The following is a 115,343-nucleotide window of genomic DNA, read 5'->3' as shown; positions in this document are numbered from 1 at the left end:
ATCGTGAAATTTCAGGTCTAGGAACACAGAGAACCCGCGTTTATGAAGTTCACGTACGAAATCAGGACCAAATAGTGTAAACATTTCCTTGCCCACTTTTAGGCGGCATGACGCAGGATCAATTCTATCTACGAATGCAAGCGCATCAGCTTGGTTATCATAATCTAGTGCGACAATAACTTTTTGGTCGATCATTTCATCTCCTAACTATTTTTGGTTCTTATCAAATAAAGCTTAAAAAAATGCAGCGGACAGAAACTCTGCCAGCTGCATTAAAATTATTCACCGTCCAATCCGCGGATTGGCTTGATCGTCCCCCATCCTTTACAAGATGGACAATGCCAGTAAAGGGAATGGGTTGAGAAGCCACACTTCCTGCATCGGTAATGTGGCTTCACTTTTAACTGTTCACCAACCATGGCTTGCAGTGTCGATAGACTGTCCTTTGCACGACCGTCTTCTGCTTCTGCAATATGGTAATCAATAAGACGGTAAAAGCCTTTCATGGTTGGGTTTTTCAGTAGTTGTTTCGTCAACAGCTCTTGCGCGGCACCAACGCTCTCATGATGCGCGACAAGTTGCGCCAACATTAATTCGGACGATACACCCGCCTTTTTATCGATACAGGCACGTAAGAATTCTACGAGTTCATCTTCCTGACCTAAATGGTGATAACACTCAGCAATCGTTGGTAGGACATCACTAATAAAGTCTTTATCTTGCTCAAGCACGCCTGTCAGGTACTTGATGGTGTGTTTGTAATCTTCTGACTCTAAATACACCCGGCCAAGGGCAATACTCGCACGAACACATTTAGGGTCTTCTGACAGTGCTTTCTTGAAATGTTGAATCGCTTTACTGGTGTTACCATCAGCTTGGTCAAGCATGGCTAACTCGCACCAGAAATGTGCAATGTTGGCACGAATACGAGTGCGCTTCTTACCCATCTTCGCCAACTGGTTTGCGTAATGAATAGCTTTTTCCCACTCACGCGTTTGTTGGTAGATGGTGACAAGTTGCTGAAGTGCACTTTCACGATGGTCTGGCTCCTCAACTAACTGTTCAAAGATTTTTTCTGCACGGTCTAAGAAACCAGAGGCCATGTAATCTTTTGCGAGCTGCTGAAGTGCGAGGTTCTTCTGATCTAGCGTGAGGCCAGAACGAGAAATGAGATTTTGGTGGATTCGAATTGCTCGGTCGACTTCACCACGAGAACGGAAAAGATTACCCAACGCTAGGTGAGTATCTATCGTTTCGTTATCAACTTGGAGCAATTCAATGAAGTGGTCAACCGCCTTATCTGATTGATCAGATAGGAGCAGGTTAAGACCCGTCACATACTGACGGGATATCTGATGAGATTGCTTCTGCTTGTCTTGCTGAGCGCTACGGTGGCCCATGTACCAACCATAGGCGGCGGCTATTGGCAATAACAAGAAGAGTAGTTCAAGCATTAAAGTTAAGCCTTATCCTTATGCCTGTTTTTCTACTGCTGGTTTTGCAGGTTGTTCTGCTTCAGCGGGCTCATACTTTTTAAGTTTCTTTTTCAGACGACGCACTTGCAGTTGAGTTTTGAACTGAATGCTAGCAAAGATAACCCATGCTATGCCAAAACCAACGACAAACACTACACCCAGCAAGGTTGATAAGTGGAACTCACCTTTCGCCAGAAGATAATTAAAGGTTACGATCTCTTGGTTTTGAGAACCTAAAGCCAGTGCAATTAAAAAGAGAGCTAAAACAGCAATGATTTTTATAATTTTCATGTTACATCACCCTTCGAGGAGTAAGTAGGTAAGATTATGCAGTAAAATGTTTCTTCAGACCATGTATATTACCAATAATCTAGTTATAAAAAAGCGGCATACACGAGAGTATGCCGCTTTTTCAAACTAATAAGAGAGCCTTAGCTATCCATATTTACGCGTTCACGAAGCTCTTTGCCTGGTTTGAAGTGAGGAACGTATTTACCCTCTAACTCCACCTTGTCGCCCGTTTTAGGGTTGCGACCTACGCGAGGCTCGCGGTAATGAAGAGAAAAACTACCAAAGCCACGGATCTCAATACGGTCACCGGTCTCTAGTGTAGAGGCCATGTGCTCTAAAATATCTTTTACAGCATCTTCTACCTCTTTCGCTGATAAATGTGTTTGCTCAGCGCAGAGTCTTTCAATCAGTTCAGACTTAGTCATAGTTGCCCTCTTTGAGTATCTTTATCACTCATTATAGTAAGTAATACTAATTCCAACAAACACTTGCTATCAATTCTAGACAATTTTTACACAAAATGTGCAATCAAAAAATGTCTTTTTTTAGCATAGTTTATCAACATTAGTATTACTACTTAGTTTATAGCAAGCATAAAAAAGGAGCCTTGCGGCCCCTTTTTAGCTTAAGCGAGTAAATTATTCGCCTTTAGCAGCTTTGAAAGCGTCAGCCATTGCATTACCAAAAGCAGCTTCGTCTTGCTTGTTGATAGATGCCATTGCTTCTTGCTCATCAGCTTCATCTTTAGCTTTGATAGATAGGTTGATTACGCGGTTCTTACGGTCTACACCTGTGAACTTCGCTTCAACAACATCACCAGCACTTAGGATTAGAGAAGCATCTTCTACGCGATCGCGTGATACTTCAGAAGCACGGATGTAACCTTCAACGCCTTCTGCGATTTCAACTGTAGCGCCTTTAGCGTCAACAGCAGTTACAGTAGCGTTAACTAGAACACCTTTCTTGTTGTCAGCAACGTAAGCATTGAATGGGTCGTTTTCCATTTGCTTAACGCCTAGAGAAATGCGCTCACGCTCAGCGTCTACTGCTAGAACAACTGCAGAGATCTCGTCGCCTTTCTTGTACTCACGTACAGCTTCTTCGCCAGCAACATTCCAAGAAATGTCAGATAGGTGAACTAGACCGTCGATGCCGCCTTCTAGACCGATGAAGATACCGAAGTCAGTGATAGACTTGATCTTACCAGTAACTTTGTCGCCTTTAGCTTGTGCTTCAGCGAATGACTGCCATGGGTTAGCTTTACACTGTTTCAGACCTAGAGAAATACGACGACGTTCTTCGTCGATCTCAAGAACCATAACCTCAACTTCGTCGCCAACATTAACAACTTTAGATGGGTGGATGTTCTTGTTAGTCCAATCCATTTCTGAAACGTGTACTAGACCTTCAACGCCTTCTTCGATTTCAACGAAGCAGCCGTAGTCAGTTAGGTTAGTTACGCGACCAGTTAGTTTGTGACCTTCTGGGTAACGCTTAGCGATTGCTACCCATGGATCTTCGCCTAGTTGCTTAAGACCTAGTGATACGCGAGTACGCTCACGGTCGAACTTAAGAACTTTAACTTGGATCTCATCACCAACGTTAACGATTTCAGATGGGTGCTTAACGCGCTTCCAAGCCATATCTGTGATATGTAGAAGACCGTCAACGCCACCTAGGTCAACGAACGCACCGTAGTCAGTAAGGTTCTTAACGATACCTTTAACTTCAGAACCTTCTTGTAGAGTTTCTAGAAGCTCGTCACGCTCAACGCTGTTCTCAGATTCGATAACTGCACGACGTGAAACAACTACGTTGTTACGTTTTTGGTCAAGTTTGATAACTTTGAACTCTAGCTCTTTGTTTTCTAGGTGAGCAGTGTCGCGGATTGGACGTACGTCTACTAGAGAGCCAGGAAGGAAAGCACGGATACCGTTTAGTTCAACAGTGAAACCGCCTTTAACTTTACCGTTGATGATACCAACAACAGTTTCAGCTTCTTCGTAAGCTTTCTCAAGAACGATCCAAGCTTCGTGACGCTTAGCTTTCTCACGAGAAAGTTGAGTTTCACCGAAACCATCTTCAACAGCGTCTAGAGCTACGTCTACTTCAGCACCAACTTCAACTTCAAGTTCGCCAGCAGCGTTCTTGAACTGTTCAGCAGGGATAGCAGATTCAGACTTAAGACCAGCGTCAACAAGAACGAAACCGTTCTCGATAGCTACTACAGTACCTTTAACGATGCTGCCTTGTTGGAATTCTGTTTCGTTTAGAAACTCTTCAAAGAGTTGAGCAAAAGATTCAGTCATTTATTTAATCTTCAATAAATTAAACGTCCACGGGTATCCTACCGCATGGGGTTATTAAATTCGCCAGTCATCATCCTTGCGACCAACGCTCTTAGTCTAGCCGAGTGTTATTACTCAGCTAGCTTCGATTCGATATATTGTAGTGCCTTTTCTACTACTTCGTCGATACTCATCGACGTAGAATCTAGCACAAGCGCATCCTCTGCAGGGCGTAGTGGTGCCACTGGGCGGTTACGATCGCGATCGTCACGCTCTTGGATCTCGCTCAAAAGGTCAGCAAATCTAACATCTAACCCTTTCTCTTGCAACTGTTTAAGGCGTCGATTTGCACGCTCTTCTGCGCTCGCATCAAGGAAAATTTTCGCTTGTGCATTCGTGAATACGACCGTACCCATATCACGGCCATCAGCAACCAGACCCGGAGCGGTCTCAAATGCACGCTGACGGCGCAATAATGCTTCACGAACGCGTGGCAGAGCTGCTACTTTAGACGCCGCCATCCCCGTTTCTTCTTTACGAAGCTCACCAGAGACGTCTTCGCCTTCTAGAATCACTTTTACTAGGTCACCTTCAGCAATAAACTGAACGTCTAGATGAGTAGCAAGTGGAACAAGCGCATCTTCTGACTCAGTGTCTACGCCGTGGTGAATCGCTGCGAGTGCAAGGACACGATAAATTGCGCCAGAATCAAGAAGATGAAAGCCCAACTTCTTCGCCAGCAACATACATAAAGTGCCTTTACCTGCACCACTAGGTCCATCTACGGTAACAACCGGAGTTTGAGAGGACATGTTTTTCTCCACGTTGATGTGCGAATTTCGGTGCTTCCACCCAAATTCATTTCATTCTTAATTTTACGGTGCGGGAGTATATACCTAATAGCCTCATGATACCATTTCTTTGCCCTCTCCCCGGTTCAGAATTTGCCGTTTTCTCTCTTCTGATTTTTTCTCTTTAAAACGCAATACCAAATGGCGGATTTTCTCTAAGTTTCATTTTTCCGACCCGATCACATATTAGTAATACAATATTATTGTATATTAAATAATCTTATCGACGACCCTATAAAAATTGAGAACACAATATGAAGAAATTAGCGCTTACTTTTCTTGCTGCCAGCATTGCCTCTGCGTCTGCTATGGCTGTAACTTCGTCTAATGAATTAGCGAACAAATATGAGCTAGATCCGACAAAGGCTCCAGCTCAAAACTTTGATATGACGAATTGGAAAATTACCTTGCCTGAACTAACTAAAGAAGGTGAACGCAAAGGTAAAGCATTAGAAATAGCCAAAGATGAGCTGGGCAATACAGAAAACCCTTATGTTCACCCTGAGTGGTTCTATACCAACAAAGAAACAGGCGCCGTGGTTTTTGTTGCACCAAATGAAGCACCGACCACTCCTAATAGTAAGAACACCCGTAGTGAACTTCGTGCCATGCTTGCTACGCACTACGGTGAGCCAAAAAACAACTTTGTCGTCGCTTCTCACCCAAATGCTGCTGAGTATGGTGCGATTGGTGGCGAGCTAAACGCGACCCTATCTGTTGACCAAGTAAGTACAAGTGGCAACTACAAAAAGAATGGCGCATTCGCTGTCGTGATTGGCCAAATTCATGGCTCTGACAATGAGCCTTTAAAGATTTCTTACCGCAAGCTGCCGGAGCATGAATACGGCTCTCTTTCGTGGAACTACGAGTTAAACCCAACCAAAGAACTTCAAGACGCGAAAGATGAAAATGGTAAGAAACTTCGCCAAGACATCCGCCACAACGTGTTCGGACAATACAACTTACGTAAAGGCGACGCAGACCCACAAGACGGCATCAAACTGGGTGAAATCTTCTCATACAGCGTGAATGTGGAAGGTGAGATCATGCACCTGACTTTCACTAAGAACCCAGGTGAAAAAAATGAAGTCACTAAGACATTTGATGTGAATCTAGCAGAAGGCAAATACCAAGGTCATGAAGTAGACCAAGGCTATGGTAACGATTGGATGTATTACAAAGCCGGTGCTTACAACCAATGTAATACGAAGAAAAGCAGTTCAGACTGTGAATGGCGCGGCATGGAAGCGGGTGATTATGCTCAAGCAAGCTTCTATCAGTTAGAACTGAACCAATAACGGTTAGAGCTGAACTAACAACCCTCAGCGGAAACAAAAAAACCAACTAAACAGTTGGTTTTTTTTGTTATTTCTTAAACATTACACAATTGGCTTTTGACCACGCTCTGCAAGTTTAAGCACAACACTGTCTGCTACTTTGCCTGCAACACCGGCAAGCTTGTCTGCCAGTTTTTTCTTTTGCACGTAATGCACTGCTAGTACGGTTTTCTCTTTGCATGCTGCAACAACTAGATCGTCGGAAGTGCTGATTTCATCCACCAGCCCTAGCTCTTTCGCTTGCGTACCAAACCAGTGCTCACCGGTTGCGACTTTTTCAAGTTCTAGCGCTGGGCGACGTTCACTGATGAAGTCTTTGAACAGTACGTGTGTTTCTTCAAGTTCTTGTTTGAACTTATCACGCGCTTTGTCGGTGTTCTCACCAAACATCGTTAGTGTACGCTTGTACTCACCAGCTGTTAGCTGCTCATATTCGATATCGTGTTTTTTCAACAGTTTGTTGAAGTTAGGGATCTGCGCGATAACGCCGATAGAACCTACAATCGCAAACGGCGCAGACACAATCTTGTCTGCCACACATGCCATCATGTAGCCACCACTTGCTGCCACTTTGTCGACAGAAATCGTCAGAGGCAGACCTGCAGCTTTGATTCGATCAAGTTGAGAAGATGCTAAGCCATAGCCATGGACCATACCACCACCAGACTCTAGACGAAGCAGCACTTCATCGCCTTCGCGAGCTACTGCTAATACTGCAGTGATCTCTTCACGTAGAGAGCCCACTTCTTTTGCATCAATACTGCCGTTGAAGTCCAACACGAACAGGTGCGGTTCACGCTTGCTATCGAGAGAGCCTTCTTTGCTCGCTTGTTTGATTTCTTTCTCGCGAGATTTGTTCTTTTCTTTCTCTTCCTTCTTAGCCGCTTTATCACGAGCTTTGATGAAAGCGTCATCGTGCAGGTGATGTTCTAACTGTTCGATTGCATCTTTATGACGCTCAGAAAGATTGGTGACTTCCAATTCGCCTTTCGCAGCACCCGATTTACCACCCGCCGATTTTGCAATAATCAGCAGCACAACCACGGCCGCAACAACGGTGATAATCTTGGCTAAAAACAGACCATAATCTAATAAAAATTCCAATGAGAGTTCCTCTATCTCATACCAGTAATAGTCATCAATATGTTACGTAGAAAAATCAGAGAGAAGGCAAGAAAATCAGTAACCTCTTGTTCTGATTGATGGTGTTCAAATAACATACCGGACAACCGTTCTGGAATTGGTATAACACATGAATTGGTGTATTGTAACCAACTTGTCACGATTACCAAGATTTTCCATTGAGAAACAGGCGCATTTCTACACCAAGATGACGTCTGTTCGTCGGAATTAGATACAATAATAAGGATTAACTACCGTGAACTACTCCGTTTCAGCAGATGCCCTAAAAGGTAAAGTCATTCTTGTCACTGGTGCAGGCAATGGTATTGGTCGCCAAGCGGCACTTTCTTACGCTCAGCACGGTGCGACTGTGATTCTACTTGGTCGAAACGTTCAAAACCTTGAATCCATCTACGATGAAATCGAATCTGCAGGTTACCCTCAACCCGCGATCATTCCACTTGATCTAAAAGGCGCAACTAAGCAGCACTACATCGATATGGCAGAAACCATCGAAGGTCAATTTGGTCGTTTGGATGGCCTGCTGCACAACGCCGGTGTTTTAAGCACGCTGTGCCCGTTTGAGCAAATCAATGAAGAAGACTTTGACGACATCATGCAGATTAACGTGAAAGCAGAAGTCCTAATGACTCAGGCACTGCTGCCTATTATGCGTAATTCAGATGCAGGTCGTATTATCTTTACGTCTTCAACAGTGGGCCATTCTGGCCGTGCTTTCTGGGGTTCGTACGCCATCTCCAAATTTGCCGTAGAAGGTATGATGCAGGTTCTCGCCGACGAACTGAGTGACACACCAATGCGAGTTAATGCCATTAACCCCGGTGCAACTCGTACTCGTATGCGTGAAAAAGCCTACCCTGGTGAAGATTCAAATACATTAAAAACACCTTTAGATATTATGCCGTTGTACCTGCATTTAATGGATCCAGCCGTCACTGATGTCAACGGTCAGTGTATTGACGCACAACCAAAGCGTAAGTGATAAATTCTCACGACCTCGCATAATCGATTGAAAAGGCAGCAAACGCTGCCTTTTTTCGTATTTCTGCCTATAAAAATCTTGCGACTTTCCACCACAGAAATATACTGTACATATATACAGGTATTTTATTATGCAAGACATTATCCAGAATTTAAAAAGCCAACATCTTGTTTGGCAAGCAAATTTAACCAAAGCTGATACACACCAGACTCTCCATAGCTCAGGTTTTCCTGAGTTAGATACCTTGCTTGGGGGCGGTTTTCCTCCCCATGGTGTCGTGGAAATGGAGTCCGTTGGCAGTATTGGTGAATTGCGTCTTTTAGCGCCTTATTTAAAAGCATCTCTGGCAAGAGGAGTAACGGCATTCATTCAGCCTCCCGCATTGATGAACTCATTGTTCCTACACAGCATTGGGTTGGACATCAACCAAGTATGGGTTGTCACACCGGAACATCAACGCGATGCCTTATGGGCTGCAGAGCAATGCCTCAAAAGCGGCGTATGTACTAACGTTTTGCTATGGCAAGATGAACTAGAGATCCACCAAGTAAAACGTCTGCAAGTGGCAAGTGAGCAAGGCGCTTGCCCTCTGTTTATGCTCAAACCTAACATGACAAATCGCTTGTCTTTGCCTGTGTCACTCAGCTTAAAACTTCACGGTCACGAGCAAGGTGTGAGTGTAGAAGTGCTCAAAAGAAAAGGCGGTTGGAGCAAAGGCAGCGTCGATATCAACTTCCAGCACCACTACCCGCAACTGGTGATGCCAAGCACAACTCGTATTCCATCCACGGTGGTCAATTTCCCATTGGCGAATCAAGGTTAGTGATATGGCTTTGTGGATATACTTGCACTTCCCTCGCCTACAGTTAGATGCACTCTTTGGTGATAACCAAGAGCAGCCCGTGGTGATTGTAGAAAGCCAACGTTGTCGGATCATTCAATACAACGAGATTGCCGATCAACAAGGCATTAAGCCAAATATGGGCTTGGGTAGCGCGGCTTCTTTGTGCCGGGATTTGCAAGTGCATCCTTATCATCCGCAAACCGAATTGAGCAAGTTACAAGAAATTGCTCAATGGCTGTATTTGATTACGTCTGATGTAGTATTGATGCCAAGCCAAGGGGTTCTACTACGTGCAACCCCGATGCTTAACTTATATGAAGGGCTGCAAAATTACTGGCAAAAAGTCACGACTCACCTAGCAACGCTCAAGCTGAGCTTTCAGTTCGGCTGCGGCTTTTCACCCTTTTCAGCCAAATTGATGGCCTTATCTGGGAGTAATTGTTTGAGTGAAGATAAAGCCTTCATGCTACAAGCGTTACAACCTTTGCCACTGACATTGACCGATTTGTCGACCTCCACTGTCGATAAGCTACAGCGCGTTGGAGTTACAACCCTCGAAGGTTTGCTTGAGTTGCCGTTACAAGATATTGCACGCCGATTTGATATCGATTTAGTCAACTACGTTGGGCGGTTAACAGGCCAGTTCAAACATCCTGTTGATTTTTATCATCCAACGGAATCATTCCAAGTATACCTAGAATTGCTGTTTGAAATTGAAAACGTGCAATGGGTGGAAAGACCGTTAGCCAAGCTCCTTCAGCAGCTCGAAACCTTCCTCAAGCTGCGCGATAAAGTCGCGTTTGAGCTGTGCTTGACGCTCCACCAGCGAGATAAGCAAGAACAACATCTTCAATTGACTTCAGCGCAGGGCGATTACTTATATCAGCGTTGGCAACAACTGGCCAGTTTGAATCTAGAATCACTGACCTTAAACGGCCCAGTGATGGGCTTAACGTTAAAAATCGTCCGTCAAGGAGAGCCTTTAAGCGCAACTCGTGATCTCTTTGCTGGGCAAAAGGGCCAAATGAATGCATTAGAGTTGCTCTCTCTACTGCAAGCTAAATTGGGTAAAAGCGCAGTACTCAAACCGAATATCGCCTGCGACCCAAGACCAGAGAAAGCCAGTCAGTATCGCCCAGCCGACGAGCCGGATGTGTCGATTAACACCATCCCTGCGTTGTTACGCCCAGCGATGCAATTACCCGAACCTATCGCGCTACAAGAGCAAGTATCTCTCATTCATGGACCGGAGCGAATTGTCTCTGGATGGTGGGATGGCGATGAAATCATGCGTGATTACTACGTAGCACATACCAAGCAAGGGCGCTGGTTATGGGTCTTTCGCGATCAACACAAGCATTGGTTTCTTCATGGCTATTTTTGTTAAATCGGCAGTTATTTTTGTTAGGTTGTTATGAGTTACGCAGAACTATTTTGTCAGTCCAATTTTTCCTTTCTCACTGGGGCTTCTCATGCGGAAGAGTTAGTACTGCAAGCCGCTTTTTATCGTTATCAAGCTATTGCGATTACTGATGAATGCTCTGTTGCCGGTGTCGTCAAAGCGTACGCGACCATTAAACAGCACAAGCTTGATATTAAACAAATCGTCGGCAGCATGTTTTGGTTGAACGAGGAATGCCAAGTCGTGCTGCTTTGCCCTTGTCGAAAAGCCTACGCTGAGCTGTGCCGTATCATCACCAATTCAAGAAGACGCAGCGAGAAAGGCAGCTACCAACTTTCCGAATGGGATTTAATGTCGATTCGTCACTGTTTCGTGCTGTGGTTACCTGCACATCAGGAAAGTGATCACTACTGGGGACGTTGGCTTAATCAACACCATTCCGAACGATTATGGGTCGCGATTCAACGTCACCTCAGTGGAAGTGATGAAGCATACACAACTCACTGTGAATTATTAGCAAACGAGTTCCAATTGCCAATTACCGCTTGTGGTGGTGTTTTGATGCATGCTGTCGAACGCCTACCTCTACAGCATGTACTCACTGCCGTTAAGCATGGATGCAATGTCGATAAACTTGGTTTTGATCGCCTATCCAATGCAGAAAGAGCGTTGCGCCCAATGAATAAGCTACTCCGCATCTATAAACCAGAGTGGCTTGCAGAAAGCAAAACCATCGCAGATTTGTGCGAATTCGAGCTGTCTGACCTGAAATACGAATACCCAGCCGAACTCATTCCAGATGGTTACACACCAGACTCTTACTTACGTTTTTTAGTTGATCGAGGTAAGCAACGACGCTTTCCCGAAGGGGTTCCAACAGACATCAATCAAACGATTGAGCGTGAACTCACACTCATTAAAGAGCTAGAGTACCATTATTATTTTCTAACCATTCACGACATTGTGATGTTCGCTAAGCAGCAAGGCATCCTCTATCAAGGACGTGGATCTGCGGCTAACTCCGTGGTGTGTTACTGCTTAGAAATCACCGCGGTTGACCCGAGGCAAATCTCTGTCTTATTCGAGCGTTTTATTAGTAAAGAGCGAGACGAGCCGCCAGATATCGATGTGGATTTCGAGCACGAGCGTCGTGAAGAAGTGATTCAGTACATCTACAAAAAGTACGGGCGCGAGCGTGCCGCTTTGGCAGCCACCGTGATCAGCTATCGCTTTAAAAGTGCCGTGCGTGAAGTGGGTAAAGCACTGGGGATTGAAGAAACTCAGCTAGACTTCTTCATCAAAAACGTCAATCGCCGTGATCGTAGCCAAGGTTGGCAAGCGCAAATCATCGAATTGGGGTTACAACCAGAGTCGTTAAAAGGCCAACAATTTATCCAGTTGGTGAACGAGATCATCGGATTTCCGCGCCATTTATCTCAGCATGTCGGCGGCTTTGTGATTTCATCTGGCCCTTTGTATGAACTGGTGCCTGTCGAGAATGCTTCGATGGAAGATCGCACGATTATTCAATGGGATAAAGATGATTTAGAAAGCTTAAAGCTATTGAAAGTCGATGTACTTGCACTTGGCATGTTGAACGCGATCCGTAAATGCTTTCAATTAGTCGAGAAGCACCACCAGCGATCCCTGTCGATTGCCGAGATCACACGCCTGCAAGACGATCCGCACGTATACCGCATGATCCAAAAAGCCGATACTGTTGGCGTATTCCAGATTGAGTCTCGCGCGCAGATGAGCATGCTGCCACGCTTAAAACCTGCACGTTACTACGACTTAGTCGTGCAGATTGCCATTGTTCGTCCGGGCCCAATCCAAGGAGATATGGTGCACCCGTTTTTAAAAAGACGAAATGGTGAAGAACCGATCAGCTACCCATCGGAAGAAGTGAAAAACGTACTAGAGCGCACCATGGGCGTACCGATTTTCCAAGAACAAGTGATCAAGTTGGCAATGGTCGCTGCTGGTTTTAGCGGCGGTGAAGCGGATCAATTGCGTAGAGCAATGGCAGCATGGAAGAAGAACGGCGATCTCGCTAAATTCAAACCAAAGCTTATCGATGGGATGCTTGAACGCGGCTACGATCTTGAGTTTGCCGAACGTATCTTTGATCAGATTTGTGGCTTTGGTGAGTATGGTTTTCCTGAGAGCCATTCCGCCTCTTTCGCGGTACTGGCTTATTGCTCTGCATGGCTAAAGTTCTACTATCCCGCTGAGTTTTATACTTCGCTACTGAATAGCCAACCCATGGGCTTTTATAGCCCTTCACAGCTGGTTCAGGATGCACGTCGACACGGAGTGGAAGTACTGCCTACTTGCGTGAACCACTCACACTACCAGCATCACTTGGTAAAACGCCCCAATGGACGCCTTGGTATCCAACTAGGCTTGCGGTTAGTCAAAAGCCTTAATGAAGAAAACGCTATCCGCTTGGTTGAACACCGCCCAACTCATGGTTATCGTTCTATCCAAGAGGTAAAACAAATTCTGAGAAGTCGTCGTGATATTGAGTTATTAGCTTCTGCGAATGCTTTTCAAATACTCTCAGGTAACCGATATAACGCACGTTGGTCAGCTATGGATTCGTTATCAGACTTGCCCTTATTTAATCAAATTGAAGAGCCTGAGGTGAGCTATCAACCTCAGCCTTCTGAGTACGAAAATCTCATTGAAGATTATGCCAGTACAGGGTTATCACTTAGCCGTCACCCAATTACCCTACTGGAGGAAGCTGGCAAACTACCACGCTTTACTCGTATGAAGCAGCTCGTAGAAAAAGAGCACAAGTCCTTGGTGACGGTTGTCGGTGTCGTCACAGGCAGGCAATCCCCTGGCACTGCAGCTGGCGTCACCTTTTTCACGTTAGAAGACGACACTGGTAACATTAATGTGGTTGTGTGGCGAGCAACAGCGCGCGCGCAGAAACAAGCTTATCTCACCTCAAAGGTGTTAATGGTAAAAGGAATTTTAGAAAGAGAGGGAGAAGTCACGCACATCATTGCAGGTAGGCTCATTGATTGCACTCAACACCTTGCGAGACTGCAAAATAAATCGCGGGATTTTCATTAAAGAAATGAGAATAGAGACAGATTGACACAGGGTAAACTGAATAAAATAAAGGGAGGTCGACCCTCCCTTTCAATTCCGCTGAAATTAGTCATCAGCTTCCGCTTCCGTACGTTTTTTCTTGTATTCCCTATACAGTAACAAGGATAAAGTCATAATAACTTTAGATGTTAGCCATATCATTAAAAGGAAGTACCCTATACTGATGAGTCGAGTTGACTCGTAGGTGAAAAGTAACGTGATATACCTGACATATTTCACTGTAAAAAATATGTAAGTAAAGTATAGCAACTCATGAAGCAGACATCATAAAAACTTATGAATGAGTTTGTAACAAGATAATTATACCTTGGATAACCTAAACCACCTGACGCAAACGTTCTTGTGCGACTTCAACAAGAAGATCTGGTTGGAACTTAGATATAAAGCGGTCACAGCCCACCTTTTGCACCATGGCTTCATTAAAACTCCCACTTAAAGAAGTATTTAGCGTGATGAACAGTTTGGACATTCTCGGATCACTACGGACTTCATGCGTCAGTCGATAGCCATCCATTTCTGGCATTTCAGCATCAGTAATCATCATCAGTAACTCGTTCGCGACATCTTTACCTTCGTCACACCAACGTTTTAATACCGTCAATGCTTCAAGGCCATCTCGGCACTCAATAATATTCAAACCTAATTGAGACAAGGTATCACGTACTTGGTTACGAGCTGTTGAGGAGTCATCCACAATCAGCACATTACGACCAATCATAGCTTGAGCAAGTTCGTGGTCTAACACGCCTTCAGAAATCGTGACATCGTAATGGATGATTTCCGCTAACACCTTTTCTACATCGATGATTTCGACGATTTGAGAGCTATCCCCTTCTTTCACTTGGGTAATTGCCGTGAGGTAGTTAGAGCGACCAGATGTGGAAGGTGGAGGCTGAATTTCGGTCCAAGCTGTATTGATGATGTTTCGTACAGGCCCAACAAGGAAGCCTTGAACTGAGCGGTTATATTCCGTGATGATCAGGTTTTCTTCTTCCGCTTCACCACGCAAAGGGGGAAAGCCAATTGAACCACGCAAATCAATCACAGGTACTGCTTCACCACGGAGAGAAGCGACACCACGAATATTGTAGTGCGAACCAGGTAGCTTGGTCAGTGGCGGCAGTTTGATCACCTCTTTCACTTTGAAAACGTTGATCGCAAATAACTGGCGACTATTTAATGTGAACAGCAAAAGCTCCAGTCGGTTCTCACCCACTAGATTCGTACGCTGATCCACTGTATTTAACACTCCGGACATACCACTACCTAACTCTGAATAACTATCCTTCACTCTTTAAAGAAAACCGTGCTGAAACAACAAAGTAAAACTTTTGTATGAGTGTTTTACATTACTTAGGGAAATTACATTAATGCTATTGATATAGCAATGAAGCAAAGCTCAGATTGGCGCTTTGCATCAAATTGGCGATCAAAAAAGGGTGAACTCTTAAAGCTCACCCTTTAAAACTACGCCACAACAATACGGGAAATTAGCCTTCAATTACCTTCATCAGTAACTGACCATCATACAAAGCTTGTTTGATAAGCGCGGCACCCGGCATGGTCGCTTGTTTGTAGAAACGAGATTCCACTAGCTCAAGATCTTGGTGGTAGACCGGTAAACTCTGCTCTTCAATGCAGCGGCGAACGGCAGGATAAAGCACCTCTTTCGCTTGGTTGATTACCCCACCAATCAAAATCTTCTCTGGGTTAAACAAGTTGATCACAATAGCAATTGCAGATCCCAAGTAACGACCAAGCTTCTCGATAACATCGACAGCCAAAGGATCGCCATTTGCCGCCGCCTCACAAATACTTTCGATGCTCATTTCTTCCTGATCAGCAAGAATTGAGGGTTCGCCATCAGCAATACGAGTCACCACTTCTTCACGAATAGCTTGTGAACTCGCAACGGTCTCTAAGCAACCAATGTTACCACAGTGACAACGTTTACCATTCGGGTCAATTTGAATATGGCCGAGTTCACCAATGTTACCATGACGGCCTTGTAGGACACGCCCATCTAAGATGATACCGGCCCCTAAGCCGTGGTGAATCGAAATCAGAACCGAGTTATCGTTCTCTTGTGAGTGACCAAACAGCTTCTCAGCCAATGCCCACGCACGTGTATCGTTGGCAATAAACACTGGTAAACCTGTTGCTTTGTAGATCTCAGGCCCTAGAGCAAGGTTCTCAACATTGTAATGCGGCATTTGCAGCACAATACCCTGCTCTGAGTTCACCAGACCAGGCAACGTGATAGCAATACTAGTCACACGATCAAGTTGATCGGCGTAGGTTTGGAAGAATTCATCAATTTCGTAGAGTAAGCGTTCCAAAACATCATCTTGATCGCGCTCGTGGATATCGATTTTTGTATCGATAAGCACATCCCCACCAAGTTCATGCAAAGCAATGGTCAAATACCCTCGCCCTAAACGCATCGATAAGAATTGCCAGCCTTCATTATTGACTTGCAAACCTACCGCTGGACGGCCACGACTGGTCGCCTCTTGCACGGTAGTTTCATGAATCAGATGTGCTTCAATCAACTCTCGAGTGATCTTAGTAATACTCGCAGGTGCAAGCTCACTTTTCTTGGATAAATCGATTCGAGAAATTGGACCCTTCAGGTCAATTAGTTTGTATACACGACCAGCATTGACCTGTTTGATATGATCAATATGGCCCGGTTGAGCCATGTACATCTTGCACTCCGAAATTCTATAACGGGATAATTTTTTTACTTTGCGAAGTAATTGTGAAGTGAATTGATAAATCCCCGTGACAAGCATCACGTATAAACATGTTTGTTTGTGTATTCAATCAAATAACGAGAAATCTACTCCTGTTAAATTGTTTGAAAATTGACTTATTTTATTCATCAAATTAGGAAGCAAAGCCTGAGACTCAGCGTTTTTTCAGCACTTTGACCTAAATACGAACAATATGTACATAGTGTGCATATACTTAGCGAGAATAGAATTCCAGTTATCTCGTCCTACACCTGCATTCTTCGGAGAATCTATGACTTCTATATTGAGAAGAACAAAAATCGTCACAACGCTAGGCCCTTCAACCGACAAAGACAATGTCCTTGAAGAAATCATCAAAGCGGGCGCAAACGTCGTACGTATGAACTTTTCCCACGGTACGAGCGAAGACCATATTCAACGAGCCAATAAAGTCCGTGCGATTGCGGCTAAACTGGGTCGACAAGTTGCTATTCTCGGCGATTTACAAGGCCCTAAAATACGAGTCTCAACTTTCCAAGATGGTAAAATCATCCTCAGTGTCGGAGACAAGTTCACTTTAGATAGTGACTTACCTAAAGGCGAAGGCAACCAAGAATCGGTTGGCTTAGATTACAAAGAACTTCCACAGGACGTCTCAACTAACGACATCCTGTTACTTGATGATGGCCGAGTACAGCTCCAAGTTACCAGCGTTGAAGGAAATAAAGTTCACACCCGAGTCACTGTTGGTGGTCCATTGTCCAACAACAAAGGCATCAACAAAAAAGGTGGCGGTCTTTCTGCGGACGCTCTAACAGAAAAAGATAAGGCAGACATCCTAACCGCAGCAGAAATCAAAGTGGATTACTTAGCCATCTCATTCCCTCGCAACGGGGAAGACATGAACTACGCACGTCGTTTAGCGCGTGACGCTGGCTTAGAAGCGAAGCTTGTCGCTAAAGTCGAGCGAGCAGAGACGGTAGCGAACAATGAAGCAATTGATGACATCATCCTCGCTTCCGATGTGGTGATGGTGGCTCGTGGTGACTTAGGGGTAGAAATTGGCGATCCAGAGCTTATCGGCGTACAGAAAAAGCTGATCCGCCGTGCGCGTAGCTTAAACCGCATTGTTATCACTGCAACCCAAATGATGGAATCTATGATGGCCGCACCGATGCCAACTCGTGCAGAAGTGATGGACGTTGCCAACGCCGTGCTTGATGGTACAGACGCCGTTATGCTTTCAGGTGAAACAGCTGCGGGTTTATACCCAGTAGAAACCGTTAAATCCATGGCAGAAGTCTGTATGGGTGCAGAAAAAATGTCAGAAGCAAGCCTCTCGACTTACCGATTGGATCGCACGTTTGCGACCGCAGAAGAGACCATTGCAATGTCGACTATGTATGCTGCCAATCATATGGAAGGCGTAAAAGCGATGATTTCATTAACAGAATCAGGCCGCACAGCATTGATGATGTCACGTTTGAGTTCTGGTCTACCGATTTTCGCACTCTCTCGTAACGAGTCCACATTGAACCGTGCAGCACTATACCGTGGTGTAACACCAGTGTTCTTTGATTCTAAGGGGGGCGCTGGATTGACGACCGCTCACGCGGCAATTGTAACGCTTAAAGAACAAGGATTGCTCGATGAAGGGGATCTCGTGATCTTCACTCAAGGTGATGTCATGGATGTGGTTGGTTCAACGAACTGTATGCGAATCCTATCTGCGTAGCATTTGACTCGAATACATGACAAAGGCTCCAACTGGAGCCTTTTCTTTTATCGAATTACGGATTCAAACCTAAGCGGTCTCTCGGCCATCTACGTTTAACTTATCATAGAGCTGAATTAGGTTAAAACCCGCTTGTAGTCCGAGTTGGTAGTCATGCTCTAGCGCTTCTGGGTCACTAAGTAGAGAAGAGGACTGGAGTTCTTCTTTAGGAGCCAACTGGAGGATAAAGGTATCATCCGGCGGCGCAGACAAGAAAGCTTGTGTCAGTTCGAACGTTTGGTAGTGAATCATCAACATATCTGCCAGCCCGGAGTCGAAGTTCTCTCCGATCAAATGACTCAAACGATACAAATTGTCCGCCCCAAACAACCAACGTCCGCCATTCAGCAGTTTGTGGCCAGTTAACTTAGAGTCATGAGCGGCATTGATTTTTTGTTGAAGGAAGTCACTCCAATCATCTTTCCATTGAGTAACTTTTTGTTGCCAAGATTCTTGTACTGAATTGATAGATTCTCGATACCACTCAACGCCACCATCACCAATCTCACTTTGCGCTTTAGCTTCTGATTCAGAAAAAGGCTCGGTACGAATCACAATAATATTACGTGCATTTTGTCGCCATGCTTCTTGCACTGGGATAGACGCAGATACACCTCCATCCACAAACTGCTGACCATTAATACTCACGGGGCTTTGGTACAATTTTGGTATGGCGCACGTCGCTACCATGGTATTAACCCAATTTTGGCTCAAAATCGGCAGGTATTGATCTGAGAGAGTGTCGGCGTTAGTAACCGCTGCGAAGGCGCTACGGGCTCCTAACACACTTTTACCCATATCTAAGTCAAGTTTGTAAGGGTAATCCTGAATCCTCTCTAAGGCCCATTCTAGCCCCAAATACTGCTTTTTACGGATGTAGCGGAAGAGATTGAAGAATTCGTCAGATGTCGTGAGGTCAGTAATGAAAGCTTTCCCCATTCCGTGTTGTCGGCAGAGATAAGCACAGAGGTTAAGCGCGCCGGCTGAAGTTCCATAGAACTCATCAAACGGGTCGAAATTGGAAAGAAGAAATGCATCCAATACACCAGCGGTAAAAATCCCTCTCTGCCCTCCACCTTGTGCGACAAGGGCAGTTTTGCCATTTCTAAAGCGCTCGTAAACATCTACATCAAGCTCTGCATGGCTGTCGGTGATTATACCGCTGTTACGTATCATAGGCGTGATGCCAGTATGTTAGTTAAGCCGTAGTAATCGCAATAATGCCAAAAGACAGTAAAACTGCGAACACCGTGACGACAATGAGTAGGGCGGATTTTAGATCGTGTTCCATAGACACCTCCTTTAGTTGTAACAAATTAATAACACCAGTGTGAATTATGTTCAAGAATTGCCTAATTTAGTCGCACGATTTTGACTAAGGCATCACAATTAGCTTAGTCATAATAAGGAGATAGCAAATGAACTATAAAATTGGCTGGCTAGTTGGGAGTATCTTATTGAGCAGTTCTATGGCTGCTCAAGCAAACGTTATCGTTACTCCCTACGTCGGCTTTACAGGGGGCGGAAAAGTAGAGGATGAAAACAGCCGCACCTACGATTTAGACCCTTCCATCAATTATGCGATATCCGTAGAAACACCTTTCGAGATGGGTCGTATTGGTTTTTTCTATTCAAACCAATCCTCAGAGCTACAAGACATCAATAACTCCGCAGATATTCACTATCTCCAATTTCAAAGCAGTATTTACTACCCTCTTTATCAAGGATGGCAAACCTATGTTGGCTTGGGATTAGGAGCCTCTTATGCCGATGTTGATTGGGTTAATGACAAATACGGGTTTTCTGGCAGTGCTTTCGCCGGTCTTGAATACGAATTCTCGAAAACCTTTGCGATGACAGCTCAGATCCGTTGGTTGGGCACTGTTGTCGATAACGACACATCAGGAGCCTGCGTCCTACCGACTGACGGTTCATCTTGTATTATCAAGTTTGAAACCGATTGGATGAACCAATTCCAGTCAAATATTGGTTTTACCTTCCGCTTCTAACACGTCGTTTTAACGTAATATCTTCTATAGGGTGTCATCAATACAGACAGACGCCCTATAAAACAAAAACAGTTTATTAGACCAAGATCACATTGATAATTTAGATATTTATTTCAAAAACAACCACTAATTACCGATCTGATGCCCTACAAAAACACCATTTAACAATATTTAAACCACATAAAATCCTGCCATTAACATTTAGAATCTATTGCGCTAAATAATGTAAAAAGTTAGTCTAACCACAGAAAGCAGAAGAATATTTCAGCTTTTACAGACACACATCAAAATACTAAGCATTTAATTCTATTTCTTTGCATGCATTACAAAGTAAAACACCAGAATTTTGTAACAATTCGGAATTAAGGACAAAAACTGATGGATAACAGTTGCCCTTTCTTCTGCTGGTTTTTTCATAATGCCTGAAAGAGCTTCATTCCTTAGGGAGTTGTACAGGAGTCAAATATGAAGCGAGAACAATGGGGATCCCGTGCGGGATTCATTTTAGCCGCAGTCGGTTCAGCCATCGGTTTGGGTAACATCTGGCGTTTCCCTTATATGGCTTATGAGAATGGTGGCGGTGCCTTTTTTATTCCTTACCTTTTCGCCATGATCACAGCAGGTATTCCATTCATGATCCTAGAGTTCAGTATGGGTCAAAAGTACCGTGGTTCTGCGCCAAAAACACTCGCGAAGATCCACTCTAAGTTTGAGTGGTTAGGTTGGTTTCAGGTGGGTGTTGCTGCAGTTATCGCAGTCTATTACGTTGCCGTTATTGGTTGGGCAATTTCTTATTTTGGTATGTCGTTTACTCAAAGTTGGGGCTCAGATACGAATGCATTCTTCTTTAGTGAATACCTAAAGCTTGGTGATAATTCACCAACGGATTTAGGCAGTATTCAATGGAAGATCGCAGTATCTATGTTGATTGCTTGGGCGATTACCTACACAGCCATTGTGAGCGGTGTTAAATCGGGCATTGAACGCGCTTCTAAGATCATGATGCCTATTTTGTTTGTTATGGTGATCTTCTTGATTGGCCGCATGATTTTCCTACCTGGTGCGCTAGATGGTGTGAACTACATGTTCGAGCCTGATTTCAGCAAAATTTGGGATGTGAAGGTATGGGCTGCGGCTTATGGTCAAATCTTCTTCACGTTGAGCATTGGCTTTGCGATCATGCTGGCGTACTCAAGCTACCTACCAGAGAAATCGGACATCACCAATAACGCCTTTATGACGGTATTGATCAACTGTGGCTTCTCAATTCTATCGGGTATCATGATTTTCTCGGTGTTGGGTTATATGGCGCAAGAGCAAGGCAAACCACTCACTGAAGTTGTATCTGCAGGTGTTGGATTGGCATTTGTGACATTACCTGCGGCAATTAACTTATTACCAGCACCATACATTCTTGGCCCGCTGTTCTTCTTTGCTTTGGTTGTTGCTGGTTTAAGCTCGCACATTTCGATCATGGAGGCAGTCACTTCAGCGGTTATCGACAAGCTAAAATGGAGTCGTAAAAAAGCCGCTAACGTCGTAATTGGTGCGGGATTTGTTGTCTCGATGGCATTCGCGACCAACGGCGGACTGCTTCTACTTGACCTTGTCGACCACTTCGCAAACAACGTTGGTATTATGGTTGGCGGCCTTGTAGAAATCGTTCTGATGGCTTGGTTATTGAAACAAGTGCCAGAAGTTCGCAATTACGTTAATGAACGCTCTGACTTCTCTATCGGTCAATGGTTTGAAATCTGTCTACGTTTCGTGACGCCTATCATGCTAGCGATTATCTTGGCAACAAAACTGTACGCGCTTCTAACAGAAGGCTACGGTGGCTACGACCTAACCCTAGGTTGGGCAATGATTGCTGCGCTGTTCGTGTTTGGTGTATTAATTAACGTAATGAGCAAGGAGAAAGCGTAATGACGACAAGTGCAATCATCATGATGATTATCGGTCTGGGTATTACTTGGGGCGGAGCCGCAATTTGCATCAAACGTGCAATGAACAAGCAATAATCATAATTAGAAGTTAAAAAATAAAGTGCCGGCGACAAAGCCGGCATTTTTGTGTCTGTTAGAAATTATACTTGATACCAAGTGCCCCACCGATTTGTAGGTCAGGTCCTTTATAAAGCTCAAGTTCTGGGTGAATTTGAGCGTAGAGGTCCCAACCTTTAGATAAGTCCCAGTTCAAACCCAATGGAACACGGACACCAAATTCGTCATCCCACTCATACCAACCACCAATACCGACGTACCAGGTCAGTGGCATGCTTTGATCGAACGTCCCGCGCTTCGCAATGTAGTCAAACGCCATCCCATCATTACCAATGATGCCGCGATACTTATCTTCAATTTCAATCACGACACTCAACTGCTGATCAACAGCCATACCCACAGAAAAATTCTTTGGTCCATCTGCAGCCATTACGGCGCTTGGCAATGCAGCTGCTGCCAACAAAATTAGTTTTTTCATCAACATCTCCCCCTCTAAAAAACAGCGTGCATAATTCAAACATAACACCATTTTATTTTGTCAGTAACGAGTAAGGATGACGTACGAATAAAGCTACAAAGGTAAGGCTGAGAAGAAGATCACGCACTGTAACTAAGGAAGTGACTAAGAGAGAAAACAGTAACAATAGAAAAGAAAAAGGTAGACCAAAATTTCAGATCAAAAAAGGAGGCCGAAGCCTCCTTTTTTATGAATGACTGAGATTAGCCGTGGTTACGAATCCACTCATCCATTTCTGTTTTCAGGTTGTCAGACTTAGTACCGAAGATAGCCTGTACACCACCTGCAACAACTACAACACCAGCAGCGCCAAGTTGTTTTAGCTTGTCTTGGTCAACGGCTGCTGTATCAGCAACTGCTACACGTAGACGAGTGATACATGCGTCTAGACCTGTGATGTTAGCTTTACCGCCGAATGCAGCAACAAGCTCACCAGCCATGTCTGAACCAGTCGCAACCGCAGCAGTTTCTGTTTCATCTTCACGACCAGGAGTTTTTAGGTCAAGAGCAGTGATTACTGTGCGGAATACTACGTAGTAAATGACCGCGTAAACTAGACCAACAGCAACCATCAGACCCATCTTCTGAGCGTGGCCAGATAGAACTAGGAAGTCGATCAGACCGTGTGAGAATGATGTACCGTGTACGAAACCTAGAGTATTAGCAACAACGTATGCAGAACCAGCTAGTAGAGCGTGGATACCGTATAGTAGTGGAGCAACGAATAGGAATGAGAATTCGATTGGCTCAGTAATACCTGTTAGGAATGAAGTCAACGCAGCAGATGCCATGATACCCATTACTTTCGCGCGGTTTTCTGGTTTAGCACAGTGAGCAATTGCGATTGCTGCAGCTGGTAGACCAAACATCTTGAACATGTAACCACCCGCTAGCTGACCGAAGCCATTACCAGCAGCACGAGATGCTTCATCAGCAACTAGGTAACAAGTTAGTACGCCGTTTTGAGTTTCGCCCGCAGCGTTCACACAAGTACCAGCTTCGAAGAAGAATGGTACGTTCCATACGTGGTGTAGACCGAATGGGATTAGAGAACGTTCAACAACACCGTAAATACCGAATGCTAGTTGTGGGTTCTGATGTGCAGCCCAGTCAGAGAATGCAGAGATTGCACCGCCGATTGGTGGCCATACGAAAGAAAGTACTACCGCAAGGAAAATCGCAGCAAAACCAGTGATGATTGGCACTGCACGCTTACCAGCGAAGAAACCAAGGTACTCTGGAAGTTGAATTTTGAAGAAACGGTTGAATGCCCAAGCAGCAACACCACCGACAAGGATACCACCTAGTACGCCTGTATCGATTTTCTCAACGCCCATGATGCCAGCCATAACGCCAAGCGTTGCTGTCATAATGCCGTAACCAACAATAGCAGCAAGACCTGCTACACCGTCGTTGTTTGTGAAGCCAAGTGCTACACCAACAGCAAATAGAAGTGCCATTTGGCCGAATACTGAACCACCAGCTTGTTCCATAAGATTCGAAACGATCTCTGGAATGAAGCTAAGGTGGGCAGCACCAACACCTAGTAGAATACCTGCGACTGGCAAAACTGATACTGGTAGCATCAGAGCTTTACCAACTTTTTGCAGGTTTGCAAAAAGGTTCTTAAACATGTTTATGCTCCTGATAAATTATAAGTATTATTTGGGCACTAACGGCACACCCCCGTAGCCTCAATGTTAGCACCCAATGAAAATGTAACCACACGTTGCATTATATTTTCCGGCTCTAAATATATATTGATGGCCCTCAAACTTTCCACACAGTTACGAAATTTAGTTTCAAAACAAGTCTCAGATCACACCGAAAAAGCGCTAATGAAAAGGTTTGCATTAAACTTATATTACTGTTTTATAAAGACTTTATTATCAACAGAATTAATTTTAAGGCGTAAATAAAATAAAGACTGATGTTATTTTTAGTAACAAAATTACATTTGAGGAATTTGAATGCGGTTAAATCAACAAATTTAGTAAACATTAAACTAAATGATCTTTTTGGCGTATTTCTAAACAAAAAAGGGGCTATTGCCCCTTTTTTACTACGCTTATTGATTTTTCATCGCAAAAAAAGATTTCGGAAGTTTTCGGTGGTTTTTTGCCCTACCTCTGCTAGCGAGCATCCTTTTAGCTGTGCGATATAGGCTGCAACTTCGACTACGTAAGCGGGTTGGTTCTCTTTTCCACGATGTGGCACGGGAGCTAAATACGGTGAGTCCGTCTCAATAAGTAGCTTTTCTAGCGGTAATGCTTTCACTACTTCCTTCAATTCTGTCGCTTGACGGAAAGTCACAATACCCGAAATTGAGATGTAGAACCCCAAATCCAACGCAGCTTCTGCAAATGGCAGATCTTCCGTAAAACAATGAATCACACCACCACATTTATCCGCTCCACCTTTACGTAGAATTTCTAATGTATCTTCACGTGCGTTACGAGTATGAATGATGAGTGGTTTATTTAGTTCTACCGCTAATTCAACTTGCTGCTCAAAACGCTCTTTTTGCAGTCCCGCTGTCTCTGGTTTGTAATGATAATCTAACCCCGTTTCACCAATCGCCACGACTTTCTCGTGAGAAGCATGACGATGCAGCGTCTCTAGTGAAAATGCACTTTCCACATCAAGTGGGTGCACACCACAAGACGCGTATACATTATCGTAAGGCGTAATCAGCTCTAACATCTTAGGGAAAGAGTCCAACGTCACACCGACCGATAGAAGTTCGGTTACGTTAGCTTGTTTTGCTTTGTTAATAACGTCTTCAACATTGATATGAAGATCGTCGTAATTCAACTTGTCTAAATGACAATGCGAATCTACGAACATAATGCCTCTCGTGATTCAATTAACCAGTTCATTGATAGTAGTTCAAGGTTCAAACCCGGAAAATTCTGGACCTGTGCTTTAAGCTCAAGGAGCTTTTTCGTTGATAGGTACAACCCATCATAATTATTTGTTGGGAACTTCGTCGCGCCAGGCAGTTGATCGACCTCGACAACGCCAAACTGGGCCTTCTGCGCATCTGTTAATAAATACCATGCCCAGCCCAACGCTTTATCAGGGTTCTTCGCAATCATAGTCGCGCACTGAAAAACATCCGATATCGGCGAAGATAGCGTGTCGATAAAACAGCGTTCAAACGTTTGATATTCATCTAACTCGCCACTTTTCACAGCTTCTAGGGTTTTTATTGGAGACCCCATATTCAACTTTAGCGCATAAGCAGGCACATTTGACTCGCCTTGCTCTTTAATCCAGTTCATTGCCTGTTCAGTCGAAGGGGATGCCACCACCCACTGCTGACAACGACTTTGAATCGTTGGCAGTAATCGCTCTTGATTGTGCGTGACAAGTAAGAACAAGCATTTGTGTCCTGGTTCTTCGAGTGTTTTTAACAAAGCATTAGATGCAGACTCATTCATTGCATCCGCAGGCTCGATAATAAACACACGATAACCATTCAATTGAGAAGACTCATGAGCAAGACGATTACAGGCGCGAATCTGATCAACCGTAATCGCTTTGCCTTCTTTCTCTGGCCTTATCCAGTGTAAATCGGGATGGCTTTGAGACTTCACCAACTGACAGCTATGGCAAAAACCACAAGCTTCGCTGGCGTAGTTTTGGCACAACAAAGCATGACTGAAAACTTCCACGAGCTTATCCACGGCCAAACCTTTCTCACTTTGCAGCATCAAAGCGCCGGGAACCCGTTCGGAATCTAGGCTCGTTTTTAGGTTATCCCAAACTGGCTGTAACCATGGAAAATCATTCAACATGAATCACCTCAATCCAGATATCACTTATTGTTGCTCTAACCACTCATTAAGAGCGGCTTTGATGTCTCGTGACACTTCTTCAATCGTCTGTTGTGCGTTGATAATAACAATAGAGTCGTCTGCATTCGCCAGCTCTAAATAACGCTCACGAGTACGCTCAAAGAAGCTGATGTCCATCTTTTCAATACGATCAAGTTCGCCACGACCACGAGCACGCTCAAGACCGACACGCGGATCGATATCCATGTACAGTGTGAATGCAGGCTTGAACTCACCTAACGTGGTATCACGTAGGTTCTTCATAAGAGATGCATCGATTTGACGACCACCACCTTGGTAAGCCTGAGAGGACAAATCATGACGATCGCCCACCACCCACTGTTCGTTTGCTAGAGCTGGCTTGATGACGTTTTCGACTAGCTGAACACGCGCTGCGTAAAGCAAAAGCAGTTCGGTCATGTCTTTTAGGTCTTCACCCTCATGCTCTTCTTTTACAAGCGCACGCATTTTTTCTGCTAGCGGTGTGCCACCAGGTTCACGAGTATTAACAATGTTTTCGATACCCGCCATCTTTAGCGTATCTAAAACTGTTTTAATGGCAGTGCTTTTACCCGCGCCTTCTAGGCCCTCAACGACAATAAAGTTTGCTTTCATCATTTGTTCTTTCTTAGTTCTCTTAAATAGGCACGTACAGCACGATTGTGCTCAGCAAGGGATTTCGAAAATACATGTCCGCCCTTTCCACTTGCTACGAAATATAGATAGTTGCTGTTTTCTGGGTTTAAAGCCGCTTCAATCGATGCTTCACCAGCCATGGCAATTGGTGTTGGCGGCAAGCCATTAATCGTGTAAGTGTTGTACGGCGTTGGTGTTCGTAAGTCTTTCTTCCGGATGTTGCCATCATACGCATCGCCCATACCATAGATAACCGTCGGGTCAGTTTGTAGGCGCATACGTTTATTCAAACGGTTTACAAACACAGAAGCTACACGTTCACGCTCAGAATCAATCGCCGTCTCTTTCTCGATGATAGACGCTAAGATCAATGCTTCATATTTATCTTTGATTGGCAGTTTTTCTTGGCGTTGTCCCCAGTGAGCATCCAAAATAGCATTCAACTTATCATGAGCACGCTTCAGAATTTGACTTTCACTTGCGCCCGCAGTGTAGTGATACGTCTCTGCTAAAAACAAACCTTCTAGCTTATCTCGTTTAATACCCAATTTTTCCGCCATCTGTTTTTCAGATAAATCTGTCATATCATGCTTAACATATGGCGCAGCACTCAGTTGTTCGACCCACTCAGAAAAACGGCTCCCCTCAACAAACGTAATCGCAAATTGATGCTCTTTGCCAGTATTAAGTTGTTCGAGAGTTTCGTACAACGACACACTAGGCTCAAGTTGGTAAGTGCCTGCTCGCACCTGAAGAAGCTCTGGGTAAAGGTGGGGCATTAAACGAATGTAATCAGAAGCTTCTATGATGTCGTCTTTTACAAGATCACGCATCACTCGGTGAAAGCTGGTGCCATTTTCTACGGTAAACAGCTGAGGCTGCTCTATAAGAATTGGCGAGTTAACATATTGCTTAGTCTGTGAAACAACGTAAAAAACACCAGCTGCACCAATAACGGCAATCAGTACAACAAAAGCAAACAGTTTTTTAATCACGTATTTAGATTCCCTTGAAGTCGTTGTGTCAATTTTCCAATTGGAAATAGAGTCTTATTGTTTTGCGACGTAATACTCCTAACAGGAGCAACACCTAATAGAGAGTTACACATCCAGATCTCATCGGCCTCATGCAGCTCGGCAAGCGAATAAGTACTTACTGCCACTTTAATACCAATAACATCTAAATATTCCAGAACTTTACGGCGCTGGACGCCAGCGACACCAGATAAACTCAAATCCGGTGTAAACACACTATTATCTTTAACCCAAAAAAGGTTTGCCATTGTAGTTTCAATGACATGATTTTGCACATTTAACGTCACAGCATCGGTAAATTCAGAGCCCTCTATTTCTGCTTTGGCGAGAACTTGTTCTATTCGGTTATTATGCTTATGTCCGGCCAGAAGCGGTTGAATACCAAGGCGGGTTTCACAGACCCCTAAGTGGACACCATTTTTTTGCCAAAAAGGATAACGAGAAGGAAACGCAAAGTTAGAGACACTGACCGTAGGTCCCTCAATGCCACTTGGACTGTACCCTCGCCCACCTTCACCACGGCTGATGTGAATTTTGATACCTGCCAATTCATCTTTCAAAATAGCTTGGGTAGCCCATTCATGGACAGTGCACCAATTTGGAGAAGGTATTTGTAATGTTTTTAAGCACGCCTCCAGCCGCTCGATATGTTCTGGCCAATAAACCAGTTCACCTTTTTTAGTCAAAATAGTGGTGAAGCAACCATCGCCATACTGAAAAGAACGATCGCTAACTGAAACGTGCGTTTGTGGAAGTCCATTTACCCAGAACATTCAAATACCCTTGCTTTGTGAGCGCCAAATAAAACAAAACGGCTCAATGCTAAGCATCGAGCCGTTAGAATACAAGTTTCGTGTCTCTAAACAGTGTTAGAGATTTTTACTCAGCAAATTTTTTGAATACAAGCGAACCGTTTGTTCCGCCGAAGCCGAACGAATTACAGATAGCGTATTCCATATCAACTTTACGCGCTGTGTGCGGCACAAGGTCGATATCTAAGCCTTCTTCTGGATCATCAAGGTTGATCGTTGGTGGAACAATTTGGTCAACCAGCGATAGAACCGTAATAATAGCTTCAACCGAACCTGCAGCACCTAGTAGGTGACCAGTCATCGATTTAGTCGAAGAGACAAGTACTTGCTTAGAGCCTTCTTCACCAAGAGCTCGTTTCACACCCTTGATTTCAGCAACGTCACCCGCAGGCGTTGATGTACCGTGAGCATTCACGTAACCAACTTGAGTACCTGTGATGTTTGCGTCACGCATTGCTGCTTCCATCGCTAGAGCGCCACCTGAACCATCTTCACTTGGAGAAGTCATGTGGTAAGCGTCACCAGACATGCCAAAGCCAACAAGCTCTGCGTAAATCTTAGCGCCGCGTGCTTTCGCGTGTTCATACTCTTCAAGAACCATAATACCGGCACCGTCACCAAGAACGAAACCATCACGGCCTTTATCCCAAGGACGAGACGCTTTTTGTGGTTCGTCATTGCGAGTAGAAAGCGCTTTTGCTGCACCAAAACCAGCCATACCTAGTGGAGTAGATGCTTTTTCAGCACCACCAGCAACCATAGCTTCAGCGTCACCGTATGCGATCATACGTGCCGCGTGGCCAATGTTGTGAAGACCAGTAGTACATGCTGTAGAGATCGCGATGTTTGGACCACGAAGACCACGCATGATAGATAGGTTACCTGCAACCATGTTTACGATGGTCGAAGGAACAAAAAATGGGCTAACTTTGCGAGGGCCTTTATCAACAAGTGCTGTATGACCTGTTTCGATAAGGTCTAGGCCGCCAATACCTGAGCCGATTGCAACACCAACTCGAGCCGCGTTTTCTTCGGTAATTTGTAAGCCAGAGTCATCTAGCGCTTGGATACCAGCAGCAATGCCGTATTGGATGAATAGATCCATTTTACGCGCATCTTTTTTAGACATGTACTCTGTGCAATCGAAATCTTTTACAAGACCTGCAAAACGAGTTGAGAAGTTTGTTGCATCGAAATGTTCGATGTTAACAATACCACTTTGACCTTCTAGCAGGGCTTTCCAAGATGATTCGACTGTGTTGCCTACCGGTGACAACATACCCATGCCAGTGACAACTACACGACGCTTGGACACGATATAATTCTCCGGGAATTGAATGTTTCTATGAGAGGATAGAAGAAGTTAGAAAGAACACAGGCGGTCTAGGAGACCGCCTGGGAGAGATAATTACTGAGCGCTGTTTACGTAGTCGATTGCAGCTTGAACAGTAGTGATTTTCTCAGCTTCTTCGTCAGGAATCTCAGTGTCGAATTCCTCTTCTAGAGCCATAACTAGCTCTACAGTGTCTAGAGAATCAGCACCTAGATCATCAACAAATGAAGCTTCGTTTTTAACTTCTGCTTCGTCTACACCTAGCTGTTCAACAATGATTTTCTTTACGCGTTCTTCGATGTTGCTCATTTTTCTTTTCCTTTACAGATTTCGCCTAATGCGATGATTCCGTAGTTTATTCGAACTATTGAAAGTTGCAAGGGGGTCCTTGCTGGTCAAACCACAAAATTAGCGAATTTAACCGAATTTCAATACATTTTTGACTTAAATCATGCACAAATCTTGCGCATGAGCATGACAACTTAATGACAGTTAACAGCAACTATAGGCTATTTTTCACAAAGTAAAACAGCTTATTTTGCGCGAACTGTGCATTAAACCATGTACATGCCACCATTTACATGCAAAGTTTCACCAGTAATGTAAGCCGCTTCAGGTGAAGCAAGGAACACAACTGCTGATGCAATTTCACGTGGGTCACCTAGACGACCTGCAGGCACGTTTGACAACGTTGCTGCACGTTGGTCATCATTTAGCGCCTTAGTCATGTCAGTTTCAATAAAACCAGGTGCTACTGTATTGACTGTCACGCCACGAGAAGCAACTTCACGAGCCATCGACTTAGTAAAGCCAATCACGCCCGCTTTTGCTGCAGCATAGTTAGTTTGACCAGCGTTACCCATAGTACCAACAACTGAACCTACATTGATGATACGACCCGCACGTTTTTTCATCATGCCGCGTAAAACCGCTTTAGACATGCGATAGATAGGCGTTAGGTTCGTATTGATGATGTCATTCCACTCATCATCTTTCATGCGCATAAGTAGGTTATCACGCGTGATACCAGCGTTGTTAACTAGGATATCAATCGCACCAAACTCATCGTTGATGTTTTTTAGTGTCGCTTCGATTGACTCAACGTCAGTTACGTTAAGTGCAAGGCCTTTGCCATTTTCACCTAGGTATTCGCTGATCGCTGCTGCGCCGCCTTCAGACGTTGCAGTACCGATAACTGTCGCACCGCGCTCAACAAGAAGTTCAGCAATTGCACGACCAATGCCACGGCTCGCGCCTGTCACTAGGGCAATTTTACCTTCTAGATTCATCATGTTGTGTTTCCCTTTTCTTATCGTGAGTAAATTACTTAGCGGCTTCTAGCGACGCGACGTCGTTAACAGCTGCTGCGCTTAGTGTTTTCACGATACGTTTTGTTAGACCTGTAAGTACTTTACCAGGACCAAGCTCAAGAAGATTTTCTACGCCTTGCTCACTCATTAGCTGCACGCTCTCAGTCCAGCGAACTGGGCTGTGTAACTGGCGAACAAGTGCATCTTTGATTTTTGCAGGATCTGTTTCTGCTGCCACATCAACGTTGTTGATTACTGGAAGCTGTGGCGCATTGAATTCAATAGACTCTAGCGCAACGGCTAGTTTCTCTGCTGCTGGTTTCATTAGTGCACAGTGTGAAGGCACAGAAACTGGAAGAGGAAGAGCACGTTTAGCACCTGCTTCTTTACATAGTGCGCCGGCGCGCTCTACTGCGTCTTTGCTACCTGCAATAACAACTTGACCAGGCGAGTTGAAGTTTACTGGAGAAACGACGTCACCTTGTGCTGCTTCTTCACAAGCTTTTGCAATTGCTTCGTCATCTAAACCGATGATCGCGTACATTGCACCAGTACCCGCAGGTACCGCTTCTTGCATCAGTTGACCACGTAGCTCAACCAGTTTGATTGCTTCTTTAAAGTCAATCACACCAGCACACACAAGCGCTGAATACTCACCTAGGCTGTGACCCGCTAGGTTTGCTGGTTGCTCTAGACCAAGATCTTGCCATACACGCCAGATAGCCACAGATGAAGCTAGTAATGCAGGCTGAGTGCGGAAAGTTTGGTTTAGATCTTCTGCAGGTCCATTTTGAACAAGCGCCCATAGGTCGTAACCTAGTGCGTCAGATGCTTCTGCAAATGTTTGTTTCACTACGTCATATTGTTCGCCTAGGTCAGCAAGCATACCTACAGCTTGTGAACCTTGACCTGGAAATACGATAGCAAACTTGCTCATGTTGTTTTCCTTTAAGCAAAGTAAAAAGAAATAAGATGCACCGCAGCGCATCTTAAATTTTGAATTCTTGTGAAAGTTAGAACTTCACCAGAGCTGAGCCCCAAGTGAATCCGCCGCCAAACGCTTCAAGAAGCAGAGTTTGACCACGTTTAATACGACCATCACGTACCGCTTCATCCAGTGCTGTTGGCACGGTTGCTGCTGATGTGTTGCCGTGTTTATCAAGTGTAATCACGACTTGGTCTAGTGACATCGAAAGCTTCTTCGCTGTCGCTGAAATGATGCGGTAGTTCGCTTGATGCGGAACCAGCCAGTCTAGTTCAGACTTATGCATGTCGTTCGCTTCAAGCGTGTCTTTTACTAGCCTTGAAAGCTGAGTAACGGCTACTTTGAACACTTCGTTTCCAGCCATATGCAGCCACTTGTTCGCATCTTTACCACGTTCAGGAACAGGCAGGCTCAATAGATCGCCAAACTGGCCGTCTGAATATACGTGCGTAGAGATAATACCAGGCTCTTCGCTTGCACCAAGGACAACGGCACCCGCAGCATCACCAAATAAGATGATAGTTGAGCGATCCGTTGGATCACATGTTTTCGACAATGCGTCTGCACCAATCACAAGCACATTTTTGCACATGCCAGATTTGATGTGTTGATCAGCAACAGACAATGCGTATACAAAGCCTGAACAAGCAGCGGCTAAGTCGAATGCAGGACAACCTTTAATGCCAAGCTTTCCTTGCACCTGACACGCAGATGAAGGGAAAGTATGGCTACTGCTAGTAGTAGCAACGATAATCAGGTCGATATCGTTTTTGTCGATGCCGGCCATATCGATAGCGTTTTCAGCTGCGTAGAATGCCATATCTGCAACTGTTTCATCTTCAGCTGCAATTCGACGCTCTTTAATACCAGTACGAGCTACGATCCACTCGTCACTTGTATCTACCATTTTCTCTAGGTCTGCGTTAGTACGCACCTGAGATGGCAGGTAGCTGCCAGTACCTAAAATTTTGCTATACATGAAGACTAATAATGCCTCTCGAGTAAAACCGCTTCCAAACGATCGCTAATACGGCTTGGTACTTGTCGTTTGACCTCGTGTACTGCCTCGCCAAGTGCATTGACAATCGCAGATACATCCGCACTTCCATGGCTTTTTATGACGATGCCGCGCAATCCTAGCAAACTTGCGCCGTTATACTGGTCGGGGTTCAGTGTTTTTAGTTCATTAAATAGCCGAGAAAACAGTTTTCTAGCAATCCATCCCTTTATCGTTGATGCCATCATGCTGGTTTTTAGTTTTTCGATAAAGAGTTGCGCTGTTCCCTCGCTGGCTTTTAAGCATACGTTACCGACAAAGCCATCACAAACAATGACATCGGCCACGTCATGCAAAATTTGATTACCTTCAATATAACCCACAAAATTAATTGCGTCGGTTTGAGAAAGCATTTCTGCACAGCGTTTGACTAAATCGTTTCCTTTAATTTCTTCAGCACCAATATTCAGTACCGCCACTCGAGGTGGGTGGCCAAGATGCTCTTCGGCTAATGCACTGCCCATTACAGCAAACTGAAATAAACTGTCAGCATCGCACGACACATTTGCACCAAGATCTAACATCCAAGTACGTTTGCCACTGATGGTTGGTAATGCGGAAACTAAAGCAGGACGCTCAATACCAGGAAGCAGTTTAAGAATAAATCGTGAGAGCGCCATAAGGGCACCGGTGTTCCCACCACTCACACATGCATCTGCTCCGTTTTCAGAAACGAGATCGATAGCCATACGCATAGAGCTGTTTTGGCTGTTACGTAATGCTAATGAAGGCTTTTCTGAATTTGAAATCACTTTCTCGCTATGAAGAATGCTCAAACGAGAACTGGTCGAGGTGCCTAGTTGGGATAATTGAGACGTGATCAGAGGTTGATCACCTATAAGAATCACTTTTAGCTCTGGGAAATGAGACAGTGCCTGCACGGCGGCAGGCACTGTTACGCGTGGACCGAAATCCCCGCCCATTGCATCAAGTGCAACGGTAATACTTTGCAAAGGTTCAACCTTACTTGTTGATAACCTTTTGACCACGGTAGTAACCTTCAGCAGTTACGTTGTGGCGTAGGTGAGTTTCACCAGAAGTCGCGTCTACAGATAGTGCAGCTGTAGTTAGCGCATCGTGTGAACGACGCATACCGCGCTTAGAACGAGTTTTACGGTTTTTCTGTACGGCCATTGACCCTACTCCTATACTATTGGGTTAAAAACCTAAAGAAGAAGCGGCTACCACACCAGTTACTTTTTCAGATTTTTCAAAACGTCGAATGGATTCGGTTTTTCTTCCTCAATTTCTTCAGGAATCTCACCAAAAACCATGTTATTTGAATCAACGCTACAATCCGCTTCGTCGTGCATTGCGATTTGAGGCAATGTTAAGATGAACTCGTCTTCAACTAGTTGTATAAGGTCTAATTCACCGTACTCATTTAGATCTACCAAATCATAAATTTCTGGTGCTTCCTCTTCCGTCTTCTCACCGTAGTAAGGAGTGTAAAGGAATTCAACTTCACACTGATGTGTGAATACCTCATTACAACGCTGACACTCTAAATCGACTTCGATGTTAGCTTTACCAGAGATAACAACAAGTCGCTGTTCATCAAGATCAAATGACAATGAGACTTCTGCGTCGCGTTTTACGCCTTCAGTTGTTTCCGCTAAGCGCTTGAAAAGACTAGCTTGGATGATGCCATCGTAATCTAATCGTTTCTGTGCGGACTTCGCCGGATCAACCGTTCGCGGTATTTTTACCTTTTGCATAGGGCGCGAATATTATCTTCCAAATCAAAATTAGTCAAAGAAAAAGGCAAAAAAGTTGTACTTTTTTACGCTTAACATACAGAGCATTAGCCAGAATCGATTTTGATCGATTATCCTATTGGAAATGCTTGTGCGAATTGTAATTCAAAATGAAAAATTACCAACTGGTTTTAGCCTCAACCTCCCCTTTTCGTAAACAACTGCTGGAAAAACTAGCAGTGCCTTTTACTTGCTTGTCACCGAACAGCGACGAGACACCTTTGCCGAACGAGACACCTTTAGAATTGGTGCAAAGGCTCGCAATTAGTAAAGCCACCTCTTGTGACACAACCGATAACAGCTTAGTGATAGGCAGTGACCAAGTCTGTGTTATTGACGGTAATATCGTTGGCAAGCCGTTGAACCGAGAAAACGCCATTAAGCAATTATTAGCTCAAAGCGGTAAAACTATCACTTTCTATACTGGCCTTGCCGTACACAACACTAATACGAACCATACTGAGGTCGGCTTCGATACGTTTGAAGTGCATTTTAGAGCGTTAACCCAAGAACAAATCGAACGTTACGTCGATAGAGAAGAACCATTTTACTGCGCAGGCAGTTTTAAGAGTGAAGGCATGGGGATTTGTCTGTTTAAGAAGTTAGTCGGCAAAGATCCGAATACGTTAGTCGGGCTGCCGCTTATTGATTTGATCGACATGCTGCAAAAACAAGGGCTAGATATTTTGTAGGGAATCAGGAATCAGGAATCAGGAATCAGGAATCAGGAATCAGGAATCAGGAATCAGGAATCAGGAATCAGCTCTATTTTGTCTTTCTACATACCAATTCTGTCAACTCCAGTTAGAACTTAGCTTCTTTCACATGCCCTCCAACGGAGCGCTTCCGAATATTAGAGCGCTGCATTCCGAACGCCCTTGTAATCCAACTCAACGATCAAAAAAGCCGATGTATTAACATCGGCTTTTACATAGTTTTTTGCAGTCCAGAAGGAGTAGATACTCTTACCTCTACTTTTTACGCAAACCCGCTAAGACTTTCTCTAATTTCGCTTCCATCGGCGCGTTGATTTCCATCCACTCATCATTCGATGGGTGCTGGAACTTGATGTTAGCTGCGTGTAGGAACAAACGGTTCAAACCAACCTGACCAGTGTACGCATCAAAACGACGATCCCCATAGCGGTCATCCCATGCAATTGGGTGGCCCGTGTATTGAGTATGCACACGAATCTGGTGAGTACGCCCCGTAATTGGGCTGGCTTGAATCAACGTTGCTTGCTCGAACTTCTCCAACACTTTAAAACGCGTCTCAGACGGCTTACCGTTTGGATTCACTCGAACAATACTGTTCACTTCGTTTTTAAGAAGTGGCGCATTAACAACTTTGCAGCTGTTTTTCCACTCGCCCATCACAAGCGCGAAGTAAAACTTCTTCACTGTTTTCTCACGGAACTGTGCTTGCAGGTGACGCAGTGCTGAACGCTTCTTCGCAACAAGTAAGATTCCGGATGTATCACGGTCAATGCGATGAACAAGTTCAAGGAAGCGAGCTTGTGGACGCAGTGCTCTGAGTGCCTCAATCGCACCAAACTTCAAACCACTTCCCCCGTGTACTGCCGTACCGGATGGCTTGTTGAGAATCAAAAGATGATCGTCTTCAAAAATGATCTTATCTTCTAACTCTGCCACTTTATTTAGCTTCGTACTTGGTGCAACGTCGTCTTCTTTCTTTTCTACCGTAACTGGAGGAATACGAACAAGATCGCCTGCTTTTAGTTTGTACTCTGCTTTAATGCGCTTTTTATTTACGCGTACTTCGCCCTTGCGCACAATTCGATAAATCATGCTCTTTGGGATGTCTTTTAATTGGTTACGCAAGAAATTATCAATGCGTTGACCCGCCATATCTTCGTCGATATCGACGAACTGGACTTGTGTTCTTATTTCGCTCATGGCCGCTATTGTAAACCCAAATCTGTGTGACTTCACATTATTCTTGCTGCAAAAGAAACACTTGTAGTCATAAATAGCCCCAAAACACGCCAAGCTTTTGTTTAGATTATTAAAAGTCTTTATCAACTTCTCTATTTGTTTCTCGTCTTTCTCAGTTTGCGAGACTCAAGTGCTTATGAAACAGCCAGTTATAAATTACAAAAATTGAATTTAGCGCCAATTTTTCCATCGTTTGCGCTAAAGCAGATTGCTGATATCAACCTGCGCTGCTATAGTTCACAGCTGCTAAGGAAGGTTTGGTTACATTTTGTTCATTACCAATCATTTACCCCAAGCAATGTGAGTAGGTTGTTGAATGTCAGGTGCAGCATTGGCGTAAGACACATTGAGTTCAACACACTTGTCACTCTACTCCTCGCATATTCACGTTGAGTATCAACCGCCCGAATAGCGGGTCACAAGTTTCCGTTTCCAACGAAACCCAAAAGAATTTGTGATGACTGAAGTGCCCGAGAGCATCCCCTTCCAGCCGGGAGGCTGCAAAATATAAGCCATGGGATCAGGCACCGTGAAAGAGCGAAAAACCAGTGACAAGTTGCAAAGAAATATAAAAGAAAAGACAACGAGAAATTTTCAATGAAAAGAATGTTAATTAACGCAACTCAAAAAGAAGAGTTGCGTGTCGCTCTGGTTGATGGCCAGCGACTTTTCGATCTTGATATCGAGAGTCCAGGTCATGAATCTAAAAAAGCGAATATCTACAAAGGACGTATCACACGTATCGAACCAAGCTTAGAAGCCGCATTTGTTGATTACGGTGCTGAGCGTCACGGTTTCCTCCCTCTCAAAGAAATTGCCCGCGAATATTTCCCTGAAGGTTACACTTACCAAGGTCGCCCAAGCATTAAAGAAGTGCTGACTGAAGGTCAAGAAGTAATCGTGCAAGTGGAAAAAGAAGAACGTGGTAGTAAGGGTGCAGCCCTAACTACGTTCATTTCTCTTGCGGGTAGCTACCTTGTTCTCATGCCTAATAACCCTCGTGCTGGCGGTATTTCTCGCCGTATCGAAGGTGACGAGCGCACTCAACTGAAAGCCGCTTTAAGCACGTTAGAACTACCACAAGGTATGGGTCTAATCGTACGTACTGCAGGCGTAGGTAAGAGTGCAGAAGAACTTGAGTGGGATTTGAACGTACTACTTAACCACTGGGGTGCGATTAAGGGCGCAGCAGATTCTAACCCTGCTCCATTCCTAATCCACCAAGAAAGTAACGTAATCGTTCGTGCAATCCGTGACTACCTACGTCGTGATATCGGTGAGATTCTAATCGACAGCAATACCATCTACGAACGTGCTAAAGAGCACATTCAGCTGGTACGCCCAGATTTCATCAGCCGCGTTAAAAAATACGAAGGCGAAGTACCGCTATTTAGCCACTACCAAATCGAAAGCCAAATTGAATCGGCTTTCCAACGTGAAGTGCGTCTACCATCCGGTGGTTCTATCGTAATCGACCCAACAGAAGCGCTAACTTCTATCGACATCAACTCTGCTCGCGCAACAAAGGGCGGTGATATCGAAGAAACAGCATTGAATACTAACTTAGAAGCAGCAGACGAAATTGCTCGTCAATTGCGTCTACGTGACCTTGGTGGTTTGGTTGTTATCGACTTTATCGATATGACACCAGTTCGCCACCAACGTGAAGTTGAAAACCGTCTACGTGAAGCTGTTCGCCTAGACCGTGCTCGCGTTCAGATTGGTCGTATTTCTCGCTTTGGCCTTCTAGAAATGTCTCGTCAACGTTTGAGCCCTTCTCTTGCAGAAGCGAGCCACCATATCTGTCCTCGCTGTAGCGGTACAGGTGTCGTTCGTGATAATGAATCCCTAGCTCTATCCGTCCTTCGTTTAATCGAAGAAGAAGCACTGAAAGACAACACCGCGCAAGTTCTTGCCGTTGTACCTGTTCCGATTGCCTCTTACCTTTTGAACGAAAAGCGTCGCTCAGTAAACCACATCGAGCGTATCCAAGAAGTTAAGATCACCGTTGTTCCTAACTCTGATATGGAAACGCCACACTTCGAAGTGATTCGTGTACGCGAAGGTGAAGAGTTTGACCTGCTTTCTTACCTACTTCCTAAGAAATTGGAAGCAATGAAAGAAGCAGAAGGCAAAGAACCTGTTGAAGTTGAAATCAAACCAAAACGTATTGAAGAACCAGTACTAAAAGGCTTCGCTTCACCAACTCAAACTGCACCAGCTCCGGCTTCTAAACCAGCACCAGCTGCTAAGAAGAAAGAAGTGGTACAGGAAGAGAAACCTGGGTTGTTTAGCCGTCTATTCAAAGCACTAGGTAGCTTCCTATTTGGTGGTTCTGAAGAAGTTAAAGAAGAGCCGAAACAAGAAGAGAAGAAACCAAACCGCGACAATAAACGCAACAAACGTGATCGCAACGACCGCCGTCGCAACAATCAGCGTGGCGAAAACCGTGAGAATCGTGGTGACAGAGATAACCGTGATGGCAACCGCGACAACAAACGTCGTCGTAAACCACGTGAAGAGCAGTCAACAGAGCAGAACGAAACACAGCAGCAGTCTAATAAACCGCAAAACCGTAACCAAAAGCGCAAGCCAAAACCTCAACAAGCTGAAAAAGCTCAAGAGCAAAAGGCAAACGCTAAAGTTGCGGAAAAAGGTCTACAACTAGCTGCCGAAGCTCGTACTGGTTCAGAGGCGAAGCCTGAAGAAAACAAAGCGAAGCCAAACGCGAAAGCAGAAAAAGTGAAAGAGCGTCGTCAACGTCGCAAACTGAACAAATCTGTTCGTGTGAAGGACCAACAAGCCGCCGAGCAAGCAGTTGAAACTGTAAAAGCCGTTGAACCTGTTGAAGCGCCAGTTGAAAAGCCAGTAGAGGCAGCAGCAGAAGCACAACAAGACAACAAGGCAGAGTCGAAGCAACGTCGTAACCGTCGTTCTCCACGTCACCTACGTGCAAGTGGTCAACGTCGTCGTCGTGGTCGTGATCGCCGCCCTAACCCATTCCGCCTACGTAAAGGTGGTGTAGCCTCTCCAGAGATGGCAATGGGTAAAGTAATGCCACGTTACATTCCAAAACCAGCGCCTAAGAAGGAAGAGCGAGTTCAGGAAGAAACCGTTATTGCAACATCAGCGGTACCAGCAATGCAAGGTGGTTTTGCTTGTCCAGAAATGGCGATGGGTAAAGTTATCATTCGTCGTGAACAACCTATTGTTACTGAAGCACCAGCTGTTGAACCGAAAGTTCAAGAGACTGATGAAGCAAAAACTGAAACACCAGTTGTAGAAACGGTTGTTGTTGAAGCACCAGTCGTGGCTGAACAAGCTCCAGTTGTTGAAGTCGTTGAGGCTGTTGAAACTCCAGTGGTTGACGCAACAGAAACCGTTGTAGAAGCAGCTCCTGTGGTAGAAGCGATTGAAGAAGCAGCAGAAGAAGTGGCCGTTGCAATCGAAACAGCAGAGCCAAAAGCAGAAGTCATCAAAGTTGTAGCTAAACCACAAGCTAGCGCACCAATGACGAAAGCACCGGGCCCTCAAGAAATTCGCGAAATTTCTGTTACCGCAGCACCACTTAAAGCTGAACGTTACACGTCGAAAGGCGCTGGTAGCCAAGTAGCAACAAACAGTGCAACAGCGGCAATGACAAAACCGAACTTTAACTAAGTTTAAAACTGTCATAGCTTAAAGCTAAATAAAAGGCTGCCATTTGGCAGCCTTTTTTGTTACTTATCGTGTTAACTGAAATTGTTCATATTAATATCAACGACTGATCACATTTGTCGGTCATTATCCCTATCATTCTTGAACTTAATCACACTTTTCGGTAGCATTCGCCGACTCAAGTTTTCGACACCATTCTGATGCTGCTCTTTTTTACTACGGTTTGTGCTGATCGAAGTGGCTAACACTTCACCTATCAGTACTTGTGCAAATATGAATATGTGTCGAGAGAAATTCATCGCCAAGAGAACTCAATACAAACCATGTTCGAATTTCCTCAATTTTCTAAGCACTCCGTAAAAAATGATGTGCTTTCAGGCTTAACCGTTGCGCTTGCGCTGGTTCCTGAAGCAGTAGCATTCGCCTTCGTTGCAGGTGTAGATCCAATGGTCGGTCTGTATGCTGCATTCATTGTAGGCCTTATCACCTCTATCTTTGGTGGCCGTCCTGGCATGATTTCAGGTGCGACCGGTGCAATGGCAGTGGTAATGGTATCGCTAGTTGCAACCCACGGAGTGCAATATCTATTTGCCGCGATTATGCTGGCGGGTATTCTTCAGATTGCTGCTGGTTTATTCAAACTAGGTAAATTCATCCGTATCGTTCCACATCCAGTAATGATTGGTTTTGTAAACGGTCTAGCTATTGTTATCTTCCTAGCACAGTTAGGTCAGTTTAAAGCGCCTGATATCAACGGTATGCTAACTTGGTTACCACAGGACCAAATGTTCCTTATGCTAGGTTTGGTTGCTTTGACGATGGGCATCATCCACTTCCTACCTAAGATCACCACAGCTGTGCCATCTTCGCTTGTTGCGATCGTGACAGTGACAGCGCTTGTTGTTGGTTTGGATCTGGAAACTCGCACAGTAGTAGACTTCCTACGTACTATGTCTGGTGACGAAGCAGCGACTTTGGCGGGCTCTCTCCCTACATTCTCCATTCCAGCGGTACCATTGACACTTGAAACACTACAAATCATTCTGCCGTACGCAATCATCCTTGCAGCTATCGGTCTGATTGAGTCTCTGTTGACGCTGACTGTTCTAGATGAAATGACGAATACTCGCGGTCAATCGAACCGTGAATGTATCGGTCAAGGCATGGCAAACATGACGTGTTCAGTATTTGGTGCGATGGGTGGCTGTGCAATGATTGGTCAATCAATGATCAACGTAAATTCAGGTGGTCGTGGTCGACTTTCTGGCATCGTTGCAGCAAGTGCACTTCTGATCTTTATCCTATTTGCATCATCGCTTATCGAAATGATCCCTCTAGCTGCGCTAGTCGGTGTGATGTTCATGGTTGTAATCGGCACATTTGAATGGGCGACCTTCAAGCTTGCACGACGTGTTCCTAAACAAGACTTCTTCGTTATCGTTCTAGTAACTGTCGTTACGGTGCTGACTGACCTTGCGGTCGCCGTTGCTGTCGGTGTTATTGCATCAGCGCTGATGTTTGCATGGCAGCACGCAAAACACATCTACGCAGACACTCGTTTGAATGAAGAAGGCTCTAAAGAATACAAAATCCATGGCCCTATCTTCTTCGGCTCAGCGGCTAACTTCCTAGAACTGTTTAACGCGCACGGCGATCCAAAAGATATTATCGTTGACTTCGCAGACTCTCGCGTAACAGATCACTCCGCAATCGAAGCGATTGAAACTTTGGCAGAGCGCTACGCTGCACTAGGTAAAACACTTCACCTACGTCACTTGAGCCCAGACTGCCGCAAGCTTCTTGATAAAGCGGGTAGCTTGGTTGAAATCAATGTGAAAGAAGATCCAAGCTATAAAGTAGCAACAGACATTCTAGCGGGTTAATCCCAAATTAGATTGTTCAGGTATAGTTCTTTAGAAAGCGAAAAAGGGATGAGTCATACTCGTCCCTTTTTTTTATCTGTTATTTACATTTATAGCTTGTTCAAAATCGCTTCTGAAGCTTCTTCAATCAAATCTAATACCAATTCAAACCCCCTTTCTCCACCGTAATATGGGTCAGGAATTTCATCGTATTTGGAGTCCGAATGGCTCAAAAATAGCGAGACTTTATGGCGATGCTCTACCGGGCAAATATCCAGAAGATCCGCAAGATTCGCCTTGTCTGCTGCGAGTACAAGATCAAACTCTCCAAAATCCTCAACCTTTACCTGACGTGAACGTATTCCTTTAAAAGAATAGCCTCGTTGCTTACCGGCTTGCATAGAGCGTGCATCTGGTGAATTACCTGCGTGGTAACCAATTGTGCCAGCCGAGTCAATTTCGACATCCACACCAAGCTTTTCGGCTTTCGCTCTCAGTACCGCCTCTCCAGTTGGAGAGCGACAAATATTTCCCATACAAACAACGAGTATTTTCTTCATTTTATTCCCTGAATTATCGATGGTTTTTCTTCACGATGTGTTGGTCTATCATAGCGAGATAATCCAATGAACCCAAGTCAGCTTGGGCAAGGCACGACAAGGAATTGAGGAAGTAATATGTCTATCGAAGAAAACAAAGAAGCACGCCATAAGGCTCGCCAACAAAAAGTAAAAGAACAGGTAGACGCAAAAATTGCTGCGGCTCAAGAGGAAAAAGGCTTGCTACTGGTTATCACAGGTAACGGTAAAGGGAAGTCAACTTCGGGCTTCGGAACAATCGCTCGTGCAGTTGGTCACGGTTTGAATTGTTCCGTTGCTCAATTTATTAAAGGTACTTGGGACAACGGCGAGCGTAATCTACTTGAAAAACTTGGGGTAGAATTCCAAGTGATGGCCACGGGTTTTACATGGGAAACACAGAATAAAACGGCGGATACAGATGCTGCTCAGTTAGTTTGGCAAGAATGTAAGCGTATGCTGAAAGACGAATCGATCGATGTGATTCTGTTTGACGAATTAACTTACATGGTGAGCTATGGGTACATAGACTTGGATGAGGTCGTAGAAGCCCTAAACAACCGTCCTAAAATGCAGTCTGTCGTGATCACTGGCCGCGGAGCACACCGCACTCTGATTGAAATGGCCGATACAGTATCGGAAGTAAAGAACGTCAAACACGCTTTTGAATCTGGCGTAAAAGCTTTAAAAGGTGTGGATTGGTAATCTATTCATCGTGCAATAATTAATAAAAAAGGGTTGGCGTATTGCCAACCCTTTTCTCTTTTAGATTTAGACCGCAGTTAATTGAACAAGCCTTTCAATAGGCCATCAACGGCTTCTTTGGTCTTCTCATCTTTGATCTTGTCCGTTAGCTTCTCTACACCACGATCAATTTCTTTCTGCGCTTTTTGTTTTAACACATCATCAAAGACCAGTTTGAATTTAGGCTCTGCCCATTTTCCAGATACATTGATAGGAATGGTAATGTCTTTAAGTTCATCGATGTTCTTACCACCTTGCCCTTCTAAAGAACCAACCACTGAGGTACTGATCGTAAAATCGACGGTTTCATTCAGATAGCTGGCTTTACCTTTACCGCGCACACGCAATAACGGTGATTGGGCTTTCATGTTATCCGTTGAAACGACACCTTTATTCAGTTTCAATGTTGCTGTCATAGCACTGAAGTCGGTTTTCTTCACTTCATCTGTGCCGTCTAAGCTCTGCCCTTTAAAACGTGCGTAGTTTTCACGAATCAATTGAGCAACGTTAATGCCGTTAACTGCACCATCGGTAAAGTTAATCGCGATAGTACCAACTAAGTTCTTTTTGATGCCTGTTGGAGTGAGGCTGCTGCCCTTGACATTAACGTCAATATTACCTGTTCCTTCAAGCATATCGTTGTTCGCTACATCAATAAGTAGCGGTTGAACATGAATACCTTTGATCGACTTCTTAGCCGTATAAGTCGCAGGTGATTTACGAGCATCCAACTTAGCTGTTGCAGAAATCGTACCTTGATATAGCTTAGAGGTGAACGAGTTCAGATCAAACACACCACGATTGATAGAGAAGCTTGCTTTTACGGCTTCCATCTTTGCATTCGCCGCTTTGAATTTATCGATCGTGATATCGCCTTTCACGTCTAACGTTTTCGATGCAGACAGGTCCGGTTCAACTTCTGGTCCTGCTGGTGCTTTGCTACCACCAGATGCTGGTTTATCACCCGCAGGAGCTTGATTATTCAAGCCAAAAAATTCATCTAAGCCGATATTAGGGCTGTGCACAGCAAAGCGTACCTTAGGAATATCCCCCAGAGTGACATCCGCTTTACCATCAAGTGCAATGGCGTTCGCCGTTAGCTTCTCCAACACAAAGCTCAGGTGACTCTTAGTTAGGTCAAACGAAAGATCCGAAGCCATATCCACTTTCATTGGTGATTGCGGCAGCGTATCCCCCTCAAAAGTTGAGTTGAGCGTCAACTTGTTTAATTGCACTTTGCTAATCGCCTTATCAACGTTCAGCTCACCGCCACCTTTCATATCGAGTTTCATGCCACCCGCTTCGCCTTTGAGCGCATAGCTTAGGTTATTGGCCTTATCGAACTCAAAAGTGTCCAGACCGATAGTTGCCGAATCAATCTTGTTTGTCGCATCCGCATAAGTCGCATCAAAGTTAATGTCTTTCAGAGCATAGTTTGCAAGACCTTTCGCCAACTTAAAGTCAGCTTTACCTTGGGCGGTAAACTTCTGCTCATTCATCTCACCTTTCACACCAAAATCTGCGGTGGTCCAGTTATCAAAAGCAAACTGGGAGAGATTTAAAGAGATATCAGAAAGCTTAATATGGCTATCTGCTTGCTTGTCTTGGATTTCAACATAACCATTTGAGATGCTGACTCCTGCAAGATTGATTGTCCAATCGGAGCCAGAACCTTGCGTTGCACTCTCCTGCTTCGGCGTAGTATTCGTTGTTTGCTCAGCTTGTTGAGTTTGCGCCTTGGTAAGAGCATCAATATTTTTGCTGCCATCTTTCAAGGTTTCTAAATAGAACTCAGCGCCATCCAGTGTGACATTGCCAATTTCTAATTGTTTGCTCAACAGAGGCGTAACTGAGACATCCACACCGACGGCGTCGACTTTGAATAAGTTTGGTTGGCTAAAACCTTGAGGATTGCGCAGCTCGGTGCGTCCCAGTTCGAAACCAATCGATGGGAAAAACTGCCAACTGATATCGCCTTCAATCACCAACTCTAAACCCGTTTGCTTCTGCGCTTGTTCCACAATAAGGGGTTTAAATTGATTCGGATTGACGAAAATAATTAATGCTAAAACAACGGCCAAAATTGCCACAACAGGTATGGCGATAATTAAGAGCAGTTTCTTCATTCGCTTTTTCCTTGCTCGTGTGTTTTTAAAATTATAATAGCTGACGCCACTTATCGCAGACAGTTCCGCAAAAGCGTGAAAAGCATCCAATTTTTATCTGCAACTGACTAATTTAAAAACAAAAAAAAGAAGTGGCACCTAAGGTGCCACTTCTTATCACAAAAATAAAGCGATATAGCCGTCTAAAGGCTTAAGCTTTCAGAAGTTTTGCAATGTGCGCTTTAAGAACGTCGATTGCGATACGGTTTTTACCACCACGAGGAACGATGATATCTGCGTATTGCTTTGAAGGTTCAATAAATTGCATGAACATCGGACGAACAGTTTGTTGGTATTGCTTAAGAACAGAGTCCATTGTACGACCGCGTTCTTCAACGTCACGCTTAACACGACGAAGTAGACAAATATCCAAAGGCGTATCCATAAACACAGTTGCGTGCATTAGGTTACGCAGGCGTGGGTCCGTTAGCAGCAAGATGCCTTCTAAAATGATTACCTTTTTAGGGGTCATTGGTGTGGTGTTACTTGTACGAGTGTGCTCAGTGTAGCTGTACTCAGGCACTTCTACGGCTTCGCCACGCACCAATTTTTCCAAGTGTTCACAAAGTAGGTCGTGGTCTAACGCGCTCGGGTGATCGTAGTTAGTCTTTACACGCTCTTCCATGCTTAGTTGGCTTTGGTCGTTGTAGTAGCAATCTTCCGTGATGACACCGATTTGATGATCGCCCACTTTCTCGCGAAGCTCATTGTAAATCGTGCTCGCGATCAGACTTTTTCCAGAAGCAGAAGCGCCAGCAATACCTACGATGACGCATTGATTATTATCAGACATTAGTTTGCACCCGATGATGATTTTCTAGTCACATAAAAAGATAAACTGCGTGATTATAGGGAGTTCACCCCATAGTTACTAGCTGGAATTAGAGTTTCGTTATAAGTTTCTGTCTACCTAGAGGATCAACCTCTAGGCAAACGATAAAACGAACAGTTTTCAACCAGTACTGTTTAAGAACTTAGTTTACCATTGTAAAACTGATTGCATCTGGCTTGGTCTTTCCTTGCCAATACATGATGCTACAAACACGATCGGCCAATTGCTTGTAGTAGCCAGCATGCTCACTCTCCGGACGTCTTGCGACGGTTGGAGTGCCCAAATCAATGTCTTCCCGCATTGAAATGTGCAATGGGATTTGACCCAGTAAGGCTAAGCCAAACTCTTGCGACATTTTTTCAGCTCCGCCAGTACCAAAAATGTGCTCGACCGCACCACACTGACCACAAATGTGATAACTCATGTTCTCAACTACACCGACAACTGGGACGTTCACTTTATGGAACATCGCCGCCCCTTTACGAGCATCCGCTAATGCAAGATCTTGTGGTGTCGTAACAAGCACAGTACCTGTTACTGGAATCTGCTGTGACAACGTCAATTGAATATCACCCGTACCAGGTGGCATATCAATCACCAAGTAATCAAGCTCTGGCCAATCGGTTTCCGTCAGCAACTGTGAAAGCGCTTTAGAGGCCATCGGGCCGCGCCAAATGGCAGCTTCCGACTTAGCCACTAAGTAACCGATAGAATGAGTATAGATACCATGTGCGAAAATAGGCTCCATCCATTTCGCATCGCGAACTTCTGGTTTTGCGTCTTCTTGACCTAGCATCATAGGAACCGATGGGCCATAGATATCAGCATCTAACAAGCCAACTTTCGCCCCCGACTGTGCAATGGCTAAAGCAAGGTTGACAGCCGTTGTCGATTTACCCACGCCTCCCTTTGCTGAGCTAACTGCGATAATGTTTTTCACGCCTTTAACGGCATTGGTAACTTGCGTCTCAAGCGCTTTGATATTCAACTCGATTTGACAATCGAACGCTGGAACATCACCCGATGCTTGTTGCTCTTTAACCCAATGGCTCAACGCAACTTGGATTTCGTTGCTCGCAAACGGCAAGGTAATTTGAATACCACCTTGCGCGGGGATCGCAACCATACCATTAATATCTGCCCAGTTTTCCACCAACTGCGGATGTTGAAACTGGTTAAGCCAATGACAAAAATCTTGTTTTGAAGTGAACTGATGCATGAGGCCTCCTTTATGCATCTAATCGTAGCACCCAGCGGCGAGATTCAGAACCCCAAAAAAACTAAGGCAATCCATGGTTTGATGCCTTGGCGTTAGGGAACTCATGGGGTAGTATTAGTCTCTATTTTTTATACCTATCAAAAAGCGATTATTAAGTATGGCAAACGATCCAAGAAAACTGCTGGTAACTTGTGCCCTTCCGTACGCTAATGGTTCGATTCACCTAGGTCACATGCTTGAGCACATTCAAGCTGACATCTGGGTTCGCTACCAACGCCTGCGTGGCAACACTGTAAACTTCATCTGTGCTGACGATGCTCACGGCACGCCAATCATGCTAAAAGCACAACAGATGGGTATTACGCCAGAAGAGATGATCGCTGCAGTGAGCGAAGAGCATCAAAAAGACTTCGCTGGCTTTGATATTAGCTTTGATAACTACCACAGCACACACTCAGAAGAGAACCGTGAACTGGCTTCTCACATCTACCTTGAGCTGAAGAAAAACGGTTTTATCTCTAGCCGTACTATTTCTCAGTTGTTCGATCCTGAGAAGGAAATGTTCCTACCAGATCGCTTCGTTAAAGGTACTTGCCCTAAGTGTAAGTCAGAAGACCAATATGGCGACAACTGTGATAACTGTGGTGAGACGTACAGCCCAACTGAACTGATTAACCCAAAATCAGCAGTATCTGGCGCAACTCCAGTAATGAAAGACTCTGAGCATTTCTTCTTCGACCTACCTCAGTTCGAAAGCATGCTAAAAGAGTGGACACGCTCTGGCTCACTGCAAGCTGAAACAGCAAACAAAATGCAAGAATGGTTCGAGTCTGGTCTGCAACAGTGGGATATCTCTCGTGATGCGCCTTACTTCGGTTTCGAAATTCCTGGTGAAAAAGACAAGTTCTTCTACGTATGGCTAGATGCACCTATCGGTTACATGGGCTCATTCAAGAACCTATGTGACAAGCGTGATGACCTAGACTTCAACGAATACTGGAAGAAAGACAGCACTGCTGAGCTTTACCACTTCATCGGTAAAGACATCGTTTACTTCCATAGCCTATTCTGGCCTGCGATGCTAGAAGGTTCTGGTTTCCGTAAGCCAAACAACGTATTCGTACACGGCTACGTAACAGTAAACGGCGCTAAGATGTCTAAGTCTAAAGGCACATTCATCAAAGCGAGCACGTACCTAAACCACCTAGACCCTGAGTGTCTACGTTACTACTACGCAGCGAAACTAAATAGCCGTATCGATGACCTTGACCTTAACCTTGAAGACTTCACTCAACGTGTAAACGCTGACGTAGTAAACAAGATTGTTAACCTAGCTTCTCGTAACGCAGGTTTCATCACTAAGCGCTTTGAAGGCAAGCTATCTGCTGAATTTGCGGAACCAGAGCTTTACAACGAATTTGTTGCAGCTGCTGAGCGCATCGGTGAGCTGTACGAAACTCGTGAATTCAGCCGTGCTATCCGTGAAATCACAGCGCTAGCAGACAAAGCGAACCAGTACATCGATGAGAAAGCACCTTGGGTTCTTGCAAAAGAAGAAGGTAAAGAGAAAGAGCTTCAAGAAGTTTCTTCTGTAGGTATCAACCTATTCCGCGTACTAATGGCTTACCTGAAACCAGTGATGCCTGAGCTTGCGGCTCGCACTGAAGCTTTCCTAAACGAAGAGCTAACGTGGGAAGGCGTTGCTACTCCGCTAACTGATCACGAGATCACTAAGTTCAAAGCGTTGTTTAACCGTATCGATCCTAAGAACATCGAAGCAATGATCGAAGCATCGAAGGAAGACGCTGCGGCAGAAATGGCAGCAAAAGAAAAAGCGGAAGCAGAAAAGAACAAAGCTAGCCAAACTGAGCTAGATAAAGAGCCAATCGCTGAAGAGATTGAATTTGACGCGTTCGCAGCCGTTGATATGCGTATTGCTCGTATCATCTCGTGTGAAGAAGTGCCAAAAGCGAACAAACTACTGAAGTTCCAACTGGACATCGGTGGTGAGACTCGCCAAGTATTCTCTGGCATCAAGTCAGCATACAAACCTGAAGAGCTAGAAGGCAAGCTAACTGTTATGGTTGCTAACCTAAAACCTCGTAAGATGAAGTTTGGTATGTCTGAAGGCATGATCCTAGCAGCGGGGCCAGGCGGCAGCGACCTATGGATCCTTGAGCCACACGAAGGTGCTCAGCCAGGTATGCGTGTAATGTAATTCATTACGTTATCGTATTGCTTAAAAATCCCTGCCAATTCGGCGGGGATTTTTTTTGACCAAATTCACACTTTTGGTGAGAGTACGCACCAAATTTGTACGCCTCATTTTAATCAAAACTTATAACACTCTGTTTTTATTGACTTTAGTTATTGGCATTAAAACTGCTCTTACTTGCTAGGTCAAAAGCACTAACAAGGAGTTGGTTATGTTTGTTTTGATTTCAACTTTCATTTCAATTGCCATTCTGGCGGGGATTTATCACTTGGCTGCGAAGCGCGAGAAGCAACATGCTCGTAAATACCAGCTGCTCAGTTTATTGCGTGATATTGTCTACCTATTACGACGTCATCGAGCAATGACTCACCACTCTCTCCAATATCATCAAAACCACGAAAATGAGATAGAACACGTCCATCGTGAGTTGAGCAATAAGTTACACCTATTACTTGATACGTCACACTTCGAGAACAAACCCATGTATCGCGTGCTGCAAATCAAAATCGATAAACTGATGGAGCAATGGGAGGATAACTCTGTAGCACGTAATCAGATGGAACATGGCCGGTTAATTCGTCACTGTTTGTTCCTGATGGATGAAGTGACCATTGCGTGGTTGGCTATCGCTCAAAGAGATGAACTTAATGACGAATATCACATGAATTGGCAAACTGTCATCGACAGCTTAGAAACATTAACTCAGTTACGGATCAGTATCCAAGATATGGAAGATCGCGGCGGTCCTGAACGAATGCGCAATTATGCGTCAGTAATGATAAGAAGGCTTAATCAGCTTGCGGTTATCAGCCCTTTGAGCCTTGCCTCTCCTACATCAGTAAGTTCCATACAGGCACTCAACGAATACATTGATGGGGATATCAACACGCTTAAAGTAGAGAAGTTGTATGATATTACTTCGGATTTATCTTTGACTATATTTAACACTTACGACCACATTCTGTCAGATATTATTGAAGTCCTGTATCAACCGCTACCAAAGTTATCTTTAGCCTAGTAATTAAAATAAAAAACCGCAGTCGAGTGACTGCGGTTTCTTTATTCTTGAAAACGTCGTTAAGTTGAAGCTTAGCTGTCGTCTTCAGTGAAGTTGGTTGGAAGTTGCAGCTTCATCTCATTCCAGATCTGTGCACTTTCCATACCGTAATGACGAATCAAAATCGGTAGCTGATCACGCTGACCTGTTTCACAGGTTTCAAACAACTGACGGTAGAACCTCAATGCCAGATCACGTGATGCTGGGTTCGAGAAGTAGTAGCTGCCTACACGATCATAAAGCTTTCTCAAACCGTTAAAAATCAAGCCGTAAATTTGGTTGCCAGAATGGAATGCAAGGCGTTGAAACAGCATGTAGTCATAGAAGTTGAACGTCTTAGCAATCAAAATCTCTTGGCGTTTTGCTTCATCTTTTTCGTTGTCTTCTTTGACACTTTGCAGGATTTTGTCTGCATATGGAGACGCGGCAATAAAGTCATCCCAAGAAGGTGCGCTAACAAGTGCTTCACAAGATTCAATTACGTTCTGGATTGTACGCTCAGACGCCTCTTTGTTTGCTTTGAACGCATAGCGCATAAAAATTGGACTGATATTCGTACGTGCCGCAAGCAAATCTTCAACGATGTTTGTCGCGTTATCAACATCTAACGTCATTAGCGTGTCCAAGATATGCAGACCAGAAGTCTCCATGAATTGGTTCACTTTGGTTGGTTTACCATGCTGGATAGTCAACCATCCATCACGAGCAAGACGTTGCAATACTTCACGTAGTGTAGTTCGAGTAACCCCGATCAGTTCAGATAGTTCACGTTCAGCGGGTAAAATTGAGCCAGGAGGAAAACGGCCGTTCCAAATGCTCTCGATTATGTATTTTTCTGCGAAACCCGCAGGGCTCTTAGCCTTAATGACCATTCTGTTTTTATCCAATATTGATTTCTAAGGGTCGATACCACTCATCATACCACTACTTAACGATTAGCGAAAATTAACGATCAATAAATGAAACGATTTCTCAATATAGAGTTAATACTCTACATATATCTTCAATTTAAAATACCAACCACTTGGAACCAAAGGCGCAAAAGTCATATTCTGTATAAAATACAGCAGTCATAAAGTCATATAAAATAAAGCCTACCTCGTCACATTTTTCTGCTCAAAATATGCAAAATAAATTTGTGTTTTACGATTAATATTCTTTCTTAATTGATCTTTTCTCGTAATTGACTTCGTTTTAAATTCCAAGGTGATTTTTTTTAAGCTTTTCGTGGTATAGTAACGCCGTTTTGATCGCGTTATTACAAATAAAAAGCAGTTTTAGTCGGAAGCATCACGTTTTGTTATTGACTATAAAATGCCGAGGTGTAGAGTTGCGGTCGAAAGTGAGCGGTGCTTAAGTTCAGGGGAAGTAACTTGGCAAGACTACAGTAAGACAATGGATTGTTGTTTTTCTAAGTTATTGTTTTAAAAGACTAAATAATAAGTCTAACAAACAGATACTTAAGCACTATTGTAGTGTCTATTCATAATTTTGTTATAAAGAGAATTATCATGCCGATGTCGCTCGGAAATGCCTTTATCAAGAACTTCCTTGGTAAAGCGCCTGATTGGTACAAAGTTGCCATTATAGCCTTCCTAATTATTAACCCGATTGTTTTCTTCTTAATTGACCCATTTGTTGCAGGTTGGTTGCTAGTAGCGGAATTTATTTTCACATTAGCAATGGCGCTGAAGTGTTACCCACTTCAACCCGGAGGCCTCCTCGCAATAGAAGCGGTTGCTATCGGTATGACTAGCCCTGCCCAGGTGAAGCATGAGCTAGTTGCAAATATCGAAGTACTTCTACTATTGGTATTCATGGTTGCGGGTATCTACTTCATGAAACAGCTTCTGCTGTTCATTTTTACGAAGATCCTGCTTGGTATCCGTTCTAAAACGTTACTTTCGCTCGCATTCTGTTTCGCTGCCGCGTTTTTGTCAGCATTCTTGGATGCGCTGACCGTAATCGCAGTTGTTATCAGCGTTGCCGTTGGTTTCTACTCGATTTACCACAAAGTGGCTTCAGGAAACCCAATTGGCGACCACGATCATACTCAAGATGACACCATCACTGAGCTAACTCGTGACGACCTAGAAAACTACCGTGCTTTCTTACGTTCACTGCTTATGCATGCTGGTGTAGGTACCGCACTAGGTGGCGTAACGACGATGGTTGGCGAACCTCAAAACTTAATCATTGCTGACCAAGCTGGTTGGTTCTTTGGTGAGTTCTTGATTCGCATGGCGCCGGTAACACTTCCAGTCTTCTTCTGCGGTTTGATCACTTGTGCAGTTGTAGAGAAGCTGAAAATTTGTGGTTACGGTGCACAACTGCCTGATAACGTTCGTCAAATCCTTGTTGATTTCGACCGAGAAGAACGCAAAACACGTACAAATCAAGACGTTGCTAAACTTTGGATTCAAGGTCTTATTGCCGTGTGGTTAATTGCAGCACTTGCACTACACTTGGCAGCAGTTGGTCTGATTGGCCTTTCGGTAATTATCCTCGCGACTTCGTTCACGGGTGTGATTGAAGAACACTCAATGGGTAAAGCTTTTGAAGAGGCTCTGCCATTCACGGCACTACTAGCGGTATTCTTCGCGATTGTAGCCGTTATCATTGACCAAGAGTTGTTTAAACCTGTTATCGACGCGGTTCTCGCCGTTGAAGACAAAGGTACGCAACTTGCGTTGTTCTATGTCGCAAACGGTCTATTGTCGATGGTATCGGATAACGTATTCGTAGGGACAGTCTACATCAATGAAGTGAAAGCGGCATTGATCGACGGTCAAATCACCCGTGAACAATTCGACCTACTTGCAGTAGCAATCAACACAGGTACTAACCTACCTTCTGTTGCGACTCCAAATGGTCAAGCAGCCTTCCTATTCTTGCTAACATCTGCACTGGCACCATTGATTCGTCTATCATACGGCCGCATGGTTGTCATGGCATTGCCATACACTATCGTACTTGCTCTTGTAGGTTTGATGGGCATCATGTTCTTCCTAGAACCTGCAACCGCATTCTTCTACGATGCTGGTTGGATTGTGCCTAGTAGTGGTGATCTAGCACCCGTTATGTCAGGTGGACACTAAAAATATGAGTTGATTAGGAAACTTATCCACGTTAAAAAGCTCTGAGTAATCAGAGCTTTTTTATATTTCAGACAGGATTGAAACCCGTGACTATTTTCGCATCACTAAACCAGTTTTCGAAGGGACGCTTATCTTGGCTTCTACTTCTTCTTGCTATTGTCTTCTTTGAAGCCTGTGCCCTATTTTTCCAGCACATTATGATGCTAGCCCCTTGTGTTATGTGTATTTATGAACGCGTAGCCATGCTAGGTATTGGGGCAGCTGCAATGCTCGGCCTTATTGCACCAAACAACCCAATCACGCGTTGGATTGCGCTTGCAGCTTGGGGAGCAAGTGCATATAAGGGTTTAATGCTGGCAATGCAGCATGTCGATTACCAATTTAATCCATCGCCGTTTGCTACATGCGATCTCTTTGTTACGTTCCCAAGCTGGGCGCCATTAAATCAATGGGCACCATGGATGTTTGAAGCGTATGGTGATTGTGCAAAAATCGTATGGCAATTCTTTGGATTATCGATGCCACAATGGCTCGTGGTTATTTTTGCCGGCAACTTGATCGCTTTTGCTTTTGTTCTTATTGCTCAATTTGTAAGCCCAAAAAGAAAGAACCCGATCCAATAACACGGTTCAATAACCAAGCGATAGTTATGAAAAAGCCGACCTCAGGTCGGCTTTTTCACGTCAAGTCAGCGAGTGAAATCTACTTCCCACAGCACTGCTTAAATTTCTTACCACTCTCACATGGGCATGCATCATTACGGCCTACACCTTTGAATGGATTTAAGCTCTTCGACTTTTTACCGACCATCAGCTCATCAGCGCCTAATGCGACTTCGTTGATCATTAAGTCAAGCTGGTCCACAAAATCAGAAAGCGCAGGCGGTGTTACGATGCCAGCATCACGCATTTGTTGCTGTGTTTGCTCTTCATCAATCGCCAACATCATTGTCGTCAATAATGCTTGCAGCATGCGCTCTAAGCCATCATTAAGCGCAACGTCATGCCATTGTTCCTCAATGGTTGTCCATACAGACATAAAGCCTTCAGCAAAGTCTGCTAGTTGCTCTGTATTGCTATCTGTTAACTCCAGAATCGAGTATTCATTACGCAGGATATAGTTGTGCTGCTTGTGAATCTGTTCTTCTACTGCTGGTTGAATCGCTTTAAAACCCTCACCTAATAGCGGCTCTAGCCAAGTTTCTGGAGCTAAAGGTTTCGTCGTTAAGTTGGCTGCGAGTACCGCGCCTTCAATAAAAAGTGAAGACTCATCTAGCTGGACTTCACCTTTTTCTATCAATGTATATTGCATGACATCTGGTTTCCCATGAATTTGGCGGCATTATACCTCAGAGCTTATACCCAAGTAACCTCGAGATGCTTGGGTATATAGAATGCAAGTTGATGTCACTCCAAGCGGATGACTCTTTTAATGACAAACTTCACTCACATCGCTACAATCGCCCTCCTTTTTCTCACCAAACTGTATTAGGCAAGCTATGCGAGTTGTATTAGGCCCGATGGAAGGGGTTTTGGACCATTTGATGCGTCAAATCCTGACTGAAATAAACGACTATGATCTTTGTGTGACAGAGTTTGTTCGTGTGATCGATCAGCTTCTTCCAGATCATGTTTTCCATCGCTTATGCCCTGAACTTCTGCAAGGCTCTCAAACTGCATCTGGTGTACCTGTCCATGTCCAACTACTCGGGCAAGAACCAAACTGGATGGCTGAAAACGCTATAAAAGCAGCGGAGCTTGGCGCGCGCGGTATTGATTTGAACTTTGGCTGCCCAGCAAAGTTGGTGAACAAGAGTAAAGGTGGAGCAGCCTTGTTACAGCACCCTGAACTCATCCATAATGTGGTTAAAGCATGTCGCGATGCCGTGCCTAATGATATTCCAGTGACCGCAAAGATTCGCCTTGGCTGGGAGAACCCTGAAGACTGTTTTGAGATTGTAGACGCAATTCAAACAGCTGGAGCGAATGAGCTCACGGTTCATGCTCGTACCAAAGAAGGCGGATACAAAGCTTCTGAAATTAAATGGGAATACATTACGAAGATTCGTGAGCGTTTCGATATCCCATTAATCGCTAACGGCGAAATCTGGAATTATGAAGATGGCCAACGTTGCATTGCGACCACAGGCGTTGATTCTTTGATGGTATGCCGAGGTGCATTCAACATTCCTAACCTTGGAAACATGGTTAAACACAACCACCAGCCTATGCCTTGGTCAGAAGTGGTTGATCTATTGATTTACTACTCACAGTTTGAAATGAAGGGCGACAAAGGCTTGTACTACCCGAATCGCGTAAAACAATGGTTCTCTTATCTGCGACAAGCGTATCCAGAAGCGAAAGAACTGTTCCGAGAAATCCGTACGTTTAACAAAGCCGCCCCTATTGTCGAGTACATTCAACGTTATCGAGATGAATTGCACGCGCGCGTCGCTTAACCTACCGACATAAAAAAGGGCGATGAATTCGCCCTTTTTTATGTCTAATTTCCAACAACAAATTGCTTAAGTCGCTTAATAACAGATTTTGTTCTTACCTGTACTTTTCGCTTCATAAAGCTTTTCATCAGCAAGCTTAAACAGCTCATCAAAACCTTCCAATTGAGCCGCAGACTTAAATTCAACCCCACCCGAAACCGTAAAGCCTCCGTCGACGATTTTAATGGAGTGTTTGGCAATCGCTTTTCTTACACGCTCTAAAATTCTTAGCATGCTGTCAAAGTCTTCATCATAGATAGCCAAGACAAACTCTTCTCCACCAAAGCGTGACGCAACATCGGAATGTCGAATGTTATCTCGAATGCATTTGGCGACTAAGCGAATCGCATCATCACCTACATCATGACCATAAGTATCGTTAATCGCCTTAAAATCATCAATATCAAACACTGCTAAAGCAACGTGCTTTTTGGTCATTTTGTTTCGCCACACCGCTTGAATACCGCGGCGGTTTAATAGTCCTGTCATGGGGTCTTTAGCGGCCAATTCCTTGAAGTAACGGCGCTCTGTTTGTGTATTCACTAGGAACAACGCCACTGTACTCAAAACGTAAATAAAGAAAGCCACAGCCACACTGTATTTCTCAAACGCAATCAGGTTTTTAAATTCATCCCAAAGCTTGTATTCATAAAAAATACTGTGGTTAGCACTTAAACGGTCGTGCTCCACAGGTTGAATTCGCATTGCGTTTTGAGGTATCGGCGTAACGTTAGAAATAATATGCAGCTTACCCGCGAGATTCTCATTGGTCTTGAGGAGTGCATCGACATCAAAATCAATGGATAGAACCCCTTGATGAACAGCCTTCTCATAAATCGGCACTGTTAAGCTGATAACTTGACCATCACGACGTGCCAGCATCGGCGCAGGGCCAGACATGGTGACTTTTACGGTTTCTTGAGCTGTCTTTTGCCAAAATGGTCGCGCTTTTAGCGTATTCCATAGCTCTTGGGAAAAGTTCTCTGCATAGGTGTCTGGTGATGAGATAACGTAGCCACGCTGGTCGATATAGTGGATACCTATAATGTGCGATTCAATATCATGCAGGAACGACAAAGACGGCGCAAAACCCGCTTTCTTTTCTGCCAAATTAAACAGAGCAGAACCTTGCTCACATAATTCTTTTTGACCAACAATCATGTAATCCAGTTCGACCGCAGGTAAACCTCCCGAATGTTTATTTTCTAAGAGCAATACATCGATAGGCCATACGTAACACATGCCATTTCTTATCATGTGGTTGTGTTCTTGAAACAAAGGATGGGCTGGATTTGAGTAATTAACAAAGCTGTAGTCTAAAGCAGTAAGTACTTTAATCGCTCGGTTCAGCGCGCGATCAATCTGCGCGTATTCCAACGTAATGTAGCGATTCATTGCATCGTAATAGTTCTTCGCAGTCACGATCATGACTGCGATAAACAAAAATAGCGGGAAGAAGATGACAAACTTGAGGCTAAATCGCCTTTTATTACCCATTAAACACCATTGTTTCAGTTATTATTTGCCCTCAACAACGTAAGTTACCAAAGGGCTATTTATAGTTTTTCATTTATGTATTCATAAATTTTAATAAATCTGAGCTAACGTGTCACTCCAACTGCCATAATTTGCAGTTCATTGCTGGGATATTGACAGAAAAATGACGTTGCGCATCGATAACTTCACCATTGTCTAATAATTGATGCAAGTGCTTTGCATTTAAGCCAAGTTGCCATAAAGGTAAATTAACAATTTTGTCGTATTCGCTTAAGTTAAATGCCACAACTATTGTTTCTTCTTTCCACTGTCTGGCATACACCATTGTGCTTTCATCACAGTGCAACCATTGTATACTCCCTGACTGTAATGACCTGTATTTATTACGAATTCCAATCAATGCCTGATAGAAAGGAAACCACTGAGAACCATCTAATCCCTCCCAAGGGAAGCAACGTCTATTGTCCGGATCTAAACTCCCTTCTAACCCCACTTCGCTACCATAGTAAAGGCATGGAGTACCGACATAAGTCATTAACAATAACAATGCCACTCGCATTTTTTCTTCATCGCTATTCAAAAGCGTCAGAAAACGGGCAGTATCATGGCTATCTAACTGATTAAGTTGAGAGAGTTGGTTTGCAAATGGAATTTTAGCCCGAGCTTCATCTATCCACTCTTTAAACTCCATGACATCAATATCAATTGGGTCATACATGATGTCTTGTTTGGCAATCAAAGCGCGAACTGGATGAGCAAAGCCGTAATAATTCATCGCGCCATCTTCTTGTCCCCCCTGAAGCCATTGTGTCGCTTCAAAGAAATGCTCCCCTAACACATAGGCATCGGGATTGACCTCTTTTGTGGCCTTGCGAAAAGCTTCCACATAGTGTGCGTTGTTCTTTGCGCCATCGCCCTCACCTAACATATGAATCACATCGAAGCGCCAACCGTCGACAGCATAAGGCGGTTTAAGCCAATATTTGATGACCGACTCTTCACCTTGGTAGATATGGTCACGAACTTGTTCATTCTCAAAGTTAAGAACCGGTAGATTGCCAATACCTTTCCATCCAATGTAATTGTTGGTTTGCCCCTCGAAGAAGTAGTAATCACGGAAGTCAGAATTTGGATTCCCATAAGCCCCTTGGCCTTCTTGTTTAAGATCAAACCAAGGGTGGTGAACAGATGTGTGATTAAACACCGCATCCAAAACAATCTTCATCTGCTTACCACGAATTTGCTCACACAACTGCGCAAACTGCTCATTCGAGCCAAACATTGGATCAATCTTGAAGTAGTCTGTGGTGTCGTATTTATGGTTGCTTGGCGCTGTGAAAACTGGGTTGAAGTAAAGTGCTGTCACACCAAGTTCGGCCAAGTAATCCAGTTTTTTCTCTACGCCTTTTAAGTCGCCACCAAAGAACTCGCGCGCACCCGTATTTTTATGAGAACCAACAGGGTCTCCCCATGACTTAACCAGTGCGTCTGGGTCATAGGCAGCATAATCATCTTGGGTGACTTGCTCAGAACGACTTGAGGCAAAACGGTCCGGGAAAATTTGGTAAAAGACCTGCTCTTGTACCCAACTTGGCGGTTGAGATTGAGTGTTGAGTTTGAAGTGAAACTCTTTGGGCGGCATACGTTTATGTACACCTCTGCCATCGAGCCAAAACTGCTGCTTGCCTTTGAGCAGTTTGAAGATGTAGTGAGTCACATCACGGTCTTTATTTGACGCAAACTGAGCTTTCCAGAGAGTAAGCTCACCAGCTTCTCCGCTGCGTGACATGCTAATCAGGTATTCTTCATTATCCGGTTCACAACGAACGTGCACGCTATCAAAATCAGTGTTCTCGGTTTTCAGGATGACGGTTAGCAAATCGCCATCAAAAGTGAGGCCATCATCAGTTTGGCTATGGAAGATAAATGGAAGGGTCATGGCAAGTGCTCTTAGTATTGGAATATTCCACTATTTTAATTAAGAGTATTTACCGAAAAATCCTCCTTTTAAAACGACCATTTAGGTTATTTCTCAAGGAGGATCACGTTTGGTAGGCGTAGTTCTGTGTTTGCTTAGATTAGTTCAACAATAAACTGTCGTCCGCTAATTCCTCTCCTCGCACCTTTGAGAACATCTCTAGGAGATCCGGAACTTGCATATTGGCACGTTGCTCACCTGCGACATCAAGAACAATCTCACCTTGGTGCAGCATGACCGTTCTGTCACCACAAGCCAGCGCGTCTTTCATTGAGTGCGTCACCATCATCACTGTGAGATTGAACTCGCTGACGATACGCTTGGTTAGATCGATAACAAAAGCCGCCATGCGCGGATCTAACGCAGCAGTATGCTCATCTAACAACAACAGCTTACTGTCTGATAGTGTTGCCATGACCAAACTCACGGCTTGACGTTGGCCGCCTGACAACAGACCAATACTGTCTCCTAGCCGGTCCTCTAAACCCAAGCCAAGAATACTGATTCTCTCCTGGAAAAGTTTACGTCGTTTGGAAGAAATCGCCATTCCCCAACCACGACGCTTACCGCGCATGTACGCTAGAGCCATATTCTCCTCGATGGATAAGTCCCCACAAGTCCCTGCTAAAGGATCCTGGAAAACTCTCGCACACTGCGTAGCACGTTGGTCCACACTCTTTCGTGTTACGTCTTGCCCGTTGATAATGACTTGCCCACCAATCATCGGTGTTTCACCAGTCACCGCACCAAGCAGAGTCGACTTTCCCGCACCGTTAGACCCAATCACAGTGAGGAACTGGTGCTCAGGCACATCCAGAGATACGCCTTTTAACGCTCGGTTTTCCAAAATCGTTCCGGGGTTAAAGGTTACTTGAATATTACTTAACTCAATCATAGCGCCTCCCCTGAACCATTTTTAGATGCCGTTTGTTTGGCGTCATTAACGCGTTGTTTGGCTTTCATTTTTTGTTTTAGCTTTGGTGCAATTAGAGCTACAGCTACAAGCACCGCCGTAACGAGATTCAGGTCGGAAGCCTGTAAGCCAAACATGCCAGAGCTCAGAGCAAACGCGACAGCAAGTCGGTATAAAACCGAGCCAATAATGACCGCACATACCGCCACCCATATTTTGCGACCTGGAATGAGTGTCTGGCCAAGAATCACTGCCGCAAGACCAACCACTATCGTACCGACACCAGAGGTCACATCAGCAAAGCTATTGGTCTGAGCAAACAAGGCCCCAGCAAAGCCAACAAAACCATTAGATAGCGCCAAGCCAAAGTAGGTGTAAAGCCCTGTACTGGCTCCTTGCGCTGCAACCATACGCGCATTGACGCCTGTAGCCCTTAAACCAAGGCCAAAATCACTGTTCAGTAAACGCACCACAAACCAAGCAGAGAACAAGACCAGTACACCGACAACTAACGGCCGGATGTACATAGAGTCCCCTATGGCTTCAAACGGGGTAAGAATGGTGTCTTCACCTAGAAGGGCCATATTGGGCTTGCCCATGATGCGAATATTGATAGAGAACGCCGCAATCATGGTAAGGATGGAAGCTAATAGGTGAAGAATGCCACATCGAACCGCTAGAAAAGCCGTTACCCACCCTGTCATCCCACCAGCAATAACAGCCATTCCGGTGGCAATCCAAGGATTGATGCCCGCAACAATCGCAGTTGCAGCCACGGCAGCCCCCATTGGAAAGCTGCCATCAACACTTAAGTCGGGAAAGTCGAGAACACGAAAAGTTAGGTAAACGCCTAATGCAACCAAGCCATAAATCAAGCCGATCTCAAGCGCACCAAAAAAAGCAAATGCAGACATAACTGCTCCCTCTGCATAAATCAGGTCAGCATTTTACCGACCTGATAAGGACTCTTATTGCATGCTAGTTGCACGTTTCACTACAGCGCTAGGTAACTGTATACCGAGTTTGGTCGCAGCACCTTCATTCACCACTAAGTCAGAGCCTGTCGCAACTTTGACATCTAACTCACCCGGTTCTTTACCTTCTAATATCGCAGCAACATAATCCGCGGTTTGCACACCGACCTGATAGTAGTCAAACCCGAGGCTGGCAATGGCACCTTTTTCAACGTAAGACGTTGCACCACCAAACACTGGCTTCTTCGCCTGATTTGCCGCAACAATCATCCCTTCTATCGCACTTGCGACTGTATTGTCTGTTGGCGCATAAAGCACATCCGACTTAGCGGCAATGGCTTGCGTCGCCGATTGAACATCCGCACTCTTCAATGCTGTCGCTTCCACGACTTCTAATCCATTTGCTGCTGCACTTTCTTTTAGCAGTTGTACCAGCGTCACCGCGTTTGCTTCTCCTGGATTGTAAACCACACCAATGGTTTTAGCGGCTGGGAGTATTTCTTGAATCAAAGCAACATGCTGTGCCACAGGTGATAAGTCAGAAAGGCCAGTGACGTTTTTCCCCGGCTGATGCATGGATTTCACAAGCTTTGCGCCCACCGGATCCGTTACCGCAGTAAATACCACAGGAATTGAACGTGTCGCTGAAACCAGAGCTTGAGCAGAGGGCGTTGCAATACCCACTAAAACGTCTGGATTCTCACCGACGTATTGGCGAGCGATCTGTACGGCAATCGCGGGGTTACCTTGGGCAGTTTTATAATCAAACTCGAGGTTTTTGCCCTCTTCGTAACCTTTGGCTTTTAGACCGTCCAATAAGCCTTGTCGGGTAGCATCTAACGCTGGATGCTCAACGATTTGGGACACCGCTACGGTTGCGGTGTTGGCAAACACGCTGGCGGAAGAAAAAGTCGCCGTAGCAGCTAAAATGGCGGTGGCTAGTAAACGTTTCGTTCTCATCATTACTCCTTGATGTCTCTTCATCCTTGTACCACGAGCGTTCGTAAAAATTATGATGCCAGCATGGTTATTCAGAAGATGGGATGTCGTGTTTTCTGTGCACTTTTTGTGCATCTCGTTTTCATTATTAACGCTAACTCTCGGTAAATAAAAGTAAGATTTAACAACAAAGTAACATTTGTGATCGCGACGCCGCTATAAAGATAGTTTTGACAGCACAGAAAACGGTGGGATGGAGAAATGTAGAACAGACAGAAATGGAGTGACAAAGGCTCACTCCATTTTCATAACATTGACTTGAGGGTTGTTGTTGTCGAGATTAGAACCAGCGCTCCAGCGCAGTTTTATCTAACTGACGGAAAGCTCTGTTCAAGATAATCGCCAATTCTTTGTATCTTGGTTTTGCTTTTGCTGGCTCAAGTGCAAAGCCAGTCTCAGTGATCTTTTGATGCAGTTCTCGGTACCAAGACGCAAGTGCTGGAGGCAATTTGGTATTAGAACGACTGCCTAACCACCACATCCCTTGTAAAGGCATACTGATGGCAAATAATGCGACGACAATGGCTTGCGGTAACGCATTGTAATTGTTAAAAGCCATTTGAGTGAGAACACTGATCGCCGCTACTGCCGGCATCACTTTAATGCCGAAACGCGTTGCTTTGATAATGCGTTGTTCGGGAAAAATGGCGGTCAGCTCTTTACGAACCGGCCAGATCTCCATGTAGTTTTGGCCATCTTTCAGGCTATGGAACAATCCGACTTTATTACTCATACCACTCTCTCACTAAAAAATAGTTGAACATTTCAACTGAAGGCGCAAAAAATTGATGAAAGTTAATATTCTTTCAAAATTTTTTTGTTATCATTGCCTATTATCGCTATCCTTTGCAGACCCTCAATCTCATTGTTGCCGTTATTTACAATTTAAGCAACTTGAGATTCCTATCTGCACGGATCGCATCATAGTGATGGATGGGTTCATCACTATTCTTTTATACGGAATTAGAACGATTTTTGACCAAGATTAGTACGCACCCTCGATGGTATCGTCTATTCTTGTGATTAATTTTTCATCCTTTAACTGATTTTGATCAGACGAATAACAGGTAGTCACACATGTCTAAGCTAGTTTTAGTTTTAAACTGCGGTAGTTCTTCTCTTAAATTTGCTGTTGTTGATGCAGAAACAGGTGCAGAGCACCTATCAGGTCTTGCTGAATGTCTTCACCTTCCTGAAGCACGTATCAAGTGGAAACTTGATGGTAAACACGAAGCTCAACTAGGCAACGGTGCAGCACACGAAGAAGCGCTAGCGTTCATGGTTGAAACTATTCTTGCTTCTAAGCCAGAGCTTAAAGCTAACCTAGGCGCTATCGGTCACCGTATCGTTCACGGTGGCGAACAGTTCACTCAATCTGCACTGATCACTGACGAAGTACTTAAGGGTATTCAAGACGCTGCGACTTTCGCACCGCTTCACAACCCAGCGCACATCATCGGTATCGAAGCTGCTAAGCACAACTTCCCAGAGCTTCAAAACGTTGCTGTATTTGACACTGCGTTCCACCAAACTATGCCTGAAGAGTCTTTCCTATACGCTCTTCCTTACAAACTATACAAAGAACACGGTATCCGTCGTTACGGCATGCACGGTACTTCACACCTATTCATCACTCGTGAAGTTGCAGGTCTACTAAACAAGCCAGTTGAAGAAGTTAACATCATCAACTGTCACCTAGGTAACGGTGCATCTGTTTGTGCGATCAAGAACGGTCAATCTGTAGATACTTCTATGGGTCTTACTCCTCTTGAAGGTCTAGTAATGGGTACTCGTTGTGGTGACATCGACCCAGCTATCGTATTCCACCTACACGACGCTCTAGGTTACTCTGTTGAAGAAATCAACAACATGCTAACTAAAGAGTCTGGCCTACAAGGTCTAACTGAAGTGACTTCTGACTGTCGTTTCGTCGAAGACAACTACGGTGAGAAAGAAGAAGCAACTCGTGCAATGGACGTGTTCTGTCACCGTCTAGCTAAATACGTAGCAGGTTACACGGCTTCTATGGAAGGTCGTCTAGACGCAATCACTTTCACTGGTGGTATCGGCGAGAACTCTGGCCCTATCCGTGAAATGGTTCTAAACCGTCTAGGTATCTTCGGTATCGAAGTTGATGGTGAAGCTAACCTTAAAGCTCGTTTCGGCGGCGAAGGTACTATCACTACAGCAAACAGCCGTATCCCAGCAATGGTTATCTCTACTAACGAAGAGCTAGTAATTGCTGAAGACACTGCACGCCTAGCAGGTCTTTAATAGAATGAACTGGCTAGCCCTCGGCTAGCCAGTTTTTCTTCCAAACGAATTTCTTAGGGGCTCAACTCCTATTCTCTGAACCTCATGGAATAAGAGTTGAGCTTTTATCCCCCAATAGCTAAAGGTACTCTACGAATGTCTCGTACTATTATGCTTATCCCTGCAAGTGCTGGTGTTGGTCTAACTAGCGTAAGCATGGGTGTTCTTCGCGCTATGGAGCGCAAAGGCGTTAAGGTTTCTTTCTACAAACCAATTTCACAGCCACGTTCTGGCGGCGATCAACCTGATCTAACTTCAACAATCGTTGGTTACAACAGCGATATGAAGATCGGTCAACCTCTAGCGATGTCTGTTGCAGAAAGCCTAATCGGTAACGACAACATGGACGAGCTGCTAGAAACGGTTGTTGAACGTTACAACCAAATCAACAAAGACGCAGACGTGACGCTTATCGAAGGTCTAGTACCAACTCGTAAGCACCCATTCGCTAACCAAGTGAACGCGGAAATCGCAGCAACTCTAGGTGCGGAAATCGTTCTTGTTGCAACTCCAGGTACCGATAACCCAGCTCAACTTAAAGAGCGCATCGAAGTAGCATGTTCTAACTTCGGTGGTACTAAGAACAAGAACATCTCTGGCGTTATCATCAACAAGCTAAACGCACCTGTTGACGAAGCTGGCCGTACTCGCCCTGACCTATCTGAAATCTTTGACGATGCAGACAGCGCGAAGCAAAACGAAATGAAAGTGATGGAAATCTTCAACACTTCTCCAATTCGTGTACTAGGTTGTGTGCCATGGAGCATCGATCTGATCGCTACTCGTGCTATTGATATGGCTCAGCACCTAAATGCTGACATCATCAACGAAGGTGACATTGCGACTCGTCGTATTAAGAGCATCACTTTCTGTGCACGTTCTCTGCCAAACATGATTGAGCACTTCAAACCAGGTTCTCTACTTGTTACTTCAGCAGATCGTCCAGACGTTATCGTTGCAGCAGCGCTTGCGGCAATGAACGGCGTTGATATCGGTGCTATTCTATTGACTGGCGGTTACGACATCCCTGAAGAGATTTCTGGTCTATGTAAGCCAGCATTCGAAACAGGTCTGCCGATCTTCAAAGCACAAGGTAACACTTGGCAGACTTCTCTAAACCTACAGAGCTTCAGCATCGAAGTTCCTGCTGACGATAAAGAGCGTATCGAGTTCATCAACGAACACGTTGCGGGTCACATCGACGGTAACTGGATCGAGTCTATGACTGAGGGCACTCAGAAGTCTCGTCGTCTAAGCCCACCAGCATTCCGTTACCAGCTAACTGAATTCGCTCGTAAAGCAGGCAAGCGTATCGTTCTTCCTGAAGGTGACGAGCCACGTACAGTTAAAGCTGCAGCGATCTGTGCTGAGCGCGGCATTGCAGAATGTGTGCTTCTAGGTAACCCAGACGAAATCCGTCGCGTTGCTGAGCAGCAAGGTGTAACACTAGGTGCTGGCGTAACGATCATCAACTCTGATGAAGTTCGTGAAAACTACGTTGCTCGTCTAGTTGAGCTACGTGGCGCGAAAGGCATGACTGAAGTTGTTGCTCGTGAGAAGCTACAAGATTCAGTATTCCTAGGCACTATGATGCTTGAGAACGACGAAGTTGACGGTCTAGTTTCTGGTGCGGTTCACACCACAGCGAACACTATCGTACCTCCGTTCCAAATCATCAAGACTGCACCTGATGCGTCTATCGTATCTTCTGTATTCTTTATGCTGCTACCTGACCAAGTACTGGTTTACGGTGACTGTGCGATCAACCCAGATCCAACAGCGGAACAGCTTGCTGAAATCGCTATCCAATCTGCTGATTCTGCAGCGGCATTCGGTATCGACCCTCGCGTTGCTATGATCTCTTACTCTACTGGTGAATCTGGTAAGGGTGCAGACGTAGATAAAGTTCGTGAAGCAACAAAACTTGCTCAAGAGAAACGTCCAGATCTAGTAATCGACGGTCCTCTACAGTACGACGCAGCTATCATGGAAAACGTTGCTGCTTCTAAAGCACCAAACTCTCCAGTTGCAGGTAAAGCGACAGTATTCGTATTCCCAGACCTAAACACTGGTAACACGACTTACAAAGCGGTACAACGTTCAGCAGACCTAGTTTCTATCGGTCCAATGCTGCAAGGTATGCGTAAGCCTGTAAACGATCTATCTCGCGGTGCACTAGTAGACGATATCGTATACACAGTTGCTCTAACTGCGATTCAGGCAGATCAAGCTGACCAAGCAAAAGAAAAAGCAGTTAACTAATTAACCGCATCTTTCTGAATGAAAAAACCTCGCCACGGCGAGGTTTTTTATTTCATGTTGCTATACAAGAATCGGGTCCATTGGACGATTCAATTGATACTGAACGTTCAAATTCGTATTACTCGATCCGATGTCCCTATACTTCCAACGCACACCTTCATTGAGCTGGCGAGCAACAACGGACTCTACGGTAAGCAAGTTATCATTTTCTATGATGAGTCGATCGCTATCGCTACCACTTGAGGCAGCGCGATAGTGCGTCATGAACCAATCTCGTTTCAACATGTATTGACGCGCGTGGCCAAACTCATGAATAAGCCCAACCGCTGGTGACTGCGTCCCTCTAGATACATTGTTATTTGGCACACGACTGCGTCCAACGGGTTTATTGCGCTTAATGTCGTTTACATTCAAGCTATCAAAAGGATTCCAAGTCACCAAACTGCCGCGAACATTGCAGCCTGCTTGTTTTACGATTTCTGCAGGAAAAAAGCTGCTGGTAGTATCAGTTGTACAAAGTAACGTGACCTCTTCGCCTCCCGAAAGAAAATCTAATAGTGCTGCCGCCGCACTAGATTGACGTAAATAGGCCACAGCGTCGTTGTATTTAGTGATAGGTTGTTCCACGGTTTTCCATTTAAAGCCCGTCCCTTCGACCACTCCTGGAAATACAGTAATCATATCGTTTCTTCCTTGTTCAGATTCCTAGCGCTTGGAACGAAAGCCCAGCACTTGGTGAATCAGTATAGAAAAAGGAATGAGTTTTACTTGATTGATAAGTACAGATTGGAACCTAGCTCGCGACCTAATAAATTGTTTTTGCATCAGACGGTTATTTGTTCTAGAGCGCCAAATAGACAAGCCCACCCAAACAAACCGCACTCAACATAGGTGGAACAACCTTAGCCCACAGTTGACGAGCACCTATCATGAGTACCATCCCCATCTTAACAATGGTATTCACTGACGCCGCGATAAATATCCCGAGCACAGCAACCTCTATCGCCAATGACTGAGTACTTTGACGCCCTAAAGTCAGTGAAATAGCATCAACATCCGTAATCCCTGACACCGCAGATAGAACTAAGATACCCGCACTACCAAACCAATCTGAAAGCGCATGAGATAACAACATAATGATCGCTAATACAACACCAAAGAACAGTGCCGATTGAAGCGCCAACGGGTTAGTCTGTTTGTTCGATTGCTCTATTTTCTCGACTTCACTTCGACGCCATATCCACCAAGCCGGCAAATAAAGTGCAATCATCATGACCAAGACTATCGGCCATAACAAACTAACTAATTGAGGATTGAGAACAGATAGGACAATCAACAAGCGAGGAAACATAGTGCCGCAACTCAATAAGATTCCGCTTGCAAGCAGAGGGCTGATACCTTCCTGCTCACGTGAAAGATGAGAGAACTGCAACGTAAGTGCGGTAGAAGAACTTAGCCCAGCAAAGACAGACGTAAACAAAATGCCCCGCTTCGCTCCACCGATCTTAATCGCGAAATAGCCGACAAACGAAATACTGGCAATCAGCACCACCATCCACCAAATCTCATAAGGATTCAGTGCCTTCCAAGGACCGTACGCTTGGTTAGGTAGAAGAGGCAATAAAACGATGGAAATAAGCAGAAGACGCAAAGCCGCATCCAACTCATATTCTTGTAAACGCTGCAACGCTTGATGAAGCTCTTTCTTATTGTCCAGCACAACTGCAGTGATAACTGCCGCCGCTGCTGCAAGAACGGCCTCACCAGAAACAGCCAAACTACCGAGTACAAACGTAATCACTAAACTGACCACACCTGTAATGCTGATGTCCTCACTCTTTTTTTGCTGAATCACAAATGCAATACAAGCAAGAATAACCAAAGCAATAAGAGCAAAGCCAAGTAACAAAGGCGTGTAGATCTTAGCAAGAATACCGATCAGGCCGCCAAGTAGCCCCACCAAAGAGAAAGTGCGAATCCCCGCAACTCGACTGCCTTCAACACTGTTACGCATTACCCAACCGCGTTGGGTTCCAACAATTGCGCCTAATAACAGGGCAATAAACAGATTCCAAATTAGATGCTCACCACTGACAAACTCATTGACGTCCATACCCCACCTCAGTCCAAGATCGGTCGTTATATCATCAGTTTATGTGTTCATAAGGAATAAGGTGTGACGGTGGAAAGATATTGAGAAAAAGAAAACGCGCCAAATTCAAATGGCGCGTTTCTCGGAGAGCTTAAATTTTAAATTAGGTCCCGACCATGGAGCGAATCCAAATCTATCGCCGGGCCTTTTGGTACCACTTGCGTAGGGTTGATACCCGTATGACTGAAATAGTAGTGACGCTTAATGTGGTAGAAGTCAGTAGTTTCTGCCACGCCTTCTACTTGGTATAGCTCTTTCAAATAGCCTTGAATGTTTGCGTAGTCGGCAATGCGTTGTTTATTACATTTGAAATGGCCTACGTATACTGCGTCAAAGCGAACAAGAGTCGTAAACAAGCGCCAGTCGGCTTCGGTGATTTTGTTGCCCGCTAGGTAGCGATGCGTCGCAAGATGAGCATCGATTTTATCCAGTGCTGCGAACAATGAATCAAACGCCTCTTCGTACGCCTCTTGCGTTGTCGCAAACCCACAACGGTAAACACCGTTATTCACGTTAGGATAAATATAGTCGTTCCACTGGTCGATAACACTTTGAAGTTGCTCTGGGTAGTAGTCATCTTTGTTCCCCGTTAAATCGTTAAACTCGGTGTTAAACATTCGGATGATTTCAGACGATTCATTCGACACGATGGTGTTGGTCTTTTTATCCCATAAAACCGGAACAGTAACGCGACCTGTGTAATCAGACTTGGCTTGAGTGTAGATTTGGTGCATTCGAGTATGGCCAAACAGTGGCTCTGGCAGCCCCATCTGCCAGCCTTCACTTAGCATATCTGGGCAAACGACCGTGACGTCTATGTGTTTTTCCAAACCTTTGAGTTTGCGGAAGATCAGTGTGCGATGTGCCCACGGACAAGCAAGCGAAACATAAAGGTGGTAACGGCCTGACTCAGGTTGGAATGTTGCATCCGGTTTATTCTTTACCCACTGGCGAAAACCCGCATCTTCACGAACGAACTTACCACTGCTTGATTTAGTGTCATACCATACGTCTTGCCAAACGCCTTCAACTAACTTACCCATAACTGCTCTCCTCATATCTTGTCTTCTACTATATTAGCGATTCATACTGAGCTTAGAATCCGTTCACTTAGTACATCTTGTTCAAGAATTTCGAATGAACTTAAACCAACAAAAATCGTAGGCATAAAAAAAGCGCGACCCTATAAAAGGAGCCGCGCTTAAGCCCGTCACAGGCTGAATTAGATTATATCGCTACGTTCAAACAGGAAACTGCGTGAACATCAGAGCCTTGGATATTTGGTTTAGTCTTCGAGCACTCATCCGTCGCTTGTGGGCAACGAGTGCGGAAAACACAACCCGATGGTGGGCTAATAGGTGACGGTAAGTCCCCTTCTAGCATTTGAATCTTTTTGTTGCGCTCTAACTCCGGATCAGGAATTGGAACCGCTGACATCAAGGCGCGAGTGTATGGGTGCTTTGGATCGGCAAATAAAGCGTCTGATTCACCGAGCTCAACCGCATTACCAAGATACATAACCAGTACACGATCAGAGATGTGCTTTACAACAGACAAATCGTGCGCGATAAATACCAAAGAAAGACCAAGCTCTTTTTGTAGCTCTTTCAGTAGGTTAACTACCTGAGCCTGAATCGATACATCAAGTGCCGATACTGGCTCGTCACAAATGATCATCTTAGGCTTTAGGATAAGAGCACGAGCAATACCGATACGCTGACACTGACCGCCTGAGAATTCGTGTGGGTAACGGTTGATCACGTTAGGTAATAGACCTACCTTCGCCATCATCTCTTTAACGCGGTCCTTCACTTCTTGCTTAGTCAGTTCTGGGTAGAATGTCTCTAGCGGCTCAGCGATGATGTCGCCCACTGTCATACGCGGGTTCAAAGAAGCCAAAGGATCTTGGAAAATCATTTGGATTTCTTTACGCGTTTCGCGGCGTTGAACGTCTTTCATTTTCGTCAGGTCTTGACCCAACCAAACCACTTCACCGTCGGTAGCTTCAACAAGACCAATGATCGCGCGAGCAAACGTAGACTTACCACAACCAGACTCACCTACTACACCAAGAGTCTCGCCTTCGTACAGACGAACATTTACGCCGTCTACGGCTTTTAGGCTCGAAGGCTTTGACCAAGGCCACGCTGATTTCGATGCAATGCTGAAGTGAACTTTCAGATCAGACACATCCAAAATTAGTTTTTTATCTGTACTCATTTGCTCCAAGCCTCCCATTCAGAAAAACATGCACGCTGACGACCATCACCAAATGGTGTCAAGATTGGTGCTTCGCGTTTACAACGATCCATCACGCGGTGGCAACGCTCTTGGTAAGGGCAACCAGGTGGCAGACGCAGTAAGTTTGGCGGGTTACCTGGAATTGTTGGCAGGATCTCGCCTTCTGTATCTAGACGAGGAATCGCTTTTAACAGACCTTCCGCATACGGGTGGCTTGGGTTGTAGAAGATTTCGTTTACTGTGCCGTACTCCATAGTTCGACCAGCGTACATTACGAGTACTTTGTCACAAGAGCCCGCTACAACACCAAGATCGTGTGTGATCATGATGATTGCGGTATTGAACTCGGATTTAAGCTCGTTCAACAGATCCATGATCTGCGCTTGAACCGTTACGTCCAATGCCGTGGTTGGTTCATCCGCAATAAGCAGTTTTGGACGACACAGCAGCGCCATGGCGATCATTACACGCTGACGCATACCGCCTGAAAACTCGTGTGGGTACATAGTGATACGCTTGCGAGCTTCTGGAATTTTTACCGCTTCAAGCATACGAACAGACTCTTCGAACGCTTCTGCCTTGCCCATACCTTTGTGTAGCATCAGAACTTCCATCAGCTGATCACTAACTTTCATGTATGGGTTAAGAGACGTCATTGGGTCTTGGAAGATCATCGCGATCTGCTCTGCACGAACCTTGTTCAGTGCTTTTTCTGGCAGATTAAGGATCTCGTTTCCTTCAAACTTCGCGCTACCAGAAATGATACCGTTCTTCGCTAGCAAACCCATGATAGCGAATACGGTTTGTGATTTACCTGAACCCGACTCACCTACGATACCTAGGGTTTCACCTTGGTTTAGAGAGAAGTTCAAATCGTTTACTGCGGTCACGATACCATCTTGAGTGGTAAATTCTACGCGCAGATCTTTGACATCTAATAAACTCATCATTGCTTCCTTTATTCTTTCTATTTTTAATTATCTGTCTTTTGGATCCAGCGCATCGCGCAGGCCATCACCGACGTAGTTGAAGCAGAATAGAGTCACAACCATGAACGCTGCTGGGAACGCCAGCTGCCAGATTGCTACTTCCATTGTTTGCGAACCTTCTTGTAGAAGTGCGCCCCAACTTGTCATCGGTTCTTGAACACCAAGACCAAGGAATGAAAGGAATGATTCTGTCAGAATCATGCTTGGGATAAGCAGTGTCGAGTAAACCGCGACAATACCCAGTACGTTTGGAACGATATGGCGAGTGATGATTTTCCAATTACTCACACCACAAACGTGTGCCGCTTCAATAAACTCTTTACTACGTAGACTTAGCGTTTGACCGCGTACGATACGAGCCATATCTAGCCACGCAATAGCACCGATAGCGACGAAGATAAGAACAATATTACGACCGAAGAATGTTACCAGTACGATAACTAGGAACATGAACGGAACCGCGTATAGGATTTCAAGAATACGCATCATGATACGGTCAACTTTACCTCCGATGAAACCAGAAGCCGCACCGTAAAGCGTACCAATCACAACCGCAACCAATGCACCTAGAACACCAACCATTAGAGAGATACGACCGCCAATCAGCGTACGCACATAAAGGTCACGGCCTAAGCTGTCCGTGCCAAACCAGTGTTCAGCACTTGGACCGACGTGCATCGCATACCAGTCAGTGTCATCAAATGTGTATGGGGCAATCATTGGTAAAAAGATTACCGCCAGTGTCATCAATGTAAGAATGAACAAGCTCACCATTGCCGCTTTGTTACGCATAAAGCGGATACGGGCGTCTTGCCACAAACTACGGCCTTCAACTTCCAGGTTCTCTGCAAATTTCTCGACCGCTTCAAGATTCTCTTTTTTCGTTAACATAACCATACTTCCCTGTTAGTAGCGAATTTTCGGGTCAATCATTGCTAGTAGAATATCAACGATGGCGTTGAATAGAATGAATAGGAAACCAATCAGGATGGTTACCCCCATTACTAGCGAGTAGTCACGGTTGAAAGCAGCATTGACGAATAACTTGCCGATACCAGGTAGACCAAAGATGGTCTCGATAACAACCGAACCTGTGATGATACCTACGAAGGCAGGCCCCATATATGACACAACAGGAAGTAGTGCTGGTTTTAGCGCGTGTTTGATAACGATGTAACGGTAGCTTAGACCTTTCGCACGTGCTGTACGAATAAAGTTACTGTTCAACGTTTCTATCATCGAGCCACGGGTGATACGAGCAAACGTCGCGACATAGAGTAGTGACATACCGATAACTGGGAGTACGAGGTATTGCCATCCGCCATCATTCCAACCGCCGGCAGGGAATAAGTTCCAGTGCAACGAGAACAGATAGATTAAAGCGGGCGCCAATACAAATGAGGGCATAACCACCCCGAGCATGGCGGTCGACATGATCACATAATCCACCCAAGTATTTTGTTTGAGGGCTGCGATCGTCCCTATGCTTACCCCAAGAATGACAGTAAAGATAAAGGCAATGAAACCTACCTTTGCTGACACAGGAAGAGCAACCGAGATCAGTTCGTTTACTGTGTAGTCTAAGTATTTAAATGAAGGACCAAAGTCACCTTGGAGAACGTTGGTCAGATAAGTCGTATATTGCTCAAATACTGGCTTATCTAGGCCGTATTTAGCTTCGATGTTCGCCATAACTTCTGGCGGTAATGGACGCTCGCTCGAGAATGGGTTACCCGGTGCGAAACGCATGAGAAAGAAAGATACGGTGATCAAAACCAACATAGTTGGGATCGCCTCAAATATCCTTTTTGCGATGAATTTAAGCATAAACTCACTCTTTCAGTCTGTGACAGTTAAAAATTTGATGATAGGCACCGCACGTCCAGTGATTAGGACGTGTGGGCCTTTTTCTTATAGTCTTGAAGCGACTTTATTAGTCTGCTTTGATGTAAAGATCTTTTGAGTAGATCTTTTCTTCCGCGTTATTTGCTGGGAAACCACCAACATGCGGATTTAGTAGACGAGAACGAACGTACTGGTAGATAGGCGCGATAGGCATATCTTTCGCCATTAGCTGCTCAGCTTCTAGGTAAATTTTGGTACGCTCTTCTTCTGAAGTCGATTTAATCGCTTTGTCGATCAGAGCATCGTACTCTTTATTACCCCAGTGCTGACCACCCGTAGTGTTCGAGCTAACCATAAGGGTTAGGAATGAAGATGCTTCGTTGTAGTCACCACACCAACCTGCGCGTGCTACTTCGAAATCACCTTGGTCTTTCGTAGATAGGTAAGTTTTCCACTCTTGGTTTTCTAGCGTTACGTCTAGACCCAGAGTTTTCTTCCACATTGAACCTAGCGCTACCGCCAGTTTCTTGTGGTTCTCATCTGTGTTGTATAGAAGAGAGAATTTAAGAGGGTTGTCTTTGCCGTAGCCCGCTTCTGCAAGTAGACGTGCCGCTTCTTCGTTACGCTCTTTTTGCGTCATCTTACCGTAAGCTGGTAGCTCAGGGTTGAAGTGCGCTGTAATTTCAGGCGTTAGGAAGTAAGCAGGTTTCTGGCCTTGGCCAAGAATTGCGTTTGCTACGATGTTACGGTCAATCGCGTAAGAGATCGCCTTACGTACACGAACATCGTTAAATGGTTCTTTCTTCGTATTGAATGAGTAGTAATAAGTACATAGGCTACCTTCAACCGATACTGACTCTGGGTATTCTTTCTTCAAACGCTTAAAGTGCTCAGTTGGCAGTTTAGATGTGAAGTCGATTTCACCAGATAGGAAACGGTTCATTTCAGCAACGCCGTTCTCGATTGGAAGGTACGTAACTTTGTTGATAACGGTCTTATCGTTATCCCAGTACTGTTCGTTACGTACAAGTTCAAGACGCTCGTTCACTACCCACTTGTTTACGACGTATGCACCGTTACCTACGAAGTTTTCAGGTTTTGTCCATTGGTCGCCAAACTTTTCGACTGTTGCTTTGTGCACTGGCTTCATTGTTGTGTGGCCAGCCATCATTACGAAGTAAGGAACCGCAGTGTCTAGCTCAACGACAAGCGTGTGATCATCAGTCGCTTTAACACCCAGCTCGCTCTTGTCTTTTTTTCCTGCAACGATGTCTTTCGCATTTTTCATCTTGGTGTATTCCATGTACCAAGAGTAAGGCGAAGCCGTTGCTGGATCGACAGCACGCTGCCAGCTGTATACGAAATCTTGCGCTGTTACAGGGTCGCCGTTAGACCATTTTGCATCTTTGCGTAAGTGGAAAGTAAACGTTTTGTTGTCTGTCGTTTCCCAACTTTCTGCAACACCTGGGATAGTATCGCCATCTGCATTTTGATTCACTAAGCCTTCAAGAAGATCACGAATCACATGAGATTCAGGAACACCTTGAGATTTATGCGGGTCAATTGTCGCAACTTCAGTACCGTTACCACGAACGAGTTCTTGTTTGTCAGCAAGTTTAGTGCCTGCTGGAACATCAGCAGAGAAAGCGGTAGTTGAAGTGGCAGCCACTGCCAAACCAGCACCTAGAAGAAGGGCTTTAGTGATTTTGTTCTTATACATGCGTAAAACTCCAAGTTTTTCATTAGCATCCATGACTTCTTTGCAAGGGACTGGAACGGTCAGCATTTTAGAACTTTTTAGTGCACTTTTTGAGCATAAACGTCTAAAACCTTACAAAGACTGCGGCACACATTAGCAATCCTCAAAGTAATTTGCCATAAAAATGTAGCAAAAAAACTAATAATTCTGTAATTAGTGCTCATATTTAGCAATAAATACTAATCAAAAAGTATTGCCTAGCGAAATAAGGATTCAAGCATCCATTTGGCAGCTTAAACTTTCGATAACTCTAAAATCAAACTCTTTGATAGCATCTTATGCTAGATATATGAACAAAAATTAACATTTATGACACATTGAGTCTAATTAATAATTGCATATATCTTGTTTGATATTTTTTATTGTGAACAAGGTCACCGGGAGCAAAAATGGAGGAATACACGGCTTTTACGCACGCTGGAGAATTGGATTGGAGATAACTTGGCAGAGTAAAAAAGAAAAAAGGCCAGCTGCTCTATACATCTGACCTTTTAGGATTAAGCTGTAGAACAAATAAGAGTTCTACTTCTCCCAGCGTTGCGCTGCTTGATGGTCCGTATCACGTGACTCGATCCAGCGATTTTCACTGATCGTGCGTTCTTTTTTCCAGAAAGGTGCTTTGGTCTTTAAATAGTCCATAACAAACTCACAAGCATCAAAGGCAGCACCTCGATGGGCACTAGAAACACCAACAAAAACGATTTGATCACCAGTGTCGAGATCGCCAACACGATGAATTACACGGATGCCCAATAACGGCCAACGCGATTCGGCTTCGTCACAGATATCGATCAGGCTTTTCTCTGTCATGCCAGGATAATGTTCTAAATGAAGGCCAATGACATTATCACCTAAGTTCATATCACGAACTTTACCGATGAAAGTGACCACAGCACCAGAGGCTGTCCCTTCTGATAGACGCTGGTATTCTTGATCAACAGAGAAGTCTTCAGCTTGTACTGAAACGCGAGGATCCATTTTAGCCCCCTGTTACTGGTGGGAAGAAGGCAACTTCGTCACCTGACTTCACTTCAGCGTCTAGCGGAACAATAGACTGGTTTACTGCGGCAAGCAGTTTACCCGGCTCAAGCGCAAGGTCCCATTTACCCTCTTTATTTACACCAGCATCCACTAAATGTGCACGAATCGCTTCAACGTTATCAAACGCGCCTTCGAGCTCAAGACCATCGATACCAACTAACTCTCGTGTTTGAGCAAAGAAAAGTACTCTAATCATGATTCCGCCTTGAAATGCCCAGATTTGCCACCCGTTTTCTCTAATAAGCGGACTTGCTCGATAACCATGTCTTTTTGCACCGCTTTACACATATCATAAATTGTCAGTGCAGCAACAGAAGCGGCAGTAAGCGCTTCCATTTCCACGCCTGTCTTACCCGCCAGCTTACATACTGATTCGATACGTACTTTATTCTCCGCTTCAATCGCTTCTAGCTGGACTTCAACTTTAGAAAGCAATAAAGGGTGACAAAGTGGGATCAGGTCCCATGTTTTCTTTGCCGCTTGAATACCAGCAATACGCGCGGTTGCAAACACATCACCTTTGTGGTGTTGGCCTGAAACAATCAGTTGCAATGTTTCTGGCGCCATGTGTACAAATGCTTCTGCGCGCGCTTCACGAACGGTTTCCGCTTTTGCAGACACGTCGACCATGTTAGCTTCGCCAGACGCATTGATATGTGTAAATTGGGTCATTGTTGTTCCTTCGCTTTTAGGAAAGGTTATACAGATAGGTGTGGCATGAAGTTACAAGGGCGGTGACTCGCGTCTAACTGCTGCTTGATGATCTTCGTCCAACCCGTGCGGCATGCACCTGTAGAACCAGGCATTGCAAAGATAACAGTGTGGTTAGCAAAGCCCGCAATGGCGCGAGATTGAATGGTTGATGTACCAATCTCTTCGTAAGACACCTGACGGAACAATTCACCAAAGCCTTCCACTTCTTTGTCAAATAGTGGTTTAAGCGCTTCTGGAGTACTATCACGTGAAGTAAAACCTGTACCGCCAGTGATCATAATTGCTTGTACGTTTTCGTCAGCAATCCATTGAGAAACGATTGCACGAATCTTGTACATATCATCGATAACGATTTGTTTATCAACAACGTTATGACCCGCTTCCTTTGCGTGCTCAACTAGATAGCCGCCTGAAGTATCGTTTTCTTCTGTACGCGTGTCAGATACCGTTAGAACGGCAATATTTGCAGGTTGAAATTTGCTTTCAGCGTGACCCATTTGTTCACCTATTCTTTAATTTGATTTTGATACGCAAAGTATCGATTCTGGAAAAGTCATCGGAAGCCACGTCAGCTCCCAATGTAAAATCTGAATTTAACCGCCGATAGACGCAAGATGTGGCGTCATACCCGTATTGCCGTCATGCAAGAAGTGACTGACCGATTTTGTTTGCAGCTGGGCTTGAATACGCTCAATCAATTCATTTTCTTGGTCATCACGTTCTAATAGGTCCCGTAACTCTACGCCATGATCGCCGAACAGACACAGGTGCAGTTTACCTTTAGCAGAGACGCGAAGTCGGTTACAGCTCTCACAGAAGTCTTTTTCATAAGGCATGATAAGACCGATTTCGCCCTTATAGTCCGGATGAACAAACACTTGTGCAGGGCCATCATTATGAGAACGAACTTTGAGTAACCAACCGTTAGCAATTAATTGATTTCGAATAGCAACACCAGAAACATGGTGTTTCGCAAACAAATCATCCATTTCACCAGTCTGCATTAATTCGATAAAACGCAGTTGAATTGGACGATCTTTAATCCAGTTAAGGAATGCGGGCAGTTCGTTGTGGTTGAGGTCTTTCATTAGTACCACGTTAACTTTGACTTGCTCGTAACCCACTTCAAACGCGCGTTCGATACCATTCATCACTTCAGTGAACTTATTTTCACCCGTGATTTGATGGAACATGCGAGGGTCTAAACTATCCACGCTTACGTTGATGTTGGTCAAGCCAGCTTCACGCCAGTCAGCAACGTGCTTCGCCATGCGGTAACCGTTTGTCGTTGTTGCGACTTTTTTGATACCCGGCGTGGTTGCGACAGAGTGGATAATGTCAGTAAAGTCTTTGCGTAAACTCGGCTCACCACCTGTGATGCGTACCTTTGAGGTACCACAATCTGCAAACGCTCTTACGACACGATTGATCTCTGGTAGAGATAAAAAAGACGAGTTTTTATTGCCCGATGGCTTGTAGCCGTCAGGAAGGCAATAGGTACATTTAAAATTACAAACGTCGGTCACAGACAGACGCAAGTAATAGAACTTACGATGAAATTTGTCTTCGAATTGTTGCGCCACGGAACACCTTTCCAAACACGGGAGGCATAATCATTTCCAATTATGCCCTTGTGACAGTATGTCACTGGCTCAAAACGCCTATCCTTAGACTTAGCATAGTGAGCTCGGAGTTATGGCAACCAGAGGAAAGCCCCCTGATAGCTTTGCCGTGTAAAATACTTAAAATTTGTAATGGAATCCAGAGCAGAGTGATAAAAAACTCTCTAGAAACACAATTTACCGCTAAGTGAGTACCGTTAAGACACTCATTAAGATAAATTGTAGTCGCTTTTTACAAGATTATTAGAAGAACGTAATGAATATCTACACCAATAAGAAAGTGGTCGCAGTTGGCGGTGGTCACGGTTTAGGTCGAATGCTGGCCGCACTTAATGATTTTGGCAGCAATGCAACGGGCATTGTGGCAACCACTGACAACGGCGGATCAACTGGCCGTATCCGCCATTGTCAAGGCGGAATAGCTTGGGGCGATACACGAAACTGTATCAACCAGTTGATCACAGAGCCATCGATCAGCTCGATGATGTTTGAGTACCGCTTTAAAGGGACTGGTGAATTAGATGGCCACAACTTGGGGAACCTGATGCTCACGGCATTGGATAACCTCTCCGTCCGCCCTTTAGACGCGATCAATCTGATTCGCAATATGTTGAAAGTCGATGTCAACATTCTTCCTATGTCTGAACATCCTTCCGACCTCACTGCTTTGTCTGTAGATGGGCAATGGGTAACAGGTGAAACTAATGTGGATGAAATGGATAAAGATCTTCGCCGATTAGACCTTTCACCAGAAGTGCCAGCAACAAAAGAGGCGGTAACCGCTCTTGCAGAAGCTGACGCCATCATCCTCGGCCCTGGTAGCTTCCTAACGAGTATCATGCCACCGCTACTCTTACCTGAATTGGGGAAAGCAATCGCAGCGAACCAAAAAGCAAAAGTCATTTTTGTGGCGAATCTTAGTCCAGAATATGGTCCAGCGGGTCGCATGACGATGAAACAAAAGCTGGAATGGTGTGAGCGAGCATGCCAAGGCAGACAGATTGATGTCGTACTTGCAGAGGAAACCGATCAAGAGGTTCTGGATAACTGGAATGTGGTCACCGAGTCATTGGCGTCTACCAACCGCGACTGGCGTCATGATCGTGACAAACTTAAGTTAGCGATTGAAAACCAATTGGTTGCAAAATAACACAAGAAGTGGCCTACAATTGAGGCACCTGAGCGTATAAAATGACAAAGCCCTTCACCGACGTGAAGGGCTTTGTTTTTATAAGGTTTAATACAGGGCTACTGCGTCCATAAACGATACGCATCACGAGTAATGTGAAGCAAGTTTAACATCGAAGTAATGTCTCCCCCCCCTTCTACTAACTCACCTGATTTAGCTTTCTTATCAATCGCTACGGCCAAATCACACAAGCGATCAGCCCCAAAACTGGCGGCACTGCTTTTTAAAGCATGACTGATTTCCTTTAGATAGATCAGTTGCTCACTGCCTTGGTATTGCGACAAGTTGGTGATATAGACATCCATTTCTCCGAGGAAAATATCCAGCAAAATAGGAACGTTATCTAGGCCAATTTCCGCGGCCAATTCGTCGATTTTTTGCTGATTCAATACATCCATGCTCATACGTTTTGTTTTTCTTCCCTATTATTCCAAGCTTGCAACTTGCGATATATGGTTGAAGGGCTGACATCTAAGTAACCCGCAGCGCGTGGAATATTGCCATCACACGCCTGAATCGCCTGCTCGATGGCCATTTTTTCAGTCATCCAAAGCGGCATAATGTCTGACACCGTCATGATTTCAGGTTCAATAAATTTTGAAATCGATTGACGAACCACCGGTTGATTCAGTGGTGGTGGTAGCATGTCCAGAGTAATTTCTTTGCCGTTGTTCAGTACCACGATATTACGCAACACGTTTTGCAACTGACGAACGTTACCCGGCCATTCGTAACTGTTGAAACGTTCAATCACATCTTGTGCAAAACGAATAAAACTCTTGCCTTCCTCGTGAGACATATAACCCAGCAAAGAATACGCAATTTCGATCACGTCTTCACCACGTTCGCGTAGTGGCGGCAAATGTAAAGGAATCACGTAAAGGCGGTAATACAAGTCTTCACGAAAACGGCCTTCTTGTACTTCTTTCCACGGGTCGCGGTTAGTCGCACACACAAAGCGAACATCCACACTCTTCATCTTAGAAGAGCCTACTTTTTGGAACGTACCCGTCTGGATGAAACGCAATAACTTGGTTTGTAAATCCAAGTCCATTTCACATAGTTCATCAAGGAACAACGTCCCGCCGTCAGCCAGTTCAGCTGCACCTTGACGGTCATTTGCTGCTCCGGTAAACGCACCTTTAACGTGGCCAAACAACTCACTTTCGATCAAGTCTTTCGGGATAGCAGCACAGTTGATCGCAATAAACGGCTTATCGCCACGTTTGCTTGCTGCGTGAATCGCCTCGGCACACACCTCTTTACCAGTACCACTTTCACCAGTAATGAAGATACTGGCTTTACTGCTCGCAGCCGAGTCAATGGTGCGGTAAACCTGCTGCATGGTTTGGCTACTGCCGATGAAGCCTTGGTAGTTTTGGTTACCTGGGTTGTCGGCTTCATTCTTTAATTTCGTTGCCTTACGAATCGCGTTATTTACCGTTACGCGCAGCCGATCAGCCTCACAGGGTTTGATTAAGAAATCTTGAGAGCCATGGCGCATCGCCTCTACCGCGGTATCGATAGAACCGTGAGCAGTCATGAAAATAATTGGCACATCAGGGTGACTTTTCTTCACCGCGTGCAATACGTCCATCCCCGTCATATCTGGCAGACGAAGATCGAGAAGAATAAGATCCGGAATACGGTGATTCAGGCTTTCGATTGCATCTCTGCCTGTTCCAACAATATTGATATCAATGCCGAGTGGCGTTAGGTAAGAACGGTACAATGCCGCAACGGAAGCGGTATCTTCGACCATTAATAGGTAACGTGACTTTTGACCTTCTGTTATTTGTTGCATAGCCTAGCCGATTTTTTGTTGTGTTTTAAATAATAATCGCATTACGCTTTGCATTTTGCAAATAAACATTCGTTAGATTGTGGGTATTCTAAACAAATTAAACCGAATATCAACAGGTTAAAATATGGCACAAACCATGCTGCTTGTTTAATGACCCCTCGGGTCACCTAGCCAACTGACGTTGTTAGTGAACGATATGTTCACAAAACAAGCCAATAGACCCGACTGCCTATTGGCTTCTTTTTTGTCTGTTTTTTTGGGGGAAATATAAAACCCAAATACAAATGCACTCGGGTTTTGGTAGGTCTAAAGAGTTAACTATTGGCAATAAACTGCGCTCGTAGTTTCTCTATCTCATCGCGTTTTTGTGCAGCCAATTCAAACTCAAGATCTTGAGCATGTTGATACATCGCAGCTTCTAAACGACTGATCTCTTTTTCCAATTGCTGTGGTGACATCACGTCGTAAGACTGCGAAGGTTCTGCCACCTTAGATAATGGTACCTGCTTGGTATTACGCTGGCGCTTAGATTTAGTAATATCACCCAATTCCATGATGTCTTTGATATTGCGTTTCAGAGGCTGAGGCTCAATACCCATCTCTGCGTTGTAAGCTTTCTGTTTCTCACGACGACGATCCGTTTCATCCATTGCTTTTTTCATCGATTTTGTAATCGAGTCTGCATACAAAATCGCTCGACCTTCGATATTTCGTGCCGCACGGCCAATGGTCTGAATCAAAGAACGCTCTGAACGTAAGAAGCCCTCTTTATCCGCATCAAGAATCGCCACCAGTGATACCTCTGGCATATCAAGACCTTCTCGTAACAAGTTGATCCCAACCAGCACATCAAACTCACCCAAACGCAGATCTCGAATGATCTCGACTCGCTCGACAGTATCGATGTCTGAGTGAAGGTAACGCACTCGAACATCATGCTCATGCAGGTATTCCGTTAAGTCTTCTGCCATACGTTTGGTTAGTGTAGTTACCAAGACACGCTCATCTTTAGCCGCTCTAATTCGAATTTCAGACAACAAGTCATCGACCTGAGTTGCCACTGGGCGAACTTCCAATTCAGGATCAAGCAGACCCGTTGGGCGCACGACTTGATCGGCAATTTCATCTGCAGATTTTTCTAATTCGTAATTGCCTGGAGTTGCCGACACGAAAATAGTTTGTGGTGAGATCGACTCAAATTCCTCAAATTTCATCGGACGATTGTCTAAAGCAGAAGGTAAACGGAAGCCAAATTCCACCAGCGTTTCTTTACGCGAACGGTCGCCTTTATACATGGCACCGATTTGCGGAACCGTCACGTGCGACTCGTCGATGATCAACAAACCATCGTGAGGCAAGTAATCAAATAGTGTCGGTGGCGGCTCACCCTCGGCACGACCACTCAAGTAACGAGAGTAGTTTTCGATACCTGAACAGAAACCCAATTCGTTCATCATCTCAATATCGAATTGAGTACGTTGGCTGATACGCTGTTCTTCCAACAACTTGTTATTGTCTAGTAGTTGTTTCTTACGAACTTCTAACTCAACTTTAATACTTTCAATTGCATCTAAAATACGCTCGCGTGGCGTAACATAGTGCGTTTTAGGATAAATGGTGTAACGAGGTAAATCGCGTTGCTTTACGACCCCAGTCAATGGATCAAATACGCTAATGCAATCCACTTCATCATCAAACATTTCTACACGTACAGCATCTTGATCTGACTCGGCTGGGAAGATGTCAATCACCTCACCACGAACACGGAACTGACCGCGTTCAAATGCGACGTCATTGCGTGAGTATTGCAACTCTGCAAGGCGGCGTAGCATATCGCGCTGATCAATCACATCACCGCGACGCAGGTGCAACATCATTTGTAGATACGATTCAGGGTCACCCAAACCATAGATAGCCGATACCGACGCGACAATAATGGCATCTTTACGTTCTAGTAGTGCTTTTGTAGCGGACAAACGCATTTGTTCAATGTGCGCGTTAACTGACGCGTCTTTCTCTATGAAGGTATCCGTGGTCGGAACATACGCTTCCGGTTGGTAGTAGTCATAGTACGAAACAAAATACTCCACCGCGTTATTGGGGAAGAAAGACTTCATTTCACCATACAACTGAGCAGCAAGTGTTTTATTGGGGGCGAGTAGAATCGCTGGTCGTTGCGCTTCTGCAATAACATTCGCTAATGTAAATGTTTTACCAGACCCCGTTACACCTAAGAGTGTTTGGTGGGCAAGACCGGAATCTAACCCTTCTAGCAACTGCTTGATGGCTGTTGGTTGATCACCAGATGGTTGATAATCAGAGACCAGTTCATAAACTTTACTCATACCCTTCCTCAAAATTACTGCACTTTGGCTGTATATATATACACCTTCAAAGATGAAATCTACGTCTATCTATGATTTATAGCTCATTACTATTAAATTTTGTGCTTTCTCTACTTTGATCTAGCCTTATTTAACACGTTCTGATATAGTCTTCCGCCCTAGGCGATGAAGCGTCTGCACTCATCACGTTATAATTTCCACAAGTTTTCCCCAAAAAACACAAAAATCATCCTTTATCCCCAAAAGTGTAAATTTTATCCACTTTAATTGATTTCATAGCAAATTTAATAAATCACTGTTTTACTTGACTAATCAGTGAATATTCTCGCGTAAAAATTCACACAAAACACACCCAGTTGCATAACAATGATCTTTACTCAGATCTCATCAACATAGTTATCCACAATTTTGGTGGATAACTAACTCCAGCCCTTTACTGGCAAGGAGTACAAAAAAGTAAAGATGTAAAAACTAACTTTTTTGCTCAAAATGTGTTTTTTGGGTGTTGACAGCTTTGTGGGTGCTCGGTAAGATTCGTCCCGCTTTCAAGCAAAGCAATTCCTCCTTAGCTCAGTTGGTAGAGCGACGGACTGTTAATCCGCAGGTCGCTGGTTCGAGCCCAGCAGGAGGAGCCAAATTCCCGAAAAGCCCAGTTGAAAAACTGGGCTTTTTTCGTATCTAAATTCAACGGCTCAGCACCAATAAACGCCTCAGAGCATCTCGTCGCCAGTACCGCCTTCACTAACTCTAGCGCAACGTTCCTTTTTAAATTCCGCCTTTATTTTCTATTCTTAGAGATTTATTTCTTCTTTTTGGCCTTAAAAAAATTAAACCATTGATTTTTAAGTAAATGCAAAATAATCATTAAAAAAATGAAAAGCATTCATTTTACTCATACAGATTAAATCCATACGATTGACAGGGTTAAGAATGGTTCCGTCCTACTCGTCGCCTCCATTCTATTTATCAATAACTTAGGGATTTACTTATGACTATTCCGACGACTGATATGCTAGACGCATGGGCTGGATTCGCTGCTGGTGAGTGGCAAAACTCTGTCAACACTCGTGACTTCATCCAAAAAAACTACACACCCTATGAGGGAGACGAGTCCTTCTTAGCCGAGGTTAGCGCATCCACTTCAGCATTATGGAACCAAGTGCTTGAAGGCATTAAACAAGAAAGCCGCACACACGCTCCCGTTGATTTCGATACCGATCTGCCATCAACGATTACTTCTCACGATGCGGGTTACATCAACAAAGATCTGGAAAAGATCGTTGGCTTACAAACCGATCAGCCTCTAAAACGTGCAATCATCGCTAATGGTGGTATTCGCATGGTGAAAAACTCGTGCGAAGTTTATGGCCGCGAATTGGATCCAACAGTCGAAAAGATCTTCACTGAGTACCGTAAAACTCACAACAAAGCGTGTTTCGACCTTTACACCAAAGAAATCCTAGCGTGTCGTAAATCAGGCATCATCACTGGCCTTCCTGATGCCTATGGCCGTGGTCGTATCATTGGTGACTACCGCCGTATCGCCCTTTACGGTATCGACTTCTTAAAAGCGGACAAAAAAGAGCAATACAACTCGACACAAACGTTCCTAGAGCGCGGTGGCGATCTTGAGAAAACGCTTCGTCTACGTGAAGAAATTGCAGACCAAGTTCAAGCACTTGAAGACATTCGTCAAATGGGTTTGAAATACGGAATTGATATGTCGCTACCTGCAAAAACAGCGCAAGAAGCGATTCAATTTACCTACTTTGGTTACTTGGCGGCAGTTAAGTCTCAAAATGGCGCAGCAATGTCATTGGGTCGTACATCAACTTTCCTAGATGTTTACCTAGAACGTGATATCGCAAATGGCTTGATTGATGAATCGCAAGCGCAAGAGATGATCGACCACTTCATCATGAAACTGCGCATGGTTCGCTTCCTTCGTACACCAGAATACGATTCATTGTTCTCTGGCGACCCAATCTGGGCAACAGAAGCAATGGCAGGTATGGGGGTTGATGGCCGTACACTAGTATCTAAAACGACATTCCGATACTTACATACGCTACACACTATGGGCCCTGCTCCTGAGCCAAACATGACGATTCTTTGGTCAGAGCAATTGCCAGAAGCGTTCAAGCAATACGCTGCAAAAGTATCGATTGATACCTCTTCTGTTCAATACGAAAACGACGATCTAATGCGTCCTGATTTCGATAATGATGACTACGCGATTGCATGTTGTGTGAGCCCGCAGATTGTTGGTCAGCACATGCAGTTCTTTGGTGCACGCGCCAACCTTGCAAAAGCGCTGCTTTACACCATCAATGGTGGTATCGATGAAAAATCAAAAGCGCAAGTGGGTCCGGTAGTGGACAAAGTTCAAGATGAAATTCTCGACTTTGACGCGCTAATGCCACGCTTCGACAACATGTTGGAATGGCTAGCAACGCAATACGTCACAGCGTTGAACATCATCCATTACTCGCATGACCGTTACAGCTACGAAGCATCACTGATGGCATTGATGGATCGCGACGTGCACCGCACTATGGCGTGTGGTATTGCAGGTCTGTCTGTTGTCGCTGACTCTTTGGCGGCAATTAAATACGCGACCGTGAAGCCTGTTCGTGATGAAGATGGCATCGCCGTTGATTTTGAAATCGAAGGTGATTATCCAAAATTTGGTAACAACGATGCCCGTGTTGATGACATCGCTTGTGATCTGGTTGAGCGCTTCATGAAGAAAATTCAGAAGATGCACACCTACCGCGAAGCAGTGCCAACTCAATCGATCCTAACGATCACATCTAACGTGGTTTACGGCAAAAAAACGGGTAATACACCAGATGGCCGTCGCTCAGGTATGCCTTTTGGCCCGGGTGCAAACCCAATGCACGGTCGTGATGAAAAAGGGGCGGTTGCGTCTTTGGCATCGGTTTCTAAACTGCCGTTTGCTTACGCGAAAGATGGTATTTCTTACACCTTCTCAATTGTGCCTAACGCATTGGGTAAAGATGAATTAAGTCAGAAGAAAAACCTAGCCGCGCTAATGGATGGTTACTTCCATCACGAAGCGAGCAACGAGGGCATTGCGATTGAAGGTGGCCAACACCTTAACGTCAACGTTCTTAACCGAGAGATGTTATTGGATGCGGTTGAACATCCAGAGAAATACCCTCAGTTGACGATTCGAGTGTCCGGCTACGCGGTACGTTTTAACTCGCTAACTCGAGAGCAACAACAAGACGTGATCAGCCGAACTTTCACAGAAAAACTGTAATCGCGAGATTGTAAAATAATCAAAGCTCATGCCTCTAACTCATTAGGGGTATGAGCTTTTGTCGTTTCTGGCAAACCATACGAAGTGATACAAAAACCATCAACAACGCGTGCGTTAAATCAGTGGCGGTAATTGCGTTTTTCTTTGTTAACAACCATTCACCAAACTTTTCAATTTCTTATTAATTCATCCGCTCACATCACATACACGTATAATTTTCCATCGGGTGCATAAAACCACACCGTTCTCTGGTTGTTATTGGTGTCACAAAACACGATAATATTGGGATCGGATTTTAAGAACGTAATAACTATGACCGAATATATTTTGTTGTTGGTCGGCACTGTGCTGGTGAACAACTTTGTACTGGTGAAGTTTTTAGGCTTGTGTCCTTTTATGGGCGTGTCTAAAAAACTGGAAACAGCAATTGGCATGGGCTTAGCTACAACTTTTGTACTAACGCTCGCGTCTGTGTGTGCATACTTGGTGGAAAGCTATGTTTTGCGTCCACTGGGCATCGAATATCTACGAACCATGAGCTTTATTTTGGTGATCGCTGTTGTTGTACAGTTCACCGAAATGGTCGTGCACAAAACCAGCCCAACGCTGTATCGTCTGTTGGGTATCTTCCTACCTCTGATCACAACGAACTGTGCGGTTCTGGGTGTTGCTCTGCTTAACATCAACGAGAACCACAACTTTATCGAATCGATCATTTATGGTTTTGGCGCAGCGGTTGGCTTCTCTTTGGTACTGATCCTATTTGCGTCAATGCGTGAACGTATTGCCGCTGCTGACGTACCTGTGCCATTTAAAGGCGCATCGATTGCGATGATCACCGCAGGCCTGATGTCTCTTGCCTTTATGGGCTTTACAGGTTTGGTGAAGTAAACGATGAGTACGATTTTAATTGCGATCATCGCTCTTGCTGCCCTTGCCGCTGTATTTGGGGCCATACTTGGTTTTGCATCGATTCGCTTCAAAGTCGAAGCGGACCCGATTGTCGATCAAATCGATTCTATTCTTCCTCAAACTCAGTGTGGCCAATGTGGCTACCCGGGTTGTCGTCCATACGCAGAAGCAATCGCGAATGGCGATAAAATCAATAAATGTCCTCCAGGTGGTCAAGCAACCATTGAAAAACTGGCGGACCTAATGGGCGTTGAAGCGGAAGAGTCGGCACACGATCTCGACAGCAAAGTCAAAACCGTTGCTTTCATTCATGAAGACATGTGTATCGGTTGTACCAAGTGTATTCAAGCGTGTCCTGTCGATGCGATTGTTGGTGGTACTAAAGCCCTTCATACCGTTATCAAAGACGAGTGTACCGGTTGTGACTTGTGCGTTGCGCCTTGTCCAACTGACTGTATTGAAATGATTCCTGTGGAAACTACCACAGAGAGCTGGAAGTGGAAGCTTAACGCTATTCCAGTAGTTAACATTACGGATGCTGCCAATGCAGCGAACGTGACTGATTCAATTAAATAAGGTTTCGTATGTTGTCTTTGATTGAACAAATTCGTACTGGTTCGCTATGGGATTTCCCAGGCGGCGTGCATCCGGCAGAAAACAAAAAGCAATCCAACAAAACTGAATTGGTTCATGCAGCCATTCCGTCGGAAATCGTCCTACCTCTGAAACAACACATCGGTAAAGCAGGTAATCTATTGATCGCTGTTGGTGACACAGTGTTGAAAGGTCAACAGCTAACGGCATCAGACAGTGGTTTCACCGTTCCTGTTCATGCGCCAACTTCTGGGCAAGTGACAGCTATTGAGCCACGAACCGTCGCTCACCCATCGGGTTTAAGCGAACTGTGCGCAGTGATTACGCCAGATGGTAACGATACTTGGTGTGAGAAAACGCCAGTTGCCGATTACACCCAAGAATCTGCAGATGCGTTAATCGATGTGATTCGCCTTGCTGGTATCTCGGGCATGGGTGGCGCAGGCTTCCCAACGGCTAAGAAGATCCAATCGGGTATAGCGCGTACCGAAATTCTTATCGTTAACGCGGCTGAATGTGAACCTTACATCACCGCCGATGACAAACTCATGCAGGAGCATGCGGACGAACTGATCCAAGGGATCGAGATCGTCGAGCATATCCTTAAGCCAAAACTGACCATCATTGGTATTGAAGATAACAAGCCAGCAGCAATCAAAGCGCTGGAACAAGCGGCGATGAACAAAGACATCGTGATCCGCGTTATCCCAACCAAATACCCTTCTGGTGGTGAGAAGCAGCTCATCAAGATTTTGACCAACAAAGAAGTTCCTAGCGGCGCTATCCCCGCAGATATTGGCATCCTGGTTCAAAACGTTGGTTCTCTCTACTCAATTAAACGTGCAGTGATCGATGGCGAACCTGTAGTAAATCGCATCGTGACTCTGACGGGTAAGACCTTCAAGCAGCCACGTAACGTTTGGACGCTACTTGGTACGCCAGTACAAGCACTGTTAGACGAGTTTGGCTACAAAGCAGATAAGAAACTGCAGCGCTTGATCATGGGTGGTCCAATGATGGGCTTTACACTCCCCCACGCTCAGGTTCCTATCACTAAAACGGCAAACTGTATTCTGGCACCGAAGCGTCGTGAGATCGCCTCTGACCAATACGAAATGGAATGTATCCGTTGTAGCCAATGTGCGGAAGCGTGCCCTGCATCGCTATTGCCACAGCAGCTCCAGTGGTATGCAAAAAGCCAAGAATACGAAAAGCTGGAAGAACTGAACCTTAAAGATTGTATTGAATGTGGCGCGTGTGCATTTGTGTGCCCAAGTGAAATTCCATTGGTTCAATACTATCGTCAAGCGAAAGCTGAAATTCGTACACGCGCTCAAGAAGCGGCAGCAGCTGAACGAGCTAAGCTGCGCTTTGAAGAGAAGAAAGCGCGTATGGAACGCGAAAAAGCAGAACGTGAAAATCGCTTTAAGAAAGCCGCGGATGATCGTCGTAAAGACATGAAAGCCTCTGGCGGTGACGATGCGATTGCGGCAGCCATCGCTCGCGTGAAAGCACAAAAAGAGAATACTGAAGCGAAAGCCGAGCCAGCAGTGAAACCAGCGGTTGCAGCCGCGATTGCCAAAGCAAAAGCGAAACAAGCTGCAGCGGCTCAATCTGGCGCAGCCGAGCCTGATAACTCAGAAATGGCGAAGCTACGCGAAGAACGCAAACGTCTTGCTCGCGAACGCAAAGCGCAAAAAGAACAAGGCGACGCATCTACGGATAATGCTGACGACAAGAAGTCAGCGGTTGCAGCAGCGATCGCCCGCGCTAAGGCGAAGAAAGCTCAACAAGAAGACGCATCAACACCTGCTGAAGGCGGTGGCAAGAAAGCGGCCGTCGCGGCAGCTATCGCCAGAGCTAAAGCGAAAAAAGCACAACAAGAAGATTCGACCGAATCTGTAGAAACGAAAGCTCCTGCTGAACGAGCTGAAGATCCGAAAAAAGCCGCTGTTGCCGCAGCCATTGCTCGTGCAAAAGCGCGCAAAGCTCAGCAAGATGACTCTACGGAATCTGCAGAAGCGGAAACACCAGCAGAACAATCTGAAGATCCAAAGAAAGCTGCAGTTGCCGCTGCTATTGCTCGCGCTAAGGCACGTAAAACTCAGCAAGACGGTTCTACTGAATCTGCAGAAACGGATGCGCCTGCTGAACCAGCAGAAGATCCAAAGAAAGCTGCTGTTGCTGCTGCCATTGCTCGTGCTAAAGCGCGTAAAGCTCAACAAGAAGGCTCTACTGAATCTGCAGAAGCGGAAACACCTGCTGAACAAGCTGAAGATCCAAAGAAAGCCGCTGTTGCTGCTGCCATTGCTCGTGCCAAAGCACGTAAAGCTCAGCAAGAATCGCAAACAGAATCTGTTGAAGCGGAAGCTCCTTCTGAAGAATTAGAAGTCGACCCGAAGAAAGCCGCGGTTGCCGCAGCGATTGCTCGTGCTAAAGCACGTAAAGCGCAGCAAGAATCGCAAACAGAATCTGTTGAAGCGGAAGCTCCTTCTGAAGAACCAGAAGTCGATCCGAAGAAAGCCGCGGTTGCCGCAGCCATTGCTCGTGCTAAAGCACGTAAAGCACAGCAAGAAGCACAAACAAAATCTGTTGAAGCGGAAGCTCCTTCTGAAGAGCCAGAAGTGGATCCAAAGAAAGCTGCTGTTGCCGCAGCCATTGCTCGTGCCAAAGCACGTAAAGCTCAGCAAGAAGCACAAACAGAATCTGTTGAAGAAACGCCTTCTGAAGAGCCGGAAGTGGATCCAAAGAAAGCTGCTGTTGCCGCAGCCATTGCGCGCGCCAAAGCACGTAAAGCTCAGCAAGAAGCGAATAAGAACAATACTGAGGAGAACGAGTAATGTCGTTTTTTATTGCCAGTTCACCACACGCTCACAGCCGTCGCAGCACGCCTGATTTGATGAAATGGGTAGCTCTGTGCGCTATTCCTGGCTTAGTAGCTCAAACCTACTTCTTTGGTTGGGGCACCATCATTCAACTTGTGTTCGCTATTGCTGTCGCAGTGTCACTTGAAGCATTAGTCATGCTTGTACGTAAGCGCTCTCCAATGCGTGCGCTGCGTGATAACAGTGCCATCGTGACAGCATGGTTATTGGCTGTGGCAATCCCACCATGGTCTCCTTGGTGGATCATGGTTATCGGTTTGATTTTTGCCATCGTTATTGCAAAGCACTTATACGGTGGTATTGGCCAAAACCTATTTAACCCGGCGATGGTCGCTTACGTTGTATTGCTTATCTCCTTCCCTGTCCAAATGACAAGTTGGAGCGCGCCTGTTTCATTGATGTCTGAGCATGTGACTTTTGCAGATGCGTTGTCTCTGATCTTCACTGGCTATGACTTTGATGGTTTGTCGCTGCAACAAGTTCGTGCCGGCGTGGATGGCGTAACAATGGCAACCCCATTAGATGCATTCAAAACTGGTATTCATACTGGTGCAACACCAAGTGAGGTGCTTTCACAACCAATGTTTGGTGGACTTGCGGGTATCGGTTGGCAATGGGTAAACCTAGCTTACTTGGTTGGTGGCCTAGTGATGATCAAAAAACGCATCATCCAATGGTACATTCCTGTTGGTTTCCTAGGTAGCTTGGTACTGTTTAGTACCGTGTTTAGCTTGATCATGCCGGGAGAAACCGCGTCACCAATCTTCCACCTACTTTCAGGTGCAACGATGTTAGGTGCGTTCTTTATCGCAACTGATCCTGTTTCAGCATCAACGACCGTGAAAGGTCGCTTGATTTTCGGTGCTCTGATCGGTGCGTTGGTATTCATTATTCGTAGTTGGGGTGGCTTCCCAGATGGTGTTGCGTTCGCCGTTCTGCTTGCCAATATGTGTGTACCGTTGATCGACTACTACACCAAACCAAGAACTTACGGTCACTGAGGTAAACATGTTAACCGCTATTAGAAAAAATGGTCTGACATTGGCGATCTTCGCCTGTGCAACAACCGGTCTTGTGGCACTGACTCAGTACCTAACAAAAGATCAAATTAAGCTTCAGGAACAAAAGCAATTGCTGTCGGTTCTTAACCAAGTGATTCCGGAAGAAATGCATGACAACAATCTTGTTGCGGCATGTACTATGGTATCTGCGCCCGATCTAGGTACGGTTCGCTCGATGCCAACTTACATTGCTACCAAAGATGGTCAACCAACGGCAATGGCAATTGAGTCTATCGCACCAGATGGCTACAACGGTGAAATCAAAATCATCACCGGCATCGATAACCAAGGCAAGATCCTTGGTACTCGTATCCTAAGCCATCAAGAAACGCCGGGATTGGGTGATAAAATTGATTTACGCGTTACGGATTGGATCTTGAGCTTCACCGGTAAGCAAGTGACAGAAAGTAACTGGAATTCTTGGCGAGTTCGTAAAGATGGTGGCGATTTCGATCAGTTTACTGGCGCAACCATTACCCCTCGTGCGGTAGTGAAAGCGGTGAGAAACACAGTAAACTACGTAAATAAGTCTCGTGATGAGATTCTGAATCAGCCCCTAGACTGCGCAGGAGGCAACCATGAGTGAAAATAAACTGCTAATGAAAAACGGCATGTGGAGCAATAACCCTGCCCTAGTGCAACTTCTGGGTTTGTGTCCTCTACTTGCGGTTTCTTCGACCATTACCAACGCCCTTGGTCTGGGTATTGCGACTTTGTTGGTGCTTGTCGGCTCTAACTTGACGGTTTCACTGATTCGTAACTACGTACCAAAAGAAATCCGTATTCCGGTTTTCGTTATGATCATCGCAGCCTTGGTAACTTGTGTTCAACTCTTGATGAACGCTTATGCCTACGGACTGTATCTATCTCTGGGTATCTTCATCCCATTGATCGTAACCAACTGTATTATCATCGGCCGTGCGGAAGCTTACGCATCGAAGAATGATCCATTACCAGCAGCATTGGATGGTTTCTGGATGGGTCTTGGTATGACAACCGTATTAGTTGTACTTGGCGCTATGCGTGAACTTATCGGCAACGGCACCTTATTCGATGGTGCAGACCTATTATTGGGTGACTGGGCTGCGGCACTGCGTATTCAAGTTTTCCACTTCGATAGCAGCTTCTTACTGGCATTATTGCCGCCAGGTGCGTTTATCGGCGTAGGACTTTTGATTGCGTTGAAAAACGTTATCGACAGCTCAATTCAGGAACGTCAGCCGAAAGAAGAAAAACCAGCCATTGAGCGCGCCCGCGTAACTAACGCATAATACAAGAATTCTAAAATCAAGGCTCTACCACTCGTAGGGCCTTTTTCATAAACCGCAAAGACGGGTTTGGAAGTCAGCAATGAACAAAGTCAAAAGAATTGAAATTCTCGAACGACTCCGAGAAAACAATCCCAATCCTCAGACAGAGCTCAACTGGAGCACGCCGTTTGAGTTGCTTATCGCCGTACTGCTTTCTGCGCAGGCGACGGACGTAAGCGTAAACAAGGCAACAGACAAGCTCTACTCTGTTGCGAACACGCCTCAAGGCATTCTTGATTTGGGTGTCGATGGTTTAAAGGAATACATCAAAACCATCGGTCTGTTTAATTCAAAAGCCGAAAACACCATCAAGACTTGTAAGATCTTACTAGAGAAGCACAACAGTGAAGTACCAGAAGATCGTGCAGCACTAGAAGCTTTGCCGGGTGTCGGTCGTAAAACCGCTAACGTGGTACTGAATACCGCCTTCGGTTGGCCAACTATCGCGGTGGACACACACATCTATCGTGTTTCTAACCGTACAAAGTTTGCGATGGGTAAAACCGTCGATGACGTAGAAGAAAAACTGCTAAAAGTGGTGCCAAAAGAGTTTAAGCTTGATGTACACCACTGGCTGATCCTTCATGGTCGTTACACATGTGTGGCAAGAAAACCGCGCTGTGGTAGCTGCATCATTGAAGATCTCTGTGAATACAAAGAAAAAGTGTACCCAGACGAATAAACCCGTCTGAAACAATCGCTAGGAGCAAATAATGTCAAACGGTCGAATTCTTCACACCATGCTACGCGTGGGTGATCTAGACAAATCTATCAAGTTCTACACTGAAGTAATGGGCATGCAGCTACTTCGTACCAATGAAAATAAAGAGTACGAATACACGCTAGCATTCTTAGGTTACGGTGATGAGTCTCAAGGTGCCGTCATCGAGCTGACTTACAACTGGGGTACAACCGAGTACGACTTAGGCTCTGCATTTGGCCATATCGCAATTGGCGTAGACGATATCTACTCAACTTGTGACGCAATCAAAGCAGCAGGTGGCAATGTCACTCGTGAAGCGGGCCCAGTAAAAGGCGGAACAACGCACATCGCTTTCGTGAAAGACCCTGATGGCTACATGATCGAGCTGATCCAAAACAAGCAAGCATCAGCAGGTTTAGAGGGCTAAACCCAGCCCCATTCTGAAATGCTGTAAAAGATGACAGGCAGATCTGAGAGCTGCCTGCTCATTTATAAACAAATATCTTTACTTGATAATAATTATCGTTTAGATTTGTTCGCAACATCGATATGTGGGACAAACGATAATGATCAGTGAATGGGAAAAAACACACACTTCTAGCCGATACTGCTCTTCAACTAGATGACCCTGTTCGCAGCATTCTTCATTACCAGCAAGCCCTTAGCCTGAGTGAAGATATTAGCGAATGCGTGGAAATAGAAGCTGATGAACGCTTACTAATTTCAGTGATTTCATGCCATAACCTCGCTCAATTTTGGCGCTGGGCTGGCGATACCGAGTATGAACTCAAATATCTGCAACTCGCATCTGAAAAAGTACTCACACTGATTCCTCAGTGCCCAAACAAAGATTGCGCGAGCTTTATTGATTCGATTGGCTGCTGTACAAAAGCACTGATTGATTTTATGAAACGACATCCGAATCCAGCGATTGCAAAACAAGTCGAAAAGATTGATACGGCGACGAATTGCGAAATCATTGCTAAATTTCGCTTAAACTAGCTGAAGTGACATGAAGGTAGCAACACAAGCGCATAAGTACTTTCAACAAGAACACAGTGATATAAAAACGCCAGAGTCTGACTCTGGCGTTTTTATTTGGTTAGCATTTCAATTAAACCTGAGTTCGTCCTAGCGAAATCACCACACGGCGGTTCTTATCTTTACCAATTGGTGAGCCATTATCAGCAATTGGTCGACGCTTGCCGTAGCCCTGCACTTGAATACGATCACCCGATAAACCCAGAGATTCGAAATACGCTCTAAGTGACTCTGCTCTTCTTTCTGAAAGACTTTGACTCGCACTCTTGCCATCCGTTGAATCTGTGTAGGTTGCAACAAGGACTAAATCGATATCTTGGTTGTGACGAACATAATCAGCAATTTGAGCCAAACGCTTCTTCGACGCTTTGGTTAACTGATCGCCTTGACGTTCATAGTGAAGAATCGTAAAGGCAATATCTTCGAAACTGTACTTCAACAAGTTAGCAATACAGTTACTAAAGGCATTGTATTTGCTTTGGAACAATACCGAAGACAACGCAATTTCAATACGTTGATCACGGCTCTGCCAATCTTGGTAGCTAAATGTCGGATAGCGCCCTTTTTCTAGCTCAGACAAAATGCCCCATGCCGTTTGACCACCCACGTAACCATCGAACTGCTTAAAGAACCTAAGATTAGTGATTCGGTCCGCATGCTCTCCCGGACGCCAAGGAGGCGGCATAGAAATCAAACTAACGTTACGCGTTTCCCCCATAGGACGACGCATCTTTAGCTCAAAATCCAAATTGATCTTTTTGCTCGCACGAGACGAAAATACCGCGTCACCAAATCCAGGAATAGGATGCACAAGTTGGCATTCCAATGGCGTATTCATCACCATTTCCCATTGTGACTGTTGCGGAGTGGCAACGTAGCGTTTACCCATTGATGCAAAACTATGTGCACTGAGTAAAGATAACGCGACACCACTGGTTACAAGCCATTTATTCATCTAGGTACTATCTCTCAAACGGCACTCTATTGCCGCTTATTCGCCTGAATTAAAAACACGTGAAAGAATGCAAAAATCCCGCCAACATAAAAATAGCAACTTGATAGAAGGACTTAAGGGACGATTTGGCAAGCGCGTAAAATGGGAAATAACATCACGAGAATAACAGGTGACCTTCCCCCTTATTTTTAGTTATAAGTCTCACCCAATACGGACGAAACAGAATTCTACATTTATCCAAATTGCGGTTTTTCTCATCGATAGAATCTGCAATAATGCAGCCTTCGTCACACAAAAATAAGCCAACATGACAATAGAAAATGAAGCTCTAACCCTGAAAAAGCGTTTTCGTGGTTATTTTCCAGTGGTAGTTGACGTTGAGACCGCAGGTTTCAATGCTCAAACTGATGCACTTTTAGAAATCTGTGCCGTAACGTTGAGCATGGATGAAAACGGCGATTTGCATCCTGCCTCCACCATTCATTTTCATATCGAACCTTTTGAAGGCGCGAATTTAGAAAAAGAAGCGCTAGAATTCAACGGCATTCGTGACCCTTTTAGCCCACTCCGTGGTGCTGTCTCTGAGCAAGAAGCGCTGAAAGAAATTTATAAGTTGATCCGTAAAGAGCAAAAAGCAGAAGATTGTTCGCGTGCAATCATGGTGGCACATAACGCGGCTTTCGACTTAAGTTTTGTGAATGCAGCCAACGAACGCTGCAAACTAAAAAGAGTCCCTTTCCATCCATTTGCCACTTTTGATACCGCGACATTAAGTGGACTTGCTTATGGCCAAACTGTTCTGGCTAAAGCATGCAAAACAGCAGGGATGGACTTTGACAATCGTGAAGCACACTCTGCGCTTTACGATACACAAAAAACTGCAGAGCTATTCTGCGGCATCGTGAACAAATGGAAGGCCCTAGGCGGTTGGCCGCTTGTTAGCGAAGAATAATAAATAAACACAACATATTAGGAAAAGTATGAATCCTGTCGTTATATCTGTGTGCGTCATGCTCGTGTTAGCATTGATGCGCGTAAACGTGGTGGTTGCCCTCACGTTTAGTGCCATCGTTGGTGGCCTTGTTGCTGGTATGAGTCTTACCGATACTGTTTCTGCCTTTGAAAGCGGACTCGGCGGCGGTGCAACCATCGCATTAAGCTATGCAATGCTTGGTACATTTGCCGTTGCTATTTCTCGCTCAGGGATTACTGACCTACTTGCTAAAAGCGTTATCAAGCGCCTAAATGGCAAAGAAAGCTCTGCGTCGACTACTGGTCTTAAATACGCAGTATTGGTTGCGCTTGTCCTTGTCACCATGTCATCTCAAAACGTGATTCCGGTACACATCGCCTTTATTCCAATTTTGATTCCACCTCTTTTGGGCGTTTTCGCTAAGCTGAAGCTGGACCGTCGTTTGGTCGCTTGTGTGCTTACCTTCGGTTTGATCACGCCTTATATGATTCTACCAATCGGTTTTGGTGGCATCTTCCTAAACAACATCCTATTGAAGAACTTACATGACAATGGTCTAACAGATGTCGTGGCAAGCCAAGTACCGACAGCAATGCTGTTGCCGGGCGCAGGTATGTTGTTTGGCCTTCTGACGGCAATCTTCTTTAGCTACCGTAAACCTCGTGAATACAAAGAAACTGAACTGACCGTTGTTCAAGAATCTGAAGAGAAGCTAAATAAGAAACACATTTTGGTTGCTGGCTTGGGTATTCTTGCTGCGCTAAGCGTACAGCTATACACGGGCTCAATGATCATCGGTGCACTAGCTGGCTTTATGGTATTCACCTTCGGTGGTGTTATCGCATGGAAAGAGACGCACGATGTGTTCACTAAAGGTGTACACATGATGGCAATGATCGGCTTCATCATGATTGCAGCGGCAGGTTTTGCGGCGGTAATGAAGCAAACTGGCGGCGTTGAAACACTAGTACAATCACTATCAACAAGCATCGGCGATAACAAACCTCTAGCTGCTCTGCTTATGCTGATCGTTGGTCTATTGGTCACTATGGGCATTGGTTCATCGTTCTCTACGATTCCAATCCTTGCAACTATCTATGTCCCGCTATCACTAGCGTTCGGCTTCTCACCAATGGCAACTATCGCACTAGTCGGTACTGCTGCTGCGCTAGGTGATGCAGGCTCTCCAGCTTCTGATTCAACGTTAGGTCCAACATCGGGGCTAAATGCGGATGGCCAACACGAGCACATTTGGGAAACCGTTGTTCCGACATTTATCCACTACAACATTCCACTGATCATCTTCGGTTGGATTGCTGCAATGGTGCTGTAATCGCATCATTTGAATGGATACAATTCATTACGAAAAAGCCGCTCGAGTGAGCGGCTTTTTGTTAATTTGAATACCTACGAATAACGCTTTAGAGGCTTCAATTCAATCATTGAGCGGGCATATTATCAACGATGCGCTCTCGAATAAGCTTTAGCGTCGCCTCAGTCGATAGGTAATCAACTTCAATCGGGAAGTAAGCATCGTTGATTTGCAGTACCAAGCTTGGGTACCCGTTCACACCAAGGCTTTTTGCAAGACTCAACTGATCTTGGAACACGCCTTCTAACAAAGCGCCATCCATATCGTTTTTGAACTGTTGAACGTTCAAACCAATCTCTTTTGCCAATTGCAGGTGCGTTGCTTCTTCGTGAGGAGGAAGAGCTCGCAGGTAGTACGCATGCTGAATTGCTTCTAACATTTGCTCATAAGAATCTTGGAACCCCGCGGCGATAACCGCACGGCATGATTGGTATGTACTTCTTACTGGCGTACACAAGGTCCAGAAATCATAATTGAACTTGGTGCCAAGCTGGCGCTCGATCTGCTTCCAAATTTGTTCGATCTTTTGTTGCATTTCTGGAGGCATCGGCAGATTAGTATCTGGCGCAAGGCCACCCACCACATACTCAAACTGAATGACACCCGGCAGCTGTTGTTTCAATTTTTCAATGGTTGGTTTGTAACCCCAACACCAACTGCACATTGGGTCATGTACGTAGTAAAGCTTTATATCCACTTTAATTTTTAAACCTATAAAATCAATTAGTTAAATCAAACAATTTTAAATAGTGGCGATAATGTGGCGACGTATTTTGTTTTGTTTGCTTTGAAGTTACCTAAAGTTTAGGTGTTATCCGATAAATGATCAGCTCTTGGTACATACTCATCCAACACGAAATTTCCACCTTATACTTTATCGTTGAGAACGGTCTTGCAAGTTGTACCTCATGCTACCTCCCAAAATGAGGTTTTTACTGTATTTGTTTTGAATGTAATGCAGTCTTTAGCCTCGATTATACTTCCTAAAAAGTTGAAAAACTGCTTTATCTTAAGTATTCATCCTAAAGCCTGACAGCAAAGGCGCATACATCCATTTACCAATAGGTCGTGAGAAATACCACCGCTTAGCTTGAATTCAATTCATTCTTATCAAGGTCAGGATTATCTAAAGATTGGACTTACAACTAGTAATACACAACGCACACTCCCCCCTTCATAATCATACTTCCGACAATAGCCGACAAAGAACGACCTTAGCTTTTATTCTTATTTTATCCATAAAATACAGCAACTTAAGCAAAAACCAACACTAAAGACCGAATGTAAAAACTGTGAACTACTGTACACAAAATTGAAGTCCTTAACTTTGACACCAGCTCAAAAACATATGTATAAATATACATGTAAATATCGCTCTTTATTAATTTGTGCCTAGGCAGATAAAACGCCGCAACAGAACGTTGGAAACGTGCTCCACTGCATCAGTTTTATCGACGGGGAAGCCCCACTAAAAACTTAGTGGAGAGAAATATTCCCCAAACACACCCGACGTCTCGCAAACGGGCTGGGTTCGGTTTTGCTCTGAGCCGATGAAAGTGAAAGAGCATTCTCGTAAGGAGAAAAAGTTATGACCAACAAACTTATACAGTTTCGTTCTTATCGCTACCTAAGAACTCAATCCAAGGTCGATAAAGCAACAAAAGAACGAACGCCACATGACATTGAACTAGAACGAACACGTAATCACTTCCGACGGTTTCATGCTCGTGAGTTCTTAGCACTGAGGTAAATGAAATGCCACAAAACGCAGAGAAAGACACAACTGGAATTTGGTTCAAGATGGACTCTGAAACCAACCGAAAGCTAGAAGAATCTGCCGAGTTCAACAAGCGAACAAAACGGCAAGAAGCAAGCTTTCGTTTAAGTGACCATCTTACTAAGTTCGACCGACACATGACCCCTCGCGCTAAACCTTAGCGTTTTTTTAAACCAAAACATCCAATCTTGGGACGAAAGGAGTCTCACATGGATAATAAAGAACTCATAGAGGGCAAACTTACCCTCGACCAACAAGCATACGATCTTCTCAACCAAGCTTCTCAACGTTCTTTTCGCTCCTTAAAAAAGGAAGCTTCCCTTCGCTTAATTGACCACGTACAACGATTTCATCACAGCCCACAAAACAAGCTTGATGAGATAGTGTTTAAAACGTCCATTAAGATCCCTATTAGGGTAAGAAAAAGCGTTGTACCTTGTCTGTATCGAGGTAAATACAAAGTGAAAACCTTGGTTAATGAATATTCGATACGTTTAAAAGACCACTTAAAACGCTACCCAACCATATCAGCGGTTGGTGTCGTACAGGAGGAAAAACATGCTCCTTGAGTTGAGCGCGTTAATCCCTCTACTCAATACCTGCCAAAGCCAAGTTGACGCAAGCATCCTCAAACGTCTCATCGATAATGAAAGCTCTCGTAATCCCTACGCTATCGCCGTAATCGGAGCCAAACCTGTCAATCAACCCAAGACCAAACTTGAAGCCATTCAAATTGCAACCGATTTGGAGAAGCAAGGTTTTAAGTACAGCTTGGGATTGATGCAAATCTACAAAGAGAACTTTCCCGCCTATGGCATGACTATCGAAACCGCATTTGACACTTGTAAAAGCATTGAGGTTGGAGCGGATATATACGCTAAGTGTTACCACCGCGCAAAAGCGCAAGCACCAAACAAGGCACACCAACAACTACTTGATGATGCCGCCTCTTGTTATTACTCCAATAACTTCACACGAGGCTATCAAGGTGAAGGAGAAAAAGGACTGAGCTACGTTGAGAAGTTCAACCGAGCAAAGAAACTCCCCTCCAACACTATTTCTGAATCTTACGACTCAACCTCTGAGTCTTCTCAACCTTCAAAACCAACACCACCAAAGCAAGCCCATTCATGGGATGTCTTTGGTGACTTCTCTTATTAATAAGGAAATATTCAATGAAACCACTTAACTCAAACACTCAAGCATACAGCAACCCAACCATTGCCTTCATCGCCGTCATGCTGATTCTTTTTGGTCATCCAGCTATCGCCGCAGGAGGCTTAGATGAGGCAACGAACTGGGTAAATGAAGTTGCAGATTGGGCATACAAACTCTTAGGCGCTGCCGTCTTTGTCTACAGTATCGTCATGGTCATCTTGGCCCTGATTGAGAAAAAAACATGGGGGGATGTGGGCATCAGCATCGCTAAAGCGGCGGCGGCTGGCGGTATCGTTGCAGCAGTCACTTACGCTTGGTCTATTTGGGGAAGCTAATCATGCAAGACGAAGAACGAGATCAATACGCCAGTTATAACTCGCTGGCACGCAAACCACTCATGTTTGGCATGCCTATCATCCCTCTCATTACAGGGATGTTGTTGATGCTACTGACTGGTTGGGTTGGGCTGAGTTTCTTCGGAGTAAAAGGGCAGGTTTTTCCAGCCTTTATTGCTTTAGGGCTACTGTATATACGCATTCGTAGCGAAGAAGACAGCCGAGCCATCGATGAAATGAAATGGGAAGCAAAAGGCTTTTTAACTCGCCTTCGCTGCCAATCCATCACCATTTCATTCACTTCTATCGATAATCACCCATTCAGGAGAAAGCAACATGTCAGCGAATGGTTTAAAAACAATACCCCTGACTGACCTTCCTGCTTATGGCTATCCAATCAATCGAACCATGCTCTCTTTGGATGACGCCAAAGTCATGGCAACCATAAGCCTTAACGGAATACCTTTCGAGTCAGAATCTTACAACACGCTCAAACCTTCCTTTGAGCTCGTAAAAAACATCCTTAGCACCCTCGCCAGAAAGTACGGCAGTCAACTTGCCATTTGGACACACATCGTCAAACGCAAAGAACGCTTTGAAGCCAACTACCGCTTCAAGAGCGACTTCATGCAGCGCTTTTCTGATCGTTACTTGCAAGACTTTTCCGGAGAGGACTTTTTCAGTGTCCGGTACTACATCACCTTTGTGCTCAACTACAAAGGCACACTCATCGAAGGAGAAGATGAGCTTGGTGATATTCTCAAGACGGTTTCAGCCACATTAAAACGTTTTGATAGCAAAGCGCTTGAAGTCGGTGACGATCACCGCTGTGAACACATTGAGTTTCTTTCTTACCTACTCAACTACAACGACCAACCTAAGCCACTTACGTCAGAAAAAGTGCGCAATTATATCGGTCACAGTGATTGGCACTTTGGTCACGACTTGCTCGAAGTTCGCAACGCGAACAACGAGGCCACCAAGTTCGCCACCTTCTTCGAGCTTGATGCCCTACCAATCGCAACGGAAATGGGGATGTGGGATTTCATCTTGAGTCAACCAACCGAGTTTATTCTGACTCAGTCCATGATTTTCATGCAGTCCCTCAAAGCTCAAAAGATGATTGATAGGCAAACTAACTTCATTGAGTCCAGTGACAACGCGGAACATGAATTAGAAGAGCTGCAAGCGGCACGAGACTATGTTGCCTCCGGCGCAGTCAGCTTTGGAGACTATCATGCATCACTGGCCGTCATTGGTGATTCACCAGACAAAGTGATCATAGATAGCGCTGACTTAAATGGTCAATTCCTAGCCAAAGGCACGGTCTTAAAGCGTTCGAACCTCAAGTCTCAGTTCTCTTTTTTAAGCGCCCTTCCCGCGTCAAAGATGCGCATCAAGCCCTCACCGCGAACCATTGCTAACCTTACCTCGACATGGTCACTGCATAACTACTCAACAGGCAAAGCAACAGGCAATCCGGTTGGCGATGGCAGCGCTATCATTCCTTTAAAAACGCTGTCTAACTCCCTGTTCCACTTTAACTGTCATGCCTCGGCAATAGGCAAAAACAATACGGGAGAAAAGAGCGCAGGACACACCATGATACTCGGTGCATCTGGCTCAGGTAAAACGACACTAGAGGCCACACTTACCGGCTTTTTTACTCGCTTTGAACAGCAAATCTTTTGTATCGATTACAAACGCTCTACCGAGCTGTTTATTCGAGCGTTTGGTGGTGAATACTTTTCGATTAAGGAAGGCGAAGATACAGGCATCAACCCTTTCCAATTGGAGCTGTCGCCAAAACTCGTGAGCTTCTTGAACCGTCTTGTTTGCCGCTTGGCGCAAGACTCACAAGGCCACATCAGCGCTCATGATGAGCAGGAAATCAAAGACGCGATAGACAGCGTGATGACCTTTGACGCACCAATGCGCGGCCTCAGTATGATGTTGCAATCCATTCAAAATCCGGATTTGCGCATGAGGCTCAGCAAATGGTGTCGCAGTGAAGACGGGAAACTCGCTTGGTGTTTGGACTCACCTCATAACCAGTTCAACCCGCAAGCAATGGATCGTATTGGCTTTGATTCCACTCTGCTATTAGAGAAGGATTCGAGCGGTCATGTTCACCCTGCTAGTGAGCCCATTCTGGCCTGTTTGTTCTTCTTAAAAGAGCTAATGCAAGAGTCCGGCAAGCTACTGCAAACCATAGTGGAAGAGTTTTGGATGCCAGCGAACTTCCCTCTCACTCAAGCGGTGATGAAGCGAGCGTTAAAGACTGGACGTTTAATGAATGAGTTTATGGTGCTGTCATCACAGTCACCAGAAGATGCGATTCATTGTGAAATCTTCCCAGCCATCGTCCAACAAACAGCAACCAAAGTGTACTTGCCGAACCCTGATGCAGAGTATGACGCTTACAAGCAGTGCAACCTCACCCAAGGCGAGTTCGACAAGCTCAAGGCGCTCGATAAACAAAGCCGAACCATGCTCATTAAGCAGTCGAACACCAGTTGTTTTGCAAAGCTGGATTTAGGTGGCTTTGATGAGTTCCTACCGATTATCTCAGGCTCTACCGATGACATTGTGCTGTGTGAAACCATTCGCGCAGAAGTGGGCAATAATCCTGATTTGTGGATACCTGAACTACTGAAAAGGAGATAACCATGCTTAAACGAACCACGCTTGCCCTATGCATTGCATTGGCATTAAACGCATCAACACAAGCATCGGGTATCCCCGTTGTTGACGTTGCGGGTATCACTCAAATGGTGGTTGATAGTGCGCAGCGAGCTCAAGAGTTTACGCAGTCGATAAGCGAAGCTCGCAACCGCCTTAATCAACTCAAAAGCCAAGCGGAGCACTATAAATCAATGGTCGAAGGTCACTATGGATTCGAAGAAATTCTCAGTGACCCGAACTTAAATGATGTGATCGACCTCAGTGCATACAGTGATTTGTATGACGCGGTAGATGATATATCCGACTTACGTTCTGAATTTGGCCTTTATTCCGACGACCCCGTGATACAGAGGCGCTACGATATGCAACTGAAACAACTTCGTTTTCAGGAAATGCTTTATGAGCGCAGCACTGAACGCAACGAACGAATGAGTCGTCTACTAAGCCAGTTTGGTACTGCGACAACACCAGCGGCCAAAGAGGACTTAGCGAACAGCATCAACTTTGAAACCATGCAGATGCAAAACGAGCAGCGCATGATGGATTCAATGTCAGACATGCTAGAGCGCCAAAAACAGCTTGAAAGCGAGCAACAACTTAACAAGCAGTACAATGCCTTTACGAATGGTGATGGCATTACATTTTAATAAGGAATTACTAATGAAACAGCTATTATCCCTTCTTTTCGTGTCTGCAATTCTTACTGGTTGTGGGAATGAAACAAAAACTACCGAATATTACTCACAACACTTAGAAGAAGCTAAAACTGTTCATAGTGAGTGTGAGAAAAGCTCGGCTACGCCAACCGAGAACTGTAAAAACGCTCGAAAAGCTCTACTTGAAAATAGTTTTGACCAATTTACAAATGGGGATGGCATTTCCTATTAGGGGGCTCTATGTTTGACCTACTTTTCGACTTCGTTCATCAAATAACACAGCAAAATATCGCCAGCTTCGTTGGTGTATTTGCAGCCACTATCACGCCCCTAATTGGGGCGTGCGTTGTTTTATATGCTATCTATCTTGCATTTCAGGCGCTCTATGACGCTGAAAACATGATGATAATGGAGTCGTTAAAATTCATGGCTTCATTAGCATTCTGTACTACTGTAGCGTTTAACACCTCGTGGTACTTAAACAGTATAGTTCCTATGGTGTACTACTCGGGAGATGATATTTCTAGCGCGCTACTTGGGAGTACAGGAAGCGGGAGCTTGCAGACTATGTTTGAGACCATGTTGAAGCAATTCAATGCTGTATGGGAACAAGCAAATTTTGGATTAACTGACTCGTGGTCTCGCTCTATACTTTTTATCTTCTCAGCTTGCCTAATCTTGCTAGGGTATATGCCCTTTTTACTTGTAGCTACGGCATACCTGTTAATTGCCAAGGTAATGGTCAGCTTCTTACTTATACTTGGTCCTCTGTTTATCATGTTCGCCTTCTTTCCCTCAACGCGAGACATGTTCAAAACATGGACTGGGCAATGCTTGAATTATGTACTTTTAACGATCGTTTACCCATTAGCGTTCAGCATTTTCACCCAAACCATCGACTACATAGTATTTAGTGGTGAGGACAAAATGACCTTAAGTAGTATCTTCGTAATGTTTATCTTATTTGGTTGTTGCATCTTAATCTCAGTCCAAATACCCGTGTTCTGTTCATCCCTTTCAGGTGGCGTTGGTATTAACGGCTTAGTCAGCAACATGGGGATGGGAATGCGAAGCCTCAGTAACACCGCCAAAGGTGGCACAGGAGCAGCCAAACGCGCAGGACAAAGCACATACAGTGGCGCCAAGTCATTGGGCGATAAGTTCAAAAACCGAATTAGACCAGGCTAACACCTTCCTCACACTCTCACCTTAAACACCGCGCCGCTTTACGCGGTTTTTTTGTATCTAAAAAAGGACATTTTCATGAAGACGTTCACCCTATTATTGGTGGCGTGTTTGACTGTGGGTTGCTCTAGCACTCCACCGCCGCCACCGGAGCCAAAAGGCAATATCACTCCGGTTAACCTCTCCAAAGTTAACCTCGCTGATTTGTACACCCAAGGAGATATACAATGAGCACAACCATCGATTCAGCCTTGGAACACAATCATACCAAGGCCGAGAAAAAACCAACCGCCAAACATCAAAAGCAAGCTGATGCGTACCTCGAAGAGATTAAACAGTTCGAGCAAGACCGCGTCGAAATCGCCAAGAAAAACGCGAAGACCGCATGGAAAGTCGCAACGGGCTCTGGCGTTCTCGCTTTGGTGCTCGGCATTGCGATTGTTGTGATGATGCCACTAAAAACCGTGGACTATCGATTGCTCTACATCGATCCACAAACAGGCATGACTCAAATCATTCAACCACTCGCTGACGCAAGAGAAATCACTTACGGTGAAGCGTTAGATAAGCATTGGTTGAATCGTTACGTCATTACTCGTGGCTCTTACCAATGGCAAACCGTCCAAGACGCCTTTGACTACATCAAACTCACCAGTCGTCACGATGTATTCAGCGCTTACAACACACAGCTACGAGCTAAAAACTCCCCTGTCGAAGTGTTCAAAGACTATAAGAAAATCCGCTTAGAAGACGTTGCCATTTCGTTCTTGCCAACCCACCAAGACCAAATGCTCGCGCAAGTGTCCTTCACCAAAGTGGTACTCAATAGCGATGACACGCCAGACACCGCTTACCTACCAACCAAATGGAGCGCCACCGTTACCTTTGATTACCTCAAGGAAATCAAAAAGGAATCAGAGCGCCAACTTAACCCACTTGGTTTCCGAGTCACCAGTTATCAAGAAAACAGGGTGATCCAATGATGAAACAACTGATTGTCTCTTTGGTGTGTTTAATGGCGTTCTCCACTCACGCCTTAACCCTGCCAAAGCATCAAGGCAAAGACCGCCGCATCGTGTATGCAGAGTACGACCCCAGTGATGTGATTGCGATACGTACCAAAGTGGGCGTCACCACCCTCATTCAGCTCGACAAGAATGAAACCATTGTTGGCGAGCACTCTGGTTTAGGGATGGGTGATGCCGCCGCATGGGGGTTTAATGTGCGCGGTAACAACGTGTTCTTTAAACCTCAAGCCAAACAGCCCAATACCAACTTAACCATCGTGAGCGATTTGGGGCGCACCTACTCATTTGAACTGTTCACCAATAAACAGCCGTTCTATGTGGTGAAAATGCGTTACCCCAAACCGAAGAAAGCCAACACTGCCCCACTCAAAGCCCCTTGTACTGATGGAAAATACAACTTCCGTTACGTGAAGTGGGGCGATGAGGAATTAGCCCCCGCTTACGCGTGGGACGATGGCCGTTTCACCTGCATGAAGTTTTCTAAAAACGCCGAACTGCCTGTGATTTACCAAATCAACGCCGACGGCAAAGAGTCTTTGGTGAACTACCACATTGAGCAAGACACCATCGTGATCCATTCGGTTGCCAACGAATACCGTTTGCGCCTTGGTGAACGTGTTCTAGGGGTGCTTTCTCACTTTGTCGAATTCGCTGGCCACAACCAAAAAGCGAGCTCGATTAAAGCCACTCGCGTCATTAAGGAGGACGAACATGAGTGATGACAACACCATTCCAAGCGCTTATGAAAGTGCCAACCTCGACCGTGGCGAGCTCACGGTGAGTGGTCGTAAAAAGAAAAACAAAGCGGTCATTGTGATCGCTTTGGTGATCCTCGCTTTGGTCGTCGTCGCGGTAGGGGTTCTGTTCGCAATTAATCAATTTCGTGAAGCGGAAGTGGAAACAAAGCCCCTACAGCCAGAGTCTACGGCCGAGGTAGTTGGCGTTGAAAAAGGCACGGTCGGCAACGACAGTGCTTGGTTTGAGAAAGCCAAGCGTGACCATGAAAAAGACAAGGCGCAGCAAGAGCGCGCCGCACAATGGAAGCGAGAACAAGAGCTCAAGCAAGCCAAAGCGCAAGCAACGCAGCAGCAACCTGTCACCGTGCCTAAAACGGGCGTTCCAGAGCCCAATGTCGCAAAGCAACCTTCCGCCACATCGAAACGAGACAAGAACGCGCCACCGACTCCGCAAGAGCGTCGCTTGATGGGTAGCCTCATGGTCAATGTTGAAAGCGGCAGCACTGCCAGTAGTCAAAGCCCCTCGGAACCTGCCTCTTACGACAACAGCTATGACGCGCCGACCTTCGCGATGGGTCACGCCTCCAAACGCAAGCAAGGAGGATTAGATTTTCTGCTGAAACATGGCTCAATCATTCCTTGTGCACTCTACAGTCAGGTCATCTCTGACTATCAGGGCATTGTGATGTGTCGCGTCACTCAAGATGTGTACAGCGCAAATGGTAAAGCCTTATTGGTAGAGCGTGGTTCGCTGCTCACAGGGTCGCAAAATGTCCAGCTAGAAGCAGGGAAAAACCGAGTATTCACAACGTGGGCTGATATCGAGACGCCGAATGGGATAGCCATTCGTATCGATTCGCTGGGTGCAGGTCGCCTCGGCGCAAGCGGTAACGAGGCTTGGGTCGATAATCACTTTAAAGAGCGCTTTGGCGGCGCAATTTTACTGTCCTTCCTCGACGATGCTTTTGGCGCACTCGCCGAAAAGGCCGCTTCATCGGATGGTGATATTACCTTTGATAGCTCAACCGAGAATGCCAGCAACATGGCAGAGAAGGCACTTGAGAGCAGCATCAATATTTCGCCAACGGGTTACACCCAAATCGGTCAACGCATCAACATCATTGTCGCTCGCGACATTGATATGTCGAGTGTGTACACCTTCGAATAACCGCTAAATCTGGTTGGTCTGCGGGATTACATGATTGATATATATGTAAAATTTTAGACCTGACAGGCCAACCACCTTCCCACTTTAACGCCACTTCAATACAAGGCTCGCTTTTGGCTGCAATAACGGGCGTAGCGCTTGTTGAGACAAAAGGAGTAACACGCCACGCGTGGATAAAAACTTTGGAGATTGTCCATGGAAACCCTGTCTGAATTTGATATCGCGCTCGCGCAGCGCCTCAACATCATCACCCCTAACGTTCTTGCTCATGCCTCACCGCAGTTCATCAATTATTGGCGTGAGGTACAAAAGGAAATCGAGCAACGAAGTATGCTCCATAACGCAGAGGATCGCCATGAACACCATCGATAAGGCCGCCACGGTCAATCAATTGCTCAACATGACCGGAATGCGGCACTACTTAGACTTAGAAGGACTTACCGAGATTGCCATCAACCGACCTAACGAGGTGTGGTTTGATCGTGGTAACGGTTGGGAGCGGGACGCGCTGCCAAACTTGTCATTAAACATGTGCAGCAATCTCGCGAAAGCGTTAGCCACTTTCGCAGGGCTGACCATTCCTCTCGGAGAAGCCAACCCTGTCGCCTCAGTGATTTTCCCTGATGGCGAACGCGGTCAAATTGCTATCCCCCCTGCCACTGAAAACGGCATTGTCAGCATGACCATTCGAAAACCTTCACTCACTCGGTTTGCGCTGTCGAGCTACCAAGAAAGTGGTCGATTCTCTGGCTTTAGAGAAATGGACGTAAACCGTGTTGAATTAACACCGGTTCAAGAGCAGCTTCTCACACTCAAACAAAATGGCGATATGTCGCAATTTTTTAACATGGCAGTAAAGAGCAAACTCAACATCTTGCTCGTCGGTGGTACCGGTTCAGGTAAAACCACCGTTATGAAAGCGATGGTGGATGAATACCCCACCGATAAGCGCCTCTTCACCATTGAAGATGTGCATGAGCTCGACCTACCCAATCATCCCAATCACCTTCATCTGTTTTACAAGCAAGGCGGCCTAACCCCGAAACAAATCATCGAGTCGTGTATGCGAATGAAACCCGACCATGTGTTGCTTGCAGAACTTCGTGGTGATGAAGCATGGACATACCTTGAAATGCTCAACACCGGACACGAAGGCTCAATCACCACCATTCACGCCAACGATTGTTACTCCACACCCGCACGACTGGCGGGATTGGTGAAACAATCCGAAGTCGGCCAAACACTCGATTATCACCACATCATGCGAACCATTCGAACCAGCATCGATGTGATTGCCTTTTTCAAACACACTCACCTCGTCGAACTCTTTTACGACCCCGTCGAGAAGAATCGACTGTTAAGCGAGGGCTAAATCATGGCGCTATCGAAAAAGAAAAAAGGAATATTGTTCGCCATGTTCCTTTTTTTTACCCTGCTGTGTTTCATTGGTGGCTTGTACGGTGGCGGCGCTGCCTATTACAAGCTCACCAATATCTCGTTAGAGCACCTGACGTATCACAGCCTCTTTGACCAATGGCAAGCCTACAACCACGACCCTGACATCAAGAAGTTCTTGGTGATTGGGGTGGCCGTGAGTATCGCCATCACTTTGTTTCCGACGCTGATGGTCATCGTGATAGCCATTGCCAGCCAAGAAAAAGAAGAAATCCACGGCAGTGCGAAGTTCGCGACCGACATGGACTTGGCGAACTCTGGTCTTTTCCCTAACCCAAAAGCCAAGAACAAAAAACCAAGCATCTTGTTAGGCAAGATGCCCAAAGGCCGCTTTAAAGGCCGTTTTATCGAGCTAGAGAGCTCGCAGTTTGTCGAAGTCCCTGCCCCAACACGAAGCGGTAAAGGGGTCGGCATCGTTATCCCTAACTGCGTGACCTATCCCGACTCATTGGTATGTGTCGATATAAAGTTCGAAAACTTAGTCAAAAGCGGCGGGTTTCGTCAGCAGTGCGGCCAAGCCGTTTTCTTGTTTGCGCCGGATGGGTATGCCATTGATGAGCAAGCGCGAGAGCGCGAAGAGCTTCGCACCCATCAATGGAATCCTTACGACTACGTTCGCAGAAGCCCCGTATTTCGAGTAAGCGATGTGCTCAATATTGCTAACAGCTTATACCCAATTTCTGGGGAAAAGGGCGATATTTGGAACGAGTTGGCGGGTAAGTTATTTAAAGGGCTCAGTTGTTGGATGCTCGATACCGAGTCTATTACAGGCATCACTCCCTCTTTACCCTACGTACTGAAACTTGGCGGCATCGAGGGCGGCCTAAGAGCGTGGATGCGCCGAGAAATCAAAAACGACTACGTCTCAGACGATGCACGTTTTGAGTTCAATAACTGCTTATCGATGGCCGAAGACACCTATTCAAGCGTCGAAAGTAACTTACTCAGCCCGTTGGCGATATTCAGTGACCGCGTCACCGCAGCAGCCGTCAGCGGCTCGGATTTTGATTTTCGTGAGCTGCGCAAAAAGCGCATGACCATCTACGTCGGTTGCCAGCCAGCTAACCTCAAAAACTTCGGCAAGCTGTTCAACTTGTTTTTCGAGCAGCTTATTTCAGAAAACACCCGCACTCTACCTGAACATGACGACACCCTGAAATATCAGTGTTTGGGTTTGCTCGATGAGTTCACTGCCCTTGGGCGAGTGAAGCAAATCGAAAAAGCAATCAGCTACACCGCTGGTTACAACCTGCGATTTTTAACCATCTACCAAGACGAAGGTCAGCTCGAAGAAGTGTATGGCCGAGAGAACGCGAAAAACATTCGCAAGAACCACGGCGTTAAGGTGGTGTATCCACCAAAAGAAGTGGACGACAACGTTCGCCGCCTTTCTGACACCTTGGGTACCAAAACGGTGAAAAAGCGCAAAGTCAGTCGCAGTACAGGCAAAGGCTCAAGCCGAACAACCAGTGAAGATGAGCTAAAACGCCCGTTAATGATGCCGCATGAAATCGTTGAGCTTGGCTTTGAGAAGCACCCGATTGCGAAAGAGCTCGGTATCAAAACCCTGATTTTGAAAGAGAACCAACGCCCCTTCATTGCAGAGAAAATCATCTACTTTGAAGAGCCCGTATTCGCTGAGCGAGTGAAATACTCCGAGGCGAATATCCCTGAAATCCCACGCCTTAAACTCCATTGAGGAACATCCCATGAAACACAAACTGTTTATGGCCGCTATCACAGCGGCTTTTTTATTGCCTGTTCAACCCGCTTTCGCGGCAAGCGACGATGAATGTGCCATTTGGCTTTGTCTTCCGACAGGCTTTCCAAGTGGTTGCAGTGGCGCTAAGAAAGCTTTCGTAAAGCGCATTAAGAAGTTCAAGCCTCCCCTCCCAAGCTTTACGTCTTGTTTGTTTTCCGGCGACGTCCCTATTGGCACACCGTCAAATGATACCGACATGTTTGCTCGCGATGGCCGCGCCGCCTACATCCCACCACGCGTTGAATGCGT

General features: G+C 45.1%; 107 protein-coding genes, 1 tRNA gene, 1 pseudogene and 1 riboswitch (2 of these 110 cut by a window edge). Of the genes and pseudogenes, 52 read left to right on the top strand and 57 right to left on the bottom strand.

Annotation, left to right across the window (positions count from 1 at the left end):
• The 6 genes from pyrF to cmk form a co-directional block, all read right to left on the bottom strand.
• Nucleotides 1-195: the start of an orotidine-5'-phosphate decarboxylase gene (gene pyrF, locus C1S73_RS16785; protein ID WP_038869495.1), read on the bottom strand. It extends 507 nt beyond the left edge of the window; 195 of the gene's 702 nt are visible here — the first part of the coding sequence; it begins with the start codon at nucleotides 193-195; its stop codon lies off the left edge, out of view.
• Nucleotides 196-278: 83 nt separating this feature from the next.
• Nucleotides 279-1,454 (bottom strand): lipopolysaccharide assembly protein LapB, encoded by a 1,176-nt coding sequence (gene lapB, locus C1S73_RS16780; RefSeq protein WP_005431114.1) that lies wholly within the window; start codon nucleotides 1,452-1,454, stop codon nucleotides 279-281.
• A gap of 18 nt (nucleotides 1,455-1,472) precedes the next feature.
• Nucleotides 1,473-1,766, bottom strand: a complete 294-nt coding sequence (locus C1S73_RS16775; protein ID WP_038869494.1) for a LapA family protein — start codon at nucleotides 1,764-1,766, stop codon at nucleotides 1,473-1,475.
• A 140-nt stretch (nucleotides 1,767-1,906) separates the two neighbouring features.
• A complete protein-coding gene (ihfB, locus tag C1S73_RS16770; protein ID WP_038869491.1) occupies nucleotides 1,907-2,191 on the bottom strand; it encodes an integration host factor subunit beta in 285 nt (94 codons plus the stop codon).
• A 213-nt stretch (nucleotides 2,192-2,404) separates the two neighbouring features.
• Nucleotides 2,405-4,075, bottom strand: coding sequence for a 30S ribosomal protein S1 (rpsA, locus tag C1S73_RS16765; RefSeq protein ID WP_005533588.1), 1,671 nt, complete (start codon nucleotides 4,073-4,075; stop codon nucleotides 2,405-2,407).
• A 110-nt stretch (nucleotides 4,076-4,185) separates the two neighbouring features.
• On the bottom strand, nucleotides 4,186-4,866 hold the full coding sequence (gene cmk / locus C1S73_RS16760; RefSeq protein ID WP_038869490.1) for a (d)CMP kinase: 681 nt from the start codon (nucleotides 4,864-4,866) through the stop codon (nucleotides 4,186-4,188).
• Nucleotides 4,867-5,159: 293 nt separating this feature from the next.
• Here cmk and C1S73_RS16755 point away from each other — a divergent pair, with 293 nt between their 5' ends.
• Complete coding sequence (locus C1S73_RS16755; protein WP_038869488.1) at nucleotides 5,160-6,203, top strand: polysaccharide lyase family 7 protein; 1,044 nt, start codon at nucleotides 5,160-5,162, stop codon at nucleotides 6,201-6,203.
• Between the two features lie 81 nt (nucleotides 6,204-6,284).
• Here C1S73_RS16755 and sohB read toward each other — a convergent pair whose 3' ends face one another.
• Nucleotides 6,285-7,346 carry a protease SohB gene (sohB, locus tag C1S73_RS16750; RefSeq protein ID WP_038869487.1) on the bottom strand — a complete coding sequence of 354 codons (1,062 nt, stop codon included), beginning with the start codon at nucleotides 7,344-7,346 and terminating at the stop codon, nucleotides 6,285-6,287.
• Between the two features lie 274 nt (nucleotides 7,347-7,620).
• Here sohB and C1S73_RS16745 point away from each other — a divergent pair, with 274 nt between their 5' ends.
• The 4 genes from C1S73_RS16745 to C1S73_RS16730 all read left to right on the top strand — a co-directional run bounded on the left by C1S73_RS16745 (nucleotide 7,621) and on the right by C1S73_RS16730 (nucleotide 13,700).
• Nucleotides 7,621-8,367, top strand: coding sequence for a YciK family oxidoreductase (locus C1S73_RS16745; RefSeq protein WP_038869485.1), 747 nt, complete (start codon nucleotides 7,621-7,623; stop codon nucleotides 8,365-8,367).
• A gap of 130 nt (nucleotides 8,368-8,497) precedes the next feature.
• Entirely contained in the window at nucleotides 8,498-9,190 is a 693-nt protein-coding gene (gene imuA / locus C1S73_RS16740; RefSeq protein ID WP_038869483.1) for a translesion DNA synthesis-associated protein ImuA, read from the top strand.
• Between the two features lie 4 nt (nucleotides 9,191-9,194).
• The gene (locus C1S73_RS16735) at nucleotides 9,195-10,598 is read left to right on the top strand and encodes a Y-family DNA polymerase (RefSeq protein ID WP_038869482.1); all 1,404 of its coding nucleotides are present in this window, start codon (nucleotides 9,195-9,197) and stop codon (nucleotides 10,596-10,598) included.
• Between the two features lie 27 nt (nucleotides 10,599-10,625).
• Nucleotides 10,626-13,700, top strand: a complete 3,075-nt coding sequence (locus C1S73_RS16730) for an error-prone DNA polymerase (RefSeq protein WP_038869480.1) — start codon at nucleotides 10,626-10,628, stop codon at nucleotides 13,698-13,700.
• 355 nt (nucleotides 13,701-14,055) lie between these two features.
• On the opposite strand, the gene C1S73_RS16725 is transcribed toward C1S73_RS16730, so the two are convergent.
• Together C1S73_RS16725 and mlc are read right to left on the bottom strand one after the other, a co-directional pair.
• Nucleotides 14,056-14,997: a chemotaxis protein CheV gene (locus tag C1S73_RS16725; protein ID WP_038869478.1), complete on the bottom strand. Its 942-nt coding sequence runs from the start codon at nucleotides 14,995-14,997 to the stop codon at nucleotides 14,056-14,058.
• A gap of 232 nt (nucleotides 14,998-15,229) precedes the next feature.
• The gene (mlc, locus tag C1S73_RS16720) at nucleotides 15,230-16,447 is read right to left on the bottom strand and encodes a sugar metabolism global transcriptional regulator Mlc (RefSeq protein ID WP_038869476.1); all 1,218 of its coding nucleotides are present in this window, start codon (nucleotides 16,445-16,447) and stop codon (nucleotides 15,230-15,232) included.
• Between the two features lie 319 nt (nucleotides 16,448-16,766).
• On the opposite strand from mlc, the gene pyk reads away from it, so the two are divergent.
• The gene (pyk, locus tag C1S73_RS16715) at nucleotides 16,767-18,209 is read left to right on the top strand and encodes a pyruvate kinase (protein WP_038869474.1); all 1,443 of its coding nucleotides are present in this window, start codon (nucleotides 16,767-16,769) and stop codon (nucleotides 18,207-18,209) included.
• Between the two features lie 69 nt (nucleotides 18,210-18,278).
• Here the strand turns inward: pyk and C1S73_RS16710 are convergent, their stop codons facing one another.
• Both C1S73_RS16710 and cydH read right to left on the bottom strand, forming a co-directional pair.
• Nucleotides 18,279-19,424 (bottom strand): patatin-like phospholipase family protein, encoded by a 1,146-nt coding sequence (locus C1S73_RS16710; RefSeq protein WP_038869472.1) that lies wholly within the window; start codon nucleotides 19,422-19,424, stop codon nucleotides 18,279-18,281.
• A gap of 22 nt (nucleotides 19,425-19,446) precedes the next feature.
• On the bottom strand, nucleotides 19,447-19,539 hold the full coding sequence (gene cydH, locus C1S73_RS16705; RefSeq protein WP_005444835.1) for a cytochrome bd-I oxidase subunit CydH: 93 nt from the start codon (nucleotides 19,537-19,539) through the stop codon (nucleotides 19,447-19,449).
• A 127-nt stretch (nucleotides 19,540-19,666) separates the two neighbouring features.
• Here cydH and C1S73_RS16700 point away from each other — a divergent pair, with 127 nt between their 5' ends.
• The 3 genes from C1S73_RS16700 to C1S73_RS27805 all read left to right on the top strand — a co-directional run bounded on the left by C1S73_RS16700 (nucleotide 19,667) and on the right by C1S73_RS27805 (nucleotide 22,278).
• Nucleotides 19,667-20,257 carry an outer membrane protein gene (locus C1S73_RS16700; protein WP_038869469.1) on the top strand — a complete coding sequence of 197 codons (591 nt, stop codon included), beginning with the start codon at nucleotides 19,667-19,669 and terminating at the stop codon, nucleotides 20,255-20,257.
• Nucleotides 20,258-20,722: 465 nt separating this feature from the next.
• Entirely contained in the window at nucleotides 20,723-22,183 is a 1,461-nt protein-coding gene (locus C1S73_RS16695; RefSeq protein WP_038869467.1) for a sodium-dependent transporter, read from the top strand.
• Nucleotides 22,183-22,278: a MetS family NSS transporter small subunit gene (locus C1S73_RS27805; RefSeq protein ID WP_095760653.1), complete on the top strand. Its 96-nt coding sequence runs from the start codon at nucleotides 22,183-22,185 to the stop codon at nucleotides 22,276-22,278. The genes C1S73_RS16695 and C1S73_RS27805 overlap by 1 nt, the downstream gene beginning before the upstream one ends.
• A gap of 58 nt (nucleotides 22,279-22,336) precedes the next feature.
• On the opposite strand, the gene C1S73_RS16690 is transcribed toward C1S73_RS27805, so the two are convergent.
• The 15 genes from C1S73_RS16690 to yceD all read right to left on the bottom strand — a co-directional run bounded on the left by C1S73_RS16690 (nucleotide 22,337) and on the right by yceD (nucleotide 35,501).
• Entirely contained in the window at nucleotides 22,337-22,738 is a 402-nt protein-coding gene (locus tag C1S73_RS16690) for a hypothetical protein (protein WP_038869518.1), read from the bottom strand.
• Nucleotides 22,739-22,980: 242 nt separating this feature from the next.
• On the bottom strand, nucleotides 22,981-24,411 hold the full coding sequence (gene ptsG, locus C1S73_RS16685; RefSeq protein WP_038869464.1) for a PTS glucose transporter subunit IIBC: 1,431 nt from the start codon (nucleotides 24,409-24,411) through the stop codon (nucleotides 22,981-22,983).
• Nucleotides 24,412-24,856: 445 nt separating this feature from the next.
• On the bottom strand, nucleotides 24,857-25,624 hold the full coding sequence (locus tag C1S73_RS16680; RefSeq protein ID WP_038869462.1) for a TatD family hydrolase: 768 nt from the start codon (nucleotides 25,622-25,624) through the stop codon (nucleotides 24,857-24,859).
• Nucleotides 25,615-26,577 (bottom strand): DNA polymerase III subunit delta', encoded by a 963-nt coding sequence (locus C1S73_RS16675; protein WP_038869460.1) that lies wholly within the window; start codon nucleotides 26,575-26,577, stop codon nucleotides 25,615-25,617. The genes C1S73_RS16680 and C1S73_RS16675 overlap by 10 nt, the downstream gene beginning before the upstream one ends.
• A 24-nt stretch (nucleotides 26,578-26,601) precedes the next feature.
• The gene (gene tmk, locus C1S73_RS16670; RefSeq protein ID WP_038869457.1) at nucleotides 26,602-27,234 is read right to left on the bottom strand and encodes a dTMP kinase; all 633 of its coding nucleotides are present in this window, start codon (nucleotides 27,232-27,234) and stop codon (nucleotides 26,602-26,604) included.
• On the bottom strand, nucleotides 27,231-28,247 hold the full coding sequence (mltG, locus tag C1S73_RS16665; protein ID WP_038869455.1) for an endolytic transglycosylase MltG: 1,017 nt from the start codon (nucleotides 28,245-28,247) through the stop codon (nucleotides 27,231-27,233). The genes tmk and mltG overlap by 4 nt, the downstream gene beginning before the upstream one ends.
• Nucleotides 28,244-29,059, bottom strand: a complete 816-nt coding sequence (pabC, locus tag C1S73_RS16660) for an aminodeoxychorismate lyase (RefSeq protein ID WP_038869453.1) — start codon at nucleotides 29,057-29,059, stop codon at nucleotides 28,244-28,246. The genes mltG and pabC overlap by 4 nt, the downstream gene beginning before the upstream one ends.
• Before the next feature lie 106 nt (nucleotides 29,060-29,165).
• A complete protein-coding gene (fabF, locus tag C1S73_RS16655) occupies nucleotides 29,166-30,413 on the bottom strand; it encodes a beta-ketoacyl-ACP synthase II (protein ID WP_038869452.1) in 1,248 nt (415 codons plus the stop codon).
• Nucleotides 30,414-30,506: 93 nt separating this feature from the next.
• Nucleotides 30,507-30,740: an acyl carrier protein gene (acpP, locus tag C1S73_RS16650; RefSeq protein ID WP_004406112.1), complete on the bottom strand. Its 234-nt coding sequence runs from the start codon at nucleotides 30,738-30,740 to the stop codon at nucleotides 30,507-30,509.
• A 245-nt stretch (nucleotides 30,741-30,985) separates the two neighbouring features.
• Entirely contained in the window at nucleotides 30,986-31,720 is a 735-nt protein-coding gene (fabG, locus tag C1S73_RS16645) for a 3-oxoacyl-ACP reductase FabG (RefSeq protein WP_026000247.1), read from the bottom strand.
• Between the two features lie 34 nt (nucleotides 31,721-31,754).
• The gene (gene fabD / locus C1S73_RS16640) at nucleotides 31,755-32,678 is read right to left on the bottom strand and encodes an ACP S-malonyltransferase (RefSeq protein ID WP_038869450.1); all 924 of its coding nucleotides are present in this window, start codon (nucleotides 32,676-32,678) and stop codon (nucleotides 31,755-31,757) included.
• Between the two features lie 76 nt (nucleotides 32,679-32,754).
• A complete protein-coding gene (locus tag C1S73_RS16635; protein ID WP_038869448.1) occupies nucleotides 32,755-33,705 on the bottom strand; it encodes a beta-ketoacyl-ACP synthase III in 951 nt (316 codons plus the stop codon).
• A 5-nt stretch (nucleotides 33,706-33,710) separates the two neighbouring features.
• On the bottom strand, nucleotides 33,711-34,736 hold the full coding sequence (plsX, locus tag C1S73_RS16630) for a phosphate acyltransferase PlsX (protein WP_038869447.1): 1,026 nt from the start codon (nucleotides 34,734-34,736) through the stop codon (nucleotides 33,711-33,713).
• A gap of 10 nt (nucleotides 34,737-34,746) precedes the next feature.
• On the bottom strand, nucleotides 34,747-34,917 hold the full coding sequence (rpmF, locus tag C1S73_RS16625; protein WP_005396978.1) for a 50S ribosomal protein L32: 171 nt from the start codon (nucleotides 34,915-34,917) through the stop codon (nucleotides 34,747-34,749).
• A gap of 59 nt (nucleotides 34,918-34,976) precedes the next feature.
• Entirely contained in the window at nucleotides 34,977-35,501 is a 525-nt protein-coding gene (gene yceD, locus C1S73_RS16620; RefSeq protein ID WP_038869444.1) for a 23S rRNA accumulation protein YceD, read from the bottom strand.
• A 149-nt stretch (nucleotides 35,502-35,650) separates the two neighbouring features.
• Here yceD and C1S73_RS16615 point away from each other — a divergent pair, with 149 nt between their 5' ends.
• A complete protein-coding gene (locus C1S73_RS16615) occupies nucleotides 35,651-36,232 on the top strand; it encodes a Maf family protein (RefSeq protein ID WP_038869442.1) in 582 nt (193 codons plus the stop codon).
• A gap of 279 nt (nucleotides 36,233-36,511) precedes the next feature.
• Here C1S73_RS16615 and rluC read toward each other — a convergent pair whose 3' ends face one another.
• On the bottom strand, nucleotides 36,512-37,456 hold the full coding sequence (gene rluC / locus C1S73_RS16610; RefSeq protein WP_009707033.1) for a 23S rRNA pseudouridine(955/2504/2580) synthase RluC: 945 nt from the start codon (nucleotides 37,454-37,456) through the stop codon (nucleotides 36,512-36,514).
• Between the two features lie 636 nt (nucleotides 37,457-38,092).
• Here rluC and rne point away from each other — a divergent pair.
• Nucleotides 38,093-41,155 carry a ribonuclease E gene (gene rne / locus C1S73_RS16605; RefSeq protein ID WP_038869439.1) on the top strand — a complete coding sequence of 1,021 codons (3,063 nt, stop codon included), beginning with the start codon at nucleotides 38,093-38,095 and terminating at the stop codon, nucleotides 41,153-41,155.
• A 320-nt stretch (nucleotides 41,156-41,475) separates the two neighbouring features.
• Nucleotides 41,476-43,035 carry a SulP family inorganic anion transporter gene (locus tag C1S73_RS16595; RefSeq protein ID WP_038869435.1) on the top strand — a complete coding sequence of 520 codons (1,560 nt, stop codon included), beginning with the start codon at nucleotides 41,476-41,478 and terminating at the stop codon, nucleotides 43,033-43,035.
• 89 nt (nucleotides 43,036-43,124) lie between these two features.
• Here C1S73_RS16595 and C1S73_RS16590 read toward each other — a convergent pair whose 3' ends face one another.
• A complete protein-coding gene (locus tag C1S73_RS16590) occupies nucleotides 43,125-43,574 on the bottom strand; it encodes a low molecular weight protein-tyrosine-phosphatase (RefSeq protein ID WP_038869433.1) in 450 nt (149 codons plus the stop codon).
• 117 nt (nucleotides 43,575-43,691) lie between these two features.
• Here C1S73_RS16590 and cobO point away from each other — a divergent pair, with 117 nt between their 5' ends.
• On the top strand, nucleotides 43,692-44,297 hold the full coding sequence (gene cobO / locus C1S73_RS16585) for a cob(I)yrinic acid a,c-diamide adenosyltransferase (protein ID WP_038869430.1): 606 nt from the start codon (nucleotides 43,692-43,694) through the stop codon (nucleotides 44,295-44,297).
• A 77-nt stretch (nucleotides 44,298-44,374) separates the two neighbouring features.
• Here the strand turns inward: cobO and C1S73_RS16580 are convergent, their stop codons facing one another.
• From C1S73_RS16580 to apbC, 3 genes are all read right to left on the bottom strand, one after another.
• Complete coding sequence (locus C1S73_RS16580; protein WP_038869429.1) at nucleotides 44,375-46,462, bottom strand: AsmA family protein; 2,088 nt, start codon at nucleotides 46,460-46,462, stop codon at nucleotides 44,375-44,377.
• Nucleotides 46,463-46,652: 190 nt separating this feature from the next.
• Nucleotides 46,653-47,294 (bottom strand): uridine kinase, encoded by a 642-nt coding sequence (udk, locus tag C1S73_RS16575; protein WP_038869428.1) that lies wholly within the window; start codon nucleotides 47,292-47,294, stop codon nucleotides 46,653-46,655.
• A 181-nt stretch (nucleotides 47,295-47,475) separates the two neighbouring features.
• Nucleotides 47,476-48,552: an iron-sulfur cluster carrier protein ApbC gene (apbC, locus tag C1S73_RS16570; RefSeq protein ID WP_038869426.1), complete on the bottom strand. Its 1,077-nt coding sequence runs from the start codon at nucleotides 48,550-48,552 to the stop codon at nucleotides 47,476-47,478.
• Between the two features lie 157 nt (nucleotides 48,553-48,709).
• Here apbC and metG point away from each other — a divergent pair, with 157 nt between their 5' ends.
• Together metG and C1S73_RS16560 are read left to right on the top strand one after the other, a co-directional pair.
• Nucleotides 48,710-50,770 carry a methionine--tRNA ligase gene (metG, locus tag C1S73_RS16565; RefSeq protein WP_038869424.1) on the top strand — a complete coding sequence of 687 codons (2,061 nt, stop codon included), beginning with the start codon at nucleotides 48,710-48,712 and terminating at the stop codon, nucleotides 50,768-50,770.
• A 208-nt stretch (nucleotides 50,771-50,978) separates the two neighbouring features.
• On the top strand, nucleotides 50,979-51,785 hold the full coding sequence (locus tag C1S73_RS16560) for a hypothetical protein (RefSeq protein ID WP_038869422.1): 807 nt from the start codon (nucleotides 50,979-50,981) through the stop codon (nucleotides 51,783-51,785).
• Nucleotides 51,786-51,856: 71 nt separating this feature from the next.
• Here the strand turns inward: C1S73_RS16560 and fadR are convergent, their stop codons facing one another.
• Nucleotides 51,857-52,696 (bottom strand): fatty acid metabolism transcriptional regulator FadR, encoded by an 840-nt coding sequence (gene fadR, locus C1S73_RS16555; RefSeq protein ID WP_038869421.1) that lies wholly within the window; start codon nucleotides 52,694-52,696, stop codon nucleotides 51,857-51,859.
• Nucleotides 52,697-53,335: 639 nt separating this feature from the next.
• On the opposite strand from fadR, the gene nhaB reads away from it, so the two are divergent.
• Nucleotides 53,336-54,922: a Na(+)/H(+) antiporter NhaB gene (gene nhaB, locus C1S73_RS16550; protein ID WP_038869420.1), complete on the top strand. Its 1,587-nt coding sequence runs from the start codon at nucleotides 53,336-53,338 to the stop codon at nucleotides 54,920-54,922.
• Between the two features lie 86 nt (nucleotides 54,923-55,008).
• Nucleotides 55,009-55,545, top strand: a complete 537-nt coding sequence (dsbB, locus tag C1S73_RS16540; RefSeq protein ID WP_038869418.1) for a disulfide bond formation protein DsbB — start codon at nucleotides 55,009-55,011, stop codon at nucleotides 55,543-55,545.
• A gap of 79 nt (nucleotides 55,546-55,624) precedes the next feature.
• Here dsbB and C1S73_RS16535 read toward each other — a convergent pair whose 3' ends face one another.
• Nucleotides 55,625-56,233: an SEC-C metal-binding domain-containing protein gene (locus C1S73_RS16535; RefSeq protein WP_038869417.1), complete on the bottom strand. Its 609-nt coding sequence runs from the start codon at nucleotides 56,231-56,233 to the stop codon at nucleotides 55,625-55,627.
• A gap of 187 nt (nucleotides 56,234-56,420) precedes the next feature.
• Here C1S73_RS16535 and dusC point away from each other — a divergent pair, with 187 nt between their 5' ends.
• Complete coding sequence (dusC, locus tag C1S73_RS16530; RefSeq protein WP_038869415.1) at nucleotides 56,421-57,380, top strand: tRNA dihydrouridine(16) synthase DusC; 960 nt, start codon at nucleotides 56,421-56,423, stop codon at nucleotides 57,378-57,380.
• 75 nt (nucleotides 57,381-57,455) lie between these two features.
• On the opposite strand, the gene C1S73_RS16525 is transcribed toward dusC, so the two are convergent.
• From C1S73_RS16525 to yfbV, 6 genes are all read right to left on the bottom strand, one after another.
• The gene (locus C1S73_RS16525) at nucleotides 57,456-58,916 is read right to left on the bottom strand and encodes a GGDEF domain-containing protein (RefSeq protein ID WP_038869413.1); all 1,461 of its coding nucleotides are present in this window, start codon (nucleotides 58,914-58,916) and stop codon (nucleotides 57,456-57,458) included.
• A 112-nt stretch (nucleotides 58,917-59,028) separates the two neighbouring features.
• Nucleotides 59,029-60,855: a maltodextrin glucosidase gene (malZ, locus tag C1S73_RS16520; RefSeq protein ID WP_038869411.1), complete on the bottom strand. Its 1,827-nt coding sequence runs from the start codon at nucleotides 60,853-60,855 to the stop codon at nucleotides 59,029-59,031.
• Between the two features lie 139 nt (nucleotides 60,856-60,994).
• Nucleotides 60,995-61,789, bottom strand: coding sequence for an ABC transporter ATP-binding protein (locus tag C1S73_RS16515; protein WP_038869408.1), 795 nt, complete (start codon nucleotides 61,787-61,789; stop codon nucleotides 60,995-60,997).
• Nucleotides 61,786-62,721, bottom strand: coding sequence for an ABC transporter permease (locus C1S73_RS16510; protein WP_038869407.1), 936 nt, complete (start codon nucleotides 62,719-62,721; stop codon nucleotides 61,786-61,788). The genes C1S73_RS16515 and C1S73_RS16510 overlap by 4 nt, the downstream gene beginning before the upstream one ends.
• A 54-nt stretch (nucleotides 62,722-62,775) precedes the next feature.
• Nucleotides 62,776-63,741, bottom strand: a complete 966-nt coding sequence (locus C1S73_RS16505) for an ABC transporter substrate-binding protein (RefSeq protein ID WP_038869404.1) — start codon at nucleotides 63,739-63,741, stop codon at nucleotides 62,776-62,778.
• Between the two features lie 319 nt (nucleotides 63,742-64,060).
• Complete coding sequence (gene yfbV / locus C1S73_RS16500) at nucleotides 64,061-64,513, bottom strand: terminus macrodomain insulation protein YfbV (protein ID WP_038869403.1); 453 nt, start codon at nucleotides 64,511-64,513, stop codon at nucleotides 64,061-64,063.
• Nucleotides 64,514-64,857: 344 nt separating this feature from the next.
• Between yfbV and C1S73_RS16495 the strand changes: the two genes are divergently transcribed.
• Together C1S73_RS16495 and pta are read left to right on the top strand one after the other, a co-directional pair.
• Nucleotides 64,858-66,054, top strand: a complete 1,197-nt coding sequence (locus C1S73_RS16495; RefSeq protein ID WP_038869402.1) for an acetate kinase — start codon at nucleotides 64,858-64,860, stop codon at nucleotides 66,052-66,054.
• 135 nt (nucleotides 66,055-66,189) lie between these two features.
• On the top strand, nucleotides 66,190-68,355 hold the full coding sequence (gene pta / locus C1S73_RS16490; protein ID WP_038869401.1) for a phosphate acetyltransferase: 2,166 nt from the start codon (nucleotides 66,190-66,192) through the stop codon (nucleotides 68,353-68,355).
• Between the two features lie 60 nt (nucleotides 68,356-68,415).
• On the opposite strand, the gene C1S73_RS16485 is transcribed toward pta, so the two are convergent.
• From C1S73_RS16485 to moaA, 13 genes are all read right to left on the bottom strand, one after another.
• A complete protein-coding gene (locus tag C1S73_RS16485) occupies nucleotides 68,416-69,036 on the bottom strand; it encodes a hypothetical protein (protein WP_005439641.1) in 621 nt (206 codons plus the stop codon).
• A gap of 160 nt (nucleotides 69,037-69,196) precedes the next feature.
• Complete coding sequence (locus C1S73_RS16480; protein WP_038869400.1) at nucleotides 69,197-70,468, bottom strand: MgtC/SapB family protein; 1,272 nt, start codon at nucleotides 70,466-70,468, stop codon at nucleotides 69,197-69,199.
• A gap of 137 nt (nucleotides 70,469-70,605) precedes the next feature.
• Nucleotides 70,606-71,550: a glutathione S-transferase family protein gene (locus C1S73_RS16475; RefSeq protein ID WP_038869397.1), complete on the bottom strand. Its 945-nt coding sequence runs from the start codon at nucleotides 71,548-71,550 to the stop codon at nucleotides 70,606-70,608.
• A 184-nt stretch (nucleotides 71,551-71,734) separates the two neighbouring features.
• Nucleotides 71,735-72,727: a murein tripeptide/oligopeptide ABC transporter ATP binding protein OppF gene (oppF, locus tag C1S73_RS16470; RefSeq protein ID WP_038869392.1), complete on the bottom strand. Its 993-nt coding sequence runs from the start codon at nucleotides 72,725-72,727 to the stop codon at nucleotides 71,735-71,737.
• Nucleotides 72,724-73,695: an ABC transporter ATP-binding protein gene (gene oppD / locus C1S73_RS16465; RefSeq protein ID WP_038869383.1), complete on the bottom strand. Its 972-nt coding sequence runs from the start codon at nucleotides 73,693-73,695 to the stop codon at nucleotides 72,724-72,726. Before oppD ends, oppF begins: the two co-directional genes overlap by 4 nt.
• A 30-nt stretch (nucleotides 73,696-73,725) precedes the next feature.
• The gene (gene oppC / locus C1S73_RS16460; RefSeq protein ID WP_038869373.1) at nucleotides 73,726-74,628 is read right to left on the bottom strand and encodes an oligopeptide ABC transporter permease OppC; all 903 of its coding nucleotides are present in this window, start codon (nucleotides 74,626-74,628) and stop codon (nucleotides 73,726-73,728) included.
• A gap of 15 nt (nucleotides 74,629-74,643) precedes the next feature.
• Nucleotides 74,644-75,564, bottom strand: a complete 921-nt coding sequence (gene oppB / locus C1S73_RS16455; protein WP_038869362.1) for an oligopeptide ABC transporter permease OppB — start codon at nucleotides 75,562-75,564, stop codon at nucleotides 74,644-74,646.
• Between the two features lie 106 nt (nucleotides 75,565-75,670).
• The gene (locus tag C1S73_RS16450) at nucleotides 75,671-77,302 is read right to left on the bottom strand and encodes an ABC transporter substrate-binding protein (protein ID WP_038869516.1); all 1,632 of its coding nucleotides are present in this window, start codon (nucleotides 77,300-77,302) and stop codon (nucleotides 75,671-75,673) included.
• 561 nt (nucleotides 77,303-77,863) lie between these two features.
• Nucleotides 77,864-78,319: a molybdopterin synthase catalytic subunit MoaE gene (moaE, locus tag C1S73_RS16445; protein ID WP_038869358.1), complete on the bottom strand. Its 456-nt coding sequence runs from the start codon at nucleotides 78,317-78,319 to the stop codon at nucleotides 77,864-77,866.
• 1 nt (nucleotide 78,320) lies between these two features.
• On the bottom strand, nucleotides 78,321-78,578 hold the full coding sequence (moaD, locus tag C1S73_RS16440) for a molybdopterin synthase sulfur carrier subunit (RefSeq protein ID WP_038869356.1): 258 nt from the start codon (nucleotides 78,576-78,578) through the stop codon (nucleotides 78,321-78,323).
• Nucleotides 78,575-79,054: a cyclic pyranopterin monophosphate synthase MoaC gene (gene moaC, locus C1S73_RS16435; protein ID WP_038869352.1), complete on the bottom strand. Its 480-nt coding sequence runs from the start codon at nucleotides 79,052-79,054 to the stop codon at nucleotides 78,575-78,577. Before moaC ends, moaD begins: the two co-directional genes overlap by 4 nt.
• Nucleotides 79,055-79,080: 26 nt before the next feature.
• Nucleotides 79,081-79,593 (bottom strand): molybdenum cofactor biosynthesis protein B, encoded by a 513-nt coding sequence (moaB, locus tag C1S73_RS16430; protein WP_038869350.1) that lies wholly within the window; start codon nucleotides 79,591-79,593, stop codon nucleotides 79,081-79,083.
• Between the two features lie 96 nt (nucleotides 79,594-79,689).
• Nucleotides 79,690-80,679 (bottom strand): GTP 3',8-cyclase MoaA, encoded by a 990-nt coding sequence (moaA, locus tag C1S73_RS16425; RefSeq protein WP_038869349.1) that lies wholly within the window; start codon nucleotides 80,677-80,679, stop codon nucleotides 79,690-79,692.
• Nucleotides 80,668-80,801: riboswitch (molybdenum cofactor riboswitch) on the bottom strand. It overlaps the preceding gene by 12 nt.
• A gap of 173 nt (nucleotides 80,802-80,974) precedes the next feature.
• Between moaA and C1S73_RS16420 the strand changes: the two genes are divergently transcribed.
• Complete coding sequence (locus tag C1S73_RS16420; RefSeq protein ID WP_038869348.1) at nucleotides 80,975-81,868, top strand: YvcK family protein; 894 nt, start codon at nucleotides 80,975-80,977, stop codon at nucleotides 81,866-81,868.
• Nucleotides 81,869-81,966: 98 nt separating this feature from the next.
• Here C1S73_RS16420 and luxU read toward each other — a convergent pair whose 3' ends face one another.
• From luxU to uvrB, 3 genes are all read right to left on the bottom strand, one after another.
• Nucleotides 81,967-82,311: a quorum-sensing phosphorelay protein LuxU gene (luxU, locus tag C1S73_RS16415; RefSeq protein WP_080869631.1), complete on the bottom strand. Its 345-nt coding sequence runs from the start codon at nucleotides 82,309-82,311 to the stop codon at nucleotides 81,967-81,969.
• Nucleotides 82,308-83,711, bottom strand: coding sequence for a quorum-sensing sigma-54 dependent transcriptional regulator LuxO (gene luxO, locus C1S73_RS16410; RefSeq protein ID WP_038869346.1), 1,404 nt, complete (start codon nucleotides 83,709-83,711; stop codon nucleotides 82,308-82,310). Before luxO ends, luxU begins: the two co-directional genes overlap by 4 nt.
• Nucleotides 83,712-84,025: 314 nt before the next feature.
• Nucleotides 84,026-86,056 (bottom strand): excinuclease ABC subunit UvrB, encoded by a 2,031-nt coding sequence (uvrB, locus tag C1S73_RS16405; protein WP_038869344.1) that lies wholly within the window; start codon nucleotides 86,054-86,056, stop codon nucleotides 84,026-84,028.
• Between the two features lie 559 nt (nucleotides 86,057-86,615).
• Between uvrB and C1S73_RS16400 the strand changes: the two genes are divergently transcribed.
• The 11 genes and pseudogenes from C1S73_RS16400 (at nucleotide 86,616) to C1S73_RS16350 (ending at nucleotide 97,809) form a co-directional block, all read left to right on the top strand.
• A tRNA-Asn gene (locus C1S73_RS16400) sits at nucleotides 86,616-86,691 on the top strand.
• A gap of 353 nt (nucleotides 86,692-87,044) precedes the next feature.
• Nucleotides 87,045-89,342 (top strand): formate C-acetyltransferase, encoded by a 2,298-nt coding sequence (pflB, locus tag C1S73_RS16395; RefSeq protein WP_038869343.1) that lies wholly within the window; start codon nucleotides 87,045-87,047, stop codon nucleotides 89,340-89,342.
• Between the two features lie 312 nt (nucleotides 89,343-89,654).
• Nucleotides 89,655-90,233 carry an electron transport complex subunit RsxA gene (rsxA, locus tag C1S73_RS16390; RefSeq protein WP_005425202.1) on the top strand — a complete coding sequence of 193 codons (579 nt, stop codon included), beginning with the start codon at nucleotides 89,655-89,657 and terminating at the stop codon, nucleotides 90,231-90,233.
• Between the two features lie 3 nt (nucleotides 90,234-90,236).
• Entirely contained in the window at nucleotides 90,237-90,830 is a 594-nt protein-coding gene (gene rsxB, locus C1S73_RS16385) for an electron transport complex subunit RsxB (protein ID WP_005439677.1), read from the top strand.
• A gap of 8 nt (nucleotides 90,831-90,838) precedes the next feature.
• Nucleotides 90,839-93,688: an electron transport complex subunit RsxC gene (rsxC, locus tag C1S73_RS16380; protein WP_038869342.1), complete on the top strand. Its 2,850-nt coding sequence runs from the start codon at nucleotides 90,839-90,841 to the stop codon at nucleotides 93,686-93,688.
• The gene (gene rsxD, locus C1S73_RS16375) at nucleotides 93,688-94,734 is read left to right on the top strand and encodes an electron transport complex subunit RsxD (protein ID WP_038869340.1); all 1,047 of its coding nucleotides are present in this window, start codon (nucleotides 93,688-93,690) and stop codon (nucleotides 94,732-94,734) included. Before rsxC ends, rsxD begins: the two co-directional genes overlap by 1 nt.
• Before the next feature lie 7 nt (nucleotides 94,735-94,741).
• A complete protein-coding gene (gene rsxG / locus C1S73_RS16370; protein ID WP_005536427.1) occupies nucleotides 94,742-95,380 on the top strand; it encodes an electron transport complex subunit RsxG in 639 nt (212 codons plus the stop codon).
• The gene (locus C1S73_RS16365) at nucleotides 95,373-96,065 is read left to right on the top strand and encodes an electron transport complex subunit E (protein WP_005439683.1); all 693 of its coding nucleotides are present in this window, start codon (nucleotides 95,373-95,375) and stop codon (nucleotides 96,063-96,065) included. The genes rsxG and C1S73_RS16365 overlap by 8 nt, the downstream gene beginning before the upstream one ends.
• A 79-nt stretch (nucleotides 96,066-96,144) precedes the next feature.
• A complete protein-coding gene (gene nth / locus C1S73_RS16360; protein ID WP_038869338.1) occupies nucleotides 96,145-96,786 on the top strand; it encodes an endonuclease III in 642 nt (213 codons plus the stop codon).
• A 31-nt stretch (nucleotides 96,787-96,817) separates the two neighbouring features.
• Entirely contained in the window at nucleotides 96,818-97,234 is a 417-nt protein-coding gene (gene gloA / locus C1S73_RS16355; protein ID WP_020196364.1) for a lactoylglutathione lyase, read from the top strand.
• Between the two features lie 139 nt (nucleotides 97,235-97,373).
• Nucleotides 97,374-97,809, top strand: a pseudogene (locus C1S73_RS16350) (DUF2753 domain-containing protein).
• A gap of 112 nt (nucleotides 97,810-97,921) precedes the next feature.
• Here the strand turns inward: C1S73_RS16350 and motY are convergent.
• Nucleotides 97,922-98,803, bottom strand: coding sequence for a flagellar protein MotY (gene motY / locus C1S73_RS16345; protein ID WP_038869337.1), 882 nt, complete (start codon nucleotides 98,801-98,803; stop codon nucleotides 97,922-97,924).
• Between the two features lie 307 nt (nucleotides 98,804-99,110).
• Between motY and rnt the strand changes: the two genes are divergently transcribed.
• Nucleotides 99,111-99,755 carry a ribonuclease T gene (rnt, locus tag C1S73_RS16340; RefSeq protein WP_038869335.1) on the top strand — a complete coding sequence of 215 codons (645 nt, stop codon included), beginning with the start codon at nucleotides 99,111-99,113 and terminating at the stop codon, nucleotides 99,753-99,755.
• Between the two features lie 28 nt (nucleotides 99,756-99,783).
• Nucleotides 99,784-101,109: a Na+/H+ antiporter family protein gene (locus C1S73_RS16335; protein ID WP_038869333.1), complete on the top strand. Its 1,326-nt coding sequence runs from the start codon at nucleotides 99,784-99,786 to the stop codon at nucleotides 101,107-101,109.
• 106 nt (nucleotides 101,110-101,215) lie between these two features.
• Here the strand turns inward: C1S73_RS16335 and C1S73_RS16330 are convergent, their stop codons facing one another.
• The gene (locus tag C1S73_RS16330) at nucleotides 101,216-101,845 is read right to left on the bottom strand and encodes a DsbA family protein (RefSeq protein ID WP_038869332.1); all 630 of its coding nucleotides are present in this window, start codon (nucleotides 101,843-101,845) and stop codon (nucleotides 101,216-101,218) included.
• Between the two features lie 891 nt (nucleotides 101,846-102,736).
• On the opposite strand from C1S73_RS16330, the gene C1S73_RS27910 reads away from it, so the two are divergent.
• The 18 genes from C1S73_RS27910 to C1S73_RS16255 all read left to right on the top strand — a co-directional run.
• Nucleotides 102,737-102,898: a hypothetical protein gene (locus C1S73_RS27910; RefSeq protein WP_167391663.1), complete on the top strand. Its 162-nt coding sequence runs from the start codon at nucleotides 102,737-102,739 to the stop codon at nucleotides 102,896-102,898.
• A 5-nt stretch (nucleotides 102,899-102,903) separates the two neighbouring features.
• Entirely contained in the window at nucleotides 102,904-103,086 is a 183-nt protein-coding gene (locus tag C1S73_RS16325; RefSeq protein WP_038869329.1) for a TraY domain-containing protein, read from the top strand.
• Between the two features lie 48 nt (nucleotides 103,087-103,134).
• Complete coding sequence (locus tag C1S73_RS16320) at nucleotides 103,135-103,494, top strand: TraY domain-containing protein (RefSeq protein WP_038869328.1); 360 nt, start codon at nucleotides 103,135-103,137, stop codon at nucleotides 103,492-103,494.
• On the top strand, nucleotides 103,484-104,086 hold the full coding sequence (locus C1S73_RS16315; protein ID WP_038869325.1) for a lytic transglycosylase domain-containing protein: 603 nt from the start codon (nucleotides 103,484-103,486) through the stop codon (nucleotides 104,084-104,086). The genes C1S73_RS16320 and C1S73_RS16315 overlap by 11 nt, the downstream gene beginning before the upstream one ends.
• A gap of 14 nt (nucleotides 104,087-104,100) precedes the next feature.
• Nucleotides 104,101-104,418, top strand: coding sequence for a hypothetical protein (locus tag C1S73_RS16310; protein ID WP_038869324.1), 318 nt, complete (start codon nucleotides 104,101-104,103; stop codon nucleotides 104,416-104,418).
• Nucleotides 104,419-104,420: 2 nt separating this feature from the next.
• Nucleotides 104,421-104,792, top strand: a complete 372-nt coding sequence (locus C1S73_RS16305) for a hypothetical protein (RefSeq protein WP_050566705.1) — start codon at nucleotides 104,421-104,423, stop codon at nucleotides 104,790-104,792.
• Nucleotides 104,755-107,085 (top strand): VirB4 family type IV secretion/conjugal transfer ATPase, encoded by a 2,331-nt coding sequence (locus tag C1S73_RS16300; RefSeq protein WP_050566704.1) that lies wholly within the window; start codon nucleotides 104,755-104,757, stop codon nucleotides 107,083-107,085. Before C1S73_RS16305 ends, C1S73_RS16300 begins: the two co-directional genes overlap by 38 nt.
• A gap of 2 nt (nucleotides 107,086-107,087) precedes the next feature.
• On the top strand, nucleotides 107,088-107,750 hold the full coding sequence (locus C1S73_RS16295) for a type IV secretion system protein (protein WP_038869322.1): 663 nt from the start codon (nucleotides 107,088-107,090) through the stop codon (nucleotides 107,748-107,750).
• A 13-nt stretch (nucleotides 107,751-107,763) separates the two neighbouring features.
• Nucleotides 107,764-107,991 carry an EexN family lipoprotein gene (locus C1S73_RS16290; protein ID WP_038869320.1) on the top strand — a complete coding sequence of 76 codons (228 nt, stop codon included), beginning with the start codon at nucleotides 107,764-107,766 and terminating at the stop codon, nucleotides 107,989-107,991.
• Between the two features lie 8 nt (nucleotides 107,992-107,999).
• Nucleotides 108,000-108,947, top strand: a complete 948-nt coding sequence (locus tag C1S73_RS16285; protein ID WP_038869317.1) for a TrbL/VirB6 family protein — start codon at nucleotides 108,000-108,002, stop codon at nucleotides 108,945-108,947.
• A gap of 75 nt (nucleotides 108,948-109,022) precedes the next feature.
• Nucleotides 109,023-109,175, top strand: a complete 153-nt coding sequence (locus tag C1S73_RS27905; protein WP_167391662.1) for a hypothetical protein — start codon at nucleotides 109,023-109,025, stop codon at nucleotides 109,173-109,175.
• On the top strand, nucleotides 109,172-109,927 hold the full coding sequence (locus tag C1S73_RS16280; protein WP_038869316.1) for a VirB8 family type IV secretion system protein: 756 nt from the start codon (nucleotides 109,172-109,174) through the stop codon (nucleotides 109,925-109,927). The genes C1S73_RS27905 and C1S73_RS16280 overlap by 4 nt, the downstream gene beginning before the upstream one ends.
• A complete protein-coding gene (locus C1S73_RS16275) occupies nucleotides 109,924-110,691 on the top strand; it encodes a TrbG/VirB9 family P-type conjugative transfer protein (RefSeq protein ID WP_038869314.1) in 768 nt (255 codons plus the stop codon). Before C1S73_RS16280 ends, C1S73_RS16275 begins: the two co-directional genes overlap by 4 nt.
• On the top strand, nucleotides 110,684-111,877 hold the full coding sequence (locus C1S73_RS16270; RefSeq protein WP_038869311.1) for a TrbI/VirB10 family protein: 1,194 nt from the start codon (nucleotides 110,684-110,686) through the stop codon (nucleotides 111,875-111,877). Before C1S73_RS16275 ends, C1S73_RS16270 begins: the two co-directional genes overlap by 8 nt.
• 195 nt (nucleotides 111,878-112,072) lie before the next feature.
• A complete protein-coding gene (locus C1S73_RS27900) occupies nucleotides 112,073-112,249 on the top strand; it encodes a hypothetical protein (protein ID WP_167391661.1) in 177 nt (58 codons plus the stop codon).
• Nucleotides 112,233-113,249 carry a P-type DNA transfer ATPase VirB11 gene (gene virB11 / locus C1S73_RS16265; protein WP_050566703.1) on the top strand — a complete coding sequence of 339 codons (1,017 nt, stop codon included), beginning with the start codon at nucleotides 112,233-112,235 and terminating at the stop codon, nucleotides 113,247-113,249. The genes C1S73_RS27900 and virB11 overlap by 17 nt, the downstream gene beginning before the upstream one ends.
• A gap of 42 nt (nucleotides 113,250-113,291) precedes the next feature.
• Nucleotides 113,292-115,031 carry a type IV secretory system conjugative DNA transfer family protein gene (locus tag C1S73_RS16260; protein WP_038869310.1) on the top strand — a complete coding sequence of 580 codons (1,740 nt, stop codon included), beginning with the start codon at nucleotides 113,292-113,294 and terminating at the stop codon, nucleotides 115,029-115,031.
• 10 nt (nucleotides 115,032-115,041) lie between these two features.
• Nucleotides 115,042-115,343 carry the 5' portion of a hypothetical protein gene (locus tag C1S73_RS16255; RefSeq protein WP_038869309.1) on the top strand. It continues 235 nt past the right edge of the window, so 302 of the gene's 537 nt are visible here — the first part of the coding sequence; its start codon is at nucleotides 115,042-115,044; its stop codon lies off the right edge, out of view.

This window comes from Vibrio jasicida 090810c (assembly GCF_002887615.1).
GTDB classification, from domain to species: Bacteria; Pseudomonadota; Gammaproteobacteria; order Enterobacterales; family Vibrionaceae; genus Vibrio; species Vibrio jasicida.
The sequence above is the reverse complement of the archived record's forward strand: the minus strand, read 5'-3'. Positions and strand labels throughout refer to the sequence as shown.

Excerpts from the sequence above, each read along its gene's own strand:
- oppB (WP_038869362.1), bottom strand. The coding sequence starts at position 75,564 with ATGCTTAAATTCATCGCAAAAAGGATATTTGAGGCGATCCCAACTATG.
- gloA (WP_020196364.1), top strand. The coding sequence starts at position 96,818 with ATGTCAAACGGTCGAATTCTTCACACCATGCTACGCGTGGGTGATCTA.
- fadR (WP_038869421.1), bottom strand. The coding sequence starts at position 52,696 with ATGGTCATTAAGGCTAAGAGCCCTGCGGGTTTCGCAGAAAAATACATA.
- C1S73_RS16290 (WP_038869320.1), top strand. The coding sequence starts at position 107,764 with ATGAAACAGCTATTATCCCTTCTTTTCGTGTCTGCAATTCTTACTGGT.
- pabC (WP_038869453.1), bottom strand. The coding sequence starts at position 29,059 with ATGTTCTGGGTAAATGGACTTCCACAAACGCACGTTTCAGTTAGCGAT.
- rsxB (WP_005439677.1), top strand. The coding sequence starts at position 90,237 with ATGAGTACGATTTTAATTGCGATCATCGCTCTTGCTGCCCTTGCCGCT.
- udk (WP_038869428.1), bottom strand. The coding sequence starts at position 47,294 with ATGTCTGATAATAATCAATGCGTCATCGTAGGTATTGCTGGCGCTTCT.
- C1S73_RS16310 (WP_038869324.1), top strand. The coding sequence starts at position 104,101 with ATGAAACCACTTAACTCAAACACTCAAGCATACAGCAACCCAACCATT.
- fabD (WP_038869450.1), bottom strand. The coding sequence starts at position 32,678 with ATGAGCAAGTTTGCTATCGTATTTCCAGGTCAAGGTTCACAAGCTGTA.
- moaD (WP_038869356.1), bottom strand. The coding sequence starts at position 78,578 with ATGATTAGAGTACTTTTCTTTGCTCAAACACGAGAGTTAGTTGGTATC.
- C1S73_RS27905 (WP_167391662.1), top strand. The coding sequence starts at position 109,023 with ATGAAGACGTTCACCCTATTATTGGTGGCGTGTTTGACTGTGGGTTGC.
- C1S73_RS16615 (WP_038869442.1), top strand. The coding sequence starts at position 35,651 with ATGAAAAATTACCAACTGGTTTTAGCCTCAACCTCCCCTTTTCGTAAA.
- C1S73_RS16515 (WP_038869408.1), bottom strand. The coding sequence starts at position 61,789 with ATGATTGAGTTAAGTAATATTCAAGTAACCTTTAACCCCGGAACGATT.
- C1S73_RS16510 (WP_038869407.1), bottom strand. The coding sequence starts at position 62,721 with ATGTCTGCATTTGCTTTTTTTGGTGCGCTTGAGATCGGCTTGATTTAT.
- luxO (WP_038869346.1), bottom strand. The coding sequence starts at position 83,711 with ATGCAACAAATAACAGAAGGTCAAAAGTCACGTTACCTATTAATGGTC.
- metG (WP_038869424.1), top strand. The coding sequence starts at position 48,710 with ATGGCAAACGATCCAAGAAAACTGCTGGTAACTTGTGCCCTTCCGTAC.
- C1S73_RS16730 (WP_038869480.1), top strand. The coding sequence starts at position 10,626 with ATGAGTTACGCAGAACTATTTTGTCAGTCCAATTTTTCCTTTCTCACT.
- C1S73_RS16525 (WP_038869413.1), bottom strand. The coding sequence starts at position 58,916 with ATGGGTAATAAAAGGCGATTTAGCCTCAAGTTTGTCATCTTCTTCCCG.
- C1S73_RS16725 (WP_038869478.1), bottom strand. The coding sequence starts at position 14,997 with ATGTCCGGAGTGTTAAATACAGTGGATCAGCGTACGAATCTAGTGGGT.
- oppC (WP_038869373.1), bottom strand. The coding sequence starts at position 74,628 with ATGTTAACGAAAAAAGAGAATCTTGAAGCGGTCGAGAAATTTGCAGAG.
- malZ (WP_038869411.1), bottom strand. The coding sequence starts at position 60,855 with ATGACCCTTCCATTTATCTTCCATAGCCAAACTGATGATGGCCTCACT.
- tmk (WP_038869457.1), bottom strand. The coding sequence starts at position 27,234 with ATGATGAAAGCAAACTTTATTGTCGTTGAGGGCCTAGAAGGCGCGGGT.
- C1S73_RS16710 (WP_038869472.1), bottom strand. The coding sequence starts at position 19,424 with ATGATACGTAACAGCGGTATAATCACCGACAGCCATGCAGAGCTTGAT.
- C1S73_RS16485 (WP_005439641.1), bottom strand. The coding sequence starts at position 69,036 with ATGATTACTGTATTTCCAGGAGTGGTCGAAGGGACGGGCTTTAAATGG.
- C1S73_RS16260 (WP_038869310.1), top strand. The coding sequence starts at position 113,292 with ATGTTCCTTTTTTTTACCCTGCTGTGTTTCATTGGTGGCTTGTACGGT.
- fabG (WP_026000247.1), bottom strand. The coding sequence starts at position 31,720 with ATGAATCTAGAAGGTAAAATTGCCCTAGTGACAGGCGCGAGCCGTGGC.
- ptsG (WP_038869464.1), bottom strand. The coding sequence starts at position 24,411 with ATGTTTAAGAACCTTTTTGCAAACCTGCAAAAAGTTGGTAAAGCTCTG.
- C1S73_RS16475 (WP_038869397.1), bottom strand. The coding sequence starts at position 71,550 with ATGGGTAAGTTAGTTGAAGGCGTTTGGCAAGACGTATGGTATGACACT.
- nhaB (WP_038869420.1), top strand. The coding sequence starts at position 53,336 with ATGCCGATGTCGCTCGGAAATGCCTTTATCAAGAACTTCCTTGGTAAA.
- C1S73_RS16300 (WP_050566704.1), top strand. The coding sequence starts at position 104,755 with ATGTCAGCGAATGGTTTAAAAACAATACCCCTGACTGACCTTCCTGCT.
- C1S73_RS16295 (WP_038869322.1), top strand. The coding sequence starts at position 107,088 with ATGCTTAAACGAACCACGCTTGCCCTATGCATTGCATTGGCATTAAAC.
- rsxD (WP_038869340.1), top strand. The coding sequence starts at position 93,688 with ATGTCGTTTTTTATTGCCAGTTCACCACACGCTCACAGCCGTCGCAGC.
- nth (WP_038869338.1), top strand. The coding sequence starts at position 96,145 with ATGAACAAAGTCAAAAGAATTGAAATTCTCGAACGACTCCGAGAAAAC.
- cydH (WP_005444835.1), bottom strand. The coding sequence starts at position 19,539 with ATGGAACACGATCTAAAATCCGCCCTACTCATTGTCGTCACGGTGTTC.
- lapB (WP_005431114.1), bottom strand. The coding sequence starts at position 1,454 with ATGCTTGAACTACTCTTCTTGTTATTGCCAATAGCCGCCGCCTATGGT.
- rsxC (WP_038869342.1), top strand. The coding sequence starts at position 90,839 with ATGTTGTCTTTGATTGAACAAATTCGTACTGGTTCGCTATGGGATTTC.
- moaC (WP_038869352.1), bottom strand. The coding sequence starts at position 79,054 with ATGACCCAATTTACACATATCAATGCGTCTGGCGAAGCTAACATGGTC.
- C1S73_RS16680 (WP_038869462.1), bottom strand. The coding sequence starts at position 25,624 with ATGTTCGTAGATTCGCATTGTCATTTAGACAAGTTGAATTACGACGAT.
- uvrB (WP_038869344.1), bottom strand. The coding sequence starts at position 86,056 with ATGAGTAAAGTTTATGAACTGGTCTCTGATTATCAACCATCTGGTGAT.
- pflB (WP_038869343.1), top strand. The coding sequence starts at position 87,045 with ATGACTATTCCGACGACTGATATGCTAGACGCATGGGCTGGATTCGCT.
- rluC (WP_009707033.1), bottom strand. The coding sequence starts at position 37,456 with ATGAGCGAAATAAGAACACAAGTCCAGTTCGTCGATATCGACGAAGAT.
- acpP (WP_004406112.1), bottom strand. The coding sequence starts at position 30,740 with ATGAGCAACATCGAAGAACGCGTAAAGAAAATCATTGTTGAACAGCTA.
- rpmF (WP_005396978.1), bottom strand. The coding sequence starts at position 34,917 with ATGGCCGTACAGAAAAACCGTAAAACTCGTTCTAAGCGCGGTATGCGT.
- C1S73_RS27900 (WP_167391661.1), top strand. The coding sequence starts at position 112,073 with ATGGAAACCCTGTCTGAATTTGATATCGCGCTCGCGCAGCGCCTCAAC.
- oppD (WP_038869383.1), bottom strand. The coding sequence starts at position 73,695 with ATGAGTTTATTAGATGTCAAAGATCTGCGCGTAGAATTTACCACTCAA.
- pyk (WP_038869474.1), top strand. The coding sequence starts at position 16,767 with ATGACTTCTATATTGAGAAGAACAAAAATCGTCACAACGCTAGGCCCT.
- virB11 (WP_050566703.1), top strand. The coding sequence starts at position 112,233 with ATGAACACCATCGATAAGGCCGCCACGGTCAATCAATTGCTCAACATG.
- mlc (WP_038869476.1), bottom strand. The coding sequence starts at position 16,447 with ATGTACATGGCTCAACCGGGCCATATTGATCATATCAAACAGGTCAAT.
- C1S73_RS16505 (WP_038869404.1), bottom strand. The coding sequence starts at position 63,741 with ATGAGAACGAAACGTTTACTAGCCACCGCCATTTTAGCTGCTACGGCG.
- pta (WP_038869401.1), top strand. The coding sequence starts at position 66,190 with ATGTCTCGTACTATTATGCTTATCCCTGCAAGTGCTGGTGTTGGTCTA.
- rne (WP_038869439.1), top strand. The coding sequence starts at position 38,093 with ATGAAAAGAATGTTAATTAACGCAACTCAAAAAGAAGAGTTGCGTGTC.
- imuA (WP_038869483.1), top strand. The coding sequence starts at position 8,498 with ATGCAAGACATTATCCAGAATTTAAAAAGCCAACATCTTGTTTGGCAA.
- C1S73_RS16700 (WP_038869469.1), top strand. The coding sequence starts at position 19,667 with ATGAACTATAAAATTGGCTGGCTAGTTGGGAGTATCTTATTGAGCAGT.
- C1S73_RS16560 (WP_038869422.1), top strand. The coding sequence starts at position 50,979 with ATGTTTGTTTTGATTTCAACTTTCATTTCAATTGCCATTCTGGCGGGG.
- C1S73_RS16735 (WP_038869482.1), top strand. The coding sequence starts at position 9,195 with ATGGCTTTGTGGATATACTTGCACTTCCCTCGCCTACAGTTAGATGCA.
- C1S73_RS16420 (WP_038869348.1), top strand. The coding sequence starts at position 80,975 with ATGAATATCTACACCAATAAGAAAGTGGTCGCAGTTGGCGGTGGTCAC.
- C1S73_RS16590 (WP_038869433.1), bottom strand. The coding sequence starts at position 43,574 with ATGAAGAAAATACTCGTTGTTTGTATGGGAAATATTTGTCGCTCTCCA.
- C1S73_RS16695 (WP_038869467.1), top strand. The coding sequence starts at position 20,723 with ATGAAGCGAGAACAATGGGGATCCCGTGCGGGATTCATTTTAGCCGCA.
- C1S73_RS16320 (WP_038869328.1), top strand. The coding sequence starts at position 103,135 with ATGGATAATAAAGAACTCATAGAGGGCAAACTTACCCTCGACCAACAA.
- C1S73_RS16335 (WP_038869333.1), top strand. The coding sequence starts at position 99,784 with ATGAATCCTGTCGTTATATCTGTGTGCGTCATGCTCGTGTTAGCATTG.
- C1S73_RS16270 (WP_038869311.1), top strand. The coding sequence starts at position 110,684 with ATGAGTGATGACAACACCATTCCAAGCGCTTATGAAAGTGCCAACCTC.
- dusC (WP_038869415.1), top strand. The coding sequence starts at position 56,421 with ATGCGAGTTGTATTAGGCCCGATGGAAGGGGTTTTGGACCATTTGATG.
- apbC (WP_038869426.1), bottom strand. The coding sequence starts at position 48,552 with ATGCATCAGTTCACTTCAAAACAAGATTTTTGTCATTGGCTTAACCAG.
- C1S73_RS16675 (WP_038869460.1), bottom strand. The coding sequence starts at position 26,577 with ATGTTGAATGATTTTCCATGGTTACAGCCAGTTTGGGATAACCTAAAA.
- C1S73_RS16275 (WP_038869314.1), top strand. The coding sequence starts at position 109,924 with ATGATGAAACAACTGATTGTCTCTTTGGTGTGTTTAATGGCGTTCTCC.
- C1S73_RS16775 (WP_038869494.1), bottom strand. The coding sequence starts at position 1,766 with ATGAAAATTATAAAAATCATTGCTGTTTTAGCTCTCTTTTTAATTGCA.
- C1S73_RS16305 (WP_050566705.1), top strand. The coding sequence starts at position 104,421 with ATGCAAGACGAAGAACGAGATCAATACGCCAGTTATAACTCGCTGGCA.
- C1S73_RS16325 (WP_038869329.1), top strand. The coding sequence starts at position 102,904 with ATGCCACAAAACGCAGAGAAAGACACAACTGGAATTTGGTTCAAGATG.
- moaB (WP_038869350.1), bottom strand. The coding sequence starts at position 79,593 with ATGGGTCACGCTGAAAGCAAATTTCAACCTGCAAATATTGCCGTTCTA.
- rpsA (WP_005533588.1), bottom strand. The coding sequence starts at position 4,075 with ATGACTGAATCTTTTGCTCAACTCTTTGAAGAGTTTCTAAACGAAACA.
- rnt (WP_038869335.1), top strand. The coding sequence starts at position 99,111 with ATGACAATAGAAAATGAAGCTCTAACCCTGAAAAAGCGTTTTCGTGGT.
- yceD (WP_038869444.1), bottom strand. The coding sequence starts at position 35,501 with ATGCAAAAGGTAAAAATACCGCGAACGGTTGATCCGGCGAAGTCCGCA.
- C1S73_RS16495 (WP_038869402.1), top strand. The coding sequence starts at position 64,858 with ATGTCTAAGCTAGTTTTAGTTTTAAACTGCGGTAGTTCTTCTCTTAAA.
- yfbV (WP_038869403.1), bottom strand. The coding sequence starts at position 64,513 with ATGAGTAATAAAGTCGGATTGTTCCATAGCCTGAAAGATGGCCAAAAC.
- C1S73_RS16450 (WP_038869516.1), bottom strand. The coding sequence starts at position 77,302 with ATGTATAAGAACAAAATCACTAAAGCCCTTCTTCTAGGTGCTGGTTTG.
- C1S73_RS16535 (WP_038869417.1), bottom strand. The coding sequence starts at position 56,233 with ATGCAATATACATTGATAGAAAAAGGTGAAGTCCAGCTAGATGAGTCT.
- C1S73_RS16690 (WP_038869518.1), bottom strand. The coding sequence starts at position 22,738 with ATGAAAAAACTAATTTTGTTGGCAGCAGCTGCATTGCCAAGCGCCGTA.
- C1S73_RS16365 (WP_005439683.1), top strand. The coding sequence starts at position 95,373 with ATGAGTGAAAATAAACTGCTAATGAAAAACGGCATGTGGAGCAATAAC.
- C1S73_RS16595 (WP_038869435.1), top strand. The coding sequence starts at position 41,476 with ATGTTCGAATTTCCTCAATTTTCTAAGCACTCCGTAAAAAATGATGTG.
- C1S73_RS16755 (WP_038869488.1), top strand. The coding sequence starts at position 5,160 with ATGAAGAAATTAGCGCTTACTTTTCTTGCTGCCAGCATTGCCTCTGCG.
- C1S73_RS16580 (WP_038869429.1), bottom strand. The coding sequence starts at position 46,462 with ATGAAGAAACTGCTCTTAATTATCGCCATACCTGTTGTGGCAATTTTG.
- luxU (WP_080869631.1), bottom strand. The coding sequence starts at position 82,311 with ATGAGCATGGATGTATTGAATCAGCAAAAAATCGACGAATTGGCCGCG.
- motY (WP_038869337.1), bottom strand. The coding sequence starts at position 98,803 with ATGAATAAATGGCTTGTAACCAGTGGTGTCGCGTTATCTTTACTCAGT.
- C1S73_RS16280 (WP_038869316.1), top strand. The coding sequence starts at position 109,172 with ATGAGCACAACCATCGATTCAGCCTTGGAACACAATCATACCAAGGCC.
- C1S73_RS16285 (WP_038869317.1), top strand. The coding sequence starts at position 108,000 with ATGTTTGACCTACTTTTCGACTTCGTTCATCAAATAACACAGCAAAAT.
- moaE (WP_038869358.1), bottom strand. The coding sequence starts at position 78,319 with ATGGATCCTCGCGTTTCAGTACAAGCTGAAGACTTCTCTGTTGATCAA.
- C1S73_RS16315 (WP_038869325.1), top strand. The coding sequence starts at position 103,484 with ATGCTCCTTGAGTTGAGCGCGTTAATCCCTCTACTCAATACCTGCCAA.
- rsxA (WP_005425202.1), top strand. The coding sequence starts at position 89,655 with ATGACCGAATATATTTTGTTGTTGGTCGGCACTGTGCTGGTGAACAAC.
- C1S73_RS16635 (WP_038869448.1), bottom strand. The coding sequence starts at position 33,705 with ATGTATAGCAAAATTTTAGGTACTGGCAGCTACCTGCCATCTCAGGTG.
- C1S73_RS27910 (WP_167391663.1), top strand. The coding sequence starts at position 102,737 with ATGACCAACAAACTTATACAGTTTCGTTCTTATCGCTACCTAAGAACT.
- C1S73_RS16480 (WP_038869400.1), bottom strand. The coding sequence starts at position 70,468 with ATGGACGTCAATGAGTTTGTCAGTGGTGAGCATCTAATTTGGAATCTG.
- rsxG (WP_005536427.1), top strand. The coding sequence starts at position 94,742 with ATGTTAACCGCTATTAGAAAAAATGGTCTGACATTGGCGATCTTCGCC.
- oppF (WP_038869392.1), bottom strand. The coding sequence starts at position 72,727 with ATGAGTACAGATAAAAAACTAATTTTGGATGTGTCTGATCTGAAAGTT.
- ihfB (WP_038869491.1), bottom strand. The coding sequence starts at position 2,191 with ATGACTAAGTCTGAACTGATTGAAAGACTCTGCGCTGAGCAAACACAT.
- C1S73_RS27805 (WP_095760653.1), top strand. The coding sequence starts at position 22,183 with ATGACGACAAGTGCAATCATCATGATGATTATCGGTCTGGGTATTACT.
- cobO (WP_038869430.1), top strand. The coding sequence starts at position 43,692 with ATGTCTATCGAAGAAAACAAAGAAGCACGCCATAAGGCTCGCCAACAA.
- cmk (WP_038869490.1), bottom strand. The coding sequence starts at position 4,866 with ATGTCCTCTCAAACTCCGGTTGTTACCGTAGATGGACCTAGTGGTGCA.